Origin of the sequence: Micromonospora echinaurantiaca (assembly GCF_900090235.1) — a bacterium.
Classification (GTDB): Bacteria; Actinomycetota; Actinomycetes; order Mycobacteriales; family Micromonosporaceae; genus Micromonospora; species Micromonospora echinaurantiaca.
Genome location: NZ_LT607750.1, coordinates 1424500 through 1538535 on the forward strand (window position 1 = coordinate 1424500; position 114036 = coordinate 1538535).

General features: G+C 73.5%; 105 protein-coding genes, 1 tRNA gene and 3 pseudogenes (2 of these 109 cut by a window edge). 59 read left to right on the plus strand and 50 right to left on the minus strand.

The features are described from left to right. Positions 1–657 carry the 5' portion of a serine hydrolase domain-containing protein gene (locus GA0070609_RS06565; protein WP_088992976.1) on the minus strand. The gene continues 621 nt to the left of window position 1, outside the view, so the window shows 657 of its 1278 coding nt (coding positions 1–657); the start codon lies at positions 655–657; the stop codon falls past the left edge of the window. Positions 658–846: 189 nt separating this feature from the next. Here GA0070609_RS06565 and GA0070609_RS06570 point away from each other — a divergent pair, with 189 nt between their 5' ends. Further along, positions 847–2697: a PucR family transcriptional regulator gene (locus tag GA0070609_RS06570; protein ID WP_456299185.1), complete on the plus strand. Its 1851-nt coding sequence runs from the start codon at positions 847–849 to the stop codon at positions 2695–2697. Between the two features lie 117 nt (positions 2698–2814). On the opposite strand, the gene GA0070609_RS06575 is transcribed toward GA0070609_RS06570, so the two are convergent. Beyond that, positions 2815–4164, minus strand: a complete 1350-nt coding sequence (locus GA0070609_RS06575; protein WP_088992978.1) for a hypothetical protein — start codon at positions 4162–4164, stop codon at positions 2815–2817. Positions 4165–4252: 88 nt separating this feature from the next. On the opposite strand from GA0070609_RS06575, the gene murD reads away from it, so the two are divergent. After that, positions 4253–5599: a UDP-N-acetylmuramoyl-L-alanine--D-glutamate ligase gene (murD, locus tag GA0070609_RS06580; protein ID WP_088992979.1), complete on the plus strand. Its 1347-nt coding sequence runs from the start codon at positions 4253–4255 to the stop codon at positions 5597–5599. Positions 5600–5816: 217 nt separating this feature from the next. On the opposite strand, the gene GA0070609_RS06585 is transcribed toward murD, so the two are convergent. Both GA0070609_RS06585 and GA0070609_RS06590 read right to left on the minus strand, forming a co-directional pair. Next, positions 5817–6866 carry a hypothetical protein gene (locus tag GA0070609_RS06585; RefSeq protein ID WP_231928554.1) on the minus strand — a complete coding sequence of 350 codons (1050 nt, stop codon included), beginning with the start codon at positions 6864–6866 and terminating at the stop codon, positions 5817–5819. A gap of 9 nt (positions 6867–6875) precedes the next feature. Continuing rightward, positions 6876–7694, minus strand: a complete 819-nt coding sequence (locus GA0070609_RS06590; protein WP_088992980.1) for a hypothetical protein — start codon at positions 7692–7694, stop codon at positions 6876–6878. A 1-nt stretch (position 7695) separates the two neighbouring features. Between GA0070609_RS06590 and GA0070609_RS06595 the strand changes: the two genes are divergently transcribed. The 3 genes from GA0070609_RS06595 (at position 7696) to GA0070609_RS06605 (ending at position 11275) form a co-directional block, all read left to right on the plus strand. Further along, positions 7696–8355 carry a hypothetical protein gene (locus GA0070609_RS06595; protein ID WP_088992981.1) on the plus strand — a complete coding sequence of 220 codons (660 nt, stop codon included), beginning with the start codon at positions 7696–7698 and terminating at the stop codon, positions 8353–8355. A 110-nt stretch (positions 8356–8465) separates the two neighbouring features. Beyond that, a complete protein-coding gene (locus tag GA0070609_RS06600; RefSeq protein ID WP_088992982.1) occupies positions 8466–9773 on the plus strand; it encodes an aspartate aminotransferase family protein in 1308 nt (435 codons plus the stop codon). A gap of 11 nt (positions 9774–9784) precedes the next feature. Continuing rightward, positions 9785–11275 carry a CoA-acylating methylmalonate-semialdehyde dehydrogenase gene (locus GA0070609_RS06605; protein WP_088997539.1) on the plus strand — a complete coding sequence of 497 codons (1491 nt, stop codon included), beginning with the start codon at positions 9785–9787 and terminating at the stop codon, positions 11273–11275. On the opposite strand, the gene GA0070609_RS06610 is transcribed toward GA0070609_RS06605, so the two are convergent. Beyond that, positions 11247–12737 carry an acyltransferase family protein gene (locus GA0070609_RS06610; RefSeq protein ID WP_088992983.1) on the minus strand — a complete coding sequence of 497 codons (1491 nt, stop codon included), beginning with the start codon at positions 12735–12737 and terminating at the stop codon, positions 11247–11249. The genes GA0070609_RS06605 and GA0070609_RS06610 overlap by 29 nt on opposite strands. 204 nt (positions 12738–12941) lie before the next feature. Here GA0070609_RS06610 and ngcE (GA0070609_RS06615) point away from each other — a divergent pair, with 204 nt between their 5' ends. The 6 genes from ngcE (GA0070609_RS06615) to GA0070609_RS06640 all read left to right on the plus strand — a co-directional run bounded on the left by ngcE (GA0070609_RS06615) (position 12942) and on the right by GA0070609_RS06640 (position 17425). Further along, positions 12942–14357, plus strand: a complete 1416-nt coding sequence (gene ngcE, locus GA0070609_RS06615) for an N-acetylglucosamine/diacetylchitobiose ABC transporter substrate-binding protein (protein ID WP_088992984.1) — start codon at positions 12942–12944, stop codon at positions 14355–14357. 66 nt (positions 14358–14423) lie between these two features. Further along, the gene (locus GA0070609_RS06620) at positions 14424–15332 is read left to right on the plus strand and encodes a carbohydrate ABC transporter permease (RefSeq protein ID WP_088992985.1); all 909 of its coding nucleotides are present in this window, start codon (positions 14424–14426) and stop codon (positions 15330–15332) included. After that, on the plus strand, positions 15329–16237 hold the full coding sequence (locus GA0070609_RS06625; protein ID WP_088992986.1) for a carbohydrate ABC transporter permease: 909 nt from the start codon (positions 15329–15331) through the stop codon (positions 16235–16237). The genes GA0070609_RS06620 and GA0070609_RS06625 overlap by 4 nt, the downstream gene beginning before the upstream one ends. A gap of 76 nt (positions 16238–16313) precedes the next feature. Then, a complete protein-coding gene (locus GA0070609_RS06630; protein WP_088992987.1) occupies positions 16314–16691 on the plus strand; it encodes a glyoxalase superfamily protein in 378 nt (125 codons plus the stop codon). Beyond that, positions 16684–17004: an ArsR/SmtB family transcription factor gene (locus GA0070609_RS06635; protein WP_088992988.1), complete on the plus strand. Its 321-nt coding sequence runs from the start codon at positions 16684–16686 to the stop codon at positions 17002–17004. The genes GA0070609_RS06630 and GA0070609_RS06635 overlap by 8 nt, the downstream gene beginning before the upstream one ends. Then, entirely contained in the window at positions 16997–17425 is a 429-nt protein-coding gene (locus GA0070609_RS06640; protein WP_088992989.1) for an SRPBCC family protein, read from the plus strand. Before GA0070609_RS06635 ends, GA0070609_RS06640 begins: the two co-directional genes overlap by 8 nt. A 35-nt stretch (positions 17426–17460) precedes the next feature. On the opposite strand, the gene GA0070609_RS06645 is transcribed toward GA0070609_RS06640, so the two are convergent. Further along, positions 17461–18450 (minus strand): N-acetylglucosamine kinase, encoded by a 990-nt coding sequence (locus GA0070609_RS06645; RefSeq protein ID WP_088992990.1) that lies wholly within the window; start codon positions 18448–18450, stop codon positions 17461–17463. Between the two features lie 198 nt (positions 18451–18648). Between GA0070609_RS06645 and GA0070609_RS06650 the strand changes: the two genes are divergently transcribed. The 9 genes from GA0070609_RS06650 to GA0070609_RS06690 all read left to right on the plus strand — a co-directional run bounded on the left by GA0070609_RS06650 (position 18649) and on the right by GA0070609_RS06690 (position 28036). Continuing rightward, complete coding sequence (locus GA0070609_RS06650) at positions 18649–19605, plus strand: MurR/RpiR family transcriptional regulator (RefSeq protein ID WP_088992991.1); 957 nt, start codon at positions 18649–18651, stop codon at positions 19603–19605. Continuing rightward, the gene (locus GA0070609_RS06655) at positions 19602–20351 is read left to right on the plus strand and encodes a sugar isomerase domain-containing protein (RefSeq protein WP_088992992.1); all 750 of its coding nucleotides are present in this window, start codon (positions 19602–19604) and stop codon (positions 20349–20351) included. Before GA0070609_RS06650 ends, GA0070609_RS06655 begins: the two co-directional genes overlap by 4 nt. Positions 20352–20377: 26 nt before the next feature. Continuing rightward, the gene (gene ngcE, locus GA0070609_RS06660; RefSeq protein ID WP_088992993.1) at positions 20378–21811 is read left to right on the plus strand and encodes an N-acetylglucosamine/diacetylchitobiose ABC transporter substrate-binding protein; all 1434 of its coding nucleotides are present in this window, start codon (positions 20378–20380) and stop codon (positions 21809–21811) included. A gap of 32 nt (positions 21812–21843) precedes the next feature. Next, complete coding sequence (locus GA0070609_RS06665) at positions 21844–22755, plus strand: carbohydrate ABC transporter permease (protein ID WP_088992994.1); 912 nt, start codon at positions 21844–21846, stop codon at positions 22753–22755. Between the two features lie 13 nt (positions 22756–22768). Next, the gene (locus GA0070609_RS06670; protein ID WP_088992995.1) at positions 22769–23704 is read left to right on the plus strand and encodes a carbohydrate ABC transporter permease; all 936 of its coding nucleotides are present in this window, start codon (positions 22769–22771) and stop codon (positions 23702–23704) included. A 140-nt stretch (positions 23705–23844) separates the two neighbouring features. Continuing rightward, the gene (locus GA0070609_RS06675) at positions 23845–25548 is read left to right on the plus strand and encodes a bifunctional 3'-5' exonuclease/DNA polymerase (protein ID WP_088992996.1); all 1704 of its coding nucleotides are present in this window, start codon (positions 23845–23847) and stop codon (positions 25546–25548) included. Positions 25549–25797: 249 nt separating this feature from the next. Next, the gene (locus tag GA0070609_RS06680) at positions 25798–26391 is read left to right on the plus strand and encodes a nucleotidyltransferase family protein (protein ID WP_088992997.1); all 594 of its coding nucleotides are present in this window, start codon (positions 25798–25800) and stop codon (positions 26389–26391) included. Positions 26392–26489: 98 nt separating this feature from the next. Continuing rightward, on the plus strand, positions 26490–26993 hold the full coding sequence (locus GA0070609_RS06685; protein ID WP_088992998.1) for a hypothetical protein: 504 nt from the start codon (positions 26490–26492) through the stop codon (positions 26991–26993). Positions 26994–26995: 2 nt separating this feature from the next. Next, positions 26996–28036 carry a phosphotransferase gene (locus GA0070609_RS06690; RefSeq protein ID WP_088992999.1) on the plus strand — a complete coding sequence of 347 codons (1041 nt, stop codon included), beginning with the start codon at positions 26996–26998 and terminating at the stop codon, positions 28034–28036. A gap of 8 nt (positions 28037–28044) precedes the next feature. Here the strand turns inward: GA0070609_RS06690 and GA0070609_RS06695 are convergent, their stop codons facing one another. The 6 genes from GA0070609_RS06695 to GA0070609_RS06720 form a co-directional block, all read right to left on the minus strand. Then, complete coding sequence (locus GA0070609_RS06695) at positions 28045–28962, minus strand: amidohydrolase family protein (protein WP_088993000.1); 918 nt, start codon at positions 28960–28962, stop codon at positions 28045–28047. Further along, positions 28959–29768: a metal-dependent hydrolase gene (locus GA0070609_RS06700; protein ID WP_088993001.1), complete on the minus strand. Its 810-nt coding sequence runs from the start codon at positions 29766–29768 to the stop codon at positions 28959–28961. The genes GA0070609_RS06695 and GA0070609_RS06700 overlap by 4 nt, the downstream gene beginning before the upstream one ends. A gap of 103 nt (positions 29769–29871) precedes the next feature. Continuing rightward, a complete protein-coding gene (locus tag GA0070609_RS34105; RefSeq protein ID WP_231928555.1) occupies positions 29872–31674 on the minus strand; it encodes a serine/threonine-protein kinase in 1803 nt (600 codons plus the stop codon). 86 nt (positions 31675–31760) lie between these two features. Further along, positions 31761–31997, minus strand: coding sequence for a potassium transporter TrkA (locus GA0070609_RS06710; RefSeq protein ID WP_088993002.1), 237 nt, complete (start codon positions 31995–31997; stop codon positions 31761–31763). A 27-nt stretch (positions 31998–32024) separates the two neighbouring features. Further along, positions 32025–32831, minus strand: a complete 807-nt coding sequence (locus tag GA0070609_RS06715; protein ID WP_088993003.1) for a rod shape-determining protein — start codon at positions 32829–32831, stop codon at positions 32025–32027. A gap of 141 nt (positions 32832–32972) precedes the next feature. Then, positions 32973–33179, minus strand: a complete 207-nt coding sequence (locus tag GA0070609_RS06720) for a hypothetical protein (protein ID WP_088993004.1) — start codon at positions 33177–33179, stop codon at positions 32973–32975. A 170-nt stretch (positions 33180–33349) separates the two neighbouring features. Between GA0070609_RS06720 and GA0070609_RS06725 the strand changes: the two genes are divergently transcribed. Beyond that, entirely contained in the window at positions 33350–34195 is an 846-nt protein-coding gene (locus GA0070609_RS06725) for a rod shape-determining protein (RefSeq protein ID WP_088993005.1), read from the plus strand. Between the two features lie 21 nt (positions 34196–34216). Here the strand turns inward: GA0070609_RS06725 and GA0070609_RS06730 are convergent, their stop codons facing one another. Both GA0070609_RS06730 and GA0070609_RS06735 read right to left on the minus strand, forming a co-directional pair. After that, positions 34217–35542, minus strand: a complete 1326-nt coding sequence (locus GA0070609_RS06730) for a glycosyltransferase family 4 protein (protein ID WP_088993006.1) — start codon at positions 35540–35542, stop codon at positions 34217–34219. Positions 35543–35680: 138 nt separating this feature from the next. Beyond that, positions 35681–37609, minus strand: a complete 1929-nt coding sequence (locus tag GA0070609_RS06735; protein ID WP_088993007.1) for an amylo-alpha-1,6-glucosidase — start codon at positions 37607–37609, stop codon at positions 35681–35683. A gap of 42 nt (positions 37610–37651) precedes the next feature. Here GA0070609_RS06735 and GA0070609_RS06740 point away from each other — a divergent pair, with 42 nt between their 5' ends. The 6 genes from GA0070609_RS06740 (at position 37652) to GA0070609_RS06765 (ending at position 44366) form a co-directional block, all read left to right on the plus strand. Next, positions 37652–40360 carry an MGH1-like glycoside hydrolase domain-containing protein gene (locus GA0070609_RS06740; protein ID WP_088993008.1) on the plus strand — a complete coding sequence of 903 codons (2709 nt, stop codon included), beginning with the start codon at positions 37652–37654 and terminating at the stop codon, positions 40358–40360. Positions 40361–40444: 84 nt separating this feature from the next. Further along, positions 40445–41269, plus strand: coding sequence for a TetR/AcrR family transcriptional regulator (locus tag GA0070609_RS06750; protein WP_231928556.1), 825 nt, complete (start codon positions 40445–40447; stop codon positions 41267–41269). 49 nt (positions 41270–41318) lie between these two features. After that, complete coding sequence (locus tag GA0070609_RS06755) at positions 41319–42029, plus strand: HAD family hydrolase (protein WP_088993010.1); 711 nt, start codon at positions 41319–41321, stop codon at positions 42027–42029. A gap of 5 nt (positions 42030–42034) precedes the next feature. Then, positions 42035–42181: a hypothetical protein gene (locus GA0070609_RS33065; RefSeq protein ID WP_157748070.1), complete on the plus strand. Its 147-nt coding sequence runs from the start codon at positions 42035–42037 to the stop codon at positions 42179–42181. A 516-nt stretch (positions 42182–42697) separates the two neighbouring features. Further along, complete coding sequence (locus GA0070609_RS06760; protein WP_088993011.1) at positions 42698–43360, plus strand: L,D-transpeptidase family protein; 663 nt, start codon at positions 42698–42700, stop codon at positions 43358–43360. Positions 43361–43454: 94 nt separating this feature from the next. Further along, entirely contained in the window at positions 43455–44366 is a 912-nt protein-coding gene (locus GA0070609_RS06765; protein ID WP_088993012.1) for a TIGR03619 family F420-dependent LLM class oxidoreductase, read from the plus strand. 10 nt (positions 44367–44376) lie between these two features. Here the strand turns inward: GA0070609_RS06765 and GA0070609_RS06770 are convergent, their stop codons facing one another. The 5 genes from GA0070609_RS06770 to GA0070609_RS06790 form a co-directional block, all read right to left on the minus strand. Continuing rightward, a complete protein-coding gene (locus GA0070609_RS06770; RefSeq protein WP_088993013.1) occupies positions 44377–44811 on the minus strand; it encodes a TIGR03668 family PPOX class F420-dependent oxidoreductase in 435 nt (144 codons plus the stop codon). A gap of 16 nt (positions 44812–44827) precedes the next feature. Further along, positions 44828–45103 (minus strand): hypothetical protein, encoded by a 276-nt coding sequence (locus tag GA0070609_RS06775; protein WP_088993014.1) that lies wholly within the window; start codon positions 45101–45103, stop codon positions 44828–44830. Positions 45104–45150: 47 nt separating this feature from the next. Continuing rightward, positions 45151–45582 (minus strand): RusA family crossover junction endodeoxyribonuclease, encoded by a 432-nt coding sequence (locus tag GA0070609_RS06780; RefSeq protein WP_088997541.1) that lies wholly within the window; start codon positions 45580–45582, stop codon positions 45151–45153. A 190-nt stretch (positions 45583–45772) separates the two neighbouring features. Beyond that, positions 45773–46474 carry a VOC family protein gene (locus GA0070609_RS06785; RefSeq protein ID WP_088993015.1) on the minus strand — a complete coding sequence of 234 codons (702 nt, stop codon included), beginning with the start codon at positions 46472–46474 and terminating at the stop codon, positions 45773–45775. Positions 46475–46594: 120 nt separating this feature from the next. Next, positions 46595–47173, minus strand: coding sequence for a DsbA family protein (locus tag GA0070609_RS06790; protein ID WP_088993016.1), 579 nt, complete (start codon positions 47171–47173; stop codon positions 46595–46597). 226 nt (positions 47174–47399) lie between these two features. Between GA0070609_RS06790 and GA0070609_RS06795 the strand changes: the two genes are divergently transcribed. From GA0070609_RS06795 to GA0070609_RS06810, 4 genes are read left to right on the plus strand one after another with little or no spacing between them, the layout of a single operon-like run. Beyond that, positions 47400–48680 carry an ABC transporter substrate-binding protein gene (locus GA0070609_RS06795; RefSeq protein WP_172899299.1) on the plus strand — a complete coding sequence of 427 codons (1281 nt, stop codon included), beginning with the start codon at positions 47400–47402 and terminating at the stop codon, positions 48678–48680. Next, a complete protein-coding gene (locus tag GA0070609_RS06800; RefSeq protein WP_088993018.1) occupies positions 48677–49675 on the plus strand; it encodes a carbohydrate ABC transporter permease in 999 nt (332 codons plus the stop codon). Before GA0070609_RS06795 ends, GA0070609_RS06800 begins: the two co-directional genes overlap by 4 nt. Before the next feature lies 1 nt (position 49676). Continuing rightward, a complete protein-coding gene (locus GA0070609_RS06805; protein WP_088993019.1) occupies positions 49677–50513 on the plus strand; it encodes a carbohydrate ABC transporter permease in 837 nt (278 codons plus the stop codon). A gap of 9 nt (positions 50514–50522) precedes the next feature. Next, entirely contained in the window at positions 50523–51731 is a 1209-nt protein-coding gene (locus GA0070609_RS06810; protein WP_088993020.1) for an ABC transporter ATP-binding protein, read from the plus strand. Positions 51732–51792: 61 nt separating this feature from the next. On the opposite strand, the gene GA0070609_RS06815 is transcribed toward GA0070609_RS06810, so the two are convergent. Continuing rightward, positions 51793–52539, minus strand: coding sequence for a YsnF/AvaK domain-containing protein (locus tag GA0070609_RS06815; RefSeq protein WP_088993021.1), 747 nt, complete (start codon positions 52537–52539; stop codon positions 51793–51795). 414 nt (positions 52540–52953) lie between these two features. Between GA0070609_RS06815 and GA0070609_RS33795 the strand changes: the two genes are divergently transcribed. Beyond that, a complete protein-coding gene (locus GA0070609_RS33795) occupies positions 52954–53439 on the plus strand; it encodes a DinB family protein (protein ID WP_197700218.1) in 486 nt (161 codons plus the stop codon). 40 nt (positions 53440–53479) lie between these two features. Here the strand turns inward: GA0070609_RS33795 and GA0070609_RS06825 are convergent, their stop codons facing one another. The 3 genes from GA0070609_RS06825 to GA0070609_RS06835 form a co-directional block, all read right to left on the minus strand. After that, positions 53480–54223, minus strand: a complete 744-nt coding sequence (locus GA0070609_RS06825) for an SAM-dependent methyltransferase (RefSeq protein WP_088997543.1) — start codon at positions 54221–54223, stop codon at positions 53480–53482. Between the two features lie 270 nt (positions 54224–54493). Continuing rightward, on the minus strand, positions 54494–54847 hold the full coding sequence (locus GA0070609_RS06830) for a hypothetical protein (protein WP_088993022.1): 354 nt from the start codon (positions 54845–54847) through the stop codon (positions 54494–54496). Between the two features lie 107 nt (positions 54848–54954). Continuing rightward, positions 54955–56022 (minus strand): winged helix DNA-binding domain-containing protein, encoded by a 1068-nt coding sequence (locus GA0070609_RS06835; protein ID WP_088997544.1) that lies wholly within the window; start codon positions 56020–56022, stop codon positions 54955–54957. A gap of 249 nt (positions 56023–56271) precedes the next feature. Here GA0070609_RS06835 and GA0070609_RS06840 point away from each other — a divergent pair, with 249 nt between their 5' ends. Continuing rightward, the gene (locus GA0070609_RS06840) at positions 56272–56658 is read left to right on the plus strand and encodes a DUF4190 domain-containing protein (protein ID WP_088993023.1); all 387 of its coding nucleotides are present in this window, start codon (positions 56272–56274) and stop codon (positions 56656–56658) included. Between the two features lie 212 nt (positions 56659–56870). Here the strand turns inward: GA0070609_RS06840 and GA0070609_RS06845 are convergent, their stop codons facing one another. Continuing rightward, positions 56871–57359: a GNAT family N-acetyltransferase gene (locus tag GA0070609_RS06845; RefSeq protein WP_088993024.1), complete on the minus strand. Its 489-nt coding sequence runs from the start codon at positions 57357–57359 to the stop codon at positions 56871–56873. 130 nt (positions 57360–57489) lie between these two features. Here GA0070609_RS06845 and wrbA point away from each other — a divergent pair, with 130 nt between their 5' ends. Then, a complete protein-coding gene (wrbA, locus tag GA0070609_RS06850; protein ID WP_088993025.1) occupies positions 57490–58107 on the plus strand; it encodes an NAD(P)H:quinone oxidoreductase in 618 nt (205 codons plus the stop codon). A 120-nt stretch (positions 58108–58227) separates the two neighbouring features. On the opposite strand, the gene GA0070609_RS06855 is transcribed toward wrbA, so the two are convergent. Further along, positions 58228–60177 (minus strand): anthranilate synthase family protein, encoded by a 1950-nt coding sequence (locus tag GA0070609_RS06855; RefSeq protein ID WP_088993026.1) that lies wholly within the window; start codon positions 60175–60177, stop codon positions 58228–58230. A gap of 252 nt (positions 60178–60429) precedes the next feature. Here GA0070609_RS06855 and GA0070609_RS06860 point away from each other — a divergent pair, with 252 nt between their 5' ends. From GA0070609_RS06860 to GA0070609_RS06870, 3 genes are all read left to right on the plus strand, one after another. Further along, on the plus strand, positions 60430–61809 hold the full coding sequence (locus tag GA0070609_RS06860) for a gluconokinase (protein WP_088993027.1): 1380 nt from the start codon (positions 60430–60432) through the stop codon (positions 61807–61809). 99 nt (positions 61810–61908) lie between these two features. Continuing rightward, on the plus strand, positions 61909–64410 hold the full coding sequence (locus GA0070609_RS34810) for a sensor histidine kinase (RefSeq protein ID WP_088993028.1): 2502 nt from the start codon (positions 61909–61911) through the stop codon (positions 64408–64410). Then, entirely contained in the window at positions 64407–64832 is a 426-nt protein-coding gene (locus GA0070609_RS06870) for a roadblock/LC7 domain-containing protein (RefSeq protein ID WP_088993029.1), read from the plus strand. Before GA0070609_RS34810 ends, GA0070609_RS06870 begins: the two co-directional genes overlap by 4 nt. A 101-nt stretch (positions 64833–64933) precedes the next feature. Here the strand turns inward: GA0070609_RS06870 and GA0070609_RS06875 are convergent, their stop codons facing one another. Continuing rightward, a complete protein-coding gene (locus tag GA0070609_RS06875; RefSeq protein WP_088993030.1) occupies positions 64934–66430 on the minus strand; it encodes a GH1 family beta-glucosidase in 1497 nt (498 codons plus the stop codon). Between the two features lie 959 nt (positions 66431–67389). Between GA0070609_RS06875 and GA0070609_RS06880 the strand changes: the two genes are divergently transcribed. Continuing rightward, on the plus strand, positions 67390–70281 hold the full coding sequence (locus tag GA0070609_RS06880) for a glycoside hydrolase family 48 protein (protein WP_172899481.1): 2892 nt from the start codon (positions 67390–67392) through the stop codon (positions 70279–70281). A 284-nt stretch (positions 70282–70565) separates the two neighbouring features. On the opposite strand, the gene GA0070609_RS06885 is transcribed toward GA0070609_RS06880, so the two are convergent. Continuing rightward, a complete protein-coding gene (locus tag GA0070609_RS06885; protein WP_088997545.1) occupies positions 70566–71258 on the minus strand; it encodes a DUF3159 domain-containing protein in 693 nt (230 codons plus the stop codon). 160 nt (positions 71259–71418) lie between these two features. On the opposite strand from GA0070609_RS06885, the gene GA0070609_RS06890 reads away from it, so the two are divergent. After that, positions 71419–72306: a phosphatase PAP2 family protein gene (locus GA0070609_RS06890; protein ID WP_088993032.1), complete on the plus strand. Its 888-nt coding sequence runs from the start codon at positions 71419–71421 to the stop codon at positions 72304–72306. Between the two features lie 6 nt (positions 72307–72312). Here the strand turns inward: GA0070609_RS06890 and GA0070609_RS06895 are convergent, their stop codons facing one another. Further along, positions 72313–72765, minus strand: coding sequence for a YbhB/YbcL family Raf kinase inhibitor-like protein (locus GA0070609_RS06895; RefSeq protein WP_088993033.1), 453 nt, complete (start codon positions 72763–72765; stop codon positions 72313–72315). Between the two features lie 129 nt (positions 72766–72894). On the opposite strand from GA0070609_RS06895, the gene GA0070609_RS06900 reads away from it, so the two are divergent. Beyond that, complete coding sequence (locus GA0070609_RS06900; RefSeq protein ID WP_088993034.1) at positions 72895–73563, plus strand: maleylpyruvate isomerase N-terminal domain-containing protein; 669 nt, start codon at positions 72895–72897, stop codon at positions 73561–73563. Positions 73564–73645: 82 nt separating this feature from the next. Here GA0070609_RS06900 and GA0070609_RS06905 read toward each other — a convergent pair whose 3' ends face one another. Next, the gene (locus GA0070609_RS06905; protein WP_088993035.1) at positions 73646–73912 is read right to left on the minus strand and encodes a helix-turn-helix domain-containing protein; all 267 of its coding nucleotides are present in this window, start codon (positions 73910–73912) and stop codon (positions 73646–73648) included. Positions 73913–74000: 88 nt separating this feature from the next. Here GA0070609_RS06905 and map point away from each other — a divergent pair, with 88 nt between their 5' ends. Then, entirely contained in the window at positions 74001–74819 is an 819-nt protein-coding gene (map, locus tag GA0070609_RS06910) for a type I methionyl aminopeptidase (RefSeq protein WP_088993036.1), read from the plus strand. 60 nt (positions 74820–74879) lie between these two features. On the opposite strand, the gene GA0070609_RS06915 is transcribed toward map, so the two are convergent. Next, the gene (locus tag GA0070609_RS06915; RefSeq protein WP_088993037.1) at positions 74880–75743 is read right to left on the minus strand and encodes a DUF1028 domain-containing protein; all 864 of its coding nucleotides are present in this window, start codon (positions 75741–75743) and stop codon (positions 74880–74882) included. A gap of 55 nt (positions 75744–75798) precedes the next feature. Further along, positions 75799–76794, minus strand: a complete 996-nt coding sequence (locus GA0070609_RS06920; RefSeq protein ID WP_197700219.1) for a hypothetical protein — start codon at positions 76792–76794, stop codon at positions 75799–75801. A gap of 143 nt (positions 76795–76937) precedes the next feature. On the opposite strand from GA0070609_RS06920, the gene GA0070609_RS06925 reads away from it, so the two are divergent. The 4 genes from GA0070609_RS06925 to GA0070609_RS06940 all read left to right on the plus strand — a co-directional run bounded on the left by GA0070609_RS06925 (position 76938) and on the right by GA0070609_RS06940 (position 79756). Further along, on the plus strand, positions 76938–78107 hold the full coding sequence (locus GA0070609_RS06925) for a sensor histidine kinase (protein ID WP_197700220.1): 1170 nt from the start codon (positions 76938–76940) through the stop codon (positions 78105–78107). Continuing rightward, positions 78104–78772 (plus strand): response regulator, encoded by a 669-nt coding sequence (locus GA0070609_RS06930; protein WP_088993038.1) that lies wholly within the window; start codon positions 78104–78106, stop codon positions 78770–78772. The genes GA0070609_RS06925 and GA0070609_RS06930 overlap by 4 nt, the downstream gene beginning before the upstream one ends. Positions 78773–78916: 144 nt before the next feature. After that, a complete protein-coding gene (locus GA0070609_RS06935; protein ID WP_088993039.1) occupies positions 78917–79462 on the plus strand; it encodes a dihydrofolate reductase family protein in 546 nt (181 codons plus the stop codon). A 3-nt stretch (positions 79463–79465) separates the two neighbouring features. After that, on the plus strand, positions 79466–79756 hold the full coding sequence (locus GA0070609_RS06940) for a DUF4287 domain-containing protein (RefSeq protein WP_088993040.1): 291 nt from the start codon (positions 79466–79468) through the stop codon (positions 79754–79756). A gap of 28 nt (positions 79757–79784) precedes the next feature. Here the strand turns inward: GA0070609_RS06940 and GA0070609_RS06945 are convergent, their stop codons facing one another. Next, positions 79785–80999 carry a low temperature requirement protein A gene (locus tag GA0070609_RS06945; protein WP_088993041.1) on the minus strand — a complete coding sequence of 405 codons (1215 nt, stop codon included), beginning with the start codon at positions 80997–80999 and terminating at the stop codon, positions 79785–79787. A gap of 150 nt (positions 81000–81149) precedes the next feature. Here GA0070609_RS06945 and GA0070609_RS06950 point away from each other — a divergent pair, with 150 nt between their 5' ends. The 3 genes from GA0070609_RS06950 to GA0070609_RS06960 are packed head-to-tail and all read left to right on the plus strand — an operon-like array spanning position 81150 to position 83502. Beyond that, entirely contained in the window at positions 81150–82145 is a 996-nt protein-coding gene (locus tag GA0070609_RS06950) for an LLM class F420-dependent oxidoreductase (protein WP_088993042.1), read from the plus strand. 1 nt (position 82146) lies between these two features. Continuing rightward, complete coding sequence (locus tag GA0070609_RS06955; RefSeq protein WP_088993043.1) at positions 82147–82938, plus strand: SDR family oxidoreductase; 792 nt, start codon at positions 82147–82149, stop codon at positions 82936–82938. 45 nt (positions 82939–82983) lie between these two features. Then, positions 82984–83502, plus strand: coding sequence for a hypothetical protein (locus tag GA0070609_RS06960; RefSeq protein WP_157748071.1), 519 nt, complete (start codon positions 82984–82986; stop codon positions 83500–83502). A 53-nt stretch (positions 83503–83555) separates the two neighbouring features. Here GA0070609_RS06960 and GA0070609_RS06965 read toward each other — a convergent pair whose 3' ends face one another. Then, positions 83556–83972 carry a DUF6234 family protein gene (locus GA0070609_RS06965; protein WP_088993045.1) on the minus strand — a complete coding sequence of 139 codons (417 nt, stop codon included), beginning with the start codon at positions 83970–83972 and terminating at the stop codon, positions 83556–83558. A 296-nt stretch (positions 83973–84268) separates the two neighbouring features. Here GA0070609_RS06965 and bla point away from each other — a divergent pair, with 296 nt between their 5' ends. Then, the gene (gene bla, locus GA0070609_RS06970; RefSeq protein WP_088993046.1) at positions 84269–85171 is read left to right on the plus strand and encodes a class A beta-lactamase; all 903 of its coding nucleotides are present in this window, start codon (positions 84269–84271) and stop codon (positions 85169–85171) included. An 81-nt stretch (positions 85172–85252) separates the two neighbouring features. Then, positions 85253–86542 carry a D-alanyl-D-alanine carboxypeptidase family protein gene (locus tag GA0070609_RS06975; RefSeq protein ID WP_088993047.1) on the plus strand — a complete coding sequence of 430 codons (1290 nt, stop codon included), beginning with the start codon at positions 85253–85255 and terminating at the stop codon, positions 86540–86542. Between the two features lie 74 nt (positions 86543–86616). Here the strand turns inward: GA0070609_RS06975 and GA0070609_RS06980 are convergent, their stop codons facing one another. Beyond that, positions 86617–87228: a dihydrofolate reductase family protein gene (locus GA0070609_RS06980; protein WP_088993048.1), complete on the minus strand. Its 612-nt coding sequence runs from the start codon at positions 87226–87228 to the stop codon at positions 86617–86619. Between the two features lie 192 nt (positions 87229–87420). On the opposite strand from GA0070609_RS06980, the gene pdxR reads away from it, so the two are divergent. The 4 genes from pdxR (at position 87421) to GA0070609_RS07000 (ending at position 91230) form a co-directional block, all read left to right on the plus strand. Further along, positions 87421–88836, plus strand: a complete 1416-nt coding sequence (gene pdxR / locus GA0070609_RS06985) for a MocR-like pyridoxine biosynthesis transcription factor PdxR (protein ID WP_088993049.1) — start codon at positions 87421–87423, stop codon at positions 88834–88836. 154 nt (positions 88837–88990) lie between these two features. Then, positions 88991–89452, plus strand: a complete 462-nt coding sequence (locus GA0070609_RS06990; protein ID WP_088993050.1) for a VOC family protein — start codon at positions 88991–88993, stop codon at positions 89450–89452. A gap of 40 nt (positions 89453–89492) precedes the next feature. Continuing rightward, complete coding sequence (locus GA0070609_RS06995) at positions 89493–90014, plus strand: GNAT family N-acetyltransferase (protein ID WP_088993051.1); 522 nt, start codon at positions 89493–89495, stop codon at positions 90012–90014. Between the two features lie 169 nt (positions 90015–90183). Beyond that, positions 90184–91230: a DUF4132 domain-containing protein gene (locus GA0070609_RS07000; RefSeq protein WP_088993052.1), complete on the plus strand. Its 1047-nt coding sequence runs from the start codon at positions 90184–90186 to the stop codon at positions 91228–91230. A gap of 56 nt (positions 91231–91286) precedes the next feature. Here GA0070609_RS07000 and GA0070609_RS33800 read toward each other — a convergent pair whose 3' ends face one another. From GA0070609_RS33800 to GA0070609_RS35150, 8 genes are all read right to left on the minus strand, one after another. After that, the gene (locus GA0070609_RS33800) at positions 91287–92732 is read right to left on the minus strand and encodes a PKD domain-containing protein (protein ID WP_197700222.1); all 1446 of its coding nucleotides are present in this window, start codon (positions 92730–92732) and stop codon (positions 91287–91289) included. Positions 92733–92937: 205 nt separating this feature from the next. Continuing rightward, positions 92938–93714 (minus strand): nucleotidyltransferase domain-containing protein, encoded by a 777-nt coding sequence (locus tag GA0070609_RS07010; protein ID WP_088993054.1) that lies wholly within the window; start codon positions 93712–93714, stop codon positions 92938–92940. Positions 93715–93865: 151 nt separating this feature from the next. Then, positions 93866–95131: an MFS transporter gene (locus tag GA0070609_RS07015; protein WP_088993055.1), complete on the minus strand. Its 1266-nt coding sequence runs from the start codon at positions 95129–95131 to the stop codon at positions 93866–93868. Positions 95132–95186: 55 nt separating this feature from the next. After that, entirely contained in the window at positions 95187–97724 is a 2538-nt protein-coding gene (locus GA0070609_RS07020; RefSeq protein ID WP_408630635.1) for a transglutaminaseTgpA domain-containing protein, read from the minus strand. Then, positions 97700–98923, minus strand: a complete 1224-nt coding sequence (locus GA0070609_RS07025; protein WP_088993056.1) for a DUF58 domain-containing protein — start codon at positions 98921–98923, stop codon at positions 97700–97702. The genes GA0070609_RS07020 and GA0070609_RS07025 overlap by 25 nt, the downstream gene beginning before the upstream one ends. Before the next feature lie 13 nt (positions 98924–98936). Then, positions 98937–99932 carry an AAA family ATPase gene (locus GA0070609_RS07030; protein ID WP_088993057.1) on the minus strand — a complete coding sequence of 332 codons (996 nt, stop codon included), beginning with the start codon at positions 99930–99932 and terminating at the stop codon, positions 98937–98939. Between the two features lie 25 nt (positions 99933–99957). After that, positions 99958–102582: a fibronectin type III domain-containing protein gene (locus tag GA0070609_RS07035; protein ID WP_088993058.1), complete on the minus strand. Its 2625-nt coding sequence runs from the start codon at positions 102580–102582 to the stop codon at positions 99958–99960. Positions 102583–102732: 150 nt separating this feature from the next. Then, positions 102733–103512, minus strand: coding sequence for a hypothetical protein (locus GA0070609_RS35150; protein ID WP_408630659.1), 780 nt, complete (start codon positions 103510–103512; stop codon positions 102733–102735). A 181-nt stretch (positions 103513–103693) separates the two neighbouring features. Between GA0070609_RS35150 and GA0070609_RS33540 the strand changes: the two genes are divergently transcribed. Both GA0070609_RS33540 and GA0070609_RS33545 read left to right on the plus strand, forming a co-directional pair. Beyond that, positions 103694–104035 carry a hypothetical protein gene (locus tag GA0070609_RS33540; RefSeq protein WP_172899253.1) on the plus strand — a complete coding sequence of 114 codons (342 nt, stop codon included), beginning with the start codon at positions 103694–103696 and terminating at the stop codon, positions 104033–104035. 204 nt (positions 104036–104239) lie between these two features. Next, positions 104240–104899, plus strand: coding sequence for a hypothetical protein (locus GA0070609_RS33545; protein ID WP_172899254.1), 660 nt, complete (start codon positions 104240–104242; stop codon positions 104897–104899). Positions 104900–106239: 1340 nt separating this feature from the next. On the opposite strand, the pseudogene GA0070609_RS35155 reads toward GA0070609_RS33545, so the two are convergent. Further along, positions 106240–106413 (minus strand): annotated as a pseudogene (locus GA0070609_RS35155) (tetratricopeptide repeat protein); the annotation flags it as partial. A 233-nt stretch (positions 106414–106646) separates the two neighbouring features. Here GA0070609_RS35155 and GA0070609_RS07050 point away from each other — a divergent pair. After that, positions 106647–106733: transfer RNA gene (locus tag GA0070609_RS07050), tRNA-Leu, on the plus strand. Positions 106734–107112: 379 nt separating this feature from the next. Further along, entirely contained in the window at positions 107113–107541 is a 429-nt protein-coding gene (locus tag GA0070609_RS07055) for a carboxymuconolactone decarboxylase family protein (protein WP_088993059.1), read from the plus strand. Positions 107542–107780: 239 nt separating this feature from the next. On the opposite strand, the gene GA0070609_RS07065 is transcribed toward GA0070609_RS07055, so the two are convergent. From GA0070609_RS07065 to GA0070609_RS07080, 5 genes and pseudogenes are all read right to left on the minus strand, one after another. After that, the gene (locus GA0070609_RS07065) at positions 107781–109235 is read right to left on the minus strand and encodes a glucose-6-phosphate dehydrogenase (RefSeq protein WP_088993061.1); all 1455 of its coding nucleotides are present in this window, start codon (positions 109233–109235) and stop codon (positions 107781–107783) included. 233 nt (positions 109236–109468) lie between these two features. Further along, positions 109469–110170 carry a DUF4396 domain-containing protein gene (locus GA0070609_RS07070; protein ID WP_088993062.1) on the minus strand — a complete coding sequence of 234 codons (702 nt, stop codon included), beginning with the start codon at positions 110168–110170 and terminating at the stop codon, positions 109469–109471. Between the two features lie 136 nt (positions 110171–110306). Beyond that, the gene (locus GA0070609_RS33555) at positions 110307–110501 is read right to left on the minus strand and encodes a hypothetical protein (RefSeq protein ID WP_172899255.1); all 195 of its coding nucleotides are present in this window, start codon (positions 110499–110501) and stop codon (positions 110307–110309) included. Positions 110502–110530: 29 nt separating this feature from the next. Then, positions 110531–112418: pseudogene (nhaA, locus tag GA0070609_RS35160) on the minus strand (Na+/H+ antiporter NhaA). A gap of 365 nt (positions 112419–112783) precedes the next feature. Beyond that, positions 112784–113209 (minus strand): OsmC family protein, encoded by a 426-nt coding sequence (locus GA0070609_RS07080; protein ID WP_088993063.1) that lies wholly within the window; start codon positions 113207–113209, stop codon positions 112784–112786. 388 nt (positions 113210–113597) lie between these two features. Between GA0070609_RS07080 and GA0070609_RS35165 the strand changes: the two genes are divergently transcribed. Continuing rightward, complete coding sequence (locus tag GA0070609_RS35165; RefSeq protein ID WP_088993064.1) at positions 113598–113744, plus strand: Ada metal-binding domain-containing protein; 147 nt, start codon at positions 113598–113600, stop codon at positions 113742–113744. Positions 113745–113825: 81 nt separating this feature from the next. Here the strand turns inward: GA0070609_RS35165 and GA0070609_RS33075 are convergent. Together GA0070609_RS33075 and GA0070609_RS07090 are read right to left on the minus strand one after the other, a co-directional pair. Then, positions 113826–113933 (minus strand): annotated as a pseudogene (locus tag GA0070609_RS33075) (IS5/IS1182 family transposase); the annotation flags it as partial. Positions 113934–113999: 66 nt separating this feature from the next. After that, positions 114000–114036, minus strand: partial view of a TetR/AcrR family transcriptional regulator gene (locus tag GA0070609_RS07090; protein WP_231928561.1) — the end only. Its footprint extends 683 nt past the window's final position; the window shows 37 of its 720 coding nt (coding positions 684–720); its start codon lies off the right edge, out of view — the gene reads right to left on this strand; it ends in the stop codon at positions 114000–114002.

A 114036-nucleotide genomic window follows, 5' to 3' on the forward strand; every position in this document is an offset into this window, starting at 1 on the left:
GGCGAGCAGATAGCCGTAGTTGCTGTACGACACGGTCGCGCCCGGGTCGTGCAGCAGCGGCTGGCCAGACATGAACCGGATGACGTCGGCGTGCCGCAGCTCCATCGGCACCCCGAGGGCCCGGGCGATGATCCGGTCCTTGAACAGCGGGTCGAAGTTGGTCGCGTCCCGGTCCCAACCTCCGGTGTGCTGCAACAGCCGCCAGAGGGTGACCTGCCCCAGCCGTGGGTCGACCGACTGCCCGGCCGGGGGCGTCAGGTCGACGAACTTCCCGACCGGGTCGCCGAGGCTGAGCCGGCCGTCCTGGGCGAGCCGGACGATCGCCGCCGCGGTCAGCGACTTCGACAGGCTGGCCACCCGGAACAGCGACGTCGGCTGGATCAGCTGCGGCGAGTTGTTGCCGTAGCCGCGGGCCAGCACCAGCCGCCCCCGGTACGTCACGGCGAGCTGCCCGGCGGAGATCCCCCGGGCCAGCATGTAGCTCTTCATGGTGTCGTCGAAGCTGCGCAGCGCGGCGACCGCGGTGCCGCTCGCGGACCAGGTCTGCGGTGCCGACGCGGCCGGCGCCGCGGCGAGCGCTCCCGCGCCGAGGGCCCCCGCGCCCGCCGCGCCGACCAGCTTGCCGAACGTCCTGCGGCTGACCGTCGTACCGTTCATGCCCCACCTTCCGATTGATCACGGAAACAGGCACGTTACCGGAGTTGATCAACCTCCGTGGCCCCGCCGGATCGGTCGGGGCGGGCGGCCGGTGCGCCGGACGGGGGCGGAGGGCGGCGGCGCTCCGGGACGGAGTGTGACCCCGGGCGGCGGTCGAGAATCCAGGTCACGGACGGTAGCGTGTCGGCCGTGTTCCCTACCGTCCGTGAGGTCCTCGCCCTGGACCCGGTCCGCCGCGGCGCCCCGCGCCTGGTCGCCGGGGCCGCCGGGCTGGACCGCCCGGTGCGCTGGGTGCACGTGGCCGAGGTGCCGGACATCGCCACCCTGCTCGGTGGCGGCGAGCTGGTGCTGACCACCGGCATCGGGCTGCCCGCCGACGACGCCGGCCTGCGCGCCTTCATCGGCGACCTCGCCGACGTCGGCGTCTCCGGTCTGTTGGTCGAGCTGGGCCGCCGGTACGCCAGCGAGGTGCCCCGGGTGATGGCCGCCGCCGCCGAGCGTCGCGGCCTGCCCCTGGTCGAGCTGCGCCGGGACACCCCGTTCGTGCGGATCACCGAGGCGGTGCATGCGCTGATCGTCGACGCCCAGCTCACCGAGCTGCGCGCCACCGAGGAGATCCACCAGCGGTTCACCGACCTCTCCGTCGAGGGCGCCGGCGCGGCCGAGGTGATCCGGCAGGCGGCCGAGCTGTCCGGCTGCCCGGTGGTGCTGGAGAACCTCTCCCGCCAGGTGCTCGCCTACGACCCGGCGGGGGAGAGCGCCGAGCTGCTGCTGGACGGCTGGGAGCAGCACTCCCGCCGGATCCGGCCGGCCGGGCGGACCGCGTACGACTCGGACAGCGGCTGGCTGGTCACCACGGTCGGCGCCCGCGGGCAGGACTGGGGCCGGCTGCTGCTGCGCTGGCCGGCCGCCGGCGAGCTGGCCCGGCCCGGCCGCACCGGGCCGGACCCCGAACCGGAGCCGGCCGGCGACGACGCCGCGCCCGCCCCGGCCGGCGATCCGCCAACCCGGCTGACCATCCTGGTCGAGCGGGCCGCGTCCACCCTCGCGCTGGTCCGGCTGATCCGCCGCGACGCCGAAGGGCTGGAGCGGCAGATCCACCGAACCCTGCTCACCGCCCTGCTCGACCACTCCCGACCGGTGGACGAGGTGGCGCTGCGCTCCCGCGCGCTCGGTGTGGTGCTGGAACGCCGGCATCTGGTCGGCGTGGTGGTCCGGTACCGCACCGACGACCAGGCCGCCGAGCACCCCGGCGACCCCGGTGAACCGGGGGCGTTCGGCGAGCCCGCCCCGGACGCCGGCCCGGCCCGGCTGCGGGACCTCGCCGAGGCGGTCGGTCAGGCCGTGCAGGAGGCGAAACTGACCGCGCTGACCAGCGCGGTCGACGACCACGCGGTCGGCGCGCTGCTCGCCCTGCCGGACGCCGCCGCCGAGGAGCGGGCGCTGGCGGCGTTCGCCACCGCGCTGCGCCGGAGCCGCCCGGACGGCCGGCACCCGGACGGCGCCGCCCGGCCACTCGACGCCGCCGTGCCACGGCAGCCGGACGGCGGATCCTCCCGGTCCGGCGGCCGGGGCGCGCCGGCCGGCTCCGCCGGGCTGATCGTCGCCGCCGGCTCGGGCGTGGGCAGCCTGCGCGAGGCGCGCCGCTCGCTCACCGAGGCCCGCCAGATCGCCGAGGCCGCCCGGCGCGACCGGCGGGACCTGCCCATCTTCCGGCTGCCGCACGTCGGTCTCGCCGGCCTGCTGCACCTGCTCCGGGACGAGCCGCGCCTGCAGACCTTCGTCGAGCGCGAGCTGGGTGCCCTGCTGGCGTACGACGCGCGGCACCCCCGGGAGCAGCTGCTCGGCACCCTGCGCGCGTACCTGGAGCAGGGCCGGAACAAGTCGGCGGCGGCCGCCGCGGCGCACCTGTCCCGGCCGGCGTTCTACGAGCGGCTGGCCCGGATCGGCCGGATCCTCGACGTCGACCTCGACTCGGTCGACGCCTGCCTCTCCCTCCACGTAGCCCTGCTCGCCCTAGACGCCATCCGCACCCCCTGACGCCGCCCGCCCGCCGTCCCGCCCGCCGGACCGGCCCCGGTGATCATGAAGTTGTTGCACGCCGCCTCGGCGTGTCGCCGCAACAACTTCATGATCAACGGGCTGGACCGAACCGAGTCAGGGGAGGGGGGTGAGGGTCTTGGCGTAGGCCGGGGGGATGTGGTGGGGGCCGCCGGGGGTGAAGACGTCGGAGGTGGCGGCGGCGGACCAGGCGGTGTCGGGGACGGCGTCGACCAGGGCGCGGACCACCGGGGCGTCGCGCCACTGCTCCTGCTCGGCGAGCAGGCTCAACGCCACCACCGACTCCTCCACCTCACCGACGCACTCGAACGGCTTGTGCCCGTCCACGCCGAGCAGCTCCCGGTAGCCGGGCAGCTGGGCGGAGTCGGCCAGCAGGTCGCCGCCGAAGATGTGGGTGATCCGCTCGCGGGACATGAACGGCGCCATGGCCAGGAAGACGAACCGGCACTTCGGGCAGTTGCGGCACCAGCGCTCGCTCGGATCGTGCAGCTTGAACGCGGCGTTGCAGCTGGTCACCACGTCGTCGTAGCGGTCGATCTCGGCGAAGAGCCGGGCGATGTGCAGCTCCGACAGCGAGCGCAGCAGCGAGAAGTACGGCTCGGCCAGCCCCGCGTGCTCGGTCAGCGCCGCCCGCATCAGCCCCTCCGCCTCGACCCCCTTGGACCACTGGTGGTTGATCTCGTGACCGTTCCAGACCAGGTTCGGGTCCGACGCCGAGCGCTCGTTGGACATCACCACCGGGCCCAGCCCGTGCAGCACCGCGGTCGCCACCGCGATCAGCGAGTTGATCGCGGTGACCGGAATGTGCCCGTTCAGCGCCCCCGCAGCGTTCAGCTCGAACAGCCGCGGGTCGATCCGCCGACGGGCGGCGAGCGGGGTGAGCCCGGACGCCTCGTTCACCGAGACGATCACGTGGTTCGGGTTGACCGAGAACGGCACCGGGTCCATCCCGGCCCGGCGCAACGCCTCCAGGCTGACGATCGAGTCCTTGCCGCCGCCGACCGCCGAGAGCGGCCGCCGGTCGGAGTTGTCCAGCGGCGCCGCCGGCTTGACCGATCCCGACGGGATCTCCGGGGCCAGCTCCAGCACGTGTGGCAGCTTGTTGCGGTACGCGTACTCGGCGAGGCCCTGGGTGTAGACGCCGGTGACCAGCGCGGCGGCGGCCGGGCCGAGCGGGGCGGGCAGCACCAGCCGGCCGGGCGCGGCGGCCTTGTAGTAGCTGACCCCGGCCACCACGTGCAGCAGCTCCAGCACCCGGCCGAGAGCGGCGACCGTGGCGTCCGACGGCGGCTCGGCCGGCAGCGGAAAGGTGACCACCTCGGTGAAGGTCAGCTCCGCGTCGGGGCCGCTCAGCCGGTAGTCGAACAGGGCCTCGCCGGTGGAGAGGTCGATCGAGTAGGACGGGAAGGTGAAGGCGTCCATCCGCCGGAGCTGTCCGTTGAGCACACGCCATACTAGGCCGTGGTTCACCAGTCCGCGTCCGGCTGCGCCAGACTCGGCCGCCGACCCGCCGCCCGCCCGGAGGAGATCACCTGTGCGCTTGTCTGACCTGCGCGGACGTACCGTGGCCGTCTGGGGCGCCGGCCGGGAGGGCCGGGCCGCGGTCACCGCGATCGCCGCGCACGGCCCGGCCGGGCTGGTCGCCGTCGACGACAGCGCCAACTTCCTCTCGCTGCCCTGGGACGGTCCGCTGGCCGAGGCGGCGCCGCTGGTCGTCGGCGAGGAGGGCTTCGCCCGGCTGGTCGCCGCCGACGTGGTGGTCCGCTCGCCCGGCGTGCCGCAGACCCACCCGTGGCTGGTCGAGCTGCGCCGGCGCGGGGTCACCGTCACCCAGGGCACCGCGCTCTGGATGGCCGACCACGCCGAGCGCACCATCGGGGTGACCGGCAGCAAGGGCAAGAGCACCACGTCCAGCCTGATCAGCCACCTGCTCGCCGCGGTGGACCGGCCGAACGTCTTCGGCGGCAACATCGGCGTGCCCACGCTCGACCTGCCCGAGGCCGAGCTGTACGTGCTGGAGCTCTCCAGCTACCAGTGCAGCGACTTGACCGACTCGCCCCGGGTGGCGGTGGTCACCGCGCTCTTCCCGGAGCACCTGGACGCGCACGGCGGCGAGGCCGAGTACTACCGGGACAAGCTCAACCTCATCGCGTACGGGCCGCGGACCGTGGTGGTCAACGGCAACGACCCGCGGCTCGCCTTCGAACTGGGTGACCGGGCGGCGGTGCGCGCCGGTCGGCCGGACACCGCCCACGTGGCCGCCGGGCCGGACGGCGACCCCTGGTTCCACCTCGTCGACCAGCCGCTCTTCCCGCGCGCGGTGCTGCCGCTGGTCGGCCGGCACAACGAGAGCAACCTCTGTGTCGCGCTGGCCGTGCTGGACGCGGTCGGCGTCGACGTGGTGGCCCGCAAGGACACCCTCGCGGTGGCCGTCGCCGGGTTCCAGGGGCTGGCCCACCGGCTCACCGAGATCGCCGACCCGTCCGGGCTGACCTTCGTCGACGACACCCTCGCCACCAGCCCGTACGCGGCCATGCACGCGATCGACGCGTACGAGGGACGGCCGTTGACGGTGATCGTCGGTGGCGCCGACCGGGGGCTGGACTACAGCCCGCTGCGTGAGCACCTCGCGGAGCGCGAGCTGATCGTGATCGGCATCCCGGACAGCGGCGGGCGGATCGTCGAGGCGCTGGCCGGCTTGCCCAAGGTGCGTACCGAGGTGGTCGACGAGCTGGTGGACGCGGTCCGGCTGGCCCGGGAGCTGACCCCGGCCGGCGGGGTGGTGCTGCTCTCGCCGGCCGCGCCCAGCTACGGCCGGTTCCGCAACTTCGAGCACCGCTCGGAGGTCTTCGCCCAGGCCGTCGCCGACACCGCCGGCTGACCGCCGTCCTTCCGGGTCTGCGCCGCCGCGCGGCTCAGCCGGGTCCGCTGGGCTGTGTCGGTCGGCCAGGTCTGCTCCTCACCCGGTGATCCGTCTGCGACATCAGCTCCACAGCGTCCGCGCGGTGGAGGCGGGCCTGCCCCGGCCACCGCCGCGCCGCGCGCCCGGCCGGGTCGGCCCGGGCGCGTGGCTCAGCCGGGTCCGCTGGCCGTGGAGGTCAGGTGGCTTGCGGCAGGGCGGCGTGCAGGGCACGCATCGAGCGGATCGCGGAGCGGATCTCCTGCAGGTACCGGCCCGGGCTGAGGGTCGGCTCGGGCAGGGTGGCCAGGTCGGGCAGGGCCGGGTCCACTCCGACCGTCTCGATCCGGCAGCCGTACGGCACGGCCAGCGTGCGCAGCGCGTCGCAGTGCTGGAACGGGACGTAGATCGGCGCAGTCACCATCAGCACCGGGTCGCCGGGGGCGAGCCGGACGTGCTCGGCCCAGAAGCGCTGGGTGTCGGCGGTGTGCGCGCGACGCCGCTCGGGCTCACTGGACGGGGCGGCCAGCACCCGCACCGGTGGCGTCCCGACCGGGCGGTACGTCCGGGACGACCACGAGTGGTGCGGGTGGCCGGCGTCGACGCCGTCCTGCTCGGCCGGCTCGGCCACGCCGAAGGCCAGCCGCACCGCCGCGTCCAGCGCGGCCACCTCGGTGTCGCACCCGGCCACCCCGGCCACCCCGGCCGCGGCCAGCATGGCGTGCTCGGCCGGGGAGAGCGGGCGGAAGCTGCCCAGCACCGCCACCTCGCCGCCGATCCGGGTGCCGGCGCGCAGCAGGTGGGCGGCGTACGCCACCCGGCGCAGGCAGGCGTGCGCCAGCCCACCGAGCACGACCAGGTGGTCGTAGCCGGGCCGGGCCGGCGGCCGCGGTCGGACCAGGCCGAGCACGGCCGCCGCGGCGAGCACCCGGGCGGCGGTGGCCGGGTCGAAGGCCGGTTCCCGGGCCTCGGGCCGCTCCCGGCCGCCCCGGTAGTCCCAGTGCCTCGCGGAGAAGTCGTCCAGCCCGGCGAGCACCGCGGCGAGGTCACCGCCCGGCCAGTCGCCGCCGAAGTGCGCCACCAGCCCACGCAGCGGCACGGCCTCGATCCAGGCGGCGATGCCCGCGGTGAGCGCGGCGGCGTCCGCACCGCCGGGCAGTGGCGGCTCCGCGACCGGCGCGGCGGCGACCACCGTGGACCGTGGCGTGCGGGCGCCCCCCGGCGACGGCGGTACGGAACGCTCGGGCACCCTCGGATGCTACCGGCGCGGCGGCAGGTGGGGCGGCGCGATGGTGTCGGCGTCGTACCCTGGCGGCAGCCGGCACCCAGGAGGTCGTCGATGGTTGAGCTGCTCCGCCGACCGCGCTCCGGCCGGCTCGGCACCGCCGCCGGGTTCGCCCGGCTGGTGGCGCACACCGACCCGGTCGCGTTGATCGGGATCGCGTTGTCGATCTCGCTCTCGGTCACCCTCGACCTGACCGGCGCCGCGTCCGGAGTGGAGTCCCTGCTCGCCGGCCTGATGGGCATCACCATCTCGCTGCTGGTCGACTCGCTGGCCCGCGCCGAACGCCGGTTCCACCTGCGGACGCTGCTCGACGGTCCACCGTGGCTGCTGACCGCCGTGCCGGAGGTGGTGACCGGCACCCGGGAGGCGGTGGAGCGGCATCCGGGCACCCGGGTGGCCGATGAGGCGCGCCGCTCGTTCGAGCGGTTCCGCGCGGAGACCGAGCAGCTGCGCCACGGGCGGATCGTCCGGCCCGGCCACGACTACCAGGACCTGCTCGGCGCCACCCGGGACTGCGTACGGGAGATGCAGGCGCTGACCAACGTGATGCCCCGGGCCAGCGGCGAACTCAGCTGGTGGCGCAGCGATATCGGCCGGCACCACTGGACGGTCAACGTGCAGGCGCTGGGCCGGGGCGTGCGGATCACCCGGATCTTCGCCTACGCGACGCTCTCCGACGAGCTGGAGGACCTCCTGGAGGCGCAGCGCAAGGCCGGCGTACGGGTCGGTCTGCTGCCGGCCGGCGCGGTCGACCCGGCCCTGCACGTCAACCCTGTTCTTCGTCCTGGTCACCGTGGCCCACCACCGGCTGCGCTGGCCGATCCTGCTCGCCGACCTGGCCGGCGTCGCCGGGTACGTGGCGCTCGGCGTCGCCCTGCTCGCCGTCTCCGTGCCGTTCTTTCCGGCGCTGGCCGGCACGGTGCTGCTCTGGCTGCTCGCCGCGCTGCTGCTGCGCCGCCACCCGCCAGCCGCCGCCCCGGCGCCGGACGACCCCGAGCGGCGCGCGACGCACGACGACCGGGCGGCGTCCCCGGAGCGGAACAGCGACGAGGCGGCGGGGGAGCGGCTGCCGGCGCTGGCGAAGCTGGCGCTGATCCTCGGCGGGGCGGTGCTGACCGGGCTGCTCGGGCAGCTGCTGCGCGGGCTGGTGGTCACCTTCCCGTACGCCGGGGTGCTGGTCGCCGTCGAGGTCCGGCGGGAGCTGCCCGCGTTCTGCCGGCACTTCGCGCGCAACAGCCTGGTGCTGGTCGGCTTCCTCACCGGTTGCTGGCTGTGCCAGGACCTCTCGGCCGCGGCGGGACTGGCCGCCGGTTGGGCCGGTTTCGCGCTGACCGCCGCCCTCCTGCACCTGCCGACGTACGGGCACGGAAACCGGCGGCCAGAACGCGTCCAGGCCACCGGAAACGTTTCCCGTGGGGGCGACGGCCACGGAAAGCGTGGCGTCGAGGCTTGACGATCTGTCAGCCGAAGCCGGTCCGCGCGCTACAGGCTGGCACTTGTCCACCGCGCCCGATGGTGAAAGCGTGCGGTATCCGCGTACGCCGCTGAAGGGGACAGGCGACCATGACCTCCGACGACCTGCTGGCCCGGCACCGGGCCGTGCTCCCGTCCTGGATGCCGCTGTACTACGCCGAGCCGATCGAGTTGGTCTCCGGCTCCGGCCGCCGGGTCACCGACGCCCAGGGGCGCAGCTACCTGGACTTCTTCGGCGGCGTGCTGACCTCGATGATCGGGTACGACATCCCGGAGATCCGCGAGGCGGTCGAGCGGCAGGTGCGCACCGGCATCGTGCACAGCTCGACGCTCTACCTGATCCGCCAGCAGGTCGAGCTGGCCGAGAAGGTGGCCCGGGTCTCCGGCATCCCGGACGCCCGGGTGTTCTTCGCCAACTCCGGCACCGAGGCGAACGAGGCGGCGCTGCTGTTCGCCACCAACCACCGCCGCTCGGCGCAGATCCTCGCCGTGCGCAACAGCTACCACGGCCGGTCGTACGCCACCATGGGCGTGACCGGCAACCGCGGCTGGTCGGCCAGCGCGCTCAACCCGCTCCAGGTGGCCTGGCTGCACTCCGGCGAGCGGCTGCGCGGCCTGCTGGCTCGGCTCAGCGAGTCCGAGCGGGTGGATGCCGCCGTGGAGGACCTGCGCGAGGTGCTCGCCACCCAGACCGCCGGCGACGTGGCCTGCCTGATCGCCGAGCCGATCCAGGGCGTCGGCGGCTTCGTGCACCCGCCGGACGGGCTCTTCGCCGCCTGGAAGAAGGTGCTCGACGAGCACGGCATCCTGTTCGTCTCCGACGAGGTGCAGACCGGCTGGGGGCGTACCGGCGAACACTTCTGGGGCTACCAGGCACACGGCGTGACGCCCGACCTGCTCACCTTCGCCAAGGGTATCGGCAACGGGTTCGCCCTGGCCGGCGTGGTCGGCCGGGCCGACGTGCTGGAGTCGGTGCCAGCGATCAGCTTCTGCACGTTCGGCGGCAACCCGGTCTCCACCGCCGCCGGCAACGCGGTGCTGGACTACCTGCTCGACCACGACCTGCAGGCCAACGCGGCCCGCACCGGCGCGATCCTCGCCGACGGCCTGCGCGCCGCCGTGGGCGGGCTCGACTGCGTCGCCGAGGTACGCGGCAAGGGGCTGATGCTCGGCGTCGAGTTCGTCCGCCCGGGCACCGCGGAGCCGGACCCGGCGCTGACCGGGCGCGTCCTCGAGGCGTGCAAGGCCGGCGGACTGCTGGTCGGCAAGGGCGGCCTGTACGGCAACGTGCTGCGGATGGGTCCGCCGCTGACCCTGACCGAGGACGAGGCGCGCGAGGGGCTGGCCATCCTCATCGACGCCATCCGTTCCAGCGCGGCGGCGGAGGTGGCGGCGTGAGCACCCCGGACATCACCACCATCGGGCACTTCGTCGACGGCAAGCGGTCCACCGGCACGTCGGGCCGGCGCGGCGACGTCTTCGACCCGGCCACCGGCCGGCGTACCGGCGAGGTGGAGCTGGCCAGCGCGGCGGACGTCGCGGTCGCGGTGCAGGCCGCCGAGCGCGCGGCCCGGTCCTGGCGGGACGTCTCGCTGGCCAGGCGGACGGCGGTGCTCTTCGCCTTCCGCGAGCTGGTGCACAACCGGCGGGACCGGCTGGCCGAGGTGATCACCGCCGAGCACGGCAAGGTGCTCGCCGACGCCGCCGGCGAGGTGCAGCGCGGTCTGGAGGTGATCGAGTACGCCTGCGGCATCCCCTCGGCGCTGCGTGGCGGGTTCAGCGAGAACGTCTCCACCGAGGTCGACTCGTACAGCCTGCGCCAGCCGCTCGGGGTGGTCGCGGTGATCTCCCCGTTCAACTTCCCGGTGATGGTGCCGCTGTGGTTCGTGCCGGTGGCGGTGGCCTGCGGCAACGCGGTGGTGCTCAAGCCCAGCGAGAAGGACCCGAGCGCCGCGCTGCTGCTCGCCGAGTGGTTCGCCGAGGCCGGCCTGCCCGACGGGGTGCTCAACGTGGTCAACGGCGACAAGGAGGCGGTCGACGCGTTGCTGGACCACCCGGCGGTCCGAGCGGTCTCCTTCGTCGGCTCCACCCCGATCGCCCGGTACGTCTACCAGCGCGGCACGATGGCCGGCAAGCGGGTGCAGGCGCTCGGCGGGGCGAAGAACCACATGGTGGTGCTGCCGGACGCCGACCTGGACCTGGCCGCCGACGCGGCGGTCAACGCCGGGTTCGGCTCGGCCGGGGAGCGGTGCATGGCGATCTCCGCGCTGGTCGCCGTGGAGCCGGTCGGCGACGACCTGGTCGCCCGGATCGCCGAGCGGATGGCCCGGCTGCGCACCGGCGACGGCCGGCGGGGCTGCGACATGGGGCCGCTGGTCACCGCCGGGCACGCCGACAAGGTCCGGTCGTACGTCGAGGCGGGGGTGGCCGCCGGCGCGGTGCCCGTGGTGGACGGGCGCGACGTCGAGCCGGACGGCGACCGGGCCGGGTTCTGGCTCGGCCCGACGCTGTTCGACCGGGTCACCCCGGAGATGTCCATCTACACCGACGAGATCTTCGGCCCGGTGCTCAGCGTGGTCCGGGTCGGCTCGTACGACGAGGCGGTCGAGCTGGTCAACGCCAACCCGTACGGCAACGGCACGGCGATCTTCACCAACGACGGCGGCGCCGCCCGGCGCTACCAGCACGAGGTGGAGGTCGGCATGGTCGGCGTCAACGTGCCGATCCCGGTGCCGATGGCCTACTACTCCTTCGGCGGCTGGAAGTCCTCACTCTTCGGCGACCTGCACGCGCACGGCGAGGACGGGGTGCGCTTCTTCACCCGGGGCAAGGTGGTCACCAGCCGCTGGCTGGACCCCCGGCACGGCGGGGTCAACCTCGGCTTCCCCACCCAGACCTGAGCAGCCGCAGGACGCCCGCCCCGGCCAGGTACGCCACCAGGGCGGCGACGGGCACGCCCAGTGGCTCGGCGGCCTCCTTCGGCGCGGTGCTGTTGGCCACCAACCCGTACACCACAGCGGCGAAGGCGGCGGCGGTGAGCGCGGTGCGCGCGGTCGCCCGCCGGCGGTCTGCCCGCTCGGGCGCGCCGTCGGCGGGCGGCCGCGCCGCGGCGGGCCGGCGGGTGCGGCCCTCGATGGGACCGAAGACGGCGATCAGCACGGCGAGCACCACGGCCAGCATCAGCACCCACGGCAGCCGCCAGGCCAGCCAGGCCGCCGAGCCGGGCGGCGGCGTCGGCAGCACGCCCGCCGCGTCCAGCGCGCCGACGAGCAGGATCACCGCGCTCAGGTGCCAGAGGAAGACGGTGAGCACCACCGCGTTCACCGCGATCACCGCCTGCCAGGGCCGGGAGCGGCGCAACCAGCGGTCCGCCCCGGTTCGGAGCAGGAGGATCAGGCCCAGCTGGGCGGTGGTGACGGCGAGCAGCGCCACGCTCGGCGGCGCGGCGTTGTCGAGTGGTTCCCCCGGTATGTTGATCATGCTGACCGGGTACGGGCCGGGCCCGGTCAGCAGCACGGCCACGGTGAGCCCGCCGAGCAGCATCGCCACGCCGGCCCGCCGCGACGTCGGCAGCCGGCGGGACCGGAGGCCCCGGGTCGCGGCGGTGCCCGCTCGGTCCGCGCCGGTGGTGCCGTCCCGGTCCGCGCCGGTGGTGCGGGCGGTCGCGCCGCCCGCAGTGGTGGCCGCCGGCCGCGGCCCGGTGGTGTCGGCCCGGGTCTCCTGCCAGGCGAAACCGAGCTGGTGGACGGCCAGCCAGCCGAACAGGTAGTTGGGCAGGGCGAGTTCGGCCGGGCCCAGCGCCCGCCCCAGGTCGCCGGCGGCGACCAGCGCGGCCAGCGCCACCGGGACGGCCAGCCCTAACCGCCGGTGCAGCGCGTAGGTCACCGGGGTGAGTGGAACCACCACGAGATACGCGGCGAGGAACCACAGCGGGATGGTGGCGAACCAGACGACGGTGCGGATCAGTGGCGCCTCGGCTCCGACGAGCCGGGCGGTGAGCGCGCCGGCAGCGAGCACCACCAGCAGCGCGGTGGTGGGCCGGAGCAACCGGGCGCTGCGGCCCAGCAGCCAGCCGGTGGCGTCGCCGCCCCGCTGCCGGTGCGCGGTCAGCGAGGCGGCGTTGGCGAACCCGCCGACGATGAAGAACACCGGCATCACCTGGACCACCCAGGTCAGCGGGTACGCCCAGGGCAGCTCGGGCAGTGCGGAGCGCCCGGTCGGGTCGCCGTCCGCGTCGTAGGCGATCGCGGCTACCGCCCAGTGGCCGAGTACGACCAGAATGATGGCGAGCGCGCGGAGCAGGTCGACGTAGCGCTCCCGGTCAGCCGGCGTCCGCGCGGCGAGCTCGCGCAGTCGGCGCATGATCCGAGGCTATGCCACCACGGGGTGGCCGGCGCTGATAACGGTTCGGTCGTCGGGTCTTGAAGTCCTGGCCCGGCTGCCGTAGAAATTCTTCAGCAACATTCTGTGAATTGAAGACAAGCAACGAATCCCCCGTGCCTCGAAACGGCGGGACGCCACCCCCAGACGACCGGCGACCGCCAGGACCCGATCCGAGGAGAGACCATGAACAGGCGTGAGATCCTGCGGCGTAGCGCCGCTGCCGGCCTGCTGGCCACCCCCGCCGCCGGTCTGCTGGCCGGCTGCGCCACCGGTGGTGGTGGCGACAAGGACGACTCCGGCACCTACAAGGGCACCAAGAGCGAGCAGAACCCGCTCGGGGTCAAGGAGGACGCGCCGCTCGAGGTGGTGATCTTCAACGGCGGCTTCGGCGAGGAGTACGCCAAGGCCCACGAGGCCATGTACACCGAGAAGTACCCGAAGGCGAAGATCAACCACTCGGCGACGCAGGAGATCAACAAGACCCTCCAGCCGCGCTTCGTCGACGGCACCCCGCCGGACGTGGTGAACAACTCCGGCGCCGGCCAGATCGACTTCAACGGCCTGGTGTCGCAGAACGCCATCGCCGACCTGGGTGAGATGCTCGCCGCGCCCAGCCTCGACATCCCCGGCAAGACGGTCAAGGACACCCTGCTGCCCGGCGCCGTCGAGGTCGGCTCGTACGACGGCAAGTTCCTGGTGCTGAACTACACCTACACCGCGTACGGCATCTGGCACTCCACCAAGCTCTTCACCGAGCGCAACTGGCAGTACGCGAAGACCTGGGACGACCACATCGCGCTCTGCAAGCAGATCAAGGCGGCCGGCATCGCGCCCTGGACGTACGCCGGCAAGCACCCCCGGTACATGAGCTGGCCGCTGATCGCCACGGCCATCAAGTTCGGCGGCCCCTCCGTGGCCACCGCGATCGACAACCTGGAGCCGAACGCCTGGAAGTCCGACGCGATGAAGGCCGCCGCCGACGCGTGGCACCAGATTGTCAAGGACAAGTTCATCCTGGACGGCTCGCCGGGCCTGGACCACGTGCAGTCGCAGACCGCCTGGTGCCAGGGCAAGGCCGCCTTCATCTCCTGCGGCTCCTGGCTGGAGAGCGAGCAGAAGAAGGTGACCCCCGAGGGCTTCAACATGACGATCCAGCCGACGCCGAGCCTGGGCAGCGGCGACAAGCTGCCGTTCGAGGCGATCCGCGGCACCGCCGGCGAGCCGTTCATGGTCCCGGCCAAGGCCAAGAACCTGGCCGGCGGCCTGGAGTACTTCCGGATCATGCTCTCCAAGAAGGGCGCCCAGGACTTCACCAAGAAGGTCTCCAGCCTCACCGTGGTGGCCGGGGCGACCGAGGGTGTCGAGCTGCCGTTCGGCCTCAGCACCGTGGTCAAGGCGCTGGACGCCTCCGGCAGCAACGGCTTCAACTGGGTCTACAACAACTACTACCGGAAGCTGGAGCGCGAGCTCGTCGACGCGGCGTGCGGCGAGTTCTTCAGCGGCCGGATCGGCCCGGCCGAGTTCCTCGAGCAGTGCCAGAAGGGCGCCGACTCGATCGCCCAGGACAGCTCGATCAAGAAGTACAAGCGGGCCGCGTGACATCCGGCCGGCGGGGACGGCGAGCCCGTCCCCGCCGGTCCTCCGCTGGGGAGTAGGTCCTTTCTCGTGAAACATGGCAAGTACCCGCTGATCATCACGTTCCTGGTGCCGCCGCTGCTGCTCTACGGCATCTTCGTGATCTCGCCGTACCTGCAGGCGTTCCAGATCTCGACCACCGACTGGCTCGGCTACTCGGCGGAGGCCAACCCGGTCGGGCTGGCCAACTTCGAGCGGCTGCTCGACGACGGGCGGGTGTGGAACGCGCTCAAGAACAACGCGTGGCTGCTGGCCCTGGTGCCGGTGGTGACCATCGGGTTGGGCCTCTTCTTCGCCACCATGCTCGCCATGGGCGGCCGCAAGGGCCGGGCCGGGGTGACCGGCGTCCGCGGCACCTCGTTCTACCGGATGGTCTACTTCTTCCCGCAGGTGCTCTCGGTGGTCATCATCGCCCTGCTCTGGCGGGAGGTCTACCACCCCAACAGCGGCCTGCTCAACGGCACCCTGGGCGCGCTGGGTCTGCCCACCCCGACCTGGCTCGGCGACCCGCGTACGGCCTTCTGGTGCGTGCTGGCGGTGATGATCTGGAGCAACGTCGGCTTCTACGTGGTGCTCTTCGGCGCGGCCATGTCGGCCATCCCGCGCGACATCTACGAGGCGGTGATGCTCGACGGGGCGTCCCGCTGGACCACCCTGCGCAAGGTCACCATCCCGCTGCTCTGGGACACCGTGCAGGTCGCCTGGATCTACCTGGCCATCGCGGCGCTGGACGGGTTCATCCTGATCCAGCAGATGACCAACGGCGGCCCCAACTTCTCCTCCGACGTCATCGGTCTGCGGATGTACGAGACCGCGTTCGGCAGCGAGAACAGGTTCGGCTACGCCTCGGCCATCGGCGTGGTGCTGTTCTTCCTCACCCTGTCGGTGGCGGTGCTGGCCCTGCGTGCCGCCCGGCGTGATCGGATCGAGTTCTCGTGACCATTGTCGACAAGCCCGCGACCGACGGCACCGCCGCGGCGGACCGGCCGGCGCCGCAGGGCCGCAAGCCGCGCGGCGAGCTGGGCGTCGCCAACCTCTTCTCACACGGGTTCCTGCTGTTCTGGGGCGCGCTGACGGTACTGCCGCTGCTCTGGATGTTCCTCAGCTCGTTCAAGAGCGACGGGGAGATCCTGTCCGACCCGTGGGGCGTGCCCGGGGCGCTGCGGTTCGAGAACTGGGCGCGGGCCTGGACCGAGGCGCACATCGGCCAGTACTTCCTGAACAGCGCGATCGTGGTCACCGGATCGCTCACCCTGACCATGCTGCTGGGCGCCACGGCGGCGTACGTCTTCGCCCGGTACGAGTTCCCCGGCCGGCAGGTCTTCTACTACCTGTTCGTCGGCGGGATGATGTTCCCGGTCTTCCTGGCCCTGGTGCCGCTCTTCTTCGTGGTGCGCAACGCCGGTCTCTTCGGCACCTGGACCGGGCTGATGCTGGTCTACGCCGCCTACTCGCTGCCGTTCACGGTGTTCTTCCTGACCGCCTTCTTCCGGACCCTGCCGACCGCGGTCGCCGAGGCGGCGCTGATCGACGGGTGCGGCCACTTCCGGCTCTTCTTCCGGGTGATGCTGCCGATGGCCCGACCGGGTCTGATCAGCATTGCAATCTTCAACTTCCTCAGCCACTGGAACCAGTTCATCCTGCCGCAGGTGCTGATGCAGGGCGACGACTCCAAGTGGGTGCTGGCGCAGGGGCTCGCCGCGCTCGCGGTCAGCCAGGGCTACCAGGGCGACTACAGCGGTCTCTTCGCCGGTCTGACCATCGCCACGCTGCCGGTGCTCGCGGTCTACATCGCCTTCCAGCGGCAGATCCAGGCGGGCCTGACGGCGGGTCAGTTGAAGTAGCCGAATCCGCGACCGACCACCGGCCGCTGGGGCGGCCGGTCGACCGGTAGGAAATCTCCTACCTATTGTGGGTGACATGGCGATCACACATGTGCAGCTCGTCTCGGTGCCGGTCAGCGACCAGGACCGGGCCCGCGACTTCTACGTCGACACGCTCGGCTTCGACCTGCAGGGCGACAACCCGATGGGGCCGGACCGGCGCTGGGTGCAGGTCGCGCCCAAGGGCGGCGCCACCGCGTTGACCCTGGTCACCTGGTTCCCGACCATGCCGCCCGGCTCGCTCAAGGGCCTGGTGCTGGAGACCGACGACCTCGACGCCGACGTGGCGACGCTGGCCGCCCGGGGCGTCCGCTTCGCCGACGGCGGGATCCAGCAGGCGCCCTGGGGGCGGTTCGTCACCTTCGACGACCCGGACGGCAACGGCATCGTGCTCCAGGCCACCGCCGGTGGCTGAACCGGACGTCTTCGCCGCGCTGGCCAACCCGACCCGGCGGGCCGTGCTCCGACTGCTGCTGGAGCGGGGTGAGCAGCCGGTGCACCGGCTGGCGGAGCACTTCGCCATGCGCCGGCCCAGCCTGTCGGAGCACCTGCGGGTGCTCAAGGAGGCCGGTCTGGTCGTCGAGCAGCCCGCCGGCCGGCAGCGGCTCTACTCGCTGCGACCCGAGCCGCTGCGCGAGGTCGTCGACTGGCTCACTCCGTACGAGCGGTTCTGGCGCGGCCGCCTCACGCAACTGCGCGAGGTGCTGGCGGAGGTGCCGGATGAATGACCCGGGCACCATCGCGGTGGACGAGTACCTGCCCCACCCGCCGGCCACGGTTTGGCGGGCGTTGACCGATTCCGATCTGCTCGCCCGCTGGCTCATGCCGAACGACTTCGTGCCGGAGGTGGGCCGCCGGTTCACCTTCCGTACCGACCCCCGGCCGGGTCAGGAGTTCGACGGCACAGTGCACTGCGAGGTGCTCGACCTCGACCCGCCACGCCTGCTGCGCTGGGCCTGGCGCGGTGGCCGGCTGGACACCGTGGTGACCTGGACGCTCGTCGCCGAGGGGCGCGGCACCCGGCTCTTCCTGGAGCACGCCGGCTTCGACCCGGACGACCCGATTCAGCGCCGCACCCGGGATCTGCTCGGCGGCGGCTGGCGCTCCCACCTCTTCGCCCGCCTCGCCCACGCCCTCACCACCCCCTGACCCCTCCGTCGGGGCGCGGGGCGCACCGGGGTGGGTCAGGTGGGGGTTGGGACGATGAGGGCGTGCAGGGCGACCGGGTCGGCCACCTCGGGCAGGTCCCGGGCGGCCAGCCAGGCCGCGGCGGCCGCGCCGTCCCCGGCGGAGCGGAGCGGCGCGTCCGGCCAGCGGCGGGCCGCCTCGACCCGCACCGCGGCGGCGAGCGGAGTGTCCCCGGTGAGTAGTCCGCCGCCCAGCACGAGCGGGCTGACCGCGCCGGCCGGGCGGATCCGCCGCACGCTCTCCACGAGGTGACCGGCGGCCTCGGTGATCAGGCGGGTCGCCGCCGGCTCGCCGGCCACCGCCGCGGCGACCACTCGCGGGGCCAGCCGGGCCAGCTCGACCGGCGGACGCCGGGTGACCGCCTGGATCAGCGTGTCGACGGTGTCCCGGGGGCGGGCCGCCACCTCGGGGGCGCCGAGCAGGTCGGCGAGCACCTGCTGGCCCAGCGCGTCGGGTGCCCGGCCGGAGTCCAGGTCGGCCAGCAGCCGGCGGACCGCCTCGCGGCCGAGCCAGAATCCGGAGCCGGCGTCGCCGAGCAGCCAGCCGTGGCCGTCGGCCACCCGGTCCAGGCGCAGCTCGTGGACCTCGGCGGCGATCGCGCCGGTGCCGGCGATGAGCACCGTGCCGTCCGGGGCGGCGGTGCCCGAGGCGTACGCGACCAGGGCGTCGCCGTGTACCACGTACGGGCAGCGCAGGCCGGCGTCGTGCCAGGCCCGGTCGAACGCCGCCCGCCCGGCGGGGTCGGCGAGCAGCCGCCCGGCTCCGGCGAGGCCGATGGTGCCGGCGCGGACGCGGCCGGGGTCGGTGTCGGCGAGCGCGCCGCGCAGCGCGGCGAGGAGTTCGGCGGCTGCCCGGTCGGCGCCGTGGCTGGTCGGGTTGCCGCCGCCGGCGCGTCCGTCGCCCAGTCGCCGGCCGTCCAGGGTGAGGGCGGTCGCCCGGGTGGACGTACCCCCGACGTCGAGACCAACCACGACGGTGTCGGACATCGGCTCGGGCCCCTCCTGCTGCGCTGCTGTGGCGCATTCATGCTGGTCGGCCCGGTGCCGGCAGGCAAGGTCGGCGACCGTCGTGCGGCTGCGCGCCAGGTAACAGTTTGAAAACTTCGCCCACGGTCTTGACACGGAGGGGCCGTCAGTAAGAACTTTTACCACTAACAGTTAACAGTCTTTTCCGAAAGGCGTCCCATGGTTGATCACGAGGTGGACACCTCCGCGGGGACCGCGGTGGTCGACGCCGACGCGTTCGACCGACGGGGCGCGCTGCCCTCCGACGGCGTGCTGGCCCGGGTGCGCGCCGGCGTCGACGAGCTGACCGGCGCGCTGCGCCGCGTCGCCGAGCACGTGCTGAGCGACCCGGAGGCGGCCGCCAGGGCGACCATAGTGGAACTGGCGGAGCGAAGTGGGACCTCGCCGGCCACGATCACCCGGTTCTGCCGGGCGATGGGCTTCGAGGGCTACGCCGACCTGCGGCTGGGCATCGCCGCCGAGACCGGGCGGGCCCGCTCGGCGGGCTGGACCGTCGACATCGGACGGGAGATCCAGCCCAACGACCCGCTGGAGCGGGTGCTCGACCAGATCATGGCCGCCGACACCCGGGCGATGCACGACACCGCCGCCCTGCTCGACCTCGCCGAGGTGGAGCGGGCCGCGGTGGCCATCGCCGGCGCCTCCCGGGTGAACATCTTCGGCGCCAGCGGCAGCGCGCTGGTCGGCGAGGAGATGCAGTTCAGCCTGCACCGCATCGGGGTGGCCGCGTGGGCCTGGAACGACGTGCACTCCGGGCTCGCCTCGGCCGCGCTGCTGCGCCCCGGCGACGTGGCGCTCGGCATCTCGCACACCGGGCAGACCCGGGAGACCATCGAGGTGCTCGCCGAGGCGGGCAGCCGCGGCGCCACCACCGTGGCGCTCACCGGCTTCCCCCGCTCGCCGCTGGCCGAGCTGGCCGACCTCGTGCTGGTCACCGCCAGCCAGGCGACCACCTTCCGGCCGGACGCGCTCTCCGCGCGGCACCCGCAGCTGGTCGTGCTCGACCTGCTCTACATCGCGGTGGCCCAACGCACCCACGACCGCGCCCACGCGGCCTTCCGGCGTACCGCCCAGGCCGTCGACGGGCACAAGGCCGCGAGGGAGGCCCGCGCATGATCAGCGCCCAGGGGTACGCGGAAGCGGTCCGTCCGGTGCTCGACCGGCTGGTCGACACCAGCGCGGACGGGATCGCCGCGGCGGCCGACCTGATCGCCGCGAGCCTGCGCGCCGGCGGTGTGCTCCAGGCGTTCGGGGCCGGGCACTCCGAGGCGTTCGCCGCCGAACTGGTCGCCCGGGCCGGCGGCCTGGTCCCCACCAACCGGCTCTCCATCCACGACCTGGTGCTGCACGGCGACGCCCCGCGCGACGTGCTCGCCGATCCGAAGCTGGAGCGCGACCCCACCATCGCCCACCAGCTCTACGCCCTCGCGGCCCCCCAGCCGCAGGACGTGTTCGTGGTGGCGTCCCAGTCCGGCATCAACGGCTCGGTGGTCGAGCTGGCGGCGCTGGTCACCGGGCGCGGTCACCCGTTGATCGCGGTCACCTCGGTCGAGCACACGGCACGGGTCGCCCCGCGGCACCCGTCCGGCCGGCGGCTCGCCGACCTCGCCGACGTCGTGCTGGACAACGGCGCGCCGTACGGCGACGCACTGCTGCCGCTCGAGGGCGGCGGCGCGGTCTGTGCGGTCTCGTCGGTCACCGCGGCGCTGCTGGCGCAGCTGCTGACCGCCGAGGTCGTACGACGGTTCCACCAGGCCGGAGAGGTACCCCCTATCTACCTCTCCGCCAACGTCCCCGGTGGGGACGAGCACAACCACGCCCTCGAGTCGCGGTACGCCGGGCGCCTCCGGCGGACCGCCTGACCCGAACACCTCAAGGAGAGACGACGATGTCGATTACCCCCGAGAACCCGGCCGACCTGAGCCGCCGCACCGTGCTGCGCCGGGCCGCCGCGGTCGGCCTGCTCGCCACCCCGGCCGCCGGCCTGCTGAGCGGCTGCGTGGCCGGCGGCGACGACGAGCCGACCGAGCAGGCCGCCGGTGAGAAGTCCGCGGAGAACCCGCTGGGCGTCAAGGACGACGCCGCCCTGGAGGTGGTCATCTTCAACGGTGGCCTGGGCACCAAGTACGCCACCGACGTGCACATCCCGTCGTACAAGAAGAAGTTCCCGAAGGCGGAGGTGAAGTTCTCCCAGGCCGAGGAGATCGCCACCGTCCTGCAGCCGCGGTTCACCAGCAACACCCCGCCGGACATGGTCAACAACGCCGGCTCGAAGCTGATGGACCAGGGCGCGCTGGTGCAGGCCGGCCAGGTGCAGGACCTCACCGAGCTGTTCGACGCCCCGTCGCTGGACAACGCGGGCACGAAGGTCAAGGACACCCTGATCCCCGGCACCGTCGAGCAGGGCACCTTCAACGGCAAGCCGTACGTGCTCAACTATGCCTTCACGGTCTTCGGGCTCTGGTACGACAGCGCCCTGTTCGAGAAGAACGGCTGGGCCGCGCCGAAGACCTGGACCGAGTTCACCGCGCTCTGCGACAAGATCAAGGCGGCCGGCATCACCCCGTACTCGTACGCCGGGGCGAACGCCGCGTACTACCAGTACCTGGTCATCCTGACCAGCGCCGCCAAGATCGGCGGGCCGGACGTGCTGAAGAACATCGACAACCTGGAGGACGGCGCCTGGCAGGCCGAGCCGGTCAAGCAGGCCGCGGCGGCCTGGGCCGAGATCGGCGCCAAGTACGGCAACAAGGCGCACCTGGGCCTCAAGCACACCGAGGTCCAGCTCCAGCAGAACCAGGGCAAGGTGGCGTTCTACCCCAGCGGCTCCTGGCTGGAGAACGAGCAGGCCAAGGACACCCCGCCCGGGTTCAAGTACGCGGTCATGCCGGTGCCCAGCGTGACCACCTCGGACAAGCTGCCGCAGACCGCGATCTACGCCGCGGCCGGCGAGATGTACTTCGTCGCCTCGAAGGGCAAGAACCCGCGCGGTGGCATGGAGTACCTGCGGCACATGCTCTCCAAGGAGGGTGCGAAGGGCTTCACCGAGCTGACCAAGGTGCTCACCGTGGTCAAGGGCGCGGTCGACGGCCTGGAGATCTCGCCCGGTCTCACCAGCGGCAACGCGATGCTGTCGGCGGCCGGCAGCGACTACTTCGCCTACCGCTTCGACACCTGGTACAAGAAGCTCGACGACGAGGCGCGGGCGGCCACCAACGAGCTGATGTTCAACGGCGGCACGGCCGACAAGTTCTGCGAGCGGATGCAGAAGGTCGCCGACGCGGTCAAGAAGGACTCGTCCATCGAGAAGTTCAAGCGCTGAGCCAGGCGTAGGAACGAGCGGAGACGACAACCATGCGGCATGGCAGGTACCCGTTCATCGTCGGCTTCCTGGCGGTGCCGGTCGCGATCTACGTGACCTTCGTCATCGGGCCGTACGCGCAGGCGTTCTATCTCGCCACCACCAACTGGCGGGGGGTGAGCGCCAACCCGAAGTTCATCGGCCTGGAGAACTTCGAGCGGCTGCTGTCCGACGACATCTTCTGGAAAGCGGTCCGGCACCACGGTGTCCTGCTGCTTGCCATGCCGCTGCTCACGATCGTCATCGCGCTCTTCTTCGCCTTCATGCTCAACGTGGGCGGGGGGAGCCGGGGCGGCGTGATGACCGGGGTCTGGGGGTCGAAGTTCTACCGGGTGGTGTTCTTCTTCCCCCAGGTCCTGGCCGTGGTCATCGTCGGTGTGATCTTCAGCCGGGTGTACGCCCCGGACGACAGCGGGCTGCTCAACGGCGCGCTGGGACTGTTCGGGCTGGATCCGGTGCTCTTCATGGCCAACCCCAAGATCGCGCTCTGGTCGATCGTGGGCGTGCTGGTCTGGCAGGCGGTCGGCTTTTACGTGGTGCTCTTCTCCGCCGGCATGGCCTCGGTGCCGAAGGACATCTACGAGGCGGCGACCATCGACGGGGCCGGGCGGGCCGCCATGTTCTTCAAGGTGACCCTGCCGCTGCTCTGGGACACCCTCCAGGTCGCCTGGGTCTACCTCGGTATCGCCGCGTTCGACGCGTTCGCCATCGTGCAGGTCCTCTCGGTCGACCAGGGCGGCCCGGACGGAGCCACCACGGTGCTGGGCATGGAGATCTACCGCAACGCGTTCAGCTACTCCCAGTTCGGCTACGCCTCGGCGATGGGCGTGGCGCTGTTCTTCCTGACGATCACGTTCGCGGCGCTCACCCTGCGCGTCAGCCGGCGTGACACGATCGAGCTGTAAGGCGGGGTCTGCGATGACGACAGAAATTGCACCGAGCGCCCCGGCCGCCCCGGCCGGCCCGGGCACCCCCGACCCCCGGCGGGGCCGGCTCGGCCGGCGGGGGCAGCGCGCCGAGGTCGGCCTGCTCAGCGGCCTCGGGCACATCGCCCTGCTGGTCTGGGCCATCCTCGTGGTCGCGCCGCTGGTCTGGACCATCCTCGCCTCGTTCAAGAGCAACACTGAGATCTTCCTGGGCAGCCCGTTCGCGCTGCCGGAGGTGTTCAACTTCGGCAGCTACGCCCGGGCATGGAGCGAGGCGAACGTCGGGCGGTACTTCCTCAACAGCGTCCTGGTGGTGTCGCTGAGCACCGCCGGCACCATGCTGTTCGGTTCGATGGCCGCGTACGTGCTGGCCCGCTATCCGTTCCCGGGCAACCGGGCGATCTACTACCTGTTCGTCTCCGGCCTGGCGTTCCCGGTCTTCCTCGCCCTGGTGCCGCTGTTCCTGGTGGTCAACAACCTGGGCCTGCTGAACACCTACACCGGCCTGATCCTGGTCTACATCGCCTACTCCTTGCCGTTCACCGTCTTCTTCCTGGCCGCGTTCTTCAAGACGTTGCCGCAGTCGGTGGCGGAGGCGGCGATGATCGACGGCGCGTCGCACACCCGGCTGTTCTTCCGGATCATGATGCCGATGGCCCGGCCGGGCCTGGTCAGCATCGCGATCTTCAACATCATCGGCCAGTGGAACCAGTACCTGCTGCCGGTGGCGCTGATGCAGGGCGAGGGCGCCGACCAGAAGTGGGTGCTGACCCAGGGCATCGCCAGCATCTCCACCTCGGCCGGCTACGAGGCCGACTGGGCGGCCCTGTTCGCCGCGCTCACCCTGTCGATCCTGCCGATGATCATCGTCTACGCCATCTTCCAGCGCCAGATCCAGTCCGGCCTCACCTCCGGCGCCGTCAAGTAACCCACCCCGGACCCCGGACCCCGACCCTCGGACCCCGACGCCCGGCTCGTTCACGGAAAGAGTGGCCATTCCCCGTGGAATGGCCACTCTTTCCGTGCACGAGCGCCGTTGGGGTGGCGGGGGCGGGTGGGGTGGCGGGAGTGTCGCACGGGCGAGGCAGAATCGCGTCCGTGCTGGTGGCGGTGGTGTCCGACGAGCGGGGCGGGGGCGCCCTGCGACCGCTCGACGCCGCCGGCCGCCCCACCGGCCCGGTCGAGCCGGCCGCCGATCTGGCCGCCGCGGTGGCCGCCCGGGAGCGGGCCGAGCACCCCCGGTGGGTCTGGGCGTCCGGGGCCGCCGTCTACCCGGCCCTGTTGCGCGCCGGGGTGCGGGTCGAACGCTGCCACGACGTGGAGCTGACCGAGGGGCTGCTGCTCGGCCACGCCGGCCGCTGGGGCGAACCGCGGTCGTTCGCCGCCGCCTGGGCCCGGCGCACCGGCGCCCCGGTGCCGGCCGACCCGCCGCCGCGCCCGGCCGCCCCGCCCGGCCACGGGCAGGACGCGCTCTTCGACACCCTGCCCGGCCCGCCGGGGCCGGGCCTCGACGCCCTGGTCGAGGTGTACGCCGACCAGCTCGCCCGGATCGCCGCCACCGAGCATCCCGGCCGGTTCCGGCTGCTGGTCGCCGCCGAGTCGGCCGGCGCGCTGATCGCTGTCGAGATGGGCGCGGCCGGGCTGCCCTGGCGGGCGGAGGTGCACGACGAGATCCTCGCCGAGCTGCTCGGCGAGCCGTCCCCGGTCGGCGGCCCACCCCGCCGGCTGGCCGAGTTGGCCGCCCGGATCGCCGACGCGTTCGGCGTACGCCAGCTGCACGCCGACTCCCCGGCGGAGCTGTTGCGGGCGTTCGCCCGGGCCGGCGTGGAGCTGCCCAACACCCGGGCCTGGGTGCTGCGCGGGGTGGACCACCCGGCGGTGCCGCTGGTCCTGGAATACAAGGAGCTCTACCGGATCTGGACGGCGCACGGCTGGGCCTGGCGCGACGCCTGGGTGCGCGACGGCCGGTTCCAGCCGGAGTACGTGCCCGGCGGGGTGGTCTCCGGCCGGTGGGCGACCCGGGGCGGCGGCGCGTTGCAGATCCCGAAGGTGATCCGGCGGGCGGTGGTGGCTGACTCCGGCTGGCGGTTCGTGGTCGCCGACGCCGGCCAGTTGGAGCCTCGGGTGCTCGCCGCGGTCTCCGGCGACGCCCGGCTCGCCGCGGCCGGCGGGGCCGGCGACCTCTACGCCGCGCTCGCCCAGGACGCGTTCGGCGGCGACCGGGGCCGCGCCAAGGTGGCCCTGCTCGGCGCGATGTACGGGCAGACCGGCGGGGCGGCGGTGCCGGCGCTGGCGGTGCTGCGCCGCAGCTACCCGACGGGGTTCGGCTACGTCGAGGCGGCGGCCCGCACGGGCGAGGCCGGCGGGCTGGTCCGGTCCTGGCTCGGGCGCACCTGTCCACCGGGGACGGCCGGCTTCGCCGACGGCGAGGAGGGCGACCCGGACGCCGGGGCCGACCCGCAGTCGACCCGGGCGCGGGCGGCGCGTTCCCGGGGCCGGTTCACCCGCAACTTCGTCATCCAGGCCACCGCCGCCGAGTGGGCCGCCACGCTGCTGGCCACCCTCCGCGGCGAGCTGGCCGGCAGCGACGCCGAGCTGGTCTTCTTCCAGCACGACGAGGTGATCGTGCACTGCCCGGCCGACCTGGCCGGGGCGGTGGCCGAGGCGGTGCGCCGGGCCGGCGAGCGGGCCACGACGCTGCTGTTCGGCGACACGCCGGTGCGGTTCCCGCTCGATCTGTCCATCGTCGACTGCTACGCCGACGCGGACTGACGCTCGGCTGACGCGGGCGGCGGATCCGTCGCGGCGCACCACCCCCGGCCCCGCCCGCGCTGACCACCGGCTCAGCTTATGGTGATCAGTCCGGTGGATAACGGTTGCACTATTTTCCCTTTTCGCCCCGCTACCCGATCCGCCCCCTCCTCGTTGCTCCCGATGTCCGTACGACGGAGCGGGCCGTGCCCCCTGGGCCACGGTCCGCTCCACGGTAAAGGGGGCGCAGCGCTGAACCGGATCGCAGGAATGATCATCGCCGCGGGCGGCGGCCGCCGCATCGGTGGCCCGGAAGCCCTGCTGCACCAGGGCGAGAAGCCGCTGGTCAGCCGGATGATCGACACGATGGCCGAGGCGGGCTGCGCACCGCTGGTGGTCGTACTGGGCGCCGCGGCCGACCAGGTGCGCGAGACGGCGGACCTGACCGGGGCCACCGTGGTGGTCAACCGGGCCTGGGGGACCGGCGTCGGGTCGTCCATCCGCGCCGGCCTGGCCGCGCTGGACGACGAGGCGATCGAGGCGGTCGTGGTGGTGCCGGTCGACATGCCCGGCCTGACCGCCGCCGCAGTGCGCCGGGTGGTCGCCCTGCCGTACCCGGACGTGCTGGTCTGCGCCACCTACGGCGGGCTGCGCGGCTACCCGATGCTGTTCGGCCGCCGGCACTGGTCCGGCATCGCCACCCTGGCCAGCGCCGACGTCGGCGCCCGGCCCTACCTGCTGGCGCACAAGGACCAGATCGTCGACATCTCGTGCGACTCGGTGGCCGACGGCAGCCGGGTCGACACCCCGGAGCTGATGGCGCTCTACGGCCTCACCGTCCCGCCCCAGCGCGTCGGCGTCTAGGCCACGCAACCGCGGGTGGGGGTCCGCGGCCCTCGCGGCCGGTCGGACCGGGATATCGTCACCCCGGGCGGCTCCGCGCCGCGCACGGGGGAGGTCCGATGTACGTCGCGATCGGCCGGCACGTCGCCGGGGCGCTGACCGCCTGGCTGGTGTTCACCGCCGAGGGTCTGGTCGGCTGTCTCGCCCTGCTCGGCTACGCGCTGGTCACCGGCGCCGACCCCGGCGGCCCGCTGGCCGGGCCGCTGCTGCTGCTGATCGCCGCCCTGCTCGGGGCCGTCCTGGTGCCGTTGCTCTTCGCGCCGGCGGTGCTGCTCGGTGAGGCGGTCGGGCGGCGGCGCAACCCCTTGGTCGGCACGTTGACCGGCACCGCGGCGGCGATGCTGCTGGCGGCCCTGTACGCCGCCGGCGTCGGGGTGGCCACCGACGGGTCCCCGGCCGGCGTCGTACTGGCCTGCGTGCTCGCCGCGCTCGCCGTGGTGTGCCCGGTGCTGGCCTACACCCTGACCGTCCGCGCTGGCCGGTGGGCCGAGCGGGTGCTCGGCCGCCGGATAGCCCGGTCCGCGCCGGCCGCGCCGGTCACCGGAGAGGGCGTGACCCCGTAGGCGTGGCACGTCCATCGGTCGACCTGGTGCCCGCCGACACGCCGGCCGAGTCGCTGACCCACAACACTCTCAACGGGGTGACCGGCGGCATCTGGCGTACCTGCCGCGAGGGGCGGCCGGCCGTGCTGAAGCTGCTCGCCCCGCCCGGCCGGCCGGGCCCGACGCACTGGGCGGGCAGCACCGACCCGGGCCACTGGAACTACTGGCGGCGCGAGGTCGAGGCGTACCGCAGCGGGCTGGCCGCCACCGCGTACCCCGGACTGGCCGCTCCGGCGCCGCTCGCCATCGACGACCGGCCGGACGGGACGGTGGCGCTCTGGCTGACCGACGTGCCCGGCCGGCCCGGCACCACCTGCTCGGCCGCCGATCTCGGCGAGGTGGCCGGCCGGCTCGGCGCGGGGCACGCCCGCTGGCTGGCCGACCCGGGCCGCACCGGGACGAACCGGACGCCGGGCTGGCTGGCCCGGGACTGGCTGCGCGACTACACGCTCAGCCGGCCGGTGCCCGAACCGGTGCCGTGGGAGCACCCGGTGGCCGTCGCCGCCTGGCCGGCGTCGCTGCGGGCGGGCCTGCGCCGGCTCTGGCAGCGGCGGCACGCCGTGCTGGCCGCCACCGACCGGCTGCCGCGCACCCTCTGCCACCACGACGTGTGGCCGATGAACCTGGTCTTTGCCGACACCGGTCCGGTGCTGCTCGACTGGTCGGGGGTGGGGCCGGGCCCGATCGGCGAGGACGCGGCCAACCTGGTGCTGGACACGTTCCTCGACGGGCTGGTCGACGTCGCGCTGCTCGACGAGGTGGCGGCCATCGTGCTCGACGGGTACCGGGCCGGCCTGGGCCGCGCGGTCGACCCGGCGACGGTCACCCGCGCGGTCCGGCTCACCGGGGCGGCCAAGTACGTCTGGCTGGCCCCGTTGATGCTCACCCGGCTGGGCGGCCCGACCGGGCAGACCTACGACCGGCGCGACGAGGCCGAGATGATGGCCGGTCGCCGTCCGGTGCTGGAGCTGCTGGTCCGCTGGGCCGCCACCGGGCTCGACTGAGTGGCGGGTCAGTCCAACTGGAACAGGGCGGCGGCGTTGTGCCAGCAGACCGCACGCAGCCAGTCGTCGCCGAGGTCGAGCCGGGCCAGCCCGGCCAGCTGCTCGGCGTACGGGTAGGGAATGTTGGGGAAGTCGCTGCCCAGCAGCACCTTGCCGGCCAGCCCGAGCGCCCGCAGCCGGGGCAGCTCGTCGGTGGGGAAGGGCACGAACCGGTGGAAGAACGAGGTGAAGGCCATCGTGGTGTCCAGCCGCACCCGCTCGTACGCCTCGGCCAGGTCGAGGAAGGCCCGGTAGTCCGGCGCGCCCAGGTGAGCCACCACCGCGGTCAGCCGCGGGTGACGGGCGAGCAGCGCGGCGAACGGGTCCGGCCCGGTGTGCGCGGTGCCGACCGGGGCGTGCCCGGCGTGCACCACGACCGGCACCCCGGCGTCGGCGAGCAGCCCCCAGACCGGGTCCAGCGCGGGATCGGTCGGCGCGAACCCGCCGACCTGCACGTGCACCTTGAACACCCGGGCACCGCCGGCCAGCGCGTCGGCGACGTACCGGGCGGCCGACGGCTCCGGGAAGAAGGTGGCCGAGGGGAGGCAGCCCGGGGTGGTGCGGGCGAAGTCGAGCGTCCACCGGTTCAGCTCCACCGCCATGCCGGGCCGGTGGGCGTACGCCAGGGCGCTGAACGCCCGGACGCCGAGCCGGCGCAGGTGCGCCACCCGTTCCGAGTCGCTCCACCGGTAGCGGATCGGCCACTCGGTGCCCACCAGCGGCCCGGCCGCGTCGAAGTACGCCCACACCCGGCGCAGCAGCCGGGGCGGCAGGAAGTGCACGTGCACGTCGGCCAGCCCGGGCAGGCCCAGCCCGCGCCAGAACGCCGGCACCTCGGCGTCGTCGGCCCCGGACAGCGGTGCCGCGGGGGTGGGCCGGCCGGTCATATCTGGATGTTGAAGCGTTGCAGCACCGACGGGGCGACCAGCCCGGCGGCGGCGAGCACCGCGATCACGGTCAGCGCGGCGCGCACCACGACCACCTCGGTCTTGCTGCCGGCCCGCAGCGCGATGCTGTTCGGCAGGCCGATCATCGTCCACATCCGGCGTTTGATCGGGATCGGCCAGAGGATCGGCACTCCGGCCTTGGTGATCATGTCGCCGAGGATGTGCACGAAGCAGCCAACGCCGACGGCGGTGCCGATCAGCGGATAACCCCGCCCGCCGGGCAGGTTGGCGGCGACGAACCAGGCCGCGCCGGCGGACACCAGGGTGACGATCACCCAGCCGGCCCGCTCCGCCCACTCGTCGAACAGCCCGCGCAACGCCAACCCGATCATGAAGAACAGGATGCCGATCACCGCCCACTTGCCGTACGCGGCGCAGAGCGCGGTGGTGCCCCAGCCGACCAGCAGGGTGAACGGGATGGTGTGGGTCAGCGTGCGGTGCCCGTTGCTGCGGCGCGGGTCGCGGCTGAGTTTGGTCGCGTAGTAGACGCCGAGTGAGATCTTCTCCATCACCTCGGCGATGAACAGGGAGAACACCCCGAAGGTGCGGGCCACGGTGGCGCCGCCCTGGTTGCGGGTGACCTTGCCGGACAGGTCGAGGTCGGGGAAGAGGGCGCCACCGGCGCAGACCGCCGTCCCGACGGCGAGCGCGAGTGGGGACTGGTGGTAGTCGGCGAAGTGGTCCAGCGCCCACGACCCGGCCAGCCACACCGCCGCGCCGGACAGCGCGTGGGATGGTCCCATCATCTCGGCTCACCCTCCCCAGGGATCTTGAGCGCCAAAACTACGCCACTGTAGTTCAGAGCCGTGCCGCGCGGGCATCACCCGGACGGGTCCACAGGGGACGGTGTCAGGGCAGGGGGGTGAAGCTCTGCCGGATCATCGCGAAGTATGCCGTGTTGACCTGCCAGTCGAACTCTTTTGTCAGCCACGAGACGATGTACGCCCGGTCGGCGGAGACGTTCGCCAGTAGCCGCCCGGTGTGCACCCGGTCGCCGGTCGCGCCGATCCAGGCGCACTCCCAGATCGCGGCGCCCCGGAACATGTCCAGCGCCGCGATGTCGTACCGCTGGTAGCCGGGGAGCGACCCGCCCCCGGTGAGCCGCCGCTCCTCCGCCCGCCACCAGGCGGCCGGGTCGGCGCGTCGAGGGCCGGCCTCCACGCTCAGCACCCGGGCCCCGTCCGGCTCCCGGAAGCAGGTCGCCGCGCCGTCGGTCCAGCGCAGCCAGGCCACCGGGGCGGCGATCCGGTAGCCGGCCGGGTCCACGTGCCAGGTCCAGTTGTCCACCAGCCGGAACGCGCCCGCCGGCGCGGGCACCGACGGCACCGGCGCGGCCCCGGGCGGGGGCGCCGCCGCACAGGCGAACGCGGCCGGCCGGGGGACGGCGGTGGTGCCGGCGCCGGAACCGGACGGGGCCGTCGGCGGCTCGCCGGTCCGGGCCGCCAGGCTGAGCGCGACGCCGACCGTGGCGAGCAGGGCGGCGGCGGTACCCGCCGCGACCAGCCGCCGCGGCCGCGCCCACCGGGCGGCCGGCGCCCACCGGGCGGTCCGCGTCCACCGGGCGGTCCGCGCCCACCGGGCGGTCCGCGCCCGCGACCCGGCCGGCGCCGCCCGCGCCGGTGGTGGGCCACCGCCCGGGTCCGTGCCGGCCGGGCCGGCACCGGCCGCCGGCCGGGTCGGCCTTGCCGGCTCGGACCGGGCCGGCTCGGATGGCGATGGCGGGGCCGGGTCGGACGGCGATGGCCGGGCCGGCTCCGCCGGTGGCGACAGGACCGGCTCCGCCGGTGGCGGCGAGGCGGTGACCGGCCGGTCCAGGTCCGCGGCGGCGGCGCGCAGCAGCGGCTCGGCCTCGATGGCGGTCAACCGCCGCCACGGGTCCCGTTGCAGCAGTCCGGTGAGGACCGGCCGGAGCACTCCGGCCCGGCGCATCGGGTCCGGCGGCTCGGTGGCCAGCGCGCTCAACGTCGCCATCGCGCTGGGCCGGGCGTACGGGGCCCGCCCCTCGACGGCCGCGTAGAGGGTCGCGCCCAGCGACCACAGGTCGGTACGCGGATCGGAGACGCCGTCCCGGGCCCGCTCCGGGGCGACGAACTGCGGCGAGCCGAGCACCATGCCCGGGCCGGTCATCGCCCCGTCCCCGCCGGCGAAGGTGGCCAACCCGAAGTCGGTGAGCACCACCCGGCCGTCGTCGGCGACCAGCACGTTGTGCGGCTTCACGTCCCGGTGCAGCACCCCGGCGGCGTGCGCGGCACGCAACGCGGCGAGCACCGCCAGCCCGATCCGGGCGGTACGGCGCGCGCTCAGCGGCCCGTCGGTGGCGAGGAGCTGGTGCACCGAGCGGGACCGCACGTACTCCATCACGATCCACGGGCTGTCCCCGTCGTGCACCACGTCGTAGATCCGGACCACGTTCGGGTGGTTGAGCCGGGCCGCGGTGCGCGCCTCGCGCAGCGTCCGCAGCCGCACCTCGTCGCGTTCGGATTCGGTCAGCCAGGCCGGCGGCCGGATCTCCTTGACCGCGACGTCCCGGTGCAGCATCTCGTCCCGGGCCAGCCAGACCCGGCCCATCCCCCCGGTCCCGACCAGGTCCAGCAGCCGGTACCGTCCCGCGATCAGCCGCTGCCGCACCGTTCCGCGTTCCCTCCCGGTCACTCCGGGTCACACGATAGTCAGCGCAGCGCGGTTTCTCATCCACCGCCGGCCGGCGTCCGGTCCGGCGGCGGTCTCCGCCCCGGCCGTCAGCCGACGGCGTCGGCCTGCACGACGTCGAGGACGCCGAGCAGGTTGGCCAGGGCGAGCGCCTCGGCCCGGGTCAACCGCAGATCGCAGCTGCGGTCCGGGTCGGTGGGATCGTCGTGGACCAGCCGGCGCACCCCGCCGGCGTGGTGGGTGACCACGCCGACCTGGCGGCCCTGCTCGGTGGTGAATGTGTGGCGCAGCCCGATCCCGGGCAGCGGCACGACCTCGATCTGCATGGCGTTGCTCCCGCTCCTCTCGCTGGGTCAGGCGACCGGCTGACCGGGCCGGTCGGGGTGCGGCGGGCGGGTCTGCGCCAGCAGGGCGAGCCCCTGGATGGTGGCGAGCCGGACGTCGGCGGGCATGGTGACGGCGCGGCTGGTGAGCGCGGCGAGCCGGGCGGCGACGCCGATGGTGGCCGCGCCGCCGCCGGTGACGAGCAGCCGTCGCGGGCCCGGCCGGTGGGTGTGCTCGCCGAGCCGCCGGACGGCCGCGGCGATGGCGGGCACCTGGTCGACGTCGTTCGACCCGTCGGTCCGGGCCGCGGCGGTGACGGTGCCGTCGGTGATCCGGACGACCTCGGTGCGGCCCTGTCCGATGTCGACCACCACCAGGTCCTCGGTGTCCAGGCCGACCCGGCAGGCCAGCGCCGCGGCCAGCGGTTCCTCCACGGTGCTGACCCGCCCACCGGTCGCCCGCCGTACGGCCGCGGTCAGCCGCTGCTGCTGGCGCAGGGTGGCGGTGGCGGGCACCCCGACCAGCACGGGAGTGTGCGGCGCGCCGGAGCCCGCGTGCGCGACGGTCAGCACCCGGAGCAGGTGCACACAGGCGGCGAAGTGGTCCACGACGCCGTGCCGCAGCGGCCACACCAGCGGGGCGCCGGTGCGGTCCGCCAGCTCGACGGCGGCCCGGCCGACGGCGCGTCGGGAACCGGGCGGTCCCCAGGCGACGACCGTCGGCTCCTCGACCACCCGCCCGAGGGCGGGCGACCAGATCCGTACGTGGGCCGTGCCCAGGTCGATGGTGAGTATCTGCCGCAGCCCCTCACGGGCGTAGGCGCCGGGGTTGAGCATGTCAGCACCCTTCCGGGCGGGTCGTGCCGCCGGCCGGAGCTGGTCGCGACCGGCGGCGGGTGCTGCCAGGGCAGGCCGGTACGCGGCCGGCTCGGGACAGCGGAGGAGGACCGACGGCCGCGAGGGCCGCGGGGCGGGACGTCAGGCGATGCCGAGCCGCCGCGGCGGAGCCCGGTCCGCCGACCACGCCGGGACGCAGCCCGGGACCGCCCGCTTCGCCAGCCGGAAGACGATGCACAGCCCGACCGCGCGGCCGGGCGAGAAGATCACCGAGAGTACGGCGGCGACGACCAGCATCGGCAGCGCGGCGGGCTGCTCGACGGTTCGTCGCTGCTGAGGGACTCGCATGCGGCACACCATAGCCGCGTCGGACGCGTACCGGCCAACCGTCGCCGCCGCGCCCGCCGCCTTGCCGACGGCCGGAAAACTGCGGGCCGGTTGTTGGCCCGCCGGCTCCGCTGTCGCCGCGCGACCGCCGACCCAAGCTGGAGGTCGTCTCGGGCGAAAGTGAGGGCGGCATGCCGGCCAGGACCACCGTCGATCGACCGCAGGACGGCGCCCACCGCGGCCCGGTCGCCGCAGGCCGCGGCGGTACGGCGCCGGTACTGCTGGCGGTCGACGCCGGCAGCTCACAACTGCGGCTGTGGGGTCTGGGCCACGGCACGGTCAACGTCCCCACCGGAGGCGGCCCCGGCCAGGGAGCGCCACTGGTGCGACGCGGACGCCTCGTCGACGCCCCGGCCTGCACCAGCGCGCTGCGCCAACTGCTGCAGCGCTTCCGTCCCACGGTCGAGGTGGAGCCGCTGGTCGTCGCCTGCCGCCCGGTCTCCGCCACGCCGGCCGACGAGTACGCCCTGCGGCAGGTCGTCACCGCCGCGCTCGCACCGCGTCGACTGCTGTTCATCGACACCGTCCGGGCCGCCGCCATCGGCGCCGGCGCGGCCGCCGGCGCCCTGCTGCTGGCCGACGTCGGCGCGCAGATCACCGAGATCGGCCTCCTCGACGACGGGCAGCTGGTCGCCGCCCGCCGTACCGACTTCGGCACCCGCGACGTCAAGGACGGCACCACCGTGCAGATGCTGGCCGCCGTCGTCGCCCGGCTGGTCCGCGAGATCTACCAGCAGCCGGCCGTCCGGCCGACCGCCGTCGCGGCGCTGGCCCGGGGCATGGTGCTGGTCGGTGACGGGGCGGCCCGACCCGACCTGATCGCGGCCCTGTCCCAGACCCTGCGGATCGCGGTGCAGCCCGCCGCCGCGCCGTACACCGCCGCGCTCACCGGCGCCGGCCTGGCCGCGATGGCCGCCGCCCGCCACCCCCGCGACGGCGCCACCCCGCCGGCCCCGGCGCCGACCGGTACACCGTGACGGTCGGCGGGCGGGCCGGGCTCAGCAGGCGGCGTGGCCGGCGCCGAGCAGGTTGCCCTCCGGGATGACGATCCGCTGGCCGCCGGCCGGCCGGGCCGCGCGCCGGGCCCGCCACTGGCTCTGCTCCCGGCGGGCCGCGGCGTACGTGCCGACCGTCCGGCCCGCGATGCTCGCCCAGCCGTAGCGCCGACCCACCATGGTCCGGGCGCGCCGGGCGACCCGGCGGGCGAAGACCTCGTCGCCGAGGAGCTGGCCGACCGCGCCGGCCAGGGCGTCCGGATCGCTGTGCGGAAAGGTCACCCCGGTGACGCCCGGCTCGACGATCTCGGCGAGGCCGCCGGTACGGGCCACCGCGAGCGGCGCGCCGGCCGCCGCCGCCTCCAGCGCCACCATCCCGAACGGCTCGTAGAGGCTGGGCACCACGGTCGCGTCGGTGGCGCCGAGCACCGCCGGCAGCTGGGTGGTGTCCAGGAAACCGGTGAAGCGTACGGTCGGCCCGAGCGTGAGCCGGCGCGCCTCCTCCTCCAGCTCCGCCCGGTACGGCCCGTCGCCGGCGATCACCACCCGCAGCCCGGGGTGCCGCCGGCGCAGGTACGGCACCGCGTGCACCAGGTGCTGCACGCCCTTCTCGTAGACCAGCCGGCCGGCGTACCCGACCAGCGGCCCGTCCCCGGCGAACCGGGCCCGGGCCGAGGCCACCGCCCGGGGACGGGCCCGCCAGGCCCGGTCGTCGACCCCGTTGGGCACCACGTCGACCTGCCCGGCCGGCACCTCGAAGAGGGTGGTGACCTGGTCGCGCATGTAGCCGGAGCAGGCGATCACCCGGGTCGAGGCGTTGCTGAGCCAGTGTTCGACGCCGTGGATGGTGCGGTTCATCTCCTCGGGCAGCCAGCCCTGGTGCCGGCCCGCCTCGGTCGCGTGGATGGTGGTCACCAGGGGCAGGTCGAGGTGCTCGGCGAGGGTGACCGCGGTGTGCGCGACGAGCCAGTCGTGGGCGTGGATGACGTCGTATTCGGCGGTGTCGGTGGCGCGCAGGGCGGCGCGGGTGAGGGTGTGGTTGAAGGCCATGGTCCAGGCCAGCAGGCTGTTGGTGGCCAGGGGGAAGGTGACGGGGTCTTCGGCGGCGCGGATGACGCGGACGCCGTCGACGTATTCCTCCAGGGGTGCGCCGTCGGCGTGGCGGGTGACGACGGTGACCTGGTGGCCGGCGGCGGCGAGGGCGACGGAGAGGGCATGGACGTGGCGGCCGAGGCCGCCGACGAGCACCGGCGGGTACTCCCAGGACAGCATCAGCACCCGCTGGTGCCGGGCGGGGTGGATGTCGATCACGTCGGCGTCAGGTGACATGCGGCCCCCTCTGAGTTGTCCCCGAGCGCGCGCCGGCCGGCACCTGCGCCGGTGCCCGTCGTCGCGGCTGGATCGGATCCAATCCTGCGGGCGACCGGCTAACCAGCGGAGACGCGGTCGTTGCAGAGGTGTAAACCGTTAACGGCGCACCCGCAGCAGCTCGGCGACGGACCAGGCCTGGAACGGGCAACCGGTCGCCCGGTGCGGGGCGTCCGCGTCGGCCGTCTCGCTCACCGAGCCCAGGCCGTACTCGGCCAGGTGGGCTTCCACACCGACGAACAGGTCGTCGACCGGCAGGCCGGCCCGCCGGCAGGCGTCGACGTACGGGCCGAGCAGCCACGGCCAGACGGTGCCCTGGTGGTACGCCCCGTCCCGCTCCGCCGGCCCGCCCCGGTGCCGCCCGACGAACCCGGGGGAGCCCGGGGCGAGGCTGCGCGGGCCGAGCGGGGTGAGCAGCCCGGCGGCCACCCGGCGCAGCGCCGCCGCGTCCGGCTCCAGCGGGGCGTACGGCAGCGACCAGGCCAGCAGCTGGTTGGGGCGGAGCAGGTCGTCGTCGTGCCGCTCCGCGCCCAGCGGGTACGCCGGCGCGGGCGCGTCCACCACGTCGTACAGCCAGCCGGTCGGGGCGGGGAAGCGGTCGCGGAACGCCGCGGTCGCCCGCTCGTGCAGCCGGCGCAGCTCGGTGGCGTCCCGCCCGGCCAGCTCGCTCAACTCGGCCAGCCCGGCCAGCCCGTTGATCCAGAGCGCGTTGACCTCCACCGGCTTGCCCGCCCGCGGCGTCACCGGCACCCCGTGCACCCGGGCGTCCATCCAGGTCAGCGCCGCCCCCGGGGCGCCGGAGGTGAGCAGCCCGTCGGCCCGGTCGACGGCGATGCCGTACCGGGTGCCGGCCAGGTGCGCGTCGACCACCGTGCGCAGCGCCGGCAGCAGCTCGGCGGCCAGGTCGGTGTCGCCGGTGACGGCGACGTGCCGGCGTACCGCGTGCAGGAACCACAGCGTGCCGTCGACCGTGTTGTACTCCACCCGCCCGGTGTCGGCGGTGTTGGCGAGCATCCCCTCCGACAACGTCGCCGCGTACGACCGCAGCAGCTCGCGCCCCTCGTCGGCCCGGCCGGTGGCGAGGAACAGGCCCTCGTAGGAGATCATCGTGTCCCGCGACCAGGCGCCGAACCACGGGTAGCCGGCGACCACGTCCGGCCCCCGGCCCGTGCTGACGACGAACGCGTCGGCGGCCAGCGCGAGTGTCGCGGTCACCTCGTCGGCCGGCGCGGCGGCCGCCACCACCCGGCGGTTGCGGGCCCGGGCGGCCGCGACCACCTCGGTCGCCGGGGGCGGCTCCTCGGCCAGGTCGCCGGCCCAGGCCAGCACCGACACGGTGTCGCCCGGGCGCTCCAGGGCGCCGGCGAAGCGGCCCGCGTACCAGAGGTCCTCGCTCGGCGGCAGGCCCCGGGCCGCCTCCTCCCGGTGGTGCACGCCCAGCCACCACTGGCCCGCCGGGGTCCAGTCCGGGCCGGCGAGCCGGAACGCGCCCTCGACCACCGCTCCACCGGCCACCGGCTCCACCCGGGGCGCCGGTCCGTCGGCGCGCCGCTCGCCGTGCGCGTCCCGCCAGGTGCAGGCCGCGGCCAGCTCCAGCCGGACCGGGCCGCCGGTGACCAGCCGGTGCACCACCGCGACGCAGCGGTGGCCGTGCCGCATGGCCAGCTCCCGCTCGATCACCACGTCGCCGATCCGCCACCGCCACCGGGGCACCCCGTCGACCAGGGTGAACTGCTCCAGCAGCTCGAAGCCGGGCGGGTCGACGACTCCGGAGGCCCACTCGTGCGCGCCCAGCCGCACCCGGGCGCCGGAGGGGAGCAGCACGGCCGGGTCCAGGCTGACCAGGCCGACCCGGCGGGACGCCGGCGTCTCGCCGGCCACCACCAGCAGCCCGTGGTAGCGGCGGGTCCGCAGCCCGCTGACCGTGCCCATGGCGTACCCGCCGAGGCCGTCGGTGACCAGCCACTCCCGGGTCGCACCGCTGCTGAGCTGCCCGCACACCTGCGGACCGAAGCGAATGTCGATCAACTTTCCTCCACCGGCGGCGGGGTGTAACACGCCACGACGAGAATGGCCGCTGTGGTGGAGTACCCCGGCGGCGTCGAAGATGTGCACGTGATCACCGACGTGCCGCCGACGAACGCGCCCGCGCCCGACCCCGAGCGGATCCGGCTCGCCCAGGCCGACGCGGGGGAGCAGGACTGGCGGGCATGGGGTCCGTATCTGTCCGAACGGGCGTGGGGGACGGTGCGGGAGGACTACAGCGAGCACGGCACGGCGTGGGACTACTTTCCCCACGACCACGCCCGGTCCCGAGCCTACCGGTGGAGCGAGGACGGGATGGCGGGCGTCTGCGACGACCGGCAGACGTTCTGCTTCGCCCTCGCCCTGTGGAACGGCCGCGACCCGATCCTCAAGGAGCGGATGTTCGGCCTCGGCGGCGACGGCGGCAACCACGGCGAGGACGCCAAGGACTACTGGTGGTACGAGGACTCCACGCCCACCCACTCGTGGATGCGCTGGCGCTACCACTACCCGCAGGCCGCCTTCCCGTACGACGAGCTGGTCGCGGTCAACGCGCTGCGCGGCCGGGACGACACCGAGTACGAGCTGGTCGACACCGGCATCTTCGACGACGACCGGTACTGGGCGGTGACCGTCGACTACGCGAAGGCGTCGCCGACCGACCTGTGCGTCGTGATCACGGTGGCCAACCGGGGCGACCGGGACGACCGGCTGCACGTGCTGCCCACCCTGTGGTTCCGCAACACCTGGGCATGGGGGCTGCCCGGCGGCGACCGGATCCCCCGGCTGGTCGGGGAGGGGTCCCGGCTGGTCGGCGAGCACCGGGTGCTCGGCCAGCTGCTGCTGGAGGGGGAGGGGGCGCCGACCCCGCTGCTCTGCGACAACGACACCAACGCCGAGCGGCTCTGGGGGCTGCCGGGCCGCTCCCGGTACCCGAAGGACGGGATCAACGACCACGTGGTCAACGGCGCGGCGACGGTGAACCCGGCGCGGGAGGGCACCAAGGGCGCCCTGCACTACGTGCTGGACGTGCCGGCCGGCGAGCAGCGGCAGATCAGGTTGCGGCTGACCCGTACCGCCCCGCCGCCCGGCGGCGCGGCGCCGCCGCCGGCGGACCTGGGCGCCGGCTTCGACGCGGTGGTGTGGGCCCGGCGGGCGGAGGCGAACCGGTTCTTCGCCGGGGTGATCCCGGCCGCCGCCACCGCCGACGAGGCCCTGGTGGCGCGGCAGGCCATCGCCGGGCTGATGTGGGGCAAGCAGTTCTACCACTTCGACGTGAAGCGGTGGCTGGAGGGCGATCCGGGCTCGGCGCCGCCACCACCGGGCCGCCGGCACGGGCGCAACAGCTCCTGGTGGCACATGACCAGCTTCGACGTGATCTCCATGCCGGACCCGTGGGAGTACCCCTGGTACGCGGCCTGGGACCTGGCCTTCCACTGCGTGAGCATCGCCCGGGTCGACCCGGGCTTCGCCAAGGACCAGCTGCTGCTCCTGCTGCGCGAGTGGTACCTGCACCCGAACGGGCAGATCCCCGCGTACGAATGGGCGTTCGGCGACGTGAACCCGCCGGTGCACGCGTGGGCGGCGTTGAAGGTCTTCGAGATCGACGGGAGCCGGGACCACGACTTCCTGGCCCGGGTGATGCACAAGCTGCTGCTCAACTTCACCTGGTGGGTCAACCGCAAGGACACCGGCGGCAACAACGTCTTCGAGGGCGGCTTCCTCGGGCTGGACAACGTGGGGCCGTTCGACCGGTCGGCGGCGCTGCCGGTGGCCGGGGTGCTGGAGCAGTCCGACGGCACCGGCTGGATGGCCATGTACGCGCTCAACCTGCTCGACATCGCGATCGTGCTGGCCGAGCACGACCGCACCTGGGTGGACACCGCCACCAAGTTCTTCGAGCACTTCGCGTACATCGCGGCGGCGGCGTACTCGCAGGGGCTCTGGGACGACGAGGACGCGTTCTTCTACGACGTGCTGCGGCTGACCGACGGCACCAAGGTCCCGCTGAAGGTCCGCTCGGTGGTGGGGCTGCTGCCGCTGGCGGCGGTCACCCGGCTCACCGCGCGTACCCTGCACCGGCTGCCCGAGTTGGGCGCCCGGCTGCGCTGGTTCCTCACCAACCGCCCGGAGTACGCCGACGTGATCGGCGCCCGCCGGCTCGGCCCGGACGGCCGCCAGCAGCGGCTGCTGTCCATGGTCGGCCCGGAGCAGGTGGTCCGGTTGCTGGCCCGGATGCTCGACACCGACGAGTTCCTCTCCGAGTACGGCCTGCGCACGCTCTCCCGGGCGCATCTGGACAAGCCGTTCGCGGTGACCCTCGGCGGTCAGGAGTTCTGCGTCGGCTACGAGCCGGCCGAGTCGACCAGCGGGCTGTTCGGCGGCAACTCCAACTGGCGCGGGCCGATCTGGATGCCGACCAACTTCCTGCTGATCAGCGCGCTGCGCGACTACGCGGCGTTCTTCGGTGACGACCTCCAGGTGGAGTACCCGACCCGGTCCGGGGTGAAGCGGACGCTCGACGAGATCGCCGACGACCTCTCCGCCCGGCTGATCGCGCTGTTCACCCGGGACGGCTGGGGCCGACGGCCGATCTACGGCGCCTGCCAGCTCTTCCAGACCCACCCGGACTGGCGGGACCTGATCGCCTTCCCGGAGTACTTCCACGGGGACAACGGGGCGGGGCTCGGCGCCTGGCACCAGACCGGCTGGACCGCCCTGGTGGCCGACCTGATCCTCACCCTGCGCCGCTGACCTGCGGATTGTGTCGCGGCGGCGAACAGTCGCCAATCCGTCGCCGACCGCTCACCGTCCGCCACCGCCACTACGCTCGGTGAGGTGTCCGACGACCAGGGCGGTGCCGCCGACCAGCGCGAGGCCGCCGTCCACGCCGACCGGCGTGCCGCCCCGACCCGCCCCGACCCGGGCGGGGCTGTCATCGACGCCGAGCCGGGTGACGGCCCGGTCCACGCCGAGGGCCAGGCCGGGCGTGCGCGTGAGGTGCCGGCCCACGCGGAGGGTCAGCTCGGGGATGGGCGCGAGGTTCCGGGGCACATCGAGCCGGGCGGGGCGGCGGCCATCGTCACGGCGGCCCGGCAGCTGGCCGAGGCGGAGGGCTGGCCGGCGGTCACGCCGCGCCGGCTGGCCGAGCGCGCCGGGGTCGACCTCGGCGTCTTCTACCGGTGCTTCGCCGACCGGGACGCGGTGCTGGCCGCGGTCGCGGTGCGCGGCTTCGCCGAGCTGGCCGTCGCGCTCACCGCCGCCCGGTCGGCCGCCGACGGCCCGCGCCGGGCCTGGTCCGCGGTGGTCTCCGGGTACCTCGACTTCGCCTACGCCAACCCCGAGGTGTACGACGCGATGCTCGCGCACACCCCCGACCTGACCCTCGGCGCGGACCGGGCGCCGGTCACCCCGGCCGCCGCTTTCGCGCAGCTGCGCGCCGCCGTGGCGCCGCTGGCCGCCGGCCGGGACCCGGACACCCTGGCCGAACTCGGCTGGAGCCTGCTGCACGGGGTGGTCATGCTCACCCGTGGCGGCCGACTGCGGCCGGAGGCGCAGGAGCAGCGGGAGGAGATGATCGCCACCCGGCTGCTGGAGCCGCCGGTGGCGCCGGCCCCGCGCCGCGGGAAAGTCCCTGGGCGCTCCGGCGGTGGTGCCCTATAGTTCCCCGCCGGGCCGGGCGGTGACCGGCCCGGCACGGGGAGGGGACGGCATGACGGACGGTGGCGTGACGGTGTCCCCGGGGCAGGTGTTGGTGTTCGACGCCGACGACACGCTCTGGGAGAACAACGTGCTCTTCGAGCGGGTGATCGACGACTTCCTGGCGTGGCTGGACCACCCGACCCTGGACCGGGTCGCGATCCGCGCCGTCCTGGACGACATCGAGCGGGCCAACGCCGCCGTGCACGGCTACGGCAGCAGGGTCTTCCTGCACAGCCTCGGCGAGTGCCTGGAGCGGCTGCGCCAGCGGCCGGTCACCGAGGCCGAGCGCCGGGAGATCCAGGAGCTGGCGGTGGCGCTGGTGGAGCACCAGGTCGAGCTGATGCCCGGGGTGGCCGACGCGCTGGACGAGCTGGCCGGCCGGCACGCGCTGCTGCTGCTGACCAAGGGGGACCGGGAGGAGCAGCAGCGCAAGCTGGACGCCTCCGGGCTGCTGCACCACTTCCAGGCCGCGCACATCGTGGCGGAGAAGGACGTCGACACGTACCGCTGGCTGACCCGGGAGCACGGGTTCGACCCGGCCGCCGGGTGGATGATCGGTAACTCGCCGAAGTCGGACATCCTGCCGGCCCGGGCGGCCGGCATGAACGCCGTGTTCATCCCGAACGACAACACCTGGGTGTTGGAGCACGACGAACTCGACCCGGCCGACCCGGGCGTGCTGCACCTGACCGCCTTCCCCGACCTGCTCAAGCACTTCTGAGTCGGGTGCGGTCGCCGGCCCTGCCGGCCGCCGCTCAGCCGGCCGCCACCGGCGTACGGCTGCTGCACTCGCTGGCGCTCGCGCTGCTGGTGGGTGGCCTCGCCGCCCGCCGCGGGCAGCGTCCGCGCAGAGGTCGCTCCGACCGGAAATAGCGCTCCTGATGACGGTCGTGTTACGCCGACATGCCGGTTTTCAACGTTGATATCAATCACCCTCCACCACGGCTCCCGTGCCTTGTCCGACCTGGAAGGACCCGCCTAGCCTGATCCGGCGCTCGCGGCTCTTCGGGGTGGGTCGGGAGCGCACCGAAGTCCGGTAGCTGGGCACCGTGGAGCTGAGTGCAGGCGGGCCGGCTCGTCGGGTTGAGCCGAGCGTGGGCGGCGTGCCACGCCCGCGCGTCCAATCCGGCGAAGTCCGCTACCACGCCGGACGGCTGGGGGTCAGGACCGGGGAGTTGCGGACCCGGTCCTGACCCGTCCTGTCTTCCGGAACGTCGGCGGGCGTGCTGCTGCGTCCGGATCGCCGATCCCGTTACACCGACCCGCCGCTGTCCCCGGCTGAGATTCCTCACCATTTCCGGGGCAGCCGGCCCGGACCGGAACTGCGACCATGCTGCGAATGGAACGGAGACACTCTTCCGTGCGTCCCGCCGTCCCGCTGAGGCGCTCGTGACCGGGCGGGGGCGGCCGATCCCGCCGCCGAACCGGGCGTCGGCGTTGACCACCCTGCCGGAGGAGACCCGGCAGGTCGTCCTCGTCACCGGCAACGGCTACAACACCACGTACGCGACGCTGGAGACGTTCGCCGTGGCCGGCGGCCACTGGGTCGCGGTCTTCCCGCCGCTGCCGGCGCGGATCGGCTCCCGAGGCTTCAGCGACAACCACGTCGAGGGCGTGCCCACCACGCCGACCGGCGTCTACTCGTTCGGCGAGACGATGTACGGCATCGGCGCCGACCCGGGGGTGCGCTACCCGTACCACCGGGTGGTGACCAACGACTGGTGGAACGAGAATCCCGAGTCGCCGCTCTACAACACCTTCCAGCACAGCACCACCAACCCGGGTGGCTTCAGTGAGGCGCTGTGGAAGGAGATCCCCGCGTACACCCACTTCGCGGTGATCACCTACAACATGCGGCCGAACGTGCCGGAGCCGATCCCGAACGCCGGCAGTGGCATCTTCCTGCACGAGTTCAGCACCAGTGGCGGCAACGCGACCGCCGGCTGCGTCAGCCTTTCGCACGCCAACCTGGTCCGGGTGCTGACCTGGCTGGACCCGGCGCGCGCGCCGCGGATCGTGATCAGCCCGGTGCAGAACCTCGGCCGGTACTGACCACCGACCCGTCCCGCGGGGCCGTCCCGACCGGGGCGGCCCTCACCGTCCCGTTCCGGGTGCCGACCGGGGCGGCGCTGGGTAGCGTGCCGGAGTGGACATCGGATTCGCCCCGCCGGTCTCCGGCTCATGGGCCACGCCGGAGCACATGGTCCACGTCGCCCGGCGCGCGGAACTGCTCGGATACCACTCGCTGTGGACGTTCCAGCGGCTGCTGGCCCCCGCCGACCTCGGCTGGAGCGAGACGTACCACAGCGTTCAGGATCCGCTGACCACGCTGGCGTTCCTCGCCGCCCACACCACCCGGATCCGGCTCGGCGTCGCGGTGCTCAACATGCCGTTCGTCTCCCCGGTCGTGCTGGCCAAGCAGACCGCGACCCTCGACATCCTCAGCGGCGGACGGCTCGACGTCGGGCTCGGCCTCGGCTGGTCCGACGAGGAGTACCAGGCGACCGGCGCGAGCCGGCACCGGCGGGGTCAGCGGGCCGCCGAGTTCGTCACCGTCCTGCGCAGCCTCTGGCAGGACGAGGTCATCGCCCACCGCGGCGAGTTCTACCAGATCCCACCGACCCGGCTGGACCCCAAGCCGCTGCAGCGACCGCACCCGCCGATCCTGCTCGGCGGCCAGGCGCCCGCGGCGCTGCGCCGGGCGGGCCGGCTCGCCGACGGCTGGATCAGCGGCAGCCAGGAGGACCTGACCGGCATCGCCGCGGCGATCACGACGGTGCGGACGGCGGCCGAGCAGGCCGGTCGCGATCCCCGCTCGCTGCGCTTCGTCTGCCGCGGCGCCGTGCGGGCACGCCCGGCCGGCCCGGCCGACCGGACGCCGCTCACCGGCACGCTGGAGCAGATCCGGTCGGACGTCGACCGGCTCGCCGAGGCGGGCGTCACGGAACTCTTCGTCGACCTCAACTTCGACCCCGAGATCGGCTCACCCTCGGCGCAGCCGCGGGAGTCGCTGCGCCGCGCCGACGAGGTGCTCGACGCGCTCGCCCCGACCCGCTGACCCGAGCCGCTCACCCCGTCAGGTCCACCGCGCCCGCGGCCGCCGACCACGCCGACCAGCGGGTCACCGTGAGTGCGACGACCGGCCCGCCCGGCGGGCGCCGCACGTACTGCGGGTACTTGGCGGCCAGCGCCGACCGGGCCGCTGCCTCCTCGGCCGGATCGTCGGCCAGGCGGCCGTGGCCGTCCAGCCGGACCCACCACAGCGCCGACCAGTCCTCGTCGTACTCGTCGACGAGCAGGCAGGCGTGCTCCGTCGCCTCGATGTTCACCAGCCGGCGCAGCCGCCGGTGGCGCTTGGGCTTCTCGTCCACCGCGTGGTACGCCACGTCGCCGAGCAGGGCGAAGCAGACCGGCACCAGGTGCGGGCGGCCGTCGGGCCCGACGGTGGCGAGCCGGGCCACCCGGGCCGAGCCGACCCGGTGGCGTACTTCCTCGGCCCGCACACCCGGCGCCCGGTCGTCAGGTGGCTCCGCCGCGGACGATGGCCACCGCCACCCGGCAGAACTCGTCCATGTCCGGCTCGAAGCCGGCCGCGATGTCGGGGTGCAGGCCGGCCCGGGTCTCGTCGAGCAGCCGCTGGCAGACCTGCTCGACCGGCTCGCCGGCGTAGCTGGCACGGACCCGTTCCGCCGCCGCCTGCAGCGCCGAGGTCAGCTGGTCTTCCAGCGGGCCGCGCAGCTTCTGCTGCACAGGGTCGAGCCCGCGGGGGTCCAGCGTGACATGTGGCTCCGACATCGGCGCTCCCTTCGTCGGCGTCCGCGGTACCCCACCGCGGCCGTCGGTCAAACCACGTTCGATACGGCGGCGACCCGCACCTGGTACGAGAAGTCCTCCGCCGGCTGCTCGACGTACGACAGCCGGCGGATCTGCCGGTCGTCGTCGTAGAGGGCGACGTCGACCAGGACGCCGAGGTGGGCCAGGCCGATGCTGGACACCCGCTTCTTGTCCTGGAGCACCGCGCACACCCCGCCGAGCAGCGTGCTGGCGTCGGAGGTGCGGTGCCCGGGTGGGCAGCGCAGCACCACGTCCACCTCGATCGGCCCGGACAGCGGGGTCCAGCCGGTCTGCTGGGCCGCCGCGCAGGCCGCTTCGAGCAGGGCGCGGACCCTCGTCGCCTGCCGGTGGCCGGCGGCGAAGATGGACAGCGCCTCAGTCTTGACCGGTGGCAGGCCGCTCACCTCGAACGTCAGGGCGAGAGCGCGGGTGTCCTGCACCACGACGGCACCTCCTCGTTGGGGACGATCCTGCCCAACCGGTGGACCGGCAGAGGGAAGTTCCCGCGAGAACCAACCGATCGGACGGGCTGGGGTCGGCCGGAGGCGTGTCGACGTCGGCGGCGAACGCGCTGGCTGCGGAGCTAGGACGACGCTAGTCGACTCGCCGCTGGCTGGGTAGCACCGCCGCTCACTGGGTGGGACGTGGCGCGAACGCGCAGAACTCGTTGCCCTCCGGGTCGGCCATGATCCACCAGCTGATCGTGTCGTCCGGTTCGCGCAGCAGCGTGGCGCCGGCCTTGATCAGGGCGGTCGGCTCGGGGTCGGTCAGGTCGACGTCCCAGTGCATCCGGTTCTTCACGGTCTTGCGTTCCGGCACCGGGTCGAAGATCCACTGCCGCCAGGGGAAGCCGGCCGCGCCGAGCACCGAGGCGTGCCCCCGGTCGCTGGCGCATACCTCGCCACCGACCACGCCGGCCCACCATGTTGCCTGGGCGACCGGGTCGGCCGAGTCCACGATCAGCGCGATCGGGCCGGGTTGCGCACCCTCGCGGGGCGGGAACGCGCAGAACAGGTTGCCGCCCGGGTCGGCCAGCACCCACCAGTCGATCTCCGCGTCGGGCTCGCGGACCAGCCGCGCCCCGGCGGCCAGCAGCGCCGCCGGCTCCGCGTCGGCCAGCCGCAGGTCCAGGTGGACCCGGGTCTTGGCGGTACGCGGCTCGGGCACCCGGTTGACCCAGATCGACTCCGCGCCCGAGCCGCCGCGCGGGTCGACCCGGGTGTCCCCGTCGCCGGTGTCCACCAACTCGCCGTCCAGGATCCGGGCCCAGAAGCCACCCAACACGTGCGGGTCGGCCGCATCCAGACACAGGTCCTTGAACCGAGCGATCATCCCCCCATCATCCCCACCCACCCGCACCCCCTCAACCCGTTTGATCATGAGGTTGGGGCGTCGAAACGGACAAACGTCCCCGCCAACCTCATGATCAACGCGATGGTGGTGGCCGGGGGGTTAGTGGCGGCCGCGTTTGAGTTCGTGGAAGGCCGGGAGGTGGAGTAGGGGGAGCAGGGAGTCCCAGATGGTCAGGGCGTCGTCGGTGCCGGGCACCTCGGTGAGGATCGGGCCGTGCATGCCCCGCTCCGCGCCGGGCACCATGAGCACCGGCGAGCCGATGTCCGGGCCGGCTGAGGCGTACGCCAGCGCGTGCGACTCGCGTACCGCCCGGTCCCAGCGCTCGTCGTCGAGCGCCGCCGCCGCGTCACCCAGGCCGGCCGCCGCCACGGCCGCGTCCACGATCTTCGGCGACAGCGGGTTGCCGGCGTCGTGGCTGCGCGCGCCCACCTCGGCGTAGAACCGGGCGATGTCGTCCGGCCGGCCGTCCGCGCGCAGCGCCTCCACCAGCCGCAGCGCCCGACTCGACGCGGCCAGCACGTCGGCGAACTCGGGGGCGGACTTCCCCTCGTTGAGGATGGCCAGGCTGAAGGCCCGCCATTCGACCCGCAGGCCACGGGCGTCGGCGACGGCGACCAGCCAGCGCGAGGTGCGCCAGGTCCACGGGCAGGCGGGATCGAAGAAGAACGTGGCGTCCATCGGCCGAGACTAAGCGCCCGCGCGCCGCCCCGCAGCGCGGTGACCCGGGCCACACCGGCGACCTGTTGTCGGCGTTCCATCACCGTCAGGTTTCGCGCCTTCGCAGGTCGGGCAGTGTTGGGGCCACGAAACGTCCGGGACCGATCACTCGCTGGTCAGCGTCCCGACCGTCTCGCCGTGCGCCGGGGCACGGTGCGTCACCCCGGCTGTTGCGAGGGGAGGGGTGATGAGCGATCCCGACGGGAGCCGGCGCCGGCCACGCGTACGCGCGCTGGCCGCGGCCGCGGCGCTGACGTTGGTGGCACCCATGGCGGCCTGCGGATCCGGCGACGACGGCGGCGTGCCGACGATCAACCTGTACTACCCGCCGGAGCAGAACCTGCAGAAGGTGGTGGACAACTGCAACGCGGCGGCCCAGGGCCGGTACCAGATCGCCTACCGGGTGCTGCCGCGTCAGGCCGACGACCAGCGGGTGCAGATGGTGCGTCGGCTCGCCGCGGAGGACCCCGGCATGGACGTGCTCGGCCTGGACGTCACCTGGACGCAGGAGTTCGCCAGCGCCGACTGGATCCTGGAGTGGACCGGGCAGGACCGGGCGGAGGTCGAGCAGGGCACCCTGGCCGGCCCGCTGGAGACCGCGCGCTACCAGGACAAGCTCTACGCCGCGCCGAAAAACACGAACGTCCAGCTGCTCTGGTACCGCAAGGACCTGGTGCCCGAGGCGCCGAAGAGCTGGGACCAGATGATCTCGGCGGCCCAGCAGCTGAAGCAGCAGGGTAAGCCGTACCAGGTGCTCACCATGGGCGCCCAGTACGAGGGCCTGGTGGTCCTCTACAACACCCTCGCGGAGAGCGCCGGCGGCAACATCCTCAGCGACGACGGCAAGCGGGCGGTGATGGACGAGGGCACCGTCAAGGCGCTGGAGCAGCTGCAGCGCTTCGCCACGTCGGGCGTGACGTCGCCGTCGTTCAGCAACGCCACCGAGGACCCGGTGCGGCTGGAGTTCCAGTCCGGCAACGGCGCCTTCCAGGTGAACTGGCCGTTCGTCTACCCCGCGATGCAGGAGGCCAACCCGGAGCTGGCCAAGCAGGTCGCCTGGGCGCGGGTGCCGGGCATCGACGAGAACACCCCGAGCAAGGTCACCATCGGCGGGGTGAACATGGCGGTCAGCGCCTACTCCGAACACCCGGCGGAGTCCTTCGAGGCGGCGAAGTGCATCCGCAACGCCGAGAACCAGAAGTTCTCCGCGGTCAACGACGGGGTTCCGCCGACCATCGAGCGGGTCTACGACGACCCGGAGATGGCCGAGGCGTACCCGATGAAGGAGACCATCCTGGAGGAGCTCAAGGAGCCGGCGACCCGTCCGCTGACCCCGGCGTACCAGAGCATCTCCACCGTGATGTCGGCGATCCTCTCGCCGCCGTCGGCGATCGACCCGCAGCGGACCGCCGACGAGCTGCGCGACGCCATCGCCGACGCCCTGGAGTCCAAGGGGGTCCTACCGTGAGCGTGAACGCCACCCCCGGCGGGGCGGAGGTCGCGGCCGACGAGACCGCTGCCCGGTCCGGCGCCCGGCACGCCGCCGTGCCGGCCCAGCGTGACCGCCGGCGCAAGCCGCCGCTGAGCGAGAACAAGAAGGCCGAACGCCGGCTGGGCTGGCTGCTCTGCGCGCCGGCCGCGCTGGTCATGGTGCTGGTGACGGCGTATCCGATCCTCTACTCGGTCTGGTTGTCGCTGCAGCGCTTCGACCTGCGCTTCCCCCACCAGCGGGAGTTCATCGGGCTGGAGAACTACGTCACCGTGCTGACCAACGAGTTCTGGTGGACGGCGTTCGGGGTCACCGCGCTGATCACCGTGGTCACCGTCGCGGTGGAACTGGTGCTCGGCATGGGCCTGGCGCTGATCATGCACCGCACGCTGGTCGGCCGGGGCATCGTGCGCACTGCGGCGCTGATCCCGTACGGGATCGTCACGGTGGTCGCCGCCTTCTCCTGGCGGTACGCCTGGACGCCCGGCACCGGCTACCTGGCGAACCTGTTCAGCGAGGGCGCGCCGCTGACCGAACGGGCCAGCTCGCTGGCGATCATCATGCTGGCGGAGATCTGGAAGACCACCCCGTTCATGGCGCTGCTGCTGATGGCCGGGCTGGCGCTGGTCCCGGAGGACCTGCTCAAGGCGGCCTCCACCGACGGGGCGACCGCCTGGCAGCGGTTCACCAAGGTGATGCTGCCGGTGATGAAGCCGGCGATCCTGGTCGCGCTGCTGTTCCGCACCCTGGACGCGTTCCGGGTCTTCGACAACATCTTCGTGCTCACCGCGGGCGGCAACGAGACCTCCTCGGTGTCGATGCTCGCCTACAACAACCTGATCCGGGGCCTCAACCTCGGCATCGGGTCGACGATGTCGGTGCTGATCTTCCTCACCGTGGCGATCATCGCCTTCGTCTTCGTGAAGCTGTTCGGTACCGCTGCCCCCGGCAGCGACGACGGGGAGAGGCGCTGAGATGGCTGTCGAAACCACCACCCGGGCCAAGCTCCGCTGGGGTCTGCTGGACGTCGTCGTGGTCGTCTTCGCGCTGATCCCGGTGTTGTGGATCGCGTCGCTGTCGTTCAAGACCCCGGCCACCCTCACCGACGGCAAGTTCTGGCCGCGGGAGTGGACGCTGGACAACTACCGGACGATCTTCGCCACCGACCAGTTCGTCCGGGCCCTGGTCAACTCGATCGGCATCGCGCTGATCGCCACCGTGATCGCGGTGGTGCTCGGCGCCATGGCCGCGTACGCGATCTCCCGGCTGGACTTCCCCGGCAAGCGGCTGCTGGTCGGCGTCTCGCTGCTGATCGCGATGTTCCCGCAGGTGTCGCTGGTCTCGCCGCTGTTCGACATCGAGCGGCAGCTGGGCCTCTTCGACACCTGGCCGGGCCTGATCCTGCCGTACATCACCTTCGCCCTGCCGCTGGCGATCTACACGCTGTCGGCGTTCTTCAAGCAGATCCCCTGGGACCTGGAGAAGGCGGCGAAGATGGACGGGGCGACCCAGGGCCAGGCGTTCCGCCGGGTGATCGCGCCGCTGGCCGCGCCCGGCCTGTTCACCACGGCGATCCTGGTCTTCATCTTCTGCTGGAACGACTTCCTCTTCGCCATCTCGCTGACCTCCACCGAGCGGTCCCGCACGGTGCCGGTGGCGCTGTCGTTCTTCACCGGCGAGTCGCAGTTCGAGGACCCGACCGGGGCGATCTGCGCCGCCGCCGTGGTGATCACCATTCCGATCATCCTGTTCGTCCTCTTCTTCCAGCGCCGCATCGTCTCCGGCCTGACCTCCGGCGCCGTCAAGGGATAGGTGATAGTCGTGGCTGACATCGTGCTCGACAAGGTGAGCAAGAAGTTCCCGGACGGCACCGTCGCGGTGGCCGACGTCGACCTGGAGATCGCCGACGGCGAGTTCGTCATCCTGGTCGGCCCCTCCGGCTGCGGAAAGTCCACCACCCTCAACATGATCGCCGGGCTGGAGGACATCAGCTCCGGCGAGCTGCGCATCGGCGGCGAGCGGGTCAACGACAAGGCGCCCCGGGACCGGGACATCGCCATGGTCTTCCAGTCGTACGCCCTCTACCCGAACATGACCGTCCGGGAGAACATGGCGTTCCCGCTGCGCCTGGCCAAGCTGGACAAGGAGACCATCAACACCAAGGTCGAGGAGGCGGCGAAGGTCCTGGAGCTGACCGCGCTGCTGGACCGCAAGCCGGCCAACCTCTCCGGCGGCCAGCGGCAGCGGGTGGCGATGGGCCGGGCGATCGTCCGGCAGCCCAAGGCGTTCCTGATGGACGAGCCGCTGTCCAACCTGGACGCGAAGCTGCGGGTGCAGATGCGCACGGTGGTGTCCCGGCTGCAGAAGCAGCTCGGCACCACCACCGTCTACGTGACCCACGACCAGACCGAGGCGATGACCCTCGGCGATCGGGTGGTCATCATGCGCGGCGGCGCGGTGCAGCAGGTCGGCCCGCCGCAGGAGCTCTACGACCACCCGCGCAACCTCTTCGTGGCCGGCTTCATCGGCTCGCCGTCGATGAACTTCCTGCACGCCGTCGTGCAGGACGGCGCGCTGCGCACGGCGCTGGGCGAGGTGCCGCTCGGCGACCGGGTCCGGCGGCAGCTGGAGGGCGCCGACGCGCCGCGCGAGCTGATCCTCGGCATCCGGCCGGAGCACTTCGAGGACGCCGACCTGGTCGACGAGGACACCCGTCGCCGGGGCATGGAGTTCGAGGCGCCGGCGGAGATCGTCGAGTCGATGGGCTCGGACAAGTACGTCTACTTCACGGTCGAGGGGGAGCGGGCCAGCGCCGCCGAACTGGAGGAGCTGGCAGCCGACGCCGGCGCGTCCGACTTCACCGGGGCCGGTGCGAACCTGGTGACCCGGCTGTCGGCGGAGTCGCCGGTGGTGGAGGGGGAGACCCGCCGGGTCTGGTTCAACCTGGAGAAGATCCACCTGTTCGACCCCTCGAACGGGCGCAACCTGACCCTGCACGAGGGCCGGTCGGCCGGCGCGCTCGCCGACTGACGGTACGACCGCGCGGGCGGGTGGGTCGAAACCGACCCACCCGCCCGTCGTGCGTCAGGTGTCAGCGACGTCGCCGGCTGCGTTCCGGGATGTCGGCCTCGACCTGCTCCCGCCGGACCTGCTCGTCGATGGCCCGCTGGTCGACCACCTCGTCCTTGGTGAGGTGGACCCGCTCCACGGGAACCGTTTCCTTGCGCACCACCGGTCGCTCGGCGCGCAGGGTCATCTCCTGCTCGGCCTCGCCGATGTCGGCGTTCACGTTGCGCGCGTTCGCGGCGGAGATGGGCTCGCGCTCCACGTACACCTCGTCGTGCTCGACCGGCACGGTGGTGTGCACGTCCTCGGAGACGACGTACTTGCGCAGCCGCGCGGTGCCGGCGGGCTGGCTCTCGGTGCCGACCCGCAGGCGCTCCTCGGACCGGATGAGGTCCTCACCGGCGCCCGGCGCGCGTCCGCGCTCCCGGGCCGGCGGAGCGGCCGGAGCCGGTTGCGGCGCGAGCTGGTAATGCCGGTAGAGCTGCTCGACCTGCGCCGTGCTGAGCGGCTCGTCGGTGTCGGCGTCCACGGTGGGCGCGTCCTTCACCGTCGACTTGTCGTAGTCGACGGCGAGCGCGCCGCCGGCGATCTGGGCCTTCTGCAGCGGAGCCATCGACTCCTTCCTGCCCATCACCCCGGTCTTCACGCTGACCCAGGTCGGCTCACCGGCGTTGTCGGCCCAGATCTGACCCACGCTGCCGATCTTCGACCCCGAGCGGTCCGTGACGTTCTGTCCGTACAGCGAACTGACCTGCTGTGCGTTGAGCTTCATGGACCGTAACCTCCCTCTGTCTCACCCGGCGGATACCCGACCGGGCCGAGCGGATGCGTCACCGGCACGCCGGATAGGAGCGCCACGCGAGTGGGGCCGGTGAGGCCGGGGGAGGCGGGTGAGGTGTCGGTGGGTCGATGGATGGCGCGATGCCCGGCAGAATTCATCGATCAGGAAAACCGCTTCCGGTGCACGCGAGTGGGTGGACCACAAGCTTCACCTGGCGTGCGAGTAGTAGGAGCGCGCCGAGCGCGCGTCGCGCCACCTCGACCACAGCCCGGGACCGTCGCCGGGCAGTGCCAGGCGGTGAGCGGCGGTGGCGGCCCGCCGGCGGTGCCCGGAAAGTGTCTGTGCCGGCTGTTAGCGTGCGGCCCGGGTGCTACCGGCGGGTGTGCTCGAAGGGGCGTGGACCGGGTGGACGGCAGCGAGAAGAACGCATTGTTGGCGTTCCTGGAGGCGCAACGTGCCAGCGTGCTGGCGATCATCGACGGCCTCGACGCCGAAGCCCTGACCACCGCGGTGCTGCCCTCGGGATGGACACCGCTCGGTCTCATCGAACACCTCGGCTACGCCGAGCGGCACTGGTTCCAGGAAGTCGCCACCGGCGCCGCCGAGCCGTTGGCCTGGCCCGACGACGACCACACCCCCCTCACCACCCCGCGCCCACCCTCGGTGGTCCTCGCGTTCTATCGCGACCAATGCGCGCGATCCAACGCCGTCCTGGCCGCCACTCCACTGTCGACGCCCCCGCGCGGGCGTCACCCCGGTCCGCTCGGGGACGAGACCACCGACCTGCGCCGGATCGTCCTGCACATGATCGAGGAGACCGCCCGCCACGCCGGCCACCTCGACGTCGCACGCGAGTTGCTCGACGGAACGACGGGGCTGGGGCCGCGATAGCCACGCACGGGCTGTCGATGAGAGCGAGCCAGCACCCCGATCAGATACGGCGGAGCACCAGCGTCACGAAGCCCAGAACGTTGCGGTACCCGCGCAACCACTGATCGCGGTGCTCCGCGGCGACGGTGAGCGCCTGGGCGGCGTCCGGATGGCCGGGGTTGTCCAGCGCCCACTCGGTGAGCGAACCGATCCACGACCATTCGTAGTCGTCCCACTCGGCGGCGTCGCTGACATGGGCGTACACCGGCGTCCAGCCGGCCTGCTCGGCGGCGTCGACCAGGCCGGCGAGGTCGGTGAAGTCCTCCCGCTTCGCGTCGAGCGCCGCGAGTGCCTCCGGAGCCGGCGGGACCTGCCAAAATCCCTCACCGACCAGCAGGATGCCGTCGGCGTTCACCTGCCGACCGGCCAGCTTCAGCGTCTCGCCGAATCCGCCGAACGCGTGTGTCGAACCGACGCAGAGCACCAGGTCGTAATCGCCGTCCGGCACGTACGTCCGGGCGTCGCGCTCGTGCAGGGTGAGCCGCTCGGCGAGGCCGCGTTCGGCGGCGGCGCCGGCGGCGCGTTCGAGGGCGTACCGGCTGACGTCCACGCCGTCCGCGTGCCCGTCGGGGTAGTGAGCGAGGGCCTGCAGCGCCCAGGCTCCCTCTCCGCAGCCGAGGTCGAGCACGCGAGCCGCCGGTTGGCGGCCCGCTCGGCGTAGGAGCCGGTTGACGTTGACACCGAAGATCGGGGCCGCGATCGGGTGGTGCGAGTGCGCGATGCTACTGAGCCGTTGACGATCCACCGCCAGAGTCAACACGAGTCCGGTCGACGCCCGCACCGGGGTTGTCATGCCTCGCGCGGTATCGAGCAGTTCGAGGAACGCTGGTTCCAGGCACCGGACGAGCTCTACCCCTGGCCGGTCCGGGACGCCGCGACGCTCCTGCTCGGCAGGGTCTCCCCAGAATCACGGCATACCTCGACAGCAATCCGTGGAGAGAGCGTCCGTGGGAACGCGCGACCACCTGAACCACCGCGCGCGCCTGGCGTGCACCACTCGGCCGACGCCAGGGCGTCAGCGACACACGATCGCGACGTTGAGGAAGAGGCAGCACGAGCTCACGGTGCACAAGACGAGCGCAGAACCGGCTCGAACCGCGACGTCGACGCCGCCGCGGTGACGTCGGGTCACGGGCAACGTCTGCTCCACGGCCACGAGGCCCAACCAGCCGAGCAGTACGAGCGGAAACCAGAGATCCCAGGAAGCGTCGTCGAACGCGCTCGCGTTTCCGTTCCCGCCGTGGTTGGGGCAATCCTCGTAGCGCGTGACCGGGTCGAGGACCATCAGCAGCGCCGCGATGGCCGCGCCGCCGACGAGGCAGGCCCAGAATCCGCTGAGCCGTGACGGGCGCCACCGACGGTCGACCATCAGCTCAGCCTAGAAGCGCCCCCGCGCGCGGTTGCGCAGACCCGTGCCGCCACCGCGAAGGTGCGGTGTCCCCGCTGCCACTCGCCGGATGAACTCCGGTGCGGTGGTCAGCCCGGCCAGCTGAGGCGCGGCGCCCGGCCGAGGAACTCGGCGTAGCCGGTCAGCGCGCGCTCCACCCGCGCCCGCACCCGCTCGGTCAGCGGCACGAGCGGGTGCACCGTCACTGTCACCCGGGTCGGGTCGAGCGTGCGCTTCCAGGTGCCCACGACGCGGCCGGCGCGCACGATCGTCGCCTGGAAGACGCCGTTGCCGCCGGGCACGATCGCCTTGACGTGGGCGGGATCGACCATGAGGGACCGGTCGCGGTAGCCCAGCAGGTACTCGTCGAAGCCGGGCAGCACCAGCACGTCGTCGACCCGGCGCGGCGCGGTGTCGAGCAGCACCGGATCGACCACGGCGGCCTCGCCGTCCACCAGTACCGGCGCGAGTGCGTCACCGGCGGCGGCGAACCCCCGGCGGGCGTCGGTGAGGGTGAGCCCGGTCCAGCCGGCGAACTCCCGTGCGGTGACCGGCCCGTGGGAGCGGATGTAGCGGTGGGCGAGCGTGGCCAGCGCCTCGTCCCGGTCGGGCCGGTGCGGCTGCGGCGCCCACTCGTCGAGCAGGGCGAAGGTCTGCTCGGTGCCGACGTTCGGTGCCAGGCAGGTGACGCCCCGGACGCTCGCGTACCAGAGCAGGTGGTAGCCGCGCTGCCCGGAGGTGGCTATGCCGGCGGCCTCCAGCGTGGCCAGGCACTCGGCCCGGGTCAGCCGGCCACCGCCGGCCAGCGCTCCGCCGAGCACCTCGACCGCCCGCTCCGCGTCGGCCTCGCTGAGCCCGAGCTGCGCCCACCGGGTCGCCGCGCCGGCCAGCGACCGTACGCCGGTCAGCTCCAGCATCCAGCGGGCGTCGCGGGGCGGCACCAGGTGCACGGTGCCCCGCATCGGCCAGGTGCGCAGCGCCTCCCGCCGCTCCAGGGCGGCGTGCACGGCGGCGTGGTCGTGCCCGGGCAGCCGCACCCCGAGCGACCACATCCCGCTGGCCAGATCCTGCGCCTGCATGGCGCCGAACCACTGCACCACGTCAGCCACCGTGGCCGGGGCGGCGGCCGGGTGCGGACGGAGCAGCAGGCTGGTCATCCGCAGCGCCAGCGCTTCGGTGGCGGTGAGCAGGTGCACGGGGTGGCCCTTTCCGGTCGGGTGGCCGCCAGCCTAGGTCCCGGCACCGACGTTTCCGGGCACCGCCGCCGTCGTCCGCCGTCCGCCGCCGCCGTCCGCTGCCGCCGCCGTCCGCCGCCGCTGTCCGTCGACTGTCATGGAGGCATGACGGCCGGCGGAACGGGAATGCGCCTCGGGCAGTGGGCGCGCTCCGCGCCCGAAGGGAGCGACATGACTGCATCCAGCGAGCCGGTGCGGGGCGCCGGCGCACCGACCCGGGCCGGCCGGACCGGTACGGCGGCCAAGACCAGCGCCGCGGCCACATTCGCCCTCGTCTTCGGGGTGGCCGCGCTGATCAGCGTGCTCACCGTGATCCTGGCCTGGATCGGCCTGCTGCTCGGCATCATCGGTGTCGTGCTCGGCATCGTCGGCCTGAAGATGGCCGGCCGCCCGGGGGTGACCGGCCGGGGCGTGGCGATCGGCGGCCTGGTGCTCAGTGCCCTGGCGGTGCTGATCGGGCTGGCCTTCGGCGCCGGGATCACCACCTTCCTCAACGACGAGGCGGCGGTGGACCGGATGCAACAGCAGGTCGACGACCTGCGCGACCGGCTCGACTGAGCGCGGATCCGGACGGCACGGACGGTGGCTCCCCTGATCGCGCTGCGCCAGCCACGCTGCCGGCGAAGCGCGATCCCCCGTTCAGGTTCCCCGGTGCGGCGGGCTGCCGGTCGCGCCGACACCGGTGCGACCAGGATCCCGGCCGGCGGCCGAAACGGCACCGGTTCGGATCGGAACTTGCGGAAATCTTGAGCCGTGACAACCGTCTCGGATCAGAGCCGCCGGTGCATGACGAGCAGGTCCACGAACCCGTCGCGCGGGTGCCGGAACGCCTCCGGCACCCGGCCGACCACCTCGAAACCGAGCGAGCGCCACAGCGCCACCGCGCGGGTGTTCGTCGCTACCACCGCGTTGAACTGCATGGCCCGGTAGCCCTCCGCGCGGGCCAGCGTCAGCACGTACTCGCCGAGTGCCCGCCCCACGCCGCGGCCGGCCGCGGCGGGGACGACCATGAAGCTGGCGTTGGCGACGTGGTCGCCCGGGCCGAGCTGGTTCGGCACCAGCTTGGCGGTGCCGAGCACGGTGCCGTCCGGATCGACCGCGACCACGGCCCGGCCGGGCGCCGGCACCAGCCACATCGCCCGGGCCCGGTCCTCGTCGACGTCGCGGGGCCAGGTGTACGTCTCCCCGGCGGCCACGATCTCGCGCAGGAACGGCCAGATCCGGGGCCAGTCGCCGGCGGTGGCGGGTCTGATCTCCATGCCTCCAGGATCGCCCGTCCAGGTGGCCCGGCCGCACCGGGGCCGCACCGGCACCGATCGCCGCCCTGGCGCCGTTTGTCCGGGCGTCTGCCGGGTAGTCGCCGGAGCTTGCCCGAGACGAGGAGGACCGATGGCTGACCGGACCAAGGTCGCGGTGATCTACTACAGCGCGACCGGCATCACGTACCAGATGGCGCAGGCGGCGTGCGAGGCCGCCGGCGACGCGGGCGCCGAGGTACGGCTGCGCAAGGTGCACGAGCTGGCGCCGGACGAGGCGATCCGCTCCAACTCGGGCTGGCACGCGCACGCCATGGAGACCCAGGACGTGCCCGAGGCGTCGCTGGACGACCTTTCCTGGGCCGACGTCGTCATCTTCGGCTCACCGACCCGGTACGGCGTGATGGCCGCCCAGCTCAAGCAGTTCATCGACACCACCGGCCCGCTGTGGTCGCAGGGCGCCCTGGTGAACAAGGTCTACTCGGCGTTCTGCTCGACGGCCACCTCGCACGGCGGGCAGGAGGCCACCCTGCTGTCGCTGTTCAACGTCTTCTACCACTGGGGCGGAGTGGTGGTGACCCCCGGCTACACCGAGGCGAGCCAGTTCGTCGGCGGCAACCCGTACGGCGCCTCGCACACCAGCAACAACGGCGAGACCGCGCCGGACGACATCGCGCTCACCGCCACCGCGCTGACCGCCAGGCGGGCGGTGCAGCTCGGCACCGCGGTGAAGAAGGGCCTGGCCGGCTGACCGGCGCAACCGGGGCGCCGGCCGGATCCGGGCGGCGGGCGGTGGCCGGTGGCCCGGGCGGGGGCTCTCGGGCCCGTCCGGACCACCGGCACCGGCAGCTCTACCCGGGTACGCCTCCGGTCACGCCGGCTCGGCGGCCGGCAGGCTCACCGGCAGCAGGTCGGTCAGCAGTTCGCCGAGCACGGCCAGCCCGTCCGGGCTGAGCACCGACTCGGGGTGGAACTGCACCCCGGCGAAGCCCGGGCCGCGCAGCGCGTGCACCGCGCCGTCGGCCTCGTCCCGGGCCAGCAGCACCGACCCGTATCCGGTGGCCAGGCGGTCGGCGTCGGCGCGGGCGGTGAAGCTGGAGTAGAAGCCGACCCGGCGCGGCACGCCGAAGAGCGTCACCTCGCGTTGCAGCCCCTGGTAGGGCGCGTCCCGCCGATGCAGGGCCAGCCCGAGCAGCCCGGCCAGCAGCTGGTGGCCCAGGCAGACCGCCAGGGTGGGCCGGCCGTCGGCGAGCAGCCCGGCGAGCAGCCCGCGCAGCGCGCGCATCTTCGGGTCGGTGGCGCTGCCCGGGTCGCCCGGGCCGGGGCCGACCACCACCAGGTCGTACCCGTCGAGCGGGCCGGGGGCGTGCCAGGGCCGCAGCGTCACCGCCAGGCCGAGCGCACCGAGCTGGTGGGCCAGCATCCCGGTGAAGGTGTCCTCGCCGTCGACGATCAGCGCCCGCCGGCCGGTCAGCCCGGGCAGGCCGGCCGCCCCGGGGGCGCGCTGGTCGAGCCAGAACCGGGCCAGCGGGGCGTTGCGGGCGGCGAGCGCGGCCCGTACCTCCGGGTCGTCGGCGAGCGGTCGTTCCGGGCCGGGACGCGCCGAGGCGGCACGGTCGTGGCCCACCACCGGCTGCCGGCCGGGCGCCGGTGCCTGCGGGCCGAGCCCCAGCGCGGCGAGCACGCCGGCGGCCTTGGCGTGCGTCTCGGCCACCTCGCCGGCGGCGGTGGAGTGCCGGACCAGGGTGGCCCCGACCGGCACCCGCAGCTCGCCGGCGGGGGAGATCTCCGCGGTGCGGATCAGGATCGGCGCGTCCAGGGTCTGCCGGCCGGCGTCGTCGTGGCCCAGCAGGGCCAGGACGCCCGCGTAGTAGCGCCGTCCGGTGCGCTCGTGCCGGGCGATCACCCGGCAGGCGTTCTCCATCGGGCTGCCGGTGACGGTGGGCGCGAACATCGTCTCCCGCAGCACCTCGCGGACGTCCTTCGAACCCCGACCGGCGAGCAGGTACTCGGTGTGCGTCAGGTGCGACATCTCCTTCAGGTACGGCCCGACCACCTGGCCGCCCCGCTCGGCGACGGTGGCCATCATCTTCAGTTCCTCGTCCAGCACCATGTACAGCTCCTCCACCTCCTTGGGATCGGCGAGGAAGCGCAGCAGCCCGGCCCGGTCCGGGGTGGCGCCGGTGTGCCGGAAGGTGCCGCTGATCGGGTTCATCATGATCAGACCGTCGTCGACGCTGACATGCCGCTCGGGGCTCGCGCCGACCAGCACCCGGCCGCCGGTGTGCACCAGGAAGGTCCAGTACGCGCCGCGTTCGCCGAGCAGCAGGCGGCGCAGCGCGGCCAGCGCCGCCCGCAGCGGCGGGCCCTGCACGGTGGCCCGCAGCGTGCGGTGGATGACGAAGTTGGCCCCCTCGCCACGGCCGATCTCCTCGGCCAGCACCCGGCCCACGGTGGCCGCGTACTCGTCGTCGTCGACGTCGAACCCGACATCGGTGGTGACCACCGGCAGGTCCGGCAGCGCGGCGAGCGCGTCGGCCAGCGTCACCCGCTCGTGTCGCTCGACGAGCAGGCACTCCAGCGGCATTGCGTCGTCGACGCAGGCGAAACCGCGCTCGGTGACCTGCCGGTAGGGGACCAGCGCCAGCGTCCGCGGTCCGGCCGGGCCGGCCGGCAGCGGCACGTCGGCGAGCCGGTCGACGGCGCGGACCGGACCGGCGTACAGCTCCAGGTGGTCGGCGCCCTCGCGCCGCACGAGCGCGAACGGGCCGGGGTCCGCGCCGCGGGCGACGGCGGCGAGCAGGTCGGACAGGTGGGGCATGGTCTCTCCTCGGGCCGGGGTGCCGTCCGACGGGACGGCCCGGGGCCGGAGCAGACCGGCGGCCGCCTCGACGGGCGGCCGCGTGGGATAGCTACGCGCGGGGGATGGCCGCCGGGTCGGCGGGCCACCAGCAGGTCAATCGCGCGAGCATGCGACCACCCTACGCGGTGGGTGGGCCGGCGGGAAGCCGATCGGGCGTACGCCGTTGCGCCAGCGCTTCGGTTGCCAGCTCAGCGGGTACGTTGACCCGCGATGAACATTCTCGCTCTGGACCTGGGCACCTCGTCGGTGCGCGGGCTCGTGCTGGACCCGGACGCCCGGCCGTTGCCGGGTGCGCTGGCCCGGCGCCGGGTGCAGCTGCTCGTCGGCGACGACGGCACCGGCACCCTGGACGGCCCCCGCTACCTGGCCTGCCTGATCGAGTGCCTGGACGAGCTGGCCGCCGGCGGTCACCTGCGGGACGTGTCGCTGGTGGCGACGAGCGCGCAGTGGCACTCGGTGGTGCCCGTCGGCGCCGACGGTGCGCCGCTGGGGCCGGTGCTGACCTGGTTGGACACGCGGCCGGAGGCGCTGCCCGGTGCGGTCGGGCCGGCCGACCCGGACGAGTACCACCGGCGCACCGGCGCCTGGTGGCACCGCTGCTACTGGTCGCTGCGGCTGCCCTGGCTGCGGGAGCACACCGGCGGCCGGGTCGCCCAGTTCCTCGGCCTGCCGGAGTACGTGCTCGGCGAGTTGCTCGACTCCGCCCCGATGTCGATGTCCCAGGCCTCGGGCACCGGCCTGCTGGACCTGCGCACGATGGACTGGGACCCGGAGGCCTGCGCGCTGTCCGGCAGCCGGCCGGACGACCTGCCCGAGCTGGCGTCGGTGTCCTGGCGGGGCCGGCTGCGCCCGGCGTACGCGCGGCGCTGGCCGCAGCTGGGTGACGTGCCGTGGGCCGGCCCGGTGGGCGACGGCGCGGCGGCGAACGTGGGCTCCGGCTGTGTCGGGCCGGACCGGGCGGCGGTGACCGTCGGCACGTCGGCGGCGGTCCGGCTGATGCAGCACGTCCCGGTCGGAGCGGCGCTGCCGCCGCTGCCCGAGGAGCTGTGGCGCTACCGGGTCGACCACGAGCACGTGGTGACCGGCGCCGCGTACTCCTCCGGAGGCAACCTCTTCGCCTGGGCCAAGCGGGAGCTGCGGCTGCCCGAGGGCACGGAGCTGGACGCCGCCCTGGCCCGGTTGCCGGCGGCCGGCCGGCTGCCGGTGAACGTCCGGTTCGGCGGGGACCGGCCGCCGGGCCTGGTGCCGGCCGGCTCGGGCGAGCTGCGCGGGTTGAGCTTCGGCACCAGCGCGGTGGACATCCTGGCCGCGCTGATGCGGGGGCTGTGCGACCTGGTCGCCGAGAACCTCGCCGTGCTGGAGTCCACCGTCGACAAACCGGTGGACGTGGTGCTGGGCGGGGGAGCGGTGACCGCCTCCCGGTGGTGGCGGTCGGCGTTCGCCGCGGTGCTCGCGCCCCGGCCGGTGTGGCATGGCAGCAATCCGGAGATCGGGGCCAGCGGCGCGGCGCTGGTCGCGTCCGGCCGGATCGGTGACGCCACCCGACTCGCCGACATCAGCCGGACGGATGAGAGCGCCTCACCCTCCTGAGTCGCACCTCAGCCCGGCCCGTTGACACAGCTCGCGTGCCTGATTGGATGGACTGCGCTCCCCGGGTCGCGGCGGACGCGGGGAACGTAGGAGGCATGTGTGGGCGCAGGTTCGGACCGGGCGCACGGCGCGGTGTCCAGCCACCGCCGGCGCCGGTTCGACGTCCGGGTCGTGCCACACCGGCGCCGCTCGCCGTTCCGGCTGCGCGACTGGCGGATGCGGACCAAGCTCGCCACCGTGCTGGTCGTCCCCTCGGTGGCCTTCCTCGTGCTGGCCGGTGTGCAGACCGGCGCGCTGGTCAACCAGACCACGGCGTTGAGCGACTTCGCCCAGCAGGTGGGCATCGGCCGGGAGATCACCGCCGCGGTGCACCGGCTCCAGCAGGAGCGCGACCGGGTCGCCGGTGAGCTGGCCGAGCTGCGCCGGGTCGGTGCGGGCGGCGACCGCGATGTCACCATCGCCGCGCTGAAGCCGCTGGAGACCGCCACCGACCAGGCGATGCGCGAGCTGCGCCAGGCGGCGCAACCGCTGACCGACGCCGACGCGTCCTGGCGGGTCGCCTACTCCGAGGCGCTCGAGGCGTACGACCAGGTGGTCTACATCCGCGCCGCGGTGCCGCCGGCGGTGCTGGGCAGCGACACCATCCTGAGCAACTACCACCGGGCCATCGACGTGCTGCTCAACCTGCTCGCCGAGCCCTCGCCCGGCGACGAGCACCCGGCGCTCAGCGACGCGGTGCTGCGCTACGTGCAGCTCGCCCGGGTCAAGGAGCTCTCCTCGCGGGTGCGCGCCGAGCTCTACGCGGCCGCCCGTGCCGGCCGGTACGACGTGGAGGACCAGGTCGCGCTGAGCGACCTGCGCGCCCAGCAGCTGACCGCGCTCGGCGCGTTCCGGGTCGCCGCGACCGCCGAGCAGATCCGCCGCTACGACCAGACCTCGGTGGACCCGGAGTTCCTCGCCGCCACCCGGCTGGAGGAACGCAGCCTGCCGAGCGGCGGCGAGCCGGAGGTGCTGCCCGCTCCGGACTGGTGGGCGGCCAGCGAGGACCGCCAGGAACTGCTGCGGCAGTTCGAGGTGGCGGTGCTGGACGACGCGGTACGGCAGGCCGACGGCGCGAGCGCCGGTCAGCTGCGTACCACCCTGCTGGTCGCCGGCGCGATCGTCACGGTGCTGCTGTTCGCGCTGCTCATCTCCGTCCTGGTCGGACGTTCGGTGGCCCGGTCGATGCGGCTGCTGCGCAGCCAGGCGCTGCGGATCGCCCAGGTGGAGCTGCCCGACGCCCTCGACCGGCTGCGCACGGTCAGCGGGGGCGTGCCGGCCATCGACGTGGCGCCGGCCGTGGTGCGGTCGCTCGACGAGATCGGCGAGTTGGCCGAGGCGTTCGTCGCGGTGCACCGCAGCGCGGTCAGCGTCGCCGTCGAGCAGGCCACCATGCGCCGCAACGTCAACGGCATGTTCGTCAACCTCGCCCGGCGCAGCCAGGTGCTGGTCGAACGGCAGCTGGAACTCCTCGACGACCTGGAACGGGAGGAGAGCGACCCGGACCAGCTGGAGAACCTGTTCAAGCTCGACCACCTGGCCGCCCGGATGCGCCGCAACGACGAGAGCCTGCTGGTGCTGGCCGGCACCGAGTCGACCCGGCGGTGGAACCGGCCGGTCCGGCTGGCCGTGGTGCTGCTCGCCGCCGGCGCCGAGATCGAGCAGTACCAGCGGGTACGGCACGAGTCGGTGGCCGAGCTGCACGTCGTCGGGCACGCGGTCGGGGAGCTGGTGCACCTGCTGGCCGAGCTGCTGGAGAACGCCACCGCGTTCTCCCGGCCGGACACCGTCGTCCGGGTCACCGCCCGGCCGGAGGGCCACGGCGCGGTGGTCGAGATCGACGACCGGGGCCTGGGGATGAGCCCGACCGCGCTGGCCGAGGCGAACGCGGTGTTGGCCACGCCACCGGCGGCGGACGTCGCCGCCGTCGAGCGGATGGGTCTGTTCGTGGTCAGCCACCTGGCCGCCCGCCACAAGATCGAGGTGCGGCTGCACGCGAGCGGGGACGGACTGACCGCCCGGATCCGGCTGCCGCGCGAGCTGCTCGCCGCGGATCCGGGGCCGGAGCTGGACCCGCCTGGGGCGTCCCGGATGCTCACCGGCGCGATCGCCGCCGCGAACCGGGCCCGCCCGGTCGAGCTGCCGGTGGCCGGGCGGCGGCCGGATCCGGCCGTGCCCCGGTCGGCCCGTCCGGTGCCGGTACGGGCCGAGGACGTGCTCGCCCCGGCCGCGGCGCCGGTGCCGGCCGGTGGCGGCTGGTGGACCCGGCACGGGCCGGCGACGACCCCGTCCGTGGACGGCATCCCCGTCCCGCCGGCCGTTCCGGTGACCGGCGGCACCAACGCTCGCGGCCTGCCGGTACGGGTGCCGATGGCACAGCTGGCGGCGGTCACCCGGTCGGCCCGGCCGGAGCAGCCGCCCACCCGCCACGAGCCGGATCCGGACGCGGTCGGCGGCATGCTCTCGCGGCTCTACAGCGGGGTGCGCCGGGCCGAGGCCGAGGAAACCCGAGAGATACCCATGCCGCGCGGCGGCGTGCCCAGCGAAGGGGGACGACAGTGACGACGACGTTGAGCCAGGAGGCCCGCGACCTGAGCTGGCTGGTCAGCGCGTTCGCGCAGCGGGTGCCGGGGGTGGCGCACGCGGTGGTGGTCTCCTCCGACGGGCTGCTGGTCGCCATCTCCGACCACCTGCCCCGCGACCACGCCGACAAGCTGGCGGCGGTCACCTCGGGGCTGATGAGCATCACCGCGGGCGCCGCCCAGATGTTCGACGGCGACGTGGTCAAGCAGACGGTCGTCGAGATGGGCCGCGGCTACTTCCTGGTGATGCAGGTGCGCGACGGTTCCATCCTGGCGACCCTCGCCGGCGCGGACGCCGACATCGGCGTGGTCGGCTACGAGATGGCGCGGCTGGCCAAGCAGGCGGGGGAGATGCTCACCCCGGCGCTGCGCGCGGAGTTGCAGCAGGCGCTGCCCCGCTGAGTCCGGCGGACGCGCACCGCCGGCCCCCGTTCGGGCCCCCGGCGGCGCGCGTCCCGGCTCCCACCGGCCCCGCCGACCCGGCCGGTGGGGGCTCCCGACGGTCAGAGACCGTTGCGGGCGATCACCGTGCGGTACCAGTGGGCGCTGCGCTTGAGCACCCGGCGCTGGGTCGGGTAGTCCACGTAGATCAGACCCCAGCGCTGGTCGTAGCCCTCGGCCCACTCGAAGTTGTCCAGCAGCGACCAGACGTGGAAGCTCTCCAGCGGCACGCCGGCGCCGATCGCGCGGTGCGCGGCGGCCAGGTGGTCGCGCAGGAAGTCGATCCGGCCGGCGTCGTCGACGGTGCCGTCGGCGCCGAGCACGTCCGGGGTGGGCAGGCCGTTCTCGGTGACGGTGAGCGGGATCGGGCCATAGTCGCGGGTGACCCGGGTCAGGATGTCGTACATGCCGTCCGGGTAGATCTGCTGCCAGTCGGCCTCGGAGGTGGGCCACCGGCGCACGGTGCCGCCGCCGGCGGTGACGTAGATCGGCGTGTAGTACTGCACGGCGAGCAGGTCGACCGGGGCGGAGATGACGGCCAGGTCGCCGTCGCGGATGCCGCGGACCAGCCGGCTGTCCGGGCCGAGGTCGGCCAGCACGTCCTGCGGGTAGCTGCCGCGCAGCACGGAGTCGAGGTAGAGCCGGTTCTCGTAGCCGTCGTAGAGCCGGGTGGCGGCGGCCGCTTCCGGGGTGTCGTCGGCGGGGTAGCAGGGGTGCAGGTTGAAGGCGGGGCCGATCCGCCCGGCGCCGCCGACGGCCCGCAGCGCCTGGACGGCGAGCCCGTGGGCGAGTTGGAGGTGGTGGGCGACCAGGTACGCGGCGTCGGGGTCCTGCCGGCCGGGTGCGTGGTGCCCGGACAGGTAGCCGTTCTGCACCACGGTCTTCGGCTCGTTGATGGTCAGCCACACCGGCACCCGGTCGCCGAGGGCGCGGAAGACGGCGTCGGCGTAGTCGGCGAAGCGGTGGGCGACGTCCCGGGACTCCCAGCCGCCGGCGTCCTGGAGGGCCTGCGGCAGGTCCCAGTGGAACAGCGTGGCCATCGGCGCGATGCCCCGCTCGTGCAGCCCGTCGACCAGGCGCCGGTAGAAGTCGAGCCCCCGCTGGTTCGGCGCGCCGGTGCCGTCGGCCTGGATGCGCGGCCAGGAGATGGAGAACCGGTAGCTGCGCAGCCCCAGGTCGCGCATCAGGTCGAGGTCGTCGCGCCAGCGGTGGTAGTGGTCGGCGGCCACGTCGCCGGTGTCGCCGTTGCGGACCCGGCCGGGGGTGCGGCTGAAGGTGTCCCACACCGACTCGCCGCGGCCGTCCTCCTTGGCGGCGCCCTCGATCTGGTACGCGGAGGTGGCCGCGCCCCAGCCGAAGTCCGGCGGGAAGCGCAGCGGCCCGGCGGGTGCGGCGGCGGTGTCCGGGTCGGCGGCGCTCTCGTCCGGGTCGTCGCAGCCGCCGGCGGTGCCCACCACGGCGGCGGTCGTGGTGGCGCCCAGCCCGGTGCCGGCGGCCGTGGCGGAGGTGGCGGAGAGCGCGGCGCGGCGGAGCAGGTGCCGCCGGGTGAGTGTCGACATGGATTCTCCTCTGATGGTGCGTGGCCGCCGCCGGGTGCCGGGAGCGCTCCCAGCATAGTCAGGCGCTACCAGCCGGTCATCCGCCGGCCGGGCGGGACGGGGTCCCGGGCCGCGGCGGCGGCGATCGGGGTGGCGAAGGCGGGGAGGTGCGGCGGGCACCGGTGGGTGTGCCGCGGCGGCGCCGGGGCGCGCGGTGGCGTGCCGGCCGGGGCGCCGGGCGGGCGCCGGGCGGGGAGCAGACGGGGTGGGCGCAGGCACGGGCGAGGCGGCGGTGCCGGCGTGGCGGCCGGTCCGATCGGCCCCTTTCCCCGTCGTGAAGGGGGGTTTAGTGTGGGGACGGGGGAGGGCAACCCCCGTCCCCACCGTTGCTGTACACGCACGGGCGGAATCGGCGTCCTGTCGTGCGTGTCGCGCGGGAGCCGGGCCACGCGAGTGGCTTGAGGATCCACCTCCCTCCGCTGGGCGGGATGTTGGCTGGCGGCGGCGTCCGGGCTGGCCCGCCGTCAGCCTTCGGGCTGGTCCCGAGGTCCGTCCGCGGACTCGCCTCAGGTCGATCTTGTTGGTGGAACTTCATCGATGGAAGCGCTCCCATCGACGATGCTTGCGACTGTAACGCCCGTCACGGCTTTGTGAAAGCCCCAAAACGAGATCGAAACATCTGACTGCCCGGCGCGGCCCGCGCTTGTTGTGGGAGCGCTTCCATGGCACACTGTCGATCGACCGCGTCGCGGAGCCAGCTCGCGAGAGCGCGGGTCGCCGAGGGCATCCGGCAGGTCCGGCACGGCACCCGAGCCAGCCCGGCGAACGCCGCCCCCGTCACGGGCGTCGACCGCCGTACCCCCGCCCGGGCCGGGGCCACCACCATCCCGGGCGCCTGTGTCCCCCTCGTCGGGGCGGGTGCCCCGCCGGGGTTTCGAGCCCCCGGCCTGGTCCGAGGAGACACCGCGCACATGAGAAATCTGGCACGACGTCGCCGGCTGGCGATGGTCGCGGTCACCGCGCTGGCCGTCGGCGGGGTCACCCTGCCGGCCGGCGCCGCGCAGGCCGCCCCGGCCTGCGACGTGGTCTACGCGACCAACGACTGGAACACCGGCTTCACCGCCAACGTCACCATCAGGAACCTCGGCGATCCGATCAACGGCTGGACGCTGAAGTTCACCTTCCCCGGCAACCAGCGGGTCACCCAGGGCTGGTCGGCCCGATGGAGCCAGACCGGCAACGAGGTCACCGCCACCAACGAGGCGTGGAACGGCAACCTGGGCACCGGCGCCAGCACCAGCATCGGCTTCAACGGCTCGTACAGCGGCAGCAACCCGAAGCCGACCTCGTTCTCGGTCAACGGCGTCACCTGCGGCGGCACCCCGCAGCAACCCCCGACCGTCGCGCTGAGCGTGCCCGCCGGCCCGTTCGAGGCGCCGGCCGACGTGCCGCTGACCGCCACCGCCAGCGACCCCGACGGCACGATCAGCAAGGTCGAGTTCTACCGCAACGGGCTGCTGGTCAACACCGACACCACCGCCCCGTACGGCTACACCCTGGAGGACCTGCCGGCCGGCGACTACACCGTGCAGGCCAAGGCGTACGACAACGCCAACCTGACCGCCACCGCGGAGCGCGCCTTCACCGTGACCCCGGCCAGCGGGCCGGTGCTGGTGGCCACCCCGTCCTCGGTGAGCGTGACCGAGGGCGCCAGCGCCGCGGTCAACCTCAAGCTCAGCGCGGCCCCGACGGCCAACGTCCCGGTGACCGTCGCCCGCACCGGGGACGCGGACATCACCGTCTCGCCGACCACCGTGACGCTCACCCCGAGCAACTGGAACACCGGGGTCAACGTCACCGTCGCCGCGGCGGAGGACGCCGACACCGTCGGCGGCACCGCCACCCTCACCGCCTCGGCCACCGGGTACGCCCCGCTGGCGATCACCGCCACCGAGATCGACAACGACACCCCGGGCGGCGACAACGAGTACGTCGAGCGGTTCCTCACCCAGTACGGCAAGATCAAGAACTCCGGCTACTTCAGCCCGGAGGGCGTGCCGTACCACTCCATCGAGACGCTGATCGTCGAGGCGCCCGACCACGGCCACGAGACCACCTCCGAGGCGTTCAGCTTCTGGCTGTGGCTGGAGGCCCAGTACGGTCGGGTCACCCAGAACTGGGCCCCGTTCAACAACGCCTGGACGGTAATGGAGAAGTACATCATCCCGTCGCACGCCGACCAGCCAACTGCCGGTGCCGCCGGCACCCCGCAGTACGCCGCCGAACACGACCTGCCCAGCCAGTACCCGTCCCAGCTGGAGCCGTCGGTGCCGGTCGGCCAGGACCCGCTGCGCAGCGAGCTGCAGTCCACCTACGGCACCGGCGACATCTACGGCATGCACTGGCTGCTCGACGTCGACAACACCTACGGCTACGGCCGGTGCGGCGACGGCACCACCCGGCCGGCGTACATCAACACCTTCCAGCGCGGCACCCAGGAGTCGGTCTGGGAGACCGTGCCGCAGCCGTCCTGCGACACCTTCGCCCACGGCGGCCAGTACGGCTACCTGGACCTGTTCGTCAAGGAGTCCAACGCGCCGGCGAAGCAGTGGAAGTACACCAACGCCCCGGACGCCGACGCCCGTGCGGTGCAGGCCGCCTACTGGGCGCTGACCTGGGCCAAGGAGCAGGGCAAGGCGGCCGATGTGGCGGCCACCGTGGCCAAGGCCGCCAAGATGGGTGACTACCTGCGCTACGCGATGTTCGACAAGTACTTCAAGAAGATCGGCAACTGCGTCGGCGCCAGCGCCTGCCCGGCCGGCACCGGCAGGGAATCCGCGCACTACCTGATGTCCTGGTACTACGCCTGGGGCGGCGCGTACGAGACGAACCAGAACTGGTCCTGGCGGATCGGCTCCAGCCACAACCACTTCGGCTACCAGAACCCGTTCGCGGCCTGGGCGCTGACCAACGTGGCCGAGCTGAAGCCGAAGTCGCCCACCGCGGTGGACGACTGGACCAGGAGCTTCGAGCGGCAGTTGGAGTTCTACACCTGGCTCCAGTCCGCCGAGGGCGGCATCGCCGGCGGCGCGACCAACAGTTGGGGCGGGCACTACGGCCAGCCGCCGGCCGGCACCTCCACCTTCTACGGCATGTTCTACGACGTCGACCCGGTCTACAACGACCCGCCGTCCAACCAGTGGTTCGGCATGCAGGCCTGGTCGATGCAGCGGATCGCCGAGCTCTACCTGCAGACCGGCAACACCCGGGCCAAGGCACTGCTGGACAAGTGGGTGCCGTGGGCGATCGCCAACACCACGCTCGGCGCCAACTGGTCGATCCCGTCGGACATGACCTGGAGCGGCCAGCCGACCACCTGGAACCCGAGCAACCCGCAGCCCAACACCAACCTGCACGTCGAGGTCACCACCCGCGGCCAGGACGTCGGCGTCGCCGCCGCCTACGCCCGCACCCTCATCGCGTACGCGGCGCGCTCCGGCAACACCGCGGCGAAGGACACCGCCAAGGGGCTGCTGGACGCGCTGCACGCGGCCAGCGACGCGCAGGGCGTCTCCACCACCGAGAAGCGCGGCGACTACCGGCGCTTCGACGACGTCTACGACGCCAGCACCGGCCAGGGGCTCTACGTCCCGCCGGGCTGGACCGGCACGATGGCCAACGGCGACGCCATCGCCGCGGGCAAGAGCTTCGTCGACATCCGTTCCTTCTACAAGAACGACCCGGCCTGGCCGAAGGTCCAGGCGTACCTCGACGGCGGCCCCGAGCCGACCTTCAACTACCACCGGTTCTGGGCGCAGGCCGACGTCGCCATGGCGTACGCGGACTACGGCAACCTGTTCCCCAACGGCTGAACCGGCCTTCCGGGTGGACGGTTCGCCCCGTCCACCCGGGAGCCCACCGGGCGGCGGGAGGAATCCCGGACGCCCGGTCGGCAAGGCGGCCTGACGCCCACGGTCAGGCCGGGGTGGGCCGGCCATCCGGCCGACGCAGCGGGTCGGTCGGCCCACCCCACCGCCCGGACAACCCGCGCCTCGAAAAAGCCCGAAAAAAGAGGCCGTCACGGGATCACGCGCGGGACCGCGACGGAGTAACGTACGTCACCGGAGAGGCCGCTCCCCCCGTGGCGGCCTCTCCATCACTTTTCCGGCGCCGCCGCCACCGCACCGGCCCGGTCCACCGGATGCCGCAGCCCCGGATGCCCCGCCGGCAGCGACCGGCGCACCACCACCCAGCTCACCGCCAGCGCGGCGGCCACCAGCGGCCAGCTCAGCGCCACCCGGGCCACCGTCAACGCGAGCACCTGCCCGGCCAGGTAGAGCGGCAGGAACACCGCCACCCGCAGCACGTAGCTCGCCGCCCAGACCCAGCTGCCCCGCCCGTACGCCCGCAGCAGCGCCGGATCCCGTCGCCACCGGCTGCGCTGGCGCAGGGCCACCCCGACCACCACCCCGAGCAGCGGCCAGCGCACCGCGATGCTCACCATCCAGGCCAGCGCGCTCGCCGCGTTCGAGAGCAGCTGCAACAGGAAGAAGTCCTCGGCCCGCCCGGTCCGCAGGGCGATCAGCGCGGCCACGCAGACGGCGAGCAACCCGATCAGCACCGACCTCGGCCGGTCGCCGCGGCGCAGCCGCCAACCGGCCACCACCGTGCCGGCGACCACGGCCGCCCCGATCCCGGCCCAGAGCGAGTGCCCGCCGAGCAGCCAGCCGGCGGCGAACGCGACCGGCGGCAAGGTGGCGTCGACCGCGCCCCGTCGGCCGCCGAGCAGGTCGGCGAGCGACTCCGGGCGACCCGCCCCAGCCCCGTCCGACCGCTCGGTGGGCGGCAGGTTCCGCTCCGGTCCGCCGGTCACCCGTCACCTCCTACCGTCGGCACAAACCTAATGCGGTACTCGAGACGCGTTATCGGGTACCCGGTCGGATGTGGTGAATCGACGCAGTGTCAGCACGCGGGCCGTCGCCGGACCGGCCCGCCGATCCGGCTACCGTGTGCGGGTGCACGCGACGGCAAGGCGTTGGACGGCGGTCTGGTTGGTCGTACTGGCCATCGTTCAGGCGGCGGCCCTGGTCGTCGTGTGGCGGGTCGCCATGCACACCGGCCTCGGCCAGTGGGTGGACACGGTCGCGCTGACCGGCAACCGGATCGGCCAGGACCGCATCGACGAGCCGGTGGACCGGTTGCTCAACGCCATGTCGGTGGTGTCCCTGGTGGCGACCACCGCGGTGATCGGCTTCATCGCGCTGATCCGGGGGCGGATCGCCCTGGCCGTCACGGCCACCCTGCTGGTCGTCGGCGCCAACGTCAGCACCCAACTGCTCAAGTACGGACTGGACCGGCCCGACTTCGGCATCGACCCGCAGCGGGCGTACGCCGGCAACAGCCTGCCCAGCGGCCACGCCACGGTCGCCGCGTCGGTGGCGGTGGCGCTGGTGCTGGTGCTACCCCGCAAGGTCCGGGCGCTCGGTGCCCTCCTCGGCGCCGGTTACGCCGCGGTCGCCGGGGTGGCCACCCTCTCCGCCGGCTGGCACCGGCCCAGCGACGCGGTGGCCGCGTTCCTCGTGGTCGGCGTCTGGGCGGCACTGGCCGGGCTGCTGCTCCTGGCCCTGCAACGCGACCAGGCCCAGGTGTCCTCCGCCGACGCGCACCGGGTGGCCGCGGCGGTGCTCGGCGTCGGCGGCGCGCTCGCGGTGATCGGCTGCGCGCTCGCCCTGTCCTGGCTGGTCGACCTGCGCGGCACCCCGCCCACCGAGCTGTCCCGGCGACCGCTGTTCGTCGGCTACGCCGGCAGCGCCGCCGGCATCGCCGGGACGATGGGCCTGGTGATGGCGCTGGTGCTCACCGCCGTGCACCGGCTGGTGCCGCGCCGCCCGGGCTGACGGCGCTCAGCGGGCGTACGTGCCGACCATCGTGCCGCTGGCGAACTCCTTGTCGGTGAGCGCCCGGTACACGTCGGGCACCTGCGGCGCGTCGGGCAGTTCCAGCGGGCGCTGCAGCGCGTAGAGCCGGAAGAAGTAGCGGTGCGGGTCGTCGCCCCGGGGCGGCTGCGGCCCGCCCCAGCCCATCTCGCCGAAGCCGTTGGGCCACTCCCGGCCGCCGAGCGGCACGCCGCCCTCGGGCGTTCCGTCCGAGTTCCGCGAGATCCCGGTGACCAGCCAGTGCAGGAACGGCGTCTTCCCGGCGTCCGGGTCCTCCACGAACAGGACCAGCTCGACCGCGGAATCCGGCACCTGCGACCACTCCAGCGGTGGCGAGACGTTGCCGCCGTCGCGGGCGACGCGGTCCGGCAGCCGGTCGTGGTCGTTGAACGCGGTGCTGCGCAGCATGATCCCGGCCATCCCTGACGCTCCTCTCGTCGGCCCGGTCGCGCGTACCCGCCCGGCGGGCGCCGAAACGACCCGCGCCGCCCGGTCCGGCAACGGCCGCGGACGGTGTGAGAGGGTACGGCCGGCGGAGGGGGAGGACCGGTGCGAGCGGTACGAACGGGATTCCGGGACGAGTGCGCCCGGCTGGGCGAGGTGCTGCGCGACCTCGACGAGGCGGACTTCGACCGGCCCACCGGCTGCGCGCCGTGGACCGTGCGGGAGTTGCTCGCGCACGTGCGTACCGGCGCCGGGCGGCTGGTGGACATGCTCGCCGCGCCGGCCCCGGCCCGCGCCGAGGTGGACGCGGCCGGCTACTTCGGGGCCGCCAAGTTCGCCCCGGCGGTGGACGCCGACCGGATCGACGCCGGCCGGCGGGAGGCCCGGGAACTCGACGGGGCGGCGCTGGTCGCGGACTTCGACCGGGCCTGGCGGGCCACCCTCGACGCGGTCGACGCCCAGCCGCCCGGCCGGGTGGTACGCACCCGGCACGGCGACGCGATGGCGCTCGGCGAGTTCCTGCGTACCCGGGTGGTGGAGGTCGCCGTGCACGGCCTGGACCTGGCGGCGGCACTGGACCGGCGGCCGTGGCTCACCCCGGCGGCGGCGGAGGTCGTCGCCGACCTGCTCACCGGCGGCCACCCGGCCCCGGCGGAGCTGGGTTGGGACCGGCTGACCCTGATCCGCAAGGCGACCGGCCGGGCCGACCTCACCGACGCCGAGCGGGCGGCCGTCGACGCCGCCGGCTTCCGCTGGCTCTCCTTCGCCGGCTGACCACCGCCGCCCGGGGCCAGCTGTCACGTCCGGCAAGCCCGCCCGGAACCGGATCTTCCCGGAGTACCAGGGCGGCTGGTCCCTAGGACGCCTGGCGGACGGCCATGTCGGCCAGCCAGACGTCGGCCAGGTCGCTGAGCGGGACGTCGAGGGCCTGGCTGAGGCAGACCACCGTGCCGAACGCCGGTGCGGGAAGACGACCCGCCTCGATCTTGCGCAGCGTCTCGGGGGAGATGCCGGCTGCCAGGGCCACCTCGACGAGGCTGCGGCCGGCGCGTGCGGTGCGGAGGGCGGCTCCGAGGCGCTGGCCCGCTGCGATCTGTTCGGCGGTGAGTGGTTGGCGAACCATGCCAGCAGGATATCCCTCCGGAGCGTCCCGCCCCGGCGTGGTATGAAAATCCCGGTATAAAAATACCGACCGTGGGAGGGAAGCTGTCGTGATCGAGCTCAAGTCCGCCGAGGAGATCGGCCGGATGGCGGTGACCGGCGAGTTCGTCGGCGAGCTGCTCGCCGAGCTGAGCGAGGTTGCCGCCGTCGGCGTCAACCTGATGGACCTCGAACACTACGCCCGCCGCCGGATCCGCGAACGCGGCGCCGAATCCTGCTACTGGGACTACGCCCCGTCGTTCGGCCGTGGCCCCTTCCGCAACGTGCTGTGCCTGTCGGTCAACGACGCGGTGCTGCACGGCCTGCCGCACGACTACGTGCTGCGCGACGGTGACCTGCTCAGCATCGACATGGCGGCCAGCATCGACGGCTGGGCCGCCGACTCCGCGATCTCCGTCATCGTCGGCATCGCCGACCCAGCCGATGAGAAGTTGATCGAGGCCACCGAGGTCGCGCTGGAGGCCGGCATCGCCGCCGCCCAACCCGGCGGCCGCCTCGGCGACATCTCCGCCGCGATCGGCGAGGTCGCCCACTCCTACGGCTACCGCGTCAACGCCGAGTTCGGCGGTCACGGCATCGGCCGCACCATGCACGAGGCCCCGCACGTGGCCAACAACGGCCGCGCCCGGCGCGGCCTGAAACTCCAGCCCGGCCTCACCATCGCCATCGAGCCGTGGTTCTGCCGCTCCACAGACAAGATCACGTTCGACAGGGACGGCTGGACGATCCGCTCCGCCGACGGCTCCCGTACCGCCCACTCCGAGCACACGGTCGCCATCACGGCTTCCGGCCCTCAGGTCCTGACCCGCCGGCCCACCGCCGGCGCCGCCTCGGCCGATCCCACCAGGAAGTCCGCCACAGCCTCCTGACCCACCGCCCGCCCCGGGCGGGACTCAGGGCGTTCCGAAAACGATCCGGACCGGTCGACCTCAGCTGCCGGCCCGGGGCGCGGGCACCTGCGGCACCGCCTTGCGCAGGTGGTCGAGCACCACCGGGTCGATCCGCCCGGGCACCAGCCGCTCCTCCAGGTTCTCCATCCCCGCCCAGGAGAAGAGCGCCTCCTGCGGGTCGGCCGGGTCGACCGGGTGACCCAGCGCGGCCAACAGCCCGGCGACCTCCGCGGCGACCGCACCGGTCAGCTCCAGCAGGGTCGCCGGGTCCGGCCGGCTGAACAGCAGGGTGTGCACGGCGAGCAGCCGGCCCAGCTCGGTCACCGGGTCGGCGTGGTCGTCGACCCGCAGGTCGACCAGCGCGTCACCGGTGCCGCCGTACCCGCCGCCGCGCTCGACCACCAGCAGCCCGGCGCTCTGCCGCCCGCGCCGGTCACCGCCGGCCTGGTCACCGGCGCGCAGCGCGGCCAGCAGGCGCTCCGGGAACGGCAGGGCGCCGCCGCCCAGCCAGGCGTCCCGCATCGCATCGATCACCTGCGGGCCGGCCAGGATGTTGCCCTGTGCCGCCCAACCGTCGCCGGCCTGCCCGCCGGCCCAGTCGTGGCACATCGGCCCGGTGAAGGTCGCCCCCGGCCCGGTGGCGGCGACCACGCCGAGCTGCCGGTGGTCCCGGTCCGGGTCGGCGGCGACCAGCCCGGCCACCACGTCGGCGGCGGCCACGCCGGTGCGCAGCATGGTCAGCCCCTGCGGGCGGTAGGCGAGGTTCACGTGGGCCTGGGTGGCGAGCGCGCCGACCTCGGCCTCGGCGGCCGGGACGAGCGCCCCGGCGGCGAGGAACCTGCTGGCCACGGCGACGCCGTGCAGGCGGCCGTCGGCGGAGCGGGCGACGATGGAGAAGGTCACGCGTTGGAGATTAGCGCCCCCGGCCGGGTATGCATCGGCGCCGCTGGATGCCCGCTCAGAACGGCGGGCCGCCGCCGCGGGCGAGGTGTGCGCGTGCGGCCGGCCGGCCGGCGGCCGGGCCACGTCGGGCGCCCCGAGGCCCCGCTCCGCTGCTGTCGGTGACCGGCTGGCCGGTACCTACCGTCATCGCGGTCTCCACCGGCCGCCCTCGGGCGTTCTCCCGGCGCCCCCAGCGCGTCCTGCCGCCGGGCTTGAAGACGGAGAGGACCGTCGCGGTCCAGAGCAGGGCGAGGAACAGCGCCATGGCGCCGACCAGCAGGATCCCGGTTCCGCCCGGCTCGGCGGCCGGGTCCTCGCTGCGCGCCATGAGTTCGTCGATCCACGGGCCCTCGAAGGTGGCGAGGACCGGCAGGCTGAGCGCGATGATCAGCTTGGCGAGTACCCAGCGGTGCTTGATCAGCCCCCAGGGCGTGCCGAGCGACACCACCACACCGGTGATGATCGCCAGGAAGACGCTCGGGATCGCCAGCGCGATGTTGAAGGTGTCCATCAGCACGTAGGCCCCGTGCCGCACCTCGTGCCGGTCCGTGGTCACCCCCACGATCGACAGCACGAGCATCGCCAGGGAGACGCCCAGCCAGCCGACGCCGATGCCGATGTGCAGGGTCAGCCACACCTTGCGGGCCACCCGTCCGAGCCGCGGGAAGCGCGGCTTCAGCCCGACCGCGATCATCGTCGACAACAGCATGCCGAGCCACGGCACCTGGTGGGCGAGCAGGAAGAGGAACTGCGCGGGAAGGAAGAGCAGGTGGAAGACGATCAGGATCCGCCGGGCGGGTGCGGCGCTCGCCGCGCGGCCGAGCGCGAACCAGCTGCCGAAGGAGAGCACCGCGGCGGCCGCGTACCCCACCGTGCCGGCGGTCTGGAACAGGGGATGGTGGGCGTCCTGCCGCAGCGTGATCAAGGCCCCCGCGACGAGGGCGAAGACCCCGAAGGCGACCTGCAGGTTTCTGGGGCCGACCGATCGGCCGAGCCGTTCGCGGATGAGCATGCGACCAGCGTCGCCGGTCGCACCGGGCCAGGGCGTCGGCCGATCCGGGAGCGCGGATCGTTGGATCGGCTGTGAATTACCGGGGTCGCGTACAACTTTCTGCTGACGCGAACACCACCGCGAGTGCCTAGCCTGGGAGCACGATGACCGCGCACGACCCGCACCCGGCGACGCCGTGGTCCCGCCGCCCGGTGACCGACACGGCGGTGGCGCTCGTCGTCGCGGTGCTCACGGCGACCGGCGAGTTCGGCACCGACTTCTTCGGGCCGACGCTCGCCGGGCTCGACGACGGCGTCCCGCCGCTGTGGCTCGGCCTTCCGCTCGCCGTCGGAGTCGGGCTGCTGACCAGGTGGCGGCGCCGGCTTCCGGTGATCGTGCTGGCGGGGGCGCTGCTGGCCAACGCCCTCGTGCCGGCGCATGCGGCCGTCGCGGTCGCGCTGTACACGCTGGCCGAGCGCACCACCGCCTGGCCCAAGGTCACCGCCGGTACGCTGGCGTCCGCCGTCCTGGTGGGCGTCCCGCTCTGGTGGTTCGCCGGAGCCGACGGCGCGGTCCCGATCAGCATGGCGGTGTGTGTCGCGCCGGCGCTGCTGGGCATGTACGTCGGCACCCGGCACGAACTGGTGGAACGCATCCGGGAGCGGGCGGAACGCATCGAACGTGAGCAGCAGCAGCGCGTCGCCCGGGCCCGCAGCGACGAACGGGCCCAGATCGCCCGTGACATGCACGACCTGGTCACGCACCGGGTCTCCTTGATGGTGCTGCAGGCCACCGCCCTGGAGGTGGCCAAGGGCGAGGAAGCGGTCGCCATCGGAAAACAGCTCGGAGCGACCGGCCGCGAGGCACTGGCCGAACTCCGCTCCCTGGTGGCGGTCCTGCGCAACGACGACGACGCCCCGCTCGCTCCGCACCCGGGGCTCGCCGAGCTGGACGGCCTGATCGAGGAGTCCCGACAGGTTGGCATCCCTGTCACCCTCGACGTGGCGAGCCCGGCGGGGGAACGGCCCCCGCTGCTCGTGGAGCACACGGCCTACCGGTTCGTCCAGGAGGCGCTGACCAACGTGCACAAGCACGCACCGGGGGCACCGACCCGGGTGCGGGTCCAGCAGACCCCGCACCTGCTGCGGCTGTCGGTCAGCAACGGCCGGGGGCGGCCGGTCACCGATGCGTCGCTGCCGGCCGGCGGCCACGGGCTGCTCGGGCTCGCGGAGCGGGTGCGGCTGGTCGGCGGCGAGTTCACCGCGGGCCCCACCGCCGACGGCGGCTTCGAGGTGACCGCCGAGGTGCCGATCTTCCGGTGGGAGGACCGATGACCTCTCCAGCCGGCCCGATCAAGGCCCTGATCGTCGACGACGAGTGGATGGTGCGTTCGATGCTGCGCACCATCATGGAGGCGGCGCCGGACATCACGGTGACGGGGGAGGCGTCCGACGGCGTCCAGGCCGTCGACCTCGCCCGGACGCTCCGGCCCGACGTCGTCCTCATGGACATCCGGATGCCGCGGGGCGACGGGCTGGCGGCGACCGAGCGGATGGCACGGCTCGACCCGCCGCCGTACGTGGTCGTGCTCACCACCTTCGACCTCGACGAGTACGTGCACACCGCGCTCCGCAACGGCGCCGTCGGGTTCCTGCTGAAGGACGCGTCGGCCGACGACATGCTCGCCGCGGTGCGCAGCGCGGCGCGGGGCGACGCGATGATCTCCCCGCGCGTCACCCGCCGGCTGCTCCGGACGTTCGCCGAGCCGACCCCGGACCGGCACCGCGACGCCGAGCGGCGGCTCGCCGTCCTCACGGGGAAGGAACGCGAGGTGCTGGTCGCTGTCGGCGGCGGTCTGTCGAACACCGAGATCGCCGCCACGCTCTACATGAGCGAGGCGACGGCGAAGACCCACGTCAGCCGGATCCTCGCGAAGCTGGGCCTCGCCAACCGGGTGCAGGCGGCCATCCTGGCGCACCAGGCCGGCCTGCTCGACTGATCCCCGGCCCGGCCCGGCCCGGCCCGGCCCGTGCGCCGATCGTTGTCTCTGGCGCAACGATGGTTGCCGGAACCGTCGTTGATCGTCATCCCGCGGTCACGCAAGGTTGTTGTCGTACCCCCGCACAGCGCAAAGGACGACGACGTGACGTACCGGAAGATCGTGGCTGGCCTGTTCATCTCGGCCGACGGCGTGGTGAGCGCACCCGAGCAGTGGACGTTCCAGCACATGACCGAACAGGCCACGGCGGCGATCGGCGCGATGATCGCCGACGCCGACACCCTGCTGCTGGGCCGCCGCACCTACCAGGAGTTCGCCGGGTACTGGGCAACCCAGACCGGCCCGATGGCCGACGCCCTCAACGGCATCCGCAAGCTGGTGGCCTCCACGACGCTGACCGTGGCCGACTGGACCAACAGCGAACTGCTCGACGGCGACCTCGTGCGGCGGATCACCGAACTCAAGGCCGCCCCCGGCCGCAACATCAACATCTCCGGCAGCGTCTCGGTCGTCCAGACCCTGTTCGAGGCCGGGTTGATCGACCACCTGCACCTGATGACGTTCCCCGTCGTGCTCGGCGGCGGAACCCGGCTGTTCCCGGCGGACGGCAAGCGCGTCGCCATGAACCTCGAGGACTCCACGACGTTCGACAGCGGCGTCGTGCACCTGCACTACCGGATCGGAGGCTGACCAATGTCGTTCCAGGCGTACCTCGATGCCATCGAGGACAAGACCGGCAAGACCCCCCGTGCCCTCGTCGACGAAGCCAAGCAGCGCAACTTCGACGCGGCCGACGTGAAGTCCGGCGTGATCGTCGACTGGCTGAAGAGCGAGTACGGCCTCGGGCGTGGGCACGCGATGGCCCTGGTCCACGTGATCAAGAAGGGGCCGACGATCAGTACGAAGCACGTCGGCTCGACCGGTGTACACCGCGACGCCACCGACACCCTGTGGCTCGACGGCAAGGCCAGCCGCCCGACCTGACACCGACGTCAGTTGCGGTGCCGCAGGCTCAGAACGGCGGGGCGGCCGCCTCCGGTGGGCCGCCCCGTGCCCGGCGGGCGTCGGCCACCGCGACCGTCGCCAGCAGCACGGCGGCCACCCCCGAGGCCACCAGCGACGCGGCGTGTAGCAGGACCGGGATCGACCCCAGCAGGACGAGGGCCACGACCCACCGGGACGGCGACACCCGGCCGAAGACCTCGTACTCGAACCGGGCCCGGCCGGCGAGGAAGAGCACCGGCCCGCCGAGCACCATCGCCAGCCAGGCCACCTCCGGGCGGTCCAGGGGATGTTCGATGACCAGTTCGTAGCCGATCGCCGTGGCGGTCAGCCCGATCACCATCACCAGGTGGGTGTCCGCCGCGGACCGGCCGATCGCGGCCGGCTGCCGGGCCTGGGCGACCGCGTGGCCGAGGATCTGCCCGGCGCGCTGCACGTAGATCCGCCAGAGCACGATCGAGGTGGCCAGCGCCACCCCGAAGGCCACCATGCGCGTGCCGTAGTACGGGCCGGGGCTGTAGGCGAAGCCCGCCACCAGGATCGTCTCGCCGAGCGCGATGAGGAAGAACTGCTGGTACCGCTCGGCCAGGTGCTCGCCGCCGATGTCCCACTTGGAGACGGTGGAGCGGCCCAGCCCCGGCACCGGCCACCCGAACCGGCCGGCAAGGTACTCGACCGCGAGCGCGGTGGTCCAGAGCAGCGCCTGCGGGTTGGTCGGCAGCAGCGCCCCGACGATCCAGAGCGTCCCGGTCGCGGCGAACACCACCGCCATCCGCACCTTCAACCGGCGGTACGGGTGCCGGCCCAACGCGAGCACCAGGATCAGCGGACGGGAGACCTGCGCGACCACGTACGCCACGGCGAACATCAGCGCGGTGTCGGAGAACGCCCGCGGGATCGCCACCCCCATCACCATGCTGGCCACCAGGGCGGTGATGACGATGCACTGCAACCAGAAGTGGTGGGGGTCGTACCGGCTGGTCGTCCACGCGGTGCCCTGCCACACCCACCACAGCGCCAGGAGCAGCAGCAGCGTCTTGGCGCCCCCGGTGACCGCGTCCCAGCCCTGCGCGCCGCCCGGCTCCAGCGCCAAGTCCTCGAACGCCCGGGCCGAGATCCGGGTCAGCGCGAAGACGTAGACCAGGTCGAAGAAGAGCTCGAGGAAGGTCGCCCGACCGGCGGCGCCGGGCGAGGGCAGCAACCGTCCACCGCCCTGGGCGGCCATGGTCAGCCCGCCCCGCCGTCACACACGCCCATCCCGCAGTCGTAGCACCGGCACCCGCCCGCCCGTCCGGCAACCGGGAAACCGGCGGGCGGAATCTTGATCCGGGTCGCGCCGAGCGGGCACGATCGACCGGTGACGAAGCGATGGGGAATGACGGTGCCGCTCGGTGGGATCCCGCTGGCCGACCACGCGGCGGTCTACGCCGCCCTCGACCGGGCCGGGTTCACCGACGTCTGGTCCGCGGAGGTGAACGGGGCCGACGCGTTCACCCCGCTGGCGCTCGCCGCCGCCTGGCAGCCCCGGCTGCGCCTGGGCACCGCGATCACCCCCGCCTTCACCCGGGGGCCCGGGTTGCTGGCGATGAGTGCCGCCGCCCTCGCCGACGCCGCGCCCGGCCGGTTCGCCCTCGGCATCGGCGCCTCCTCACCGGTGGTGGTGGGCGACTGGAACGCCGTCCCGTACACCGAGCCGTTCCGCCGCACCCGGGACGTGCTGCGCTTCCTGCGCGCCGCGCTGGCCGGCGAGACGGTGGACGGGGCGTACGACACCTTCACCGTGCGTCGGTTCACCCTGGAGCGGCCGCCCGCTACGCCGCCGCCGGTGCTGCTCGCCGCGCTGCGCCCCGGCATGCTGCGGCTGGCCGCGGCCGAGGCCGACGGCGTCATCCTCAACTGGCTGGCCGCCGACGACGTGCCGCGGGCGCTCGGCGCCACCGGGCAGCGGCGGCCGGGGTTCGAGGTGGTCGCCCGGATCTTCGTCTGCCCCACCGAGGACGCCGCGCACGCCCGCGCCCTGGGCCGCCGGCTGATCACCAGCTACCTCACCGTCCCGGCGTACGCCGAGTTCCACCGCTGGCTGGGCCGGGAGGAGGTGTTCGGGCCGATGTGGCGGGCCTGGGCGGCCGGTGACCGGCGCGGCGCCGGCGCCGCGGTGCCCGACGAGGTGGTGGACGCGCTGGTGCTGCACGGCTCCCCCGAGCGGTGCCGGGACCAGGTCGCCCGCTACGCCGACGCCGGGGTGGACGTGCCGGTGCTGGCGCTGCTGCCCACCCCCGAACTGGCCGCCGGCGGCGCCGCGGCGCTGGCCGATCTCATCGGCCGGCTCGGCCCCGCCCGGGTCGCGGCGCACGGCGGGTGGGAGAGCTGAGGTGAACCTGACCGACCGGATCGCCGTGATCACCGGTGGGGCCGGCGGGATCGGCTCCGCGCTGGCCCGCCGGTTCGCCGCCGAGGGCGCCGCCGCCGTGGTGGTGGCCGACCTCGACGCCGACGCCGCCGACGCGGCCGCCGCCGGCATCGGCCCGGTCGCCCACGCCGCGGCCGTCGACGTCACCGACGAGGAGCAGGTCCGCGCGCTGGTCGCCGACACCGAGCGGCGGTACGGCCGGATCGACCTGTTCTGCGCCAACGCGGGCGTGGCCACCGGCGGGGGAGTGGAACTACCCGACGCCGACTGGGACCGCGCCTGGCGGGTGAACGTGCTCGCCCACGTCTACGCCGCCCGGGCGGTGCTGCCCGGGATGCTGGCCCGGGGTGGCGGCTACCTGCTGGCCACCTGCTCGGCGGCGGGCGTGCTGACCGCTGTCGGCGACGCCCCGTACACCGCCACCAAGCATGCCGCGGTCGGCTTCGCCGAATGGCTCGCGGTCACCTACCGCGACCAGGGCCTGCGGGTCAGCGCGCTCTGCCCGCAGGGGGTGGACACCCCGATGCTCGCCGACGGGCTGGCCGCCGGGCACCTGGGGGCGCGGGTGATCGCCGCCTCCGGGGCGGTGCTCAGCCCGGACCAGGTGGCGGACGCGGTGATCGCCGGGCTGGCCGAGGAGCGGTTCCTCATCCTGCCGCACCCCGAGGTCGCCGGGTACGCCCGCCGCCGCGCCGAGGACCCCGACGGCTGGCAGGCCGGCCTGCGCAAACTCGTCCGCCGGCTGCGCGGCTGAGGCGCCCACCGCCCCGGCTTGTGTCACGACGGCACACTGCACCCCATGGAGGCTGTCCTCGGTTCACTCGTCGGAGGGGTGCTCGCTATCGCCGGTGGTCTGCTGGTGGCGCTGGCGACCGTCCGCCATGAACGCCGCCGGTGGCAACGGGACGCGGAGCTGAAGGCCGCCATCGACCTGCTGTCGGCGTTGCAGTCCCTGGTGCGGCGGTTGATGAACCTGGCGTACCTGGAGGACAAGCGCGGCGACGAGGCGGCGGCGGCGATGGCGGACTACCGGGAGGCGACGATCGCCTGGAACAGCGCGATGTACGCGGTGCTGCTGGTCGGGTCGCCGGCCAGCACCGCGCTGGTGCCCGACCTCGACCGCGAGGTCGACCGGTTGTGGGAACGCGCGATGGCCCGCCGGTGGACCCGCGCGGAGTTCCGCGAGGAACGCAAGTCCCTCGGCCAGCTCGCCGCCCGCTACCTGGCCACCAACCGCACCCTGTCGGGGCACGACGGGATCGCGCTGCGCTCGCTGTGGACCTGGGACGAGTCGCCCGCCGCGGTCACGGATCGCTGAGTCCGGCCGGCCGGCGCGGTGTCGCCCCGGTCGCGGCTGCTTCCACGGCCGCCTCAGCCACCCGGGCAGCGGGTGTCACCGCCGCTGCGCTCCTGACAGACGGTGGGCGCCGGTGGCGGGGGAGGTGGCGGGTTCTGCATGCGGTACGCGTCCGCGGCCACCGGCGCGACGAGCGCGCCGAGCACGATCGCCACTGCCAGGCAGACCGCTCCGGTGCGGACCAGGCGACCGGTGAACGCGGCGACGGCGACGACGATCGGCCCGCCCACCGCCACCAGGGCCAGCAGCAGCGTCGCCCGGGCTGCTTCCCGTTCCGCCGACCGGGTTCCTTGGCCGGAGTGCTGGTCCGCCCAGCCCGCCAGGCCGATGCCGAACCACCACCACAGCGTCGCGAGTACTGCGACCACCCAGGCCAGCGTGAGGAGAGCGACGGTGGTCGGAGCCCAGCGGGACGTGGCGGTCGACGTCATGGCGCGACGATAGGGTCGCTCACCGCCGGCCCGCCTGAGTGCCGGTACCCAGCCCGACCGGCACGACACCGCGTCCTCTCAGAATCGTCGGATGGCGATGCCTGAGCAACGGATGTGCTGCCGGTCACACGGGGGCGCCGGCGGCTCCTCGTCCGCCGCCGGATGCAACCGGCCCGAGCGGGTCGCGCGTGTACCCGACGATGGAAACCTCGACCAGGCCCTCCGAACGGCTGCTCCAACCGGAAACCCGCGACGGCTCACCACGACCGACCACCACTCGCCGCGCCTTCCTGGCGATGGCGGCCGCGCTACCCGTCGCCGGCTGCGCCACCACCCCCGCGGCCGGCCCCACCGAAGCCGCTTCCGCCACCACCGCACCTGCCACGGCCAGCCCCGCCGCCACCCCGCCAGACCACCCACACCACCGGCTGACCGAGCTGGAGCGCCGGTACGACGCGCGCCTCGGCGTGTACGCCCTCGCCACCGGCACCGGCACGACGATCGCCCACCGGGCCGACGAACGGTTCGCGTTCTGCTCCACCTTCAAGGGCCTGGCCGCGGCGGCCGTGCTGCACGCCAACCCGCTGTCCCACCTGGACACGGTCGTCCGGTACACCGAGCACGACCTGATGAAGAGCTCCGCCATCACCCGGCGGCACGTCGCCACCGGGATGACGATCCGCCAGCTCTGCGACGCCGCGGTCCGCTACAGCGACGGCACCGCCGGCAACCTCCTGCTGCGCGACCTCGGCGGCCCGGCCCGACTGACCGCGTACCTGCGCGGCCTGGGCGACCCGGTCACCCGGATGGACCGCATCGAGCCGGACATCGTGACCGCCATCCCCGGCGACCCCCGCGACACCACGTCACCCCGCGCCATCGGCGCCGACTACCAGCAGATCGTGCTGGGCGACGCCCTGCCACCCGACAAGCGCGCCTTCCTCCGCGGCCTGCTGGAACGCAACGCCACCGGCGCGGGCGCCCGACGCGTCCGGGCCGGCGTACCGAAGGGCTGGACCGTGGCCGACAAGACCGGCACCGGCGACTACGGCACCCTCAACGACATCGCCCTGGTCTGGCCACCGGGCTCGGCGCCGCTGGTCATCTCGATCATGTCCAGCAAGGCCACCCGCGACGCCGCGTACGATCAGGCACTCATCGCCGAGGCCGCCGCCTACGTGGTGGCCACCCTCACCTGAGCGGCCGGCACCCGCACCCCGCCCAACCAGACCAGTGACACCACACCAGCGCGCCGGGCGCGCCGCACGGGGAGACACCAGATGACCTACTCCGCCACGGCCCGGGTGACCGGGCCGGTTCCCCCACCACCGCCGGGCCGGCAACGCGCCCGCGGCCGCTGGCTGCTCACCACCGGCCTGCTGACCGTGCTGCTGGCCGGCACCTCGCTGGTCGCGGTCGAGCCGCTGCGCCGCCCCTTGCCGGAGCCGACGGTCACCCGCACCCTGCCCGCGTCCACGGTCATCCCCGGCACCGCCCCGACGATCCCGTGGCCGCAGCGGGGACAGGCCGCCCTCACGGTGGACGGGCTGGGCTCCCTCGGCACGTCGGGCGGCAGCGACCCGGTGCCGATCGCGAGCGTGGCCAAGGTGATGACCGCCTACGTCATCCTCACCGAGCACCCCCTCGACCGGGGCGAGCCCGGACCGCGGCTCACCGTCAGCGCGGCGCAGGCCGCCGCGTACCCGAGGGAACTGGCGCGCGGGGAGTCCCTGGTGCCGGTGGTCGCGGGCGCGGTCTTCACCGAACGGCAGGCGTTGCAGGCGGTGCTGCTCCCGTCGGCGAACAACATGGCGCGGATCCTGGCCGCCTGGGACGCCGGCAGCGTCGAGGCGTTCGTCGACAAGATGAACGACACCGCCGCCGCGCTCGGCATGGCAGACACCCACTACACCGACCCGGCCGGGCTCGACCCGGGCACCGTGAGCACCGCCGTCGACCAGGTGATCCTGGCCCGCAAGGCGATGGAACTGCCGGCGTTCGCCGAGATCGTGGCGCAGCGGACGGCCACCCTGCCGGTCGCCGGCACCGTGATGAACTACAACTCCCTGGTCGGCAAGGACGGCATCGTCGGGATCAAGACCGGCTCCACCGACGAGGCCGGCGGGTGTCTGGTCTTCGCCGCCGTCGTCACCGTCGGCGGGCGGAAGCTCACCATCGTCGGCGCCGTTCTCGGGCAGCCCGGCGCCAACACCCCCGTACAGCTGGACCGGGTGTTCCGGGCGACCCGCCCGCTGGTCCGCACCGCGGCCAAGGCGATCGGGGAGCACGCGGTCGTCCGGGCCGGCGATCAGGTCGCGACGGTACGCGGACCACTCGGCGCCGGCACCACGATCAACGCCACCGAGGATCTGACCGTGCTGGGCTGGCCCGGCATGCCGGTCCGGCTGGACCTCGACCTCCCGGCCGTACCCGCGCGACTGCCGGCCGGCGCCGGGCACGGCCGGCTCACCGCGGCCGCCGGCGACGGCGCTGCGGTCACCACCGCCCTGCGCACCGGCGAAGGGCTGGAGCCGCCGAGCACCTGGGACCGCATCCGGCACCACCGCTGACCCGCGACCTGGACGGTCCTCCACCAGCGACGCGTCCTCGCCCAGCAGGGAGTTGGCCGCTGGCGGGCTGAGGTCTATTTCTTGATCCGGTAGCGCAGGTGGGTGACGTGCGGTGATTCGATCACGGCGGTCGTTTCGAGTTCGATGTGGCCGGTGTCCAGGTGGTCGAACAGTCGGGTCCCGTTGCCGAGCAGGACTGGTACCAGTTGGAGCCGGATCTCGTCCACGAGCCGGTGACGAACGAACTGCCCGGCGGTGGTGGGTCCGCCCATGATCAGGACGTTGCGGTCACCCGCCGCCTGTCGTGCCAGGCGGAGCGCATTGTCGATGCCGTCGGTGATGAACGTGAACGAGGCGCTCTTCATGACCAGCTCCTCGCGTGGTTCGTGGGTGAGCACGAAGCACGGCACCGGGAACGGGGTGTCCTGCCACAGATCGACCCCGACCTCGAAGGTGCGTCTGCCGATCACCACGGCTCCGGTCGTGGTGAACACGTCCCGCGCCTGCTCGGCGTCGACGCCGGCCGTGGAGACGCCGTCGGCGGCTACGGCCCGGTCGGCGTCACCGTGGAACAGCCATTCGTGCAACCGCTCGCCACCCCTGCCCATCGGCTGATCGACGGTGATGTCCGGTCCGGCGGCGAAGCCGTCCACCGACACGCTCATGGTCAGCAGGGTGTGTCCCATCGCGTCCTCCTTGTTCTTCGTTGGTCGGTCATGCCTGGCCGCCGGCGAGACCGGCGTGCCTGTGGCGCCACGCGGATACGAGGACGGTGATCAGGGACCTCTTCTCCACCATGTTCGCCGATGCGGCCGGCGAGGGCTGCACCATGATCGGACGCTAGAGCGGCGACCGGTCCGGCAGTAAGGTCCAGTTTCATGCCGACGGAGCGGACCAGTTTGGGTCCCGAACTGCCTCTGCGGGTTGACCGGACCAGCCCGGAACCGCTCCGCGACCAGCTTGAACGTGCCCTGCGGGAGGCTGTCCGCGCCGGCCGGCTGCGCGCTGGCGACCGCCTTCCGTCGTCGCGCATGCTGGCCAGGGACCTTGCCGTCTCGCGCGGTCTGGTCACCGAGTGCTACGCCCAACTGCACGCCGAGGGCTACCTCGCCGCCGTCCCCGGCTCGGCCACCCGGGTCGCCGCGACCGCCCACCCACTGGGCGCCAGGTCGACGCACGCCACCCACAGCGCACCGACCAGAATCGACTTCCGGCCCGGCGTGCCGGACCTGTCGAGCTTTCCCCGCGACGAGTGGGCCCGCGCCGTGCGCCGCGCCTGCCGTCATGCGCCCGCCGAAGCCCTCGGCTACCCCGATCCATACGGCGACCCGGTGCTGCGCGACGGGCTCGCCGCCCACCTTCGGCGGGTCCGCGGCGCCGCCGCCGACCCGGATCACCTCGTTGTCTGCGCCGGATTCGCGCAAGGCCTGCAACTGCTCCTGCGCGTCCTGGGCGACGAGGGCGTACGGACGGTCGCCGTCGAGGACCCCGGTGACCCAGACCACCACGCCATCGCCACGATGCTGGGTCTGACGGTCGTCCCCGTACCCGTCGATGACCACGGCATCGACGTCGACGCCCTCGCCGCGACCGACGCGCGCGCCGTGATCCTCACCCCGGCGCACCAGTCGCCCACCGGAGTCGTGCTGGCCCCCGAACGACGACACGCCGTCGTCGCCTGGGCCGCCGCCCGCGATGCCACGATCATCGAGGACGACTATGACGCCGAGTTCCGGTACGACCGTGAACCGGTTGGCGCCGTGCAGGGCCTCGCCCCCGACCGGGTCGCGCTACTCGGCTCGGTCAGCAAGTCACTGGCACCGGCGCTGCGGCTTGGCTGGGCCCTCAGCCCGCCACACCTGGCGGCGGCCGTCGCCCGGCACAAGCAGCTCGCCGACCGCGGCTCACCCGTCATCGACCAGCTGGCCCTCGCCGAACTACTGGGCAGCGGGCGGTACGACCGCCATCTGCGCCACCTGCGCCGCCGCTACGCCGCCCGCCGTAGCGCGCTCGTGCAAGCGCTACGGCAACACGCACCCGACATCGAGCTTCGCGGCCTGGCCGCCGGTCTCCACGCCGTCGCTCACCTACCCGCCGGCGCCGATGAGCACGCCATCGTCGAGGCCGCCCGCCGCCGATCCGTCGGCCTCCACGCCATGAGCCGCTACCGCATGGTCGCGCCGCCACGCGCGCCACAGCTCGTCCTGGGCTTCGGCAACCTCACCCCGGACGCCATATCCGAGGGCATCAGCATCATCGCCGACCTCCTGCACACCACACCGGATCGCCGATAGCGGACCGATCCTGTCCGGCAGACCTGCCACAGTGACTCCATGGCCGGTCACCTCGACCGCGCCGGTGCCGCACCGGATCCACCACCGGTCTGGAGGTCGGCCTGTCGCCCGACCTCCACCCGCAACCGAAACCCACCATGGACGGAGCAACCCGATGAGCCGCCACATCCAGGTCACCTTCGACGCCCACGACCCGCGGGCGCTGTCCTCCTTCTGGTGCGAGGTGCTCGGCTACGTCCACCCCGCCCCGCCCGGCGTCGACCTGCCCGAGGGCGCCGACCCGCTGGCCGCGTGGGACGACTTCCTCGCGCGGATCGGCGTACCCGAGGAGCAGCGCAACACCAGATCGGCGATCGAGGACCCGGACGGGCACGGCCCGCGACTGTTCTTCCAGCAGGTCCCGGAGGACAAGGTCGCCAAGAACCGCGTCCACCTCGACGTCCGGGCCGCGCCCGGCCTGGCGGGAGAGGAGCGGATGGCGGCGCTAGAGCGCGAGTGCGACCGGCTGGTCGCGCTGGGCGCGAAGCGTCTCCGCCGTCACGAGCCCGAGCCGCCGCTGGGCGCCGGCCACATCGTGATGGCCGACCCCGAGGGCAACGAGTTCTGCCTGGACTGACCCGGTCGGCGCGGGTCCTCCCTGGCGGTACCGTTGCCGGGTGCCCGAACTGATCGCGCCCACCGCCCACCTGCACACCGCCTGGTTGGAGGCACACGCGGAGTGGGGCCCCGGGCAGCACGAGGACGGCTTCGGGCTGGATCCCTCCGACGACGTGACCTCGCCGGCCGGCTTCGCCGGGTGGGTCGGCCGGCTGCTGGACCACTCGGATCCGGCGAAGCCGCTGGGCGCCGGCAGGGTGCCCTGCACCTATCGGTGGATCGTGGAGCACGACCGGGTGCTCGGCGGGATCGCGCTGCGGCACGGCAGCAGCGACTACGTGCGGTGGGCCGGGCACATCGGGTACGGCATCCGGCCGTCCGCGCGCCGCCGTGGCCTGGCCACCTGGGCGCTGGGCCGGATGCTGGCGGAGGCGCGGACGCTGGGCCTGGAGCGGGTGCTGGCGGTCTGCGCGGTCGACAACGCCGCTTCGGCGAGGACGATCGAGCGGTGCGGCGGCGTGCTCGAAGGCGTCGGGGAAACCAGGTTCGGCCCGGCCCGGCGTTACTGGATCGACCTCTGACGGCTGGTCAGCGAGCGCCTCACGCTCCACTGTGGACTTCCGGAGGAGGAGTCGTGGCGGCCGGGCCCGGGACTGGACGCGAAGAAGTGTCGGCCCGGTCTGGCACGCTGCCCGCCGTGGTGATGATTGGCATCGTCGATGAGACGACCTCGGGTCGCGAGCAGGGCGCGTGGCATCTGGAGTCGGTCTCGGGTGGAGCGTGGTGCGGCGCCTGATCTGGGAGGTGCCGGACCCTTCCGGCCGGTGGCGGCCGGTGCTGCCCACCGGCGACGGGTTCGCGGAACTGGACGGCACCGCCGTGCCCGAGCCCGACCCGGACGTCGCGATCCGCCTGTGGCACCCGCTGCACGCGTCGGTCGAGGAGATCCGGCGCTGGCGCGACGAGCTCACCGACCGCGAGCTGCGGCAGCCGTTCAAGCAGGCGTTCCGGGAGGTCTACCTGCTGACGCCGGCCGAACAGCAGACGGAGACCTACTCCAACCGGTTCGCCGCGCACATCGTCCACTACCGGCAGCTGTACGCGCTGATGCGGGGCCGCGGCTGGACGTGTTCCCGGCTCGGGCCGTGGGACGGCGGGGACACCGACGACGCGTACCGGGTGCTGCCCGGCGGGGCCTGGCGGGTCGGGTTCCGGCACGACTACCGCGACGAACAGCCGGACGGCGTGGAGTGCGCCAGCACCGACCGGGTGTGGTTCGATCGCCGGGCCGGCGGCGCCTGGCGCACCGCGCCGCTGGCCGACGTGCCGGCCATCGTGCTCAGCGAGGCCCTGCGCGACGTGGACCTGTTCGTGTCGGTGACCTCGATCGCCGCCGATCCACACTGGATGGACTGCGGCGACGACCTCCACGCCGACTACTGGCGCCAGGCGAGCCACGCCGAGCTGACGGCGACGGCGCAGACCCGGCGGGCCGCGCTGGAGCGGATCATCCCGCGGACGAAGCTCGCCGACCGGTGCGAGCTGACCGAGCGGCATCTCGTCGTACGGGGACAGCTGAACACCTACCGGATCCACCTGGGCAGCGGGAACATCCTGATGGAGCCGGCCAACACGTACCTCTGCATCGTGCCGGCCCGGCGCGGACCGCAGGAGTCGGTCTTCCTGCCGTTCGAGGACGACCGGCTGGCGCTGATCCTCAGCAAGGCGTTCCTGCTCGCCGAGGACGCCCGGATCACCGACCCGTTGATCGTGGCCCAGCTGCGCGCCGCCCGCTGACCACCGGTCGGGCTGTGGCCGGCGGCGTCCCGGGGGCCCCCGGGACGCCGCCCGGCTCACCTGATGACGATCGGAGTGGAGATCAGTTCGTTGTCCACCAGGAGGGCGTCCCGGTTCGGGCTCGGATCGGCCGTGGCCCGGAGCGTGAGCTTCCCGAGGGCGAGATCCGCGCTGGTGACGGTGTAGGTGAACGAGAAGCGGGTGGTCTTGCCGGTGTCCTTGACCGGGACCGGCTTGGTGGACGACCCGATCAGGTCGTAGCCCCCCGACGCGGTGCTCCGGTAGAGCGACACCTGCACGGTCTCCTCGTACCGGGTGTTCCGGACGTCGACCTCGACCGTGATGCTCTGCCCGACCCGCGCCTTCGCGGGCGCCGTCAGCCCGACGATCGCGACGTCGTGGGTGCGTACCCGGACCACGTGGGCGACGGACGCGCTCCGTCCGTCGGGCGTGCCCACCGTCAGTCGGACCGGGTAGTCGCCGTCGGCCGGCAGCCGGTGGACCGGGTTCGCTTCGGTGGAGGTCGTTCCGTCACCGAAGTCCCAGGCGTAGGACGAGATGCCTCCTCCCGCCGCGTAGTCACCGACCGAACTGCTGAACGGGATAGCGTCGAACGAGCTGGGCTCGTCCGGGTAGTAGTAGAACTCGACGGTGGGCGGCGGCGCGACGTCGAGCTGGAAGGTGTGCTGGTTGATGCCGGCCGCCGCGACCTGGAACAGGTACGTCCGGCCCGCCTCCGCCCGGAAGGTCAGCGGCCGGTAGCTGTAGACCTCGCTGCAGCCGACCCGGGCCAGGTTGGCCAGCGAGGTGCCGGTGTAGACGGCGATGCCGGCGTAGCCCGGGTCGGTCCGGGCGGTGACCGAGCCGGTGGTCGTCGCCGTGTACGAGTACCAGGCCGTCGTCGTCGGGGTGAAGCAGGACGACGGCTCGCCGGTCTCCGGGGTGGCTGCCTGGTAGTCCTGCGTGTTCGCGTACGGCAGGGCGCCGACCGGGATCGCGCCGGCGAAGTCGTCGTTCGCCGGCGGGCGGACCTCGGTGATCGAGAATCGGAGTGAGCCGCCCCCGTCGCGACCGTTGCCGCAGCAGTATCCGGCCATGAAGCGGTAGGTGGTGCCGGCGGTCACGGCGAGGGCGACCCGCGAGTGCTGGCTGTAGTAGTTGTCGTTGCAGGCCACCTGGGTGAGCGAGCCCTGGTCGCCGGTCCAGGCGGACAGCGCGGTGTCGTAGTCGCTGCCGATGGTGTCGGCCTGGATGCGCATGTCGCGGGTCGGGGTGAAGCTGAACCACACTGATCCGTTGTTGTAGCAGCCGGTCGGGTCGGTCTCGTCCGACGTGGCGGCGCTGGTGTCGATGGTGGTGGTGAAGGGAAGCGACTCCACCGCGATGGCGGCGGAGTAGTCGTCGTTGGTGGGTGCGGCGACGGCCGCGGTCTGTGTCCCGACCACCAGAGCGATCGCCCCCGTGACCGCGACGGCGAGCCGTGCGGCAGTTCGTCTGACCACTGCGGATCCTCCTCGTCTCCGAGTTCCACCCGGCGCTGTGGGGCAACGGGCGGGATGCCTGCGCTCTCGGGTCGGGGTGTGAAAGCGCATCGATGGAGTACGAAGTCTCGCGGCGCGGCGGTTAACGGGTCGCTAAGGGGGTGCTAAAGGGCAGCCGGACCGTGACCCGGTGTCGGCGGTCCTCCGCCAGCTGGCCGGTCGCGGGTCAGTCGTCGAAGCGACGCCAGGCGTCGTCGGCCACCGCGTGCACACTGTCGCCGGCGGCGGCCAGGTCGGTGGCGGTGAACTGTTCCGCCGCGCCCGCGCGCCAGCGGACGGCCCGGTGCGCGAGGTCGGCGTACTCGGGGAAGAGTTGGGCGAGGTATACGCCGGCCGTGGCCTTCGAGATGACGTCGTCGTGGGTCAGCGTGTAGTGCGAGCGCGCCGGGCCCAGCACGAACCAGGTCACGATCCCCGGGTCCACGATCATGTCGGGGGCCACCTCGGCCAGTTCGGTCGGGAAGGTGGCGGCGCGCCGCTGCCAGTACTCCCGCAGGTTGTCGAGGTTGTAGCGGCGCAGCTGCTCCGGGTCGACCCGGATTCCCAGCTCCGCGGCGGCCGGGCCGCGGACCGGGATGCCGTACCGCCGCAGGGTCAGCCACAGCACGGGTGTCAGCTCGCCGCAGGGCTGGTCGGTCCGGAGTTCACCGTCGACCACGAAGGGCACGACCGGCCGGTCGGTCGGCCAGGAGCGGGCCACCGCGGGGTCGAGGTAGACCCCGTCGAGGTGGGGTGGCCGGGGCATCCCGGCATGCACCTTGGCGAGCCGGACGAGGTCGTCGTCCGTTGCCGGACGCGAGGTCAGGATCACCGTGTCGACGTCACTGGCGCGGGCCTGCCAGGCGCCGAGGGCGGCGGAGCCGACGACGTAGAGGCTGCTGACGTAGCCGGGCAGGGCCTGATCGACCGCGTCGAGGTACCGGCGGGTCAGCTCCTCGATCACGCGACCGACCGTAGCAACGGCTCGGCGGCCTCGCGGTGCACCCGGCGGGTCACGGGCGGGTGTGCCCGCGGAAGGACAGGTGCATGGTGGTCAGCCTGGTCGCGCCGGACGGGACGATCGGGACCTGCACCGGGCGGGTGGTCGGCTGGGGTCAGGCGGCTTCGCGGGAGACGGCCGGCGCGAGGGCCGGCTCGTGGGCGGCCGGCTCCGAGCCGGCCCGGCGGATCGGCGTGAACAGCCCGCTGATCGCCACCAGCAGGCAGCCGGTGCCCGCGACCAGGGCGACAGCGGTGACGCCGTACCGGCCGGCGGCCCAGGTCAGCACGGCCGCACCGGCCGGCCCGAGCGAGTAGTGCGTGCTCCAGAACGCCGAGGTGACCCGGCCGAGCAGGTGGTCGGGCGTGATCTCCTGGCGCAACGACATGGAGCAGATCCCGCCCACGCTGACACCGCACAGGTACACCGCGGTGAGCACGGTGACGGCGGGCACGTTCCCGACCAGGCCGATGCCCACGATGGCCAGGCCGCAGGTGGAGAGGGCGCCGACCCAGGTGACGCCGAAGCCGCGCCGGCGGCGCAGCGGCGCGACCAGCAGCGCCCCGGCGATGGTGCCCAACGCCGCCAGGCCGAGCACGATGCCGACGGTGCGGTCGGAGCCGCCGAGGTCGTGCTTGACGTGGTAGACGAGCACGTCGGTGAAGCCGTACGTCAGGAAGATGAAGACCGACAGCAGCACGGTCAGCGAGCGCAGCACGGGCTGACGCCAGAGGAACCGGGCGCCGGCCAGGAACTCGGCGAGCCGCCCGGTGCTGGCGGTCGCCGCACCGTCGTCGGCCTTGCGGAGTCGAACCAGCCAGAGGCCGGCGGCCGACAGGGCGAAGCTGGCCGCGTTGATGGCGATGGCCGCCGTCGGGCCGAACTGGGCGGACACCACGCCGGCGAGCAGCGGCCCACCCACGGCGGCCAGCGCGTAGGTTGCCTGTAGGCGGCCGTTGGCCTCGGTGATCCGGTCGCGGTCGACCAGGTTGCGGACGGCGGTGACCGCGGCGACCTGGAACACCATGCCGGCGGCTTCGCAGATCGGCAGGACGACGAAGAGCAGCCAGACCTGCGGGCCGGCGAGCCAGGCCAGCGGGATGAGGCTGTAGAGGATCAGCCGGGCCAGGTCGGCGGCGATCATCAGGGTGCGCCGGTCGTACCGGTCGACCAGGACGCCGCCGAAGACGCCCGCGCCGACGGAGGCGGCACCGGCGACCGCGGTGAGCAGGCCCATCTGGGCGACCGATCCGGTGGCGTGCAGCACGAGCAGCGGCACCGCCAGGTAGGCGAACGCGTCGCCGGCGGCGGAGAGCGACTGCGCGACCCAGTACGTGCCGAAGTTGCGGTCACGCCACAGGGGAGGCCGGACCGCGTTCATGCCGGCGAGGGTATCGGGCACCCGCCGGCCGGGCGGGGCGGGTTGGCGAGGGCGGTCACCGGGGCTGCGACCGGTGGCGGAGCGGACCGGGGTGCACGGACCAGAGCAGCCGCCGCCACCAGGGGCGGGCGGCGCGTAACGCGTCCACGTAGGCGGTGGCGACCGTGGCGGCGCGGGCGGCCTGCTCGCCGCTGGCGGTGCCGGGCGCGAAGGCGACCTGATTGAGCAGGTCGGCGAGTTCGTCCACCGCCACGCCGACCGGCCCGGCCAAGTCGTGGCCCGGCGCGCCGACCGGCCCGGCCAAGGCGTGGCCTGGCGCGGCGGGTGGGCCGTCCACGCCGAGGTCCGCCATGCCGGACCGCGACCCGTCCGCGCCAGGGTCCGCCGTGCCCGACGCGGGGAGTCCCGCGCGGTGGGCGGCGGCGAGGGCGCGGTGGGCGCGGGCGGCGACCTCGGTGGCGGCGAGGTCCCCGCCGACCGGGTGCCCGGCGAGGCGCAGCGCGTCGGTCACCTCCCGCCAGGCGCCGGCGATGCGCTGGCCGGGGTCGCCCCGTTCGAGCCGGGCCCGGGTCAGCGACCGGCGCATCAGCAGCAGGGTGAGCAGCAGCGCCCCGACCAGCAGCAGCACACCGCCGGTTCCGCCGCCGACCAGCACCGGCGTCGGTACGCTCCCGCCGTCCACCGGCGGCCCCGGTGCGGCTGCCGGTTCCGGTTCGGCGGTCGGCTCCAGGGTCGGCTCGGGCACCTCCGACGGCGGCGGGTCCTCCGGCTGGGGGCGGAAGTCCTCCTCGACCGGTCGGGGTTCCTGGTCGGGGCGGGGCAGCGGGTCGAACGGCACCCACCCGAGTCCTTCGAAGAGCACCTCCGGCCAGGCGTACGCGTCGGCGGCCCGGACCGGTCCGTCGCCGGTGGACTCGAAGCCGACCACCACCCGGGTGGGCAGCCCGGTCAGCCGGCCCAGCACCGCGAAGGCGGCGGCGAACTGCTCGGACGTGCCGCGTTGCCCGCCGCCGTTGCGGGGGCCGAAGAGGAAGAAGTTCAGGTTCGGGTAGGCGTGCCCGCTGGGTGCGTCGGCCACCAGCCGGTAGTGCTCGGCGAGGAACTGCTCCACGGCGAGGGCCCGGGCGTACGGCGCCCCGTTCTCCTCGGCCAACTGCGTGGCGAGCCGGCGCAGCGGCTCGGGCACGCCGTCGGCGACCCGCAGCACCCGGGCCACCTGATCGCCGGCCGGCACGTTCGCGGTGGCCAGCAGGTTCACGTCTGGCCGTTCCCGTTCCGAGGTCACCGTGTAGCGCAGCCCCGGGCTGAGCCCCTCCGGTCGGATCAGCGTCCCGGTCGCCGGGTCGTACGCCACCCGGGCGCCGGTGACCTCGCGGGGGGTGGCGACGGCGGGCAGCAGCCGCCCGGTCAGGTCGGCGACGGTGATCTCCTGCCGTACCGTCTCGACGGTGCTGTCCTGGGCCGGTGCCGCCGCCGGCAGGATCCGGCCGGCGTTGCGGTAGGTCGCGCCGACCCGCCAGGTCACCCCGTCGTAGTCGCTGAGCACGGCCAGCCGGATCCGCAGCGCAAGCTCCTCGGCCGGCTCCCCGTCCCCGGCGGCATCGCCGGTCGGCGGGGGAGCCGCGGTCGGGCCGGCGGGTCGCTCGGTGCGGACGTCGAGCAGCTTCTGCTCCGGGTTCAACGCCCAGCCGGAGATGCGGATCAGCGGGTTCTCGTCGAGCGTCTCCACCTGCGGCGGTTCCACGTACCGGCGCGGGTCCACCGGCCGGTCCTGGACCCGGGCGGCGACCAGCGGCCCGAGCAGCGCGGCCAGCGCCACCACGACGGCGACCCCGGCGGCGGAGGCGGCGGCCAGCCGGGCCCGCACGGCGGTGCGGACGGCCGGGGCGAGCCCGGCCGCCGGATCCCCGCCGGCCGTACTGGGTTGCGCCGAGACAGCGAGGCCGAGCACCGCCACGGCGACCAGGGCCAGCGTCGGCCGGATCGCCGGGTCGGCGTTCGGTCCGACCACGTAGAGCGCGCCCGCGTAGAGCAGCAGCGGTGGCAGGTAGCCGAGCAGCACCCTGCCCGCCCGTAGCGCCACCTCCGCGCCGGCGAGGCCGGCCAGCCAGGCCGCGACCAGCGGCACCAGCACGGTGTCCGGGGTCGGCTCGACCGGGATCATCGCGGTCAGCAGCCGGGGGATGCCGTTGCGGGCGGCGTCGGCCGCCACCTCGGCGAACCCGCCGGGCAGCTCGGCCCGGGTCGCGGTGTGCCGCAGGGACCAGGCCGTCCAGCCGGCCATGGCCAGCACCGAGATCGGTGCTACCAGCCAGGACGGCAGCCGCCGGGCGGCCACGCTGACCAGCACCGAACCGACGGCGGCGCCGAGAACCAGCGCGGTCAGCACTCCGCCGGCGTAGACCCGGCCGAGCACCACGCCGGCCAACCCGATCATCGCGACCAGGGCCAGCGGCACCGGCACGGCGCGCAGGAACCGGCCGAGGCGGGTGGTGACCGGCCGGTCCGGACCGCCGGGCTCCCGGGGAGCGTCGGTGGTCGCGTCGGCCGCCGGGGGTCCGGTCAGGGTCACCACCGGCGCACCCCGTCCCACTCGGCGGCGAACGCGGCCCCGTCGGCCGCGTCCACCACGACCATGCCCGCCGCGCCCGCCGGGGTGGGCTCCGGCCCGCCGAACACCCCGACCACCACCGAGGGGTACGCGCCGCGCAGCGCGCCGACGTGCCCCAGGTCGCCCCGGCTGCCCGGGCCGGTGAGGAAGACCAGCGTGTCGCCGAGCCGGTCCTGCCGCAGCCGGTTGGCGGCGGCGCGCAGCGCGTCGTCGGCGGTGGAAAGCTGCGCCGCGGCGAGCCGGTCCAACGGCCCGCCGCCGGTGAGCCCGCCGCCGCCGGCGGCGCCCGGTGCGATGGCGCTCGATGCGGTGGCGTCCGGTACGGCGGCGCCCGGTGCGGCGGTCTCCGGGTCGGGGGCGACGAAGAGCAGCACCACCGGCAGGTCCTCCCGGAACGCGGCGGTCACGATCGACGCCGCCGCCTCGCAGCCCGACTCGAAGCTCTCGGCCACCCCGTCCACCCGGTCGGGATAGGCGGCGGCCCGGTTGTCCAGCAGCACCACGATCCGGGGCAGGCTGGTGTCCACGTTCTCCCGCACCATCAGCTCACCCACCCGGGCGCTGGTGCGCCAGTGCACCCGGCGCAACTCGTCGCCGACCACGTACTCGCGCAGCGAGTCGAAGGTGATCGAGCCGTGCGGCACCGCGTCCACCCGGCCGTCCAGGCTGCGCCCGGCGCCGGTGGGCACCGCGCGCAGCGGGTGGATCCGCGGGTGCACCCAGACCGGGACGGTGCCGCCGTACGCGCGGGCCACCGACACCAGCCCGAGCGGGTCACGCCGGGTCACCCGCAGCGGGCCGACCGGCACCACCCCACGGCGCCGGGTCGGCACGTCGTAGCGGACGGTGGTGTCCCGGCCGGGGCGCAACCGCAGCACCGGCACCGGCACCGCCCGGTCCCCGCACCGGTCCTCGGCCACCAGGCTCGCCGCCCGCAGCCGGCCGCTGTTGCGCACGGTCACCGTCATGCTCGCCGGCTCACCCCGGGCCACCCGGTCCGGGTCGGCGCTGCGGGCCACCTCCAGCCGGGGCCGCCAGGCCGCGGTCAGCACGGCGTAGCCGACCGCGGCGCCGGCCGCCGCGCCCAGCAACGTCAACTCCGGGTACGCGAAACGGAACCCCACCCCGAGCAGCACCACGGCGGCGACGAGCAGCCCGACCCCGCGGGCGGTGATCCCCACGCCGACCCGCCGGTCAGCCCTGCACCGGGGCCGGCTGCCCGGACGGCAGCGGCACCGGCACCGAGGCGACCGCCTGGCGCAGCACCTCGGCGGCGGTCACCCCGCGTACCTGAGCGTCCGGGGTGAGCAGCAGCCGGTGCGCGAAGACCGGCTCGGCCAGCGCCTTCAGGTCCTCCGGCATGATCCAGCCGCGCCCGTCGATCAGCGCGTACGCGCACGCCGCCCGGGTCAGCGCGATCACACCCCGGGGGCTGACCCCGACCCGCACCTGCGGGTGGTTGCGGGTCGCGGCGGCCAGCCGGACCGCGTACGCGTAAAGGGGCTCGGCGATGTGCACCCGGCGGGCCATCTTCACCATCTCGCCGACGGTGGCGGTGTCGGTGACCGCGGTGAGCGCCTCGGGGGAGCGGACCGTGGCGCCGCGCAGCACCTCCACCTCGACCGCCTCGTCCGGGTAGCCGACGGAGAGCTTCACCAGGAAGCGGTCCAGCTGCGCCTCCGGCAGCCGGTAGGTGCCGTCCATCTCGACCGGGTTCTGGGTGGCGACCACCAGGAACGGCTGCGGCACCGGGTGCCGGACGCCGTCCACGGTGACGGTGCGTTCCTCCATCACCTCCAGCAGCGCCGACTGGGTCTTCGGCGACGCTCGGTTGATCTCGTCGGCGATGACGATGTTGGCGAACACCGGCCCCGGGTGGAACTCGAAGCCCCGGGTGGCCTGGTTGAAGATGGTCACCCCGGACACGTCCGAGGGGAGCAGGTCCGGGGTGAACTGGATCCGCCGCCACTGCCCCTTCACCGTCGCGGCGATGGCCCGGGCCAGCGTGGTCTTGCCGACGCCGGGCACGTCCTCCAGCAGCACGTGCCCCTGGGCGAAGAGGGCGGTCAGCGCCAGCCGGACCACCTGCGGCTTGCCCAGCACGACCGCGTTGACGTTCTCGGCCAGCCGGGCGGCGAGGGCGGCGAAGCCCTGCACCTCCGGCTGGGTGAGCGGCTCGTGGGTGTTCACGGGTGGTGCTCCTTGCCTGAACGGGTCAGCAGGTCGGCAGGACGTTGATGTTGTCGCCGCCCTCCAGGTTGAGCCAGGCCCAGGGGATGTAGTTCTTCCCGCTGTACTCGACCTGCACCCACCAGGTGCTCGCCTTCTGGTTGTTGTAAATCCACGAGTCGACGTGATCGCCCGACTTCTTGCAGTACGCCTTCAGCCGGGTGCCCGGCTTCGCCCAACCGACCTGCCGGTCGTTGTCCTGCCGGGTGACCGAGAAGATCTCGTTGCCGTTGCGGCCGTCCACGTCCTTGTTGCAGTACGTGCGCTGGTCGCCGTCGGGGCCGTTGTTGCAGGTGGCGATCCCGTAGAGGGCGTCGGTGGTCTGCGCGCGGGTGGCGGTGCCCTCGCCGGCGGCGTTGCTCGCGGTCACCGTGAAGGTGTACTTCGTGCCCGGGGCCAGGCCGCTCATCGTGATGCTGGAGCACGGGCCGGTCTTCGCCGGCTCGCCGGACGTGCTCAGCGAGCAGGACGCCTGCCCGCCGCCGGCGTCCACCGTGAACGTCACCGTCGCCGCCGTGGCGGTCGCCGACGAGCCGGTCACCGTGACCCGCGGCTCGGCCACCGTCCGCGCCGTCGCGGTGGCCTCCGGGCCGGGTCCGGCCTCGTTGACCGCCTTCACCTTGACCGTGACGTTCTGGCCGTTGCCCAGCCCGCTCACCGTGGTCCGGGTGTCGGTCACCTCGCTGCTGCGCCCGCCCACGTCCACCAGGTACTTCGTCACCGGCCGGCCGTTCGCCTCGGCCGGCGACCACTGCACCGCGACCGTGCCCGGCTGGTTGGCCACCGTGCTCGCCCGCAACCCGGCCGGCTGCCCCGGCGCCGCGTACGGCACCACCGTGTTGCTGACCGGCGACGCCGCCGACCCGGCGCCCTTGTCGTTGACCGACACCACGGTGAACGCGTACTGGGTGCCGTACTCCAGCTCGCCGGCCGGCACCACCAGCTCAGTCTTGCGCGACTCACCGGCCGGGGCGTTGGCGCCCGCCGAGGTGGCCGTCACCACGTACTTCGCGATGGTGTTGCCCTGTCCGTTCGCCGCCGGCCACCGCACCAGCACCGTGCCGTCCGGCCGCTCCTGCGCGGTGACGCTGGCCGGCGGATCGGGCACCGCCGCGGTCGGGATGACCGGGTTGCTGGTCCGCGCCGGGCCGGCGCCCTTGGCGTTCACCGCGTGCACCGAGAACCGGTACGTCTCACCGTTGGTCAGGCCCTTGATCTCCACGGCCCGCTGGTTGGCGCCCACCTCGTGCCGCTGACCGGCGCCCTCCACCACGTACCGGATGATCTGCGCGCCGTTGGCCGCGGCCGGCCGCCAGCTCACCCGGGCCTGCGCGTTGCCGGCGGCTGCGGTGACGCTGCGCGGCGCGCTCGGCTTGCCGACCTTGGGCTTCTTCGGCGGAGGCGGCGGCGGGGGAGCCGGCGGCGGGTCGCCGCCGAGCACGTCGTTGGCGTACTTGTCGACCTCGCGCATCTGGTGCTTGTCGTTGACCACCCGCGCGGTCGAGGTGTCGGGCGCGTTGATGAACAGGTGGTTCTCCCGGACCTCCAGCTCCAGCGGCCCGGTGGTCTTGCCGCGGATGGTGTCGACCAGCTGGCCGTTGGCGTCGAAGGAGTAGACGGTGCCGGTGGCCTCGTCGGCGCAGTAGAACCGGTTGGCCCAGGCCACCGCGGGGGAGAGCCGGTCACCGGTGCCCGGCACGGTGAACGCCCGCACCTCCCCGCCGGCACCGACCGCGTGCACCTTCCGCTCGTCGGCCACCGTCACCGGCACCACCGGGCCGCTGGTGCGGATGGGCAGCGCGCCGGGAGCGGTCATCGGCAACGGCGTCCTGCGGACCTCGCCGCGCTGCACCCGGACCAGGGTGCCGGCCGTGCGGTCGAGCACGGCGACCCCGTCGTCCAGGGTGGAGACGACCAGCTCGTGGCTGGCCTCGGCGACGTCGTACGTCTCCACCTGCTTCGGGCTCAACCCGGCGCCGGCCGGAGCGGCCGAGGCGGGCGCGGAGGGCAGCGTCGCCGCGGTGATCGCCGAGACGGTGCCCTCGCTCGGCACCGCGATCCACAGCCGACCCTCGCCGTCGAACGATCCGCCGGTGATGCCCGGCGGGTAGCGCACCGGCTCACCGACCGGGGCCAGTGAGCGCGGATCGAGCTGGCGGACCACGCCCTGCACCGCGTCGACGACGAACGCGGCGTCCTCGTGCAACGCGACGTTCACGCCCAGGCCGGGGGTGGTACGGGTGGTCGCGGTGATCTGCAGCGTGGCCAGGTCCAGTGAGCTGACCTGACCGGTGTTCAGGTCCCGCAGGATCAGCAGCCGGTCGGTCTGGGTGACCTGCATCGGGTGCCGGCGGGCGGCCGGGACCTCCACCCGGGTGTCCACCCGGGCGGTGACCCCGTTGACCCGGGCCAGCTCGCTGCGCGCGGCGCTCCACAGCCAGGAACTCGCGTCGTAGCTGGCCACCGCGTTGTCGGCGGCGCCGAGCCCGAGCACGGTCAGCCCCATGGCGGCGAGCAGCGCGGCCACCGTGGCGATGGTGACCAGGCCGCCCCGGAACCGCGATCGGGGGCGAGTGGCGTCGGTGCGCACGGCGTCGTCGATGGTGGCCACAGCCCGGTGCCTCCCCTGGTCGTCCTGGCAGGTGGCGCGCCCGTCGGCGACCCTCCCCTGAGCCGGGTGCCATCATATGGCCCGGCCGAGGGTGGGGGAACCCGCACCGTCCCGCTGTGGACACCCAGCGTGTGTGGCCGGTGTGGACGTTCAGCGCGGCGAGGCGCCGCCCTCCCGGTCGGTGCAGACCTGCCCGGAGGTGGCGAACGAGTCGGTGGAGTAGACCGCCAGCACGGTGAAGCAGTAGTCCACCCGGGAGTTCAACCCGTTGACCGTGTAGGTGGTCTGCCCCGGGTCCACCGACGCCATCACGCCCAGCGCCTGCCCGGTCCGTCCGCCGGCCACCATGAACGGCACCGCCCCGCCGGCCGGGTCGGTCCAGGTCAGCGTGATGGTGGCGGTGTCGTCGCGCAGCTTCAGGTCGGTCGGGGGCGGGCCGGCCGCGGTCGCCTCGGCCGAGGCCGACGGCACCGGGTCGGCCGGCGGCGACGCGTCCCGGCCGAGCACCAGCGCGCCCACCCCGGCCACCGCCGCCACCGCCACCACCGCGGCGGCGACCGCGACGACCACCGTCGTCCGGCTCCGGCCGCCCGACTCCGGCTCCTCAATGGAGTACGCAGGCAGCGTCGACGGGTACGCCGGCTGCTGCGGGAACGCCGACGCCGCCGGCGCGTCCCCGGTCGTGTCGGGCGCGGCTGTCGGCTCCGGTGCAGGCTCGAGCCGCGGCTGGTCCAGGTCGAGGTCCACGTAGCCCGGTGTGTCGTCCTCCTCGTCCGTGTCCTCGTCGTCGGAGTCGTCCGACTCGGCGTCGTCGACCGGAGCGGCCAGCGGCTGCGGCGGCGCCATGCTGCCCCACGGCGGGGCGGTCATCCCCCACGGCGGCACCGGCGGAGCACTCACCGGCGGCGGCGCCACGGGCGGCCCGCTCACCTGATGCGGATGCCCGGGCGGCGCGCTGACCGGGTGCGGGTACCCGGGCGGTGCGCTCACCGGGTGCGGGCCGGGCGGTGCGCTGACCGGGTGTGGGTGTCCGGGCGGTGCGCTGACCGGGTGCGGTCGGGGCGGGTAGGCCGGCTGCGACGGTGCGTTGACCGGTGGCGGCGGCAGGGGCGTGCCGCTGACCGGGTGCGGGTGCGCCGGCGGCGCGCTGACCTGCGGTGCCGGGTACGCGGCGTGCGGTGGTCCGCTCACCGGGTGCGCCGGCGGTACGGCTGGTGGCGGTTGGCGGACCTGCCGTGCCGGCCCGGGCGGCGCGCTCACCGGCGGGGCCGGCGCGGCGCTCAACGGTGGCGCGCTTGCCGGCGGGGCCGGCGGTGCGCTGACCGGCGGTGCGGGCGGTGCGCTCATCGGCGGCGTGCTCATCGATGGTGCGCTGGCCTGGCGGGCTGGCGGTGCGCTGACCGGCGGCGTGCTGACCGGCCCGATCGGCGGTGCGCTGACCGGGTGGGGGTGAACTGGTGGTGCACTGACCGGGGGCGTCGGGGGAGCGCTGGCGGGGTGCGCCGGTGGGGCGCTGATCGGCGGTGCTGGGGGCGCACTCGCCGGCGCCGCGCTGCCCGGACGGGCCGGCGGTGCGCTGACGGGCGGTGCGCTCACCGGTGTGGTCGGCGGTGCGCTGACCGGGGGAGCGGGTGGTGCGCTCACCGGCGGGGGTGGCGTGTTCACCGGCGCGGGTGACGGGGGCGCGCTCACCGGCTGTGCGGGCGAGGGCGGCGAGGCCGGCGAGGCGGAGCTAGGTGGCGTGGCCGGCGTGCTGGCGATCCGTGCCACCTCCTCGGCCAGCAGCGGCCCGATCTGCTGGACCTGGATGGTCGGCTTGTCCCACCCGGGCGCCGGGATCGGCGGCGGGTCCGGCAGTTGCTGCTTTCGCGTGGACGCGCCGGACTCCTCAGGGGTGCCCTGCCGTGGCTGCCGGGCCGGGACGACCTGCGGATTTGCAGGGGCCGCACCGGCGGCGCTCGCGGGCGGCGCCGACATCTGCCGGGCCGGGCTGGTGGGGTTCACGGGCGCTGCCGACACCGGCTGCGCCGGGCCGGCGGCGCTCGCGGGCGGTGCTGACGGCGGCCGTGCCGGGTTCGTGGGCGGCGGTGCCGGATTCGCGGCCTGCGGCGTCGCGGACGGTTCCGGGGCTGGTTGCGTCGCACGGCTGGACGGCGGCGCGGTCGGTGGTGCGGAGAGCTGGCGTGCCGGGTCCGCGGCGGGCGCTTCGGGCGCCGACTGCGCCGGCCGAGTCGGCGGTGCCGCGACGTGCCGTACCTGGTCAGCGGCCGGCCGGTCGGGAGCCGGCCGGGACGGGTCGGTGGCGTGCGGTGCGTAAGCCGGTCGGGCCGCCGCGGCCGTCGGCTGTACCGGGGCCTGCCGGGCAGGTTCCGCGGGCGGCTGCGGCGGGGCCCACGGCGACTGTCGCGGGGCCGGCATGGCCGGGGCGGTGCGGTGCTGCGGCGGCGGACCGGGCGGAGGCGGGAGCTGCTGTGCCGCGCCGGCCTCGCCGAGGGCCGACATGGGCACTGTGCTGTCCCCGCCGACCTGTGGCGGTGGTGGAAGCGGCGGTGCGGGCAGCACCGGAGGCGCCGGGACGTGCGGCACCGTCGGGGCGGCCGGAGCGGTCCGTGGTCCAGGGCCCGGTGCGCCGTGTGGTGGCACGGACGGCGGTGCTGGGGCGGTCGGCGGCGCGACGGGCTGCGCGGCGACCTGGGGGGCCGGCGGAACGGCGGCGCGTGTCGGCGGAACCGGCGCCGCCGGACCGCGGTTGGGCAGCGGTGGCGGAGCGGGGAGGGGTGGGCCTGGCGGAACCGGTGCGACCGGTCGGCCCGCCTGGTGGGCTGGGGGCGCCGGCGGGACCGGAACGGGCGGGGCCGGCGGAATCGGTCCGGTTGGACGGCCTGTCTGCTGGGCCGGTGGGATCGAGGCGGTCGGCGCCTGCATGGGGCCCGGCGGGGGCAGCGGAGCCGGTGCCGCCGGACGGCTCGCCTGCTGGACAGGTGGCGCCGGCGGGGTGGGCGGAGCGACGCGGTGCGGGTGTGCCGCCGCGGCCGGCGGCGGGGGTGTGGCGTGGGCCGACGCCGAACGACCAGCGGCATGGTGACCGTGCGGGGCCGGGTGGGGTGCGGGTACCCCCGGCCCGGCGGTGTGCGCGGCCGGGGGAGGGGCGGCGAGCGGTGGACGCGGGATGTTCGGGGTGGAGTGGGCGGGCGTGGCGGTGTCACGGGGCGGCACCGGGGGCGGCGTGGGCAACGGCGGAGCGGACGCCGGCCGGGCGGCTGGTGCCTGCGGCGGGTGAGCGGCGACCGTCGGGCCGACCGGCGGCTGGTCGGTGGCGGGGATGGTGGTCACGGACACGGTCGGCCCGCTGAGCGCCGCGCTGGGCCGACCGCTGGTGGGAGCGGGCGGTTCCGGGGTGGGAGCGGCCTGGCCGAGGTACTGCTGTGCCGTGCGTACGGCCGGGTGGTCGGCACCGAGCACGGCGGGCCCGGCGGTGGCGATCCGGATGTAGTTGCGGCGCGCTTCGTGCCGATTGCCCAGTTCGTCCGCTACTCCGGCCAGCTCGAACGAGAGCGCCAGCATCAGCGGCTCGGCGTGCGACCAGCGGCGCTCGCCCGCGGCGAACGCCTCCTCCAGCACCCGGCGGGCGGCGCCCGGGTCGTCCGCCTCACGGTGCAGCCGGGCCAGCAGGTGCGCTGTGTTGAGCACATCCGGGTGGTCTTCGCCGTACGCCGGTCGGGCGGACCCGATGGCCTCGGCGAGCATCCGGCGGGCGGCGGTCAGATCGCCAGCGGCGCGCAGCGCGAGAGCCCTCTGTTGGACGACGGCCAGGGAAGCGGGATGGGACACGTGGCCATGCTGCCGGTTGACGGCGGCCGCACGCTACCCGGGGCGCGCCCGTCCCATCCTCGCCGGCACCGGCTGATCCCGGCTGAGCTGGGCGTGAAGGGTCGCGGCGGGAGGGGTGGAAGCCGATGTGCATGATCCACCCCGGCCGTGTACAGTAACTCCCCGTGCGGCCCGCCGGGCGGCCGAACGGGTGACGGTTCACCCGGATCGGCGCGGTAGGCTGGACGATGCAGGTCCGGGTGGCGGAATGGCAGACGCGCTAGCTTGAGGTGCTAGTGCCCGTATAGGGCGTGGGGGTTCAAGTCCCCCCTCGGACACCAAACAACGTACGACTGAATCGGGCCGCCGAGCTGGGAAAGTCCAGCTAGGTGGCCTTCGTGGTCTCCGGGTTGATCTTCGCGTCGGGACACCTCGGGAACAGGCGTTCCCCTGGGGGCCATCAGGACGGAGCCCGAGCCCGGCATTGCTGAGGGAGACGGTAACGGTCCCACCGTCGCGCATATAGGTGCGCCGGCGGCTGGCCCGGACGACGCCCACAGCCGCCTGTTCGTGTGGAGGAGCAGTGGCGACAGCCACGCAGAGGCCGTCGCAGCCGGCCGATCCCCACCACTGGTGTTGTCGTTGTGACCTGCAGGAGGTCAGCTCTTGGAAACCAGGATCCAGAACGTCCGACTGAACGCCACGTCAAATGAGCAACTCATGGCTCTGGCAGACGCCGGGGCCGCAGCCTTTGGCCACACCGCCACACTCCAGGTGGAACGGGCCCTGGCCCAGCTTCTGCGGTTACGCGTCGCACAGATCAACAATTGCAGCTACTGCCTTCTGGTGCACCACGCCGCTGCCCGCACCGCCGGCATCCCGCCGTCCAAGGTCGAGACTCTCACCGCCTGGTGGGAGACGCACCTGTTCACCGAGGAGGAGCGAGCCGCGCTGGCCTACGCCGAGGTGTTGACCAGGGCCGCCGACGCCACCGTCAACGACCGGGTCCAGGAGGCACACGACAGATTGGCCGTGCACTTCACGGAGGACGAGATCCTGGAGATCGTTGCCGTTGTGATCAACATGAACATCTGGACACGACTCAAGCTCGCCGAGGGTGCCATGCCCACGATGGCGCCTCCTGTGTGAGTTGACACCCGTGTGGAAGCCGGCGGATCCCGTCGCCAGGCTCCAGGTGATCCCGGCGATGGTTCGCAGCCTGCGCGCCACGTTGCTCACTTCCCCGGCGGCACCGGCCTGCCGGTCCGGGGGCCGCCCAGAGCAGCAGCGTCCTCGTGGGCGCGCCGCGCCGACCTCGATCATCAGCATCCGCCACGACAAGTAGCAGCGCCTCTGGGCGTCCGAATGATCGGCGGCCCAGATCGTCCTCAGTGACGACGCAATTCGCCGGGCGCCGGGGTCAGGAGGGAGTCGCCCGGGCCGTGACTGCCCGCCGGGTACTCCTGCAACGGCACCGCTCCCGCCCGCCATGTCTCGAGCACCGGCTCCACGATGCGCCAGGAGTCCTCGACGGTGTCGCCCCGCACCGACAGCGCCGGGTCGCCCTCGAAGGCCCCGCGCAGCACCTCACCGTACGGCGGCAGATCCCCCGGCCCGAAGTCGGCCGTCAGGTTCACCTGATCGAGCTCCAGCGGGTTGCCCGGACCGTTGATGTTGACGTCAAGGCCCAGCCGGTCCGGCCCGAAGCCGATCCGCAGCCGGTCCGGCTGCTCGTAGCCGGTCAGCCCGGTGGGTACCCGGGGTGGCTGTTTGAAGGTGACGACGGCTTCCTTGCGCTTGCCGACCAGGGCCTTGCCGGACCGCAGCCGGAACGGCACGCCCGCCCAGCGCCAGGTGTCCACGGCCAGCACCACCTCGGCGAGCGTCTCGGTCCCCCGGTTCGGGTCGATGCCCGGCTCGTCGGCGTACGCGGGCAGCCGCCGCCCGTCTGCCTCCCCGGCCGTGTACCGGGCCCGCCTGCTCCATCGCACCGGGTCGCCGCCCCATACCCGCGTGGCCCGCAGCACCTGGGCCTTGCCGCCGCGCAGGTCCCAGGCATCCAGTGTGGGCGGGGCATCCATCGCGATCAAGGCGAGGACCTGCAGCAGGTGGCTCTGCACCATGTCGACGAGCGCGCCAGCTCCGTCGTAGTAGCCGGCGCGGCCCTCAAGGCCCAGGGTCTCGTCGAAGACGACGTCCACGCAGGCCACGTGCGCCGAATTGAGCACCGGCTCGAAGATCCGGTTAGCGAAGCGCAGCCCGAGGATGTTCACCACGGTGGACTTGCCGAGGAAGTGGTCGATGCGATGCACCTGGTCCTCAGGCACGAGCCGGGCCAGGATGCCGTTGAGGGACCGCGCCGAGACGGCGTCGGTGCCGAACGGCTTCTCCAACATCAGCCGGGTGCCGGGCGGAAGGCCGATGCGTGCGAGCGCGGCGGCGGTCCGGGCGGTGATCATCGGTGGCAGCGCGAAGAAGATCACCAGCCGGCCGCGACAGAGGGTCAGCAGCCGCCGCAGGTCCTCCTCGCGGGTGACGTCGGCCGAGACGTACCGACTGGTCCGGACGACCTCGGCCGCCCGGGGACCGTCGGCGCCGACCGTCGCGAAGGCGTCGGCCACGCGGCGGCGCCACCGCTCGTCGTCCCAGTCCTCGGTGCCGCTGCCGATCAGTGTGAGGCCGGGCTGGGCGCCGGTGGCCACCAGTCGGCCGAGCCCGGGCAGCAGCAGGCGCGCGGCCAGGTCACCGGTGCCGCCCAACAGCAGCAACGTCTGGGAGACGTGGTCCCCGGCGGCGGGAAGGCCGGCCACGGGACCGGGTGCGCTCGGAGGCGATGTCGTCATGCCACCACCATGCCCTGCCGGTCGGGCAGGTTGGCGCCCCTTCAGGGGGATGCGCCCCGGTCGTTGCGCAGTGAAGCCGGCTCCGATCTGGGCGGAATCAGCGTCGAGGAGCGTCGGCGGCCGGCTCGCTCGCCGATCTTCATGGTGGCAGGCATCACCAGCACCGCCGAGTGGCAGGCCCTGCGTGTAATCACCGTGTGCCCCTTCCGCCCCGGGGCGCGGCGCATCACCACCTACTGCGGCGTGCCCAGCGATTCCGTTTTTACTCCGCGGCGGATCAGCAACAAGGTTGGCGGCCACGCAGCGAAGAAGCCGAGGATCAACCCGACCTGAATAATGAGCCAAAACACCGGACTACTAGGCAGCAGGCCGTGGAAAAAATGAAGATGCATCAGCGTCAGCCAACCCACCAGGGCGAGCTCGAAGACGGATACGGTCAGCAGGTCTCCCCTGATAAATTTCCGCATCGCGGCCCACACCCTTCGGCCACCCGTAGGAGCCTCGGTGGAGTAGCGAAATGCAACGCCTACCGCCACTGCGCCCACATAGTCGCCGACGACTTCGGGCCACAGTGTGCTGCCGAATAGTTCGAGACCAATGCCGTAGGTGATTGGCGTAGCAATGAGGACGCCCAGAGTGCAGTGCGTCGCACAATGATACGTTTGGATTATCGTATGAGCGTGTCGCGAGGTCCTGGGTGGGTTGCCGTGCCGGTCCAGCCACCGGGGAGACTGGGGTCTACCCCACTGTCGATAGGTCAGGACGGCTGCTGGGCCTAGGTAGAGGGCCGTTGCCGGCCAGACTATCTCCATGATCTTGGCCGGCTGGCGATAGCCAAGAACAAATTGGTCAACAACGACCACGACGGTGCTGGCCAACACCACGAACAGTGCAGCCCACGAAAGCATCACCAGCCACGTCGGTTGCACAATCATCTCCGTTCGCTCCTGGGCGCTCGATGCAACGTCGTTGCGGCGGCAGTGACGAACTCCGCCACCAGGTGGGCAATGCGACCCAAGATGCCGTCTCAAACATGAGAGCACACCGGGCGGCAGGGCCCCGGCAAAGTCGTCAGGTGAGGCCGAGTAGTGCCAGCGGGCGGCTGCTGGCACGGGCGTGATGCCGGTTGGCGGCAGCGATGTTGGTGATGCTGGTGGTGCGCAGCGCACCGACGGCCGTTGCGGAGGGCGGCCATGACCTCGGGGCCGGGTGCCGCTGCGGGAAGTCGATGCCGGCGGAGATCGTCAGGATCGTCTGACGGCCCACCGGCGTGCTGTCGTGTCAACAGAACGCGTTTATTGACGGGTCGCTGCTGCCTCGCGGCCGAGGCGGGCCCGGGCTCGGGCCATACGAATGGCCGCGGTCAAGGCCGAGATGTCGTAGGCGCCGTAGTGGCGGCGGCCGTTGATGAAGAACGTCGGGGTGCCGGACACTCCGCTGTTGTCAGCGGAGTCGATGTCGCTGTCGATGCGGCTGGCATGGGCGTGGCTCATCAGATCGTCGTGGAACCGTTTCTGATCCAGACCGAGTTCGCCGGCGTCTTTGATGAGATCAGTGATGTCCAGGTTGTCCTGGTGGTCGAGCAACAGGTCGTGCATCTGCCAGAATTTGCCCTGAGCGGCTGCTGCTTCGGCGGCCTCGGCTGCTAGCCGGGCTTGCGGGTGCACGTCTGACAGAGGCAGGTGACGCCACACGAAACGCAGGTCGGCGTCGCCCAGCAACTGCCGGACGGCCGGCCGGCCTTCCCGCAGTACGGGCACTGGAAGTCGCCGTACTGCACCAGCGTCACCGACGCACCGGCTGGGCCGCGGACGTGGTCCTGCTTCTCGTCGACCGCTGGGATGAGGTCGATCAGCTCCGTCACGTCGCCGAAGAGCGCCCGGATGCGCTTGTCCTGAGGCAACGCGCTAGCGACGCGGAACGCGATCCGGGTCAGCACTGAGGATACGATCGCGGCGCTGAGCACCCCGACTTTGGCCTCGGCCAGTTGGTCGCCGGTGAAGGCCAGGCTGGCGATCAGCAGCGACACCGTGAAGCTGACACCGGCGATCGTGCCGCTGCCGAGCACGCCCGCCCAGCCCACGGCCGGACGGATGCGCCCGTGTGAGATCCAGGTGAGCCCGGCCGAGGTGCCGATCACGGCGAGCGGCTTGCCGACGACATACCCGAGCAGCACGCCCCAGGTGACAGGCGACGCGAGCGCCTGGGCCAGGAACGGACCGTCGATGCTGATGCCGGCGTTGGCTAGGCCGAACAGCGGCACGATGACGTAGCTGGACCATGGGTGGTAGATGCGCTGAAGGCGGTCGTTGGGCGATAGCGTATTCGCGAGGCCGATCGAAGCCGTACGCGCGAGCGTGGGCGTCGGCTGCTCACGGAACGACCGGAACAGTCCGCTGACCTTCTCGAGCTCAGCTCGGCCGGGAGAGTAGGCAAACGCGGTCAACCCGATGGCCAGTCCGGCCGCCACCGGGTCGACTCCGCTGACCAGCAGCGCGCCCCACATCACGATGGCGGCCGGCACGTAGCCCAGCCACGTCGGACGCCGCCTGCGCGGATGGCCAGCATGACCGCGAACGCCGCTCCGGCCACCACGATGGGCATCACCGTGATGTCGTCGCTGTAGACCAGGGCGATGACGATGAGTGCGATCAAGTCGTCGACCACGAACACGGTGAGCAGGAAGATCCGGACCCGGTCGGGCACGCCCCGGCCGAGCAGTGCCAGCATGCCCAACGCGAGGGCGGTGTCGGTCGACATAGCCACGCCCCAGCCGTGCGCGCCCGGCCCGCCGTGGTTGATCCCAGGAAGATCAGTACCGGGATCAGCATGCCGATCACGCCGGCCACGCTGGGCAGCACGAAACGTCGCCGGTCGCGTAGGTCGCCCAGGTCGAACTCGCGCCGCGCCTCAAGGCCGACGACAAGGAAGAACAGCGTCATCAAGCCGCTGTTGATCCAGGTCTGCAGGTCGTGGGAGAGCTCGAGGTGCCCGAGGCGCAGGGACAACTGGGTGCGCCATACGGCTTCGTAGGAGCCGAGGGTCGATGTTGGCCCAGAGCAGTGCGGCGAGGATGGCAGCCACGAGCACGCCGGCGCTGCCGGACTCAATTCGCAGGAAGGCTCGCAGCGGTGACGCCAGGTTTTGCTTCCAGATCGTTCGGCCGGTCTTGGTTTCGGTCACACGTCACCTTTCGACGCGCTGGCCGGGCCAGCATGGATAGCTGGATCACGTGCCGCAAGGGGGCACGCGACCCCTCGGTTCAGTACTGATCGCGCCGCCCCAGCTGTGGTCGGCTGCGGAAAGAGCGACGAGGCCCGCCGATGCCTGCAGGGCGCGGGCGACTATCAGTGAGCTCATGGTCGGGACGACCACGCACCTGATGGACGCGATGGCGAGCCCCGGCGATACCCACGAGGATGATTCGCCTGCGACCGTAGCGGTCGCCCTGGGAGCGCGCCGGCCAGCAGGATCAGCGCGGCCACTTGGGGCGGAGCGACACCCGCTTGCTGCTCGGCCGTGATCGCCGAGCTGCACGCGGCCTGATCTCAGCGCCCGACGAACTCGGTCCTCACGCTCCATGCGAACTGAATCAGCAGGGTCACCGGGGACCTCTCGGCGATCTCATGCATCACCTTCAAGTCGTCGGGGTCAGGTTCCTCGCTGAGCGTGATCGTGCGCTGCAGGTAACGCTCTGCGCCTTCCTGCTCGGGTTCGTGGTAGTCGATCTCGACGGTGATGTCGCCGGCGGTGTCGTACTTGTAGTCGACATACTGCCGCAGCGTCTGAGCAGTGCACGACGCGAGCGCCATCAACAGGTACTCCGTCGGCGTCGGGCCTTCGCCGAGTGCGCCGTTGTGCGGTTCATCGGCGACGAACGTGAAGCCGCGGGTGGTCATGTCCGTGCGCCGGCGCTCAGTGGCCGGAAGGACAACTCGAGCGGATGCGACGACACGATCCTGATCGGTTTCCATCAGCCGCGCCTTCCTGTAGATCCAGTGGTGACGGTCCAGGTGTGCGAGTCCGGCAGCCGAGCCGCAGTCTGAGCGGGGGCTGTGGCCGGGCGTATCACCCATGACCGAGTACCTCCGCAGGCTAGCTTTCGCGGACTCTATAGTCCAATTGGCTGGTCGCTGCGAGACCTGCTCGGCCGTCGTGACCGTGACGACAGGGTGGCCCTAGGTGCAAGCGACAGGCGGATCAGGGCGAGATGCCCAGTCGAACCCGGTTAACGCCAAGCCCCAGGAATGGACTTGCTGGTCCGTTAAGGCTAGGGCGTGTCGACGTTCGCGCGTCGCCTCGCGCGGCTCGGACGGACCGAAAACCGGACAGCGTGAAGGGAATAGATGTATAGGGATGTAGTTGCACTACAAGGCGATCCAACGACGCGAGGAACGCCTCGACGGCAGCTTTCTCGCCGCGGTGAAGACGACCGGCACATACGGTCGGCCAACGTGTCGCGCCAAGACCCCTCGCACGATGTCGAGGCAGCATTGCTCGAACAGATAGGCGCCGGCATGCCGGCACTGGTGCCCGCGCCGAGCCGGGGTAGGCCGGGCAGCAGCGCGGCTTGGCGCTCAAGACCTAGAGGATCCTCCGCCACCGGGATCGATGCTGCTGGCGATGGTTACGGAGGCATTCGGCGAGGTGGTTCAGGGTTCGGCTGGACAGCGGGATCGTGGCGGGGTGAGACAGCATGGCGAGGCTACAGGTCGGGGCATCGGATCTTGGTTCAACTGCTGCCTTACCTGGAGCGCCGCGCTCTCATCGATCTCCGGGCTGCTCGCACCCGACGCGAGCA

Coding starts and splice junctions, on each gene's coding strand:
- GA0070609_RS06600 (WP_088992982.1), top strand. CDS start 8,466: ATGACCTCCGACGACCTGCTGGCCCGGCACCGGGCCGTGCTCCCGTCC.
- GA0070609_RS06610 (WP_088992983.1), bottom strand. CDS start 12,737: ATGCGCCGACTGCGCGAGCTCGCCGCGCGGACGCCGGCTGACCGGGAG.
- ngcE (WP_088992984.1), top strand. CDS start 12,942: ATGAACAGGCGTGAGATCCTGCGGCGTAGCGCCGCTGCCGGCCTGCTG.
- GA0070609_RS06630 (WP_088992987.1), top strand. CDS start 16,314: ATGGCGATCACACATGTGCAGCTCGTCTCGGTGCCGGTCAGCGACCAG.
- GA0070609_RS06640 (WP_088992989.1), top strand. CDS start 16,997: ATGAATGACCCGGGCACCATCGCGGTGGACGAGTACCTGCCCCACCCG.
- GA0070609_RS06645 (WP_088992990.1), bottom strand. CDS start 18,450: ATGTCCGACACCGTCGTGGTTGGTCTCGACGTCGGGGGTACGTCCACC.
- GA0070609_RS06650 (WP_088992991.1), top strand. CDS start 18,649: ATGGTTGATCACGAGGTGGACACCTCCGCGGGGACCGCGGTGGTCGAC.
- GA0070609_RS06655 (WP_088992992.1), top strand. CDS start 19,602: ATGATCAGCGCCCAGGGGTACGCGGAAGCGGTCCGTCCGGTGCTCGAC.
- ngcE (WP_088992993.1), top strand. CDS start 20,378: ATGTCGATTACCCCCGAGAACCCGGCCGACCTGAGCCGCCGCACCGTG.
- GA0070609_RS06665 (WP_088992994.1), top strand. CDS start 21,844: ATGCGGCATGGCAGGTACCCGTTCATCGTCGGCTTCCTGGCGGTGCCG.
- GA0070609_RS06670 (WP_088992995.1), top strand. CDS start 22,769: ATGACGACAGAAATTGCACCGAGCGCCCCGGCCGCCCCGGCCGGCCCG.
- GA0070609_RS06680 (WP_088992997.1), top strand. CDS start 25,798: ATGATCATCGCCGCGGGCGGCGGCCGCCGCATCGGTGGCCCGGAAGCC.
- GA0070609_RS06685 (WP_088992998.1), top strand. CDS start 26,490: ATGTACGTCGCGATCGGCCGGCACGTCGCCGGGGCGCTGACCGCCTGG.
- GA0070609_RS06695 (WP_088993000.1), bottom strand. CDS start 28,962: ATGACCGGCCGGCCCACCCCCGCGGCACCGCTGTCCGGGGCCGACGAC.
- GA0070609_RS06700 (WP_088993001.1), bottom strand. CDS start 29,768: ATGATGGGACCATCCCACGCGCTGTCCGGCGCGGCGGTGTGGCTGGCC.
- GA0070609_RS06710 (WP_088993002.1), bottom strand. CDS start 31,997: ATGCAGATCGAGGTCGTGCCGCTGCCCGGGATCGGGCTGCGCCACACA.
- GA0070609_RS06715 (WP_088993003.1), bottom strand. CDS start 32,831: ATGCTCAACCCCGGCGCCTACGCCCGTGAGGGGCTGCGGCAGATACTC.
- GA0070609_RS06720 (WP_088993004.1), bottom strand. CDS start 33,179: ATGCGAGTCCCTCAGCAGCGACGAACCGTCGAGCAGCCCGCCGCGCTG.
- GA0070609_RS06725 (WP_088993005.1), top strand. CDS start 33,350: ATGCCGGCCAGGACCACCGTCGATCGACCGCAGGACGGCGCCCACCGC.
- GA0070609_RS06730 (WP_088993006.1), bottom strand. CDS start 35,542: ATGTCACCTGACGCCGACGTGATCGACATCCACCCCGCCCGGCACCAG.
- GA0070609_RS06740 (WP_088993008.1), top strand. CDS start 37,652: ATGGCCGCTGTGGTGGAGTACCCCGGCGGCGTCGAAGATGTGCACGTG.
- GA0070609_RS06755 (WP_088993010.1), top strand. CDS start 41,319: ATGACGGACGGTGGCGTGACGGTGTCCCCGGGGCAGGTGTTGGTGTTC.
- GA0070609_RS06775 (WP_088993014.1), bottom strand. CDS start 45,103: ATGTCGGAGCCACATGTCACGCTGGACCCCCGCGGGCTCGACCCTGTG.
- GA0070609_RS06785 (WP_088993015.1), bottom strand. CDS start 46,474: ATGATCGCTCGGTTCAAGGACCTGTGTCTGGATGCGGCCGACCCGCAC.
- GA0070609_RS06790 (WP_088993016.1), bottom strand. CDS start 47,173: ATGGACGCCACGTTCTTCTTCGATCCCGCCTGCCCGTGGACCTGGCGC.
- GA0070609_RS06795 (WP_172899299.1), top strand. CDS start 47,400: ATGAGCGATCCCGACGGGAGCCGGCGCCGGCCACGCGTACGCGCGCTG.
- GA0070609_RS06805 (WP_088993019.1), top strand. CDS start 49,677: ATGGCTGTCGAAACCACCACCCGGGCCAAGCTCCGCTGGGGTCTGCTG.
- GA0070609_RS06815 (WP_088993021.1), bottom strand. CDS start 52,539: ATGAAGCTCAACGCACAGCAGGTCAGTTCGCTGTACGGACAGAACGTC.
- GA0070609_RS06830 (WP_088993022.1), bottom strand. CDS start 54,847: ATGGTCGACCGTCGGTGGCGCCCGTCACGGCTCAGCGGATTCTGGGCC.
- GA0070609_RS06835 (WP_088997544.1), bottom strand. CDS start 56,022: ATGACCAGCCTGCTGCTCCGTCCGCACCCGGCCGCCGCCCCGGCCACG.
- GA0070609_RS06840 (WP_088993023.1), top strand. CDS start 56,272: ATGACTGCATCCAGCGAGCCGGTGCGGGGCGCCGGCGCACCGACCCGG.
- GA0070609_RS06845 (WP_088993024.1), bottom strand. CDS start 57,359: ATGGAGATCAGACCCGCCACCGCCGGCGACTGGCCCCGGATCTGGCCG.
- wrbA (WP_088993025.1), top strand. CDS start 57,490: ATGGCTGACCGGACCAAGGTCGCGGTGATCTACTACAGCGCGACCGGC.
- GA0070609_RS06855 (WP_088993026.1), bottom strand. CDS start 60,177: ATGCCCCACCTGTCCGACCTGCTCGCCGCCGTCGCCCGCGGCGCGGAC.
- GA0070609_RS06860 (WP_088993027.1), top strand. CDS start 60,430: ATGAACATTCTCGCTCTGGACCTGGGCACCTCGTCGGTGCGCGGGCTC.
- GA0070609_RS06875 (WP_088993030.1), bottom strand. CDS start 66,430: ATGTCGACACTCACCCGGCGGCACCTGCTCCGCCGCGCCGCGCTCTCC.
- GA0070609_RS06895 (WP_088993033.1), bottom strand. CDS start 72,765: ATGGCCGGGATCATGCTGCGCAGCACCGCGTTCAACGACCACGACCGG.
- GA0070609_RS06905 (WP_088993035.1), bottom strand. CDS start 73,912: ATGGTTCGCCAACCACTCACCGCCGAACAGATCGCAGCGGGCCAGCGC.
- GA0070609_RS06920 (WP_197700219.1), bottom strand. CDS start 76,794: ATGCTCATCCGCGAACGGCTCGGCCGATCGGTCGGCCCCAGAAACCTG.
- GA0070609_RS06925 (WP_197700220.1), top strand. CDS start 76,938: ATGACCGCGCACGACCCGCACCCGGCGACGCCGTGGTCCCGCCGCCCG.
- GA0070609_RS06930 (WP_088993038.1), top strand. CDS start 78,104: ATGACCTCTCCAGCCGGCCCGATCAAGGCCCTGATCGTCGACGACGAG.
- GA0070609_RS06940 (WP_088993040.1), top strand. CDS start 79,466: ATGTCGTTCCAGGCGTACCTCGATGCCATCGAGGACAAGACCGGCAAG.
- GA0070609_RS06945 (WP_088993041.1), bottom strand. CDS start 80,999: ATGGCCGCCCAGGGCGGTGGACGGTTGCTGCCCTCGCCCGGCGCCGCC.
- GA0070609_RS06950 (WP_088993042.1), top strand. CDS start 81,150: ATGACGGTGCCGCTCGGTGGGATCCCGCTGGCCGACCACGCGGCGGTC.
- GA0070609_RS06960 (WP_157748071.1), top strand. CDS start 82,984: ATGGAGGCTGTCCTCGGTTCACTCGTCGGAGGGGTGCTCGCTATCGCC.
- GA0070609_RS06965 (WP_088993045.1), bottom strand. CDS start 83,972: ATGACGTCGACCGCCACGTCCCGCTGGGCTCCGACCACCGTCGCTCTC.
- bla (WP_088993046.1), top strand. CDS start 84,269: ATGGCGGCCGCGCTACCCGTCGCCGGCTGCGCCACCACCCCCGCGGCC.
- GA0070609_RS06975 (WP_088993047.1), top strand. CDS start 85,253: ATGACCTACTCCGCCACGGCCCGGGTGACCGGGCCGGTTCCCCCACCA.
- GA0070609_RS06980 (WP_088993048.1), bottom strand. CDS start 87,228: ATGGGACACACCCTGCTGACCATGAGCGTGTCGGTGGACGGCTTCGCC.
- pdxR (WP_088993049.1), top strand. CDS start 87,421: ATGCCGACGGAGCGGACCAGTTTGGGTCCCGAACTGCCTCTGCGGGTT.
- GA0070609_RS06990 (WP_088993050.1), top strand. CDS start 88,991: ATGAGCCGCCACATCCAGGTCACCTTCGACGCCCACGACCCGCGGGCG.
- GA0070609_RS07015 (WP_088993055.1), bottom strand. CDS start 95,131: ATGAACGCGGTCCGGCCTCCCCTGTGGCGTGACCGCAACTTCGGCACG.
- GA0070609_RS07055 (WP_088993059.1), top strand. CDS start 107,113: ATGGCTCTGGCAGACGCCGGGGCCGCAGCCTTTGGCCACACCGCCACA.
- GA0070609_RS07065 (WP_088993061.1), bottom strand. CDS start 109,235: ATGACGACATCGCCTCCGAGCGCACCCGGTCCCGTGGCCGGCCTTCCC.
- GA0070609_RS07070 (WP_088993062.1), bottom strand. CDS start 110,170: ATGATTGTGCAACCGACGTGGCTGGTGATGCTTTCGTGGGCTGCACTG.
- GA0070609_RS07080 (WP_088993063.1), bottom strand. CDS start 113,209: ATGGAAACCGATCAGGATCGTGTCGTCGCATCCGCTCGAGTTGTCCTT.